The organism is Rubripirellula amarantea, assembly GCF_007859865.1.
GTDB lineage: Bacteria > Planctomycetota > Planctomycetia > Pirellulales > Pirellulaceae > Rubripirellula > Rubripirellula amarantea.
The window spans coordinates 3596682-3712024 of the sequence record NZ_SJPI01000001.1; the positions used below are offsets into that span (position 1 = coordinate 3596682).

Here is a 115343-nt window from a genome sequence, read left to right on the forward strand (position 1 = left end):
CTGGATCCGTCACATTTGACGTTGTGCTTTCGACGGCGTTAACCGAAGCGGTCGAGGTCACGTATAGCGTTAGCGGCACCGCTATCGGTGGCAGCGACTTTACAATCACCGATAGCCCCATCACTATTCCCGCCGGATCAACGAGTGTTCCGATCACATTGAATGTGATCGACGACGCGATCGATGAAACTGATCAAGAGACTGTTGTCGTGACAATCACGGGTGTGGTTGGTGCGAACCTTGGGGCCTCGGTCGTTCATACGGCCACCATTGTTGACAACGATGATCCGCCGCTGAGCGTTAGCATGGATGTGACAGGGACCGCTGGTGGCGAAGGGATCGGATCGTTGCAATTCGAGTTGAACTTGTCTGCGGTGTCCACCACTGACGTCAGCATTCCATTCACCTTGTCGGGCACCGCAACCGATGGGAGTGACTTCACGGTTCCCGTAAGTCCGGTCACGATTGCGGCAGGCGAAACGTCGACCACGTTTACGATCACCGTCCTGGACGACTTGATCGACGAGGATGACACCGAGACGGTCATCATCAACTTCGGTACTCCCGTCGGTGCTGTGTTTACCGGATCGACTACCCACACGGCAACCATCTCTGACGACGACGCGATCGAACCCACCGTGTCGATTTCATTGGCGGATCAAACGGCAAGTGAAAGTGATGGAACTGTTTCATTCAGTGTGGTGTTATCACAGGCTTCCGATCAAGCAATCACCATTCCGTTTACGTTAGGAGGAACCGCGACGCTCACGGATGATTTCACGATCACGTCGAGTCCGCTTTCCATACCGGCCGGTGTAACATCCCTGGACGTAGAGATTGCGTTGGTTGATGACGATGTCGATGAAGCTGATCAAGAAACCTTGGTGGTAACATTGGGAACGCCAACCGGAGCGGTGCTGGGAACCTCAATTGTTCACACGCTAACGATCAACGACGACGACGCGATTCTGCCGACGGTGGATGTCAGTGTGGCGAGCCAAACGGTTAGCGAAGACGCTGGCACAGTTACCTTTACGGTCAACTTGTCCGAAGCGTCCGATGTTGATGTATCAGTCCCGTTCACCGTCACGGGGACAGCCGTTTCTGGCAGCGATTTTACGATCACCGCAAGTCCCGTCGTCATCACCGCGGGTTCAACGTCGGCCACCATCAATGTGGGTGTGATCGACGATTCGATTAGCGAAACGAGTTTGGAAACGGTAATCGTGACGCTCGGAACCCCAACGAACGCTAATTTGGGGACATCCGTCGTTCATACGGTTTCAATTAGCGACAACGAACCTTTGCCGCCAACCGTGAACGTGACGCCAATCACTCGCACGGAAGATGAGGACGTTGGGACGCTCTCGTTTGACGTGACGCTTTCGGAAGCATCGACCCAAGATGTTTCCATCCCGTTCACGCTATCAGGGACGGCGACTAGCGGAGTCGACTACACATTCACGGCGAGCCCGTTGACGATCGTGGCTGGTCAAACGTCGTTCACCGCGGTAATCACAATTCTGAATGACACGATCGAGGAAGACGATCAGGAGTCCATCATCGTTACGTTGGGTGAGCCTACCGGTGCGACCCTGGGAACCGACGCGGTATTCACGGCGATCATCAATGACAACGACAAACTCACGGGAACTGTCGAGTTTAGTGCGTCAGGTCAAACGGTGAACGAAGACGTCGGTACGTTTACTTTCGACATTGTGCTTTCAAACGCTTTGTCGTCGGACGTAACGATTCCGTTCACTTTAAGTGGCGCGGCCACCAATGGTGTTGACTACACCATCACTCAAAGCCCCGTAACCATTCCAGCCGGTCAGACATTAGCAACCGTGACGGTGGTCGTAACCGATGACACGTTTGACGAAGAAAACGAACGCGTGATCGCAACGCTTGGAACACCCACCGGTGCAACGCTAGGGCTAATGACGGTTCACACGGCAATCATTACTGACAACGATGATTCCAGCCCTGTTGTCAACATCGCCAACGCATCGCAATCGGTCAGTGAGGATGCGGGGATCGTCGCGGTCACGGTGACCCTTTCGGTGGCGCTTTCGAGTCCTGTGTCAGTTCCTTTTACTTTGTCAGGAACAGCCACTAGTGGAAGCGATTACTCGTTTGCAAACAGTCCAATCGTAATCCCAGAAGGCGTGACCACATTCACTGCCTTCGTGACCATTTTGGAAGATACGATTATCGAAGATCCCGAGACCGTGGTCGTCACGCTGGGCACTCCTGATCTAGCCGCACTGGGTTCGTCCAGCGTTCATACGATCACGATCACGGACAACGATGTAACGGGCGCAACACCCGCTGTGAACGTCAGCGTCGCGTCCCAGAGTGGAAGTGAATCGGTGGGGACGCTGACCTTCAACGTGACGTTGTCAAACACTTCCGCAACGGATGTTACGATTCCGTTTACCGTTAGCGGAACGGCGACCGATGGCACTGATTTTACGATCACGGGATCGCCAATCACGATCACTCCTGGTTTTCTTTCTGCTCCGATTGTGATCACGCTAACTGATGATGTGGACGTCGAGTCGGACGAAACAGTCGTCGTAACGCTGGGGACTCCCATCGGTGCGACCTTGGGTTTGACGACGGTCCATACCGCAACCATCGTCGATGACGATAGTGCGACCTTGCCTACGGTTAACGTTAGCGCGGCGTCTCAATCGGGTTCGGAAGACGCGGGAACGCTGACTTTTGATGTGACGCTTTCGGCGGCATCCGATCAAGACGTGACGGTGCCGTTCACGGTGACGGGAACAGCAACCAGCGGCGATGACTTCACCATCACATCGAGTCCGGTAACGATTCTTGCGGGGGCAACAACCGCGACAGTAACGATTAGCGTTGTTGATGATACGTTGGTGGAAAGTGATGAAACCATCGTGATCACGCTGGGAACCCCAACGGGTGCGACACTTGGCGCAAACGTCGTCCATACGGCGACCATCACCGATAACGAAGTTGCAGTTCCCGTGGTCAACATCAGTTCGATCTCCCAAGTGGGTGCCGAGGGTGCGGGGACGTTCTCGTTTCAAGTCACGCTTTCCTCTCCAAGTGATACTTTAGTGTCGGTGCCATTCACCGTTACCGGAACAGCGGTTCGAGGAGCTGACTACGCGATTTCGGCAAGCCCGATCAACTTTTCAGCCGGGGTCACGTTAGCGACTCTGACTATCACGATCACGGACGACTTGATTGATGAGGACGATGAAACCGTAATCATCACCTTGGGGACTCCGACGGGCGCTACGCTGGGGACTGATATCGTTCATACGCTGACGATTGCTGATAACGATGTGTCACCACCCGTTGTCAACGTTGGATCTGTATCTCAAAGCGTCGGCGAAGATGTTGGCACTCTTTCGTTCGATGTGGTGTTGTCCGAGGCCGCGGCCGTTAACACGAGCATCCCCTTTACCGTGTCCGGTACCGCGACGGACGGCAGTGACTTCACGATCGCTTCGAGCACAGCAACCATTGCTGCTGGTAGTACTACGGCGACGGTGACGATCACGATTATCGATGATTTGATTGACGAGGTGGATGAAACGATCGTTGTCACTTTGGGAACTTCTGCGGGCGCAACCCTCGGCAGTTCGGTAGTTCACACGGCCACGATTACGGACAACGACGATCCACCACCGGTGATTGTGATCACGTCGGGAATCCCAGCCGGATCGTCTGACGACGGCATCGATGGAAAGGGGACACCTCCGACGTCTTGGGCGAATCAGCGTAGTACTTTGCGAGTGGCCGAGTTTGACCTTGGTACGCCGCTGACGGCAGTGCCGACGCCCGCTGATCTAACCTTAACTAATAAGGGAGTCGGTGGATTAGAAACTGGGACATTCATAACGTTGCAAGCCAGTCAGATCACGATGAGTACTGACTTGACCACGTTGACCCTTAACTTTGACGCTGGCCAATTGACCGATGGTGTCTATGAACTGGTCATCGGATCAACAGTGACCGGTGGCGAACCCATCGTGATCACGGGCACACGCGAGAACAAGTTCTTCGTGCTTACCGGTGACTTCAATGGAAGCGGCATTGTCGACAATCGCGACTTTACAACGTTTGCCTATTGGTTCTTGAACACGACGCCGCCGGAATACGTCGACTTACGGACGCCCGTTGGCATCAACGCTCAAGACTTCGTAATTTTCTTGGATCATTTTGGCGAAAACATGTTCCCCGAAGCGGATGCGAGTTCGTCGCTCGCGTTGTCATTGGATCAAGCGGAGGGTGAAGCCCTGCTCGCGTCGTTGGTACAACCCGCTGACGTCAACGGCGACGGGGTGGTGAACGCTCGAGACGCATTGAACGTGATCAACCGCATGTCTCAGGGGAACACGGAAAGTGACGGCGGGTTCTCGTCCTTCGATGCGAATCGCGACGGAAAGATTTCTGCTGCTGACGCGTTGTTCGTTATCAACCGACTTCCGCAGGTCAGTGTGCCGGTGCCTGAACCGGAGGATGACGACGAAGCTAGCATTGTCGACCAACTGCTTGCCAATGAAGCCTTCATCGAAGAACTATTCTAGCTCGCCGACTCTTCTTTCAACTTGATTACAATCTGATCCATGAAACGTCGATCCAAAAATAATCGTCCCACCCGTCGTCGCTTGCGCACTGAGTTGCTTGAAGATCGGCGTTTGTTAGCGGTGTTGGGGTTTGCGCCCACGGACAATGAATCCTTGTCCAATGGCCGCTTGTTTGTCGATGCGGGTGAAACGATCAGTTTGACCGTGACCGCGTCGGCTGACCCAGGTCAAACCACTCCATCCGAGATTGCAAACTACGCACTTAATCTGACCAATAGCACATCGGGATTGCAGTTTGCCAACTTCGTGATCACCGACAGTGTGTTCACTCAGGCCCTCGACACAGAGATTTCCGATCGAGTGGTCTCGGCAGCCGCGCCGGTGGGAATGGGAACCGATTCATTTCCGGTTCCTCCTTCACGAGTGCTGGGTACGTTCGACGTCACGATACCCGCCGGAGCAACGATCGGTGATCTGTTTACGCTGACCGCCGATTTCGACGGCGTGCTCTTCCCCACCAACTTGATCGATCCGACCGATACCGAGATTCCGATCACCGACTTCGGTGATTTTGTGTTCGAGGTTGGCACGCCCGTGGTGACGACCGGTGTGGATTTGGAACTAGTTCCCGGCAGTGGCGTGGGGACAATCACCGAAGAGATTTTGACGGGCGACACGACGCCAACGACCGTGATTACGGTTGCACCGGGAGCAGTGTTTACCGTCAGTGCCCAGATCGATTCGGCTCCGGCGCCGGTTCGCGGTTACGCACTCAATTTTCAGGAGTCCGATGACGATTTGGTGTTTGGTAATTTTTCCGTTACCGGCAGCAAGTTCTCGAACATTGTGCCGGGCGAAACAGGCCTGGACTCCGAAGCTGACGACTTCATCTTTTCGGCAACGTTGCCAGCGGGTGAAACTTCCACTCCGGTGCCGCCAGCAGAAATTCTTGGTTCGTTCACGGTCACCGCGCCAAGCGTCACTGCGGTTACGGAATACCGCCTCACCATTAATTTCACCGCTGATGCGTTGACGCGTACGTTCGTCACTGACGCGAGCGGCGAGCAGCAGATGCCAATCGATGATTTTGGGGACCTGATCATTCGAGTCCAGCCGGCCACTGTTGTGCTACCGACCGTTAGCGTCACGGTGGCACCGGCAAGCGTCGATGAGGACGGGACCGACAACTTGGTTTATACGTTCACGCGAGCGGGCGGATCCGACAACTCCCAGCCACTCGTGGTCAACTACACGACCTCGGGAACAGCTTCCGCTGCGGATTTCACGGGAACTGCTGCCAATGTGACCATTCCCGCCGGTGCCACGACCACAACTGTAACGGTCGATCCCACCGCCGACACGGATGTGGAACCTGACGAAACGGTCATTTTGACCATTACCGCCGATGCGGCGAACTACAGCATCGGAACGGCATCCGCCACCGGGACAATCGCGAATGACGACACCGCTGCTGTGTTACCCACGGTAAGTGTCAGTGTTGCACCAGCGAGTGTGGCCGAAGACGGTACTGCGAATTTGGTCTACACATTCACTCGCACCGGAGGCAGTGACAATTCCCAACCCCTAGTAGTCGAGTACACGACGACGGGAACCACATCACCGGGCGACTTCACGGGCGCGTCGACCAGCGTCACTATTCCCGCGAACGCGACCACGGCTACCGTTACGATTGATCCGACAGCCGATGCCGTGTTCGAGCCAGATGAGACAGTGATTTTGACCATTGTTTCGGGGACGGGGGTTTACACCATTGGAACGGCGTCGGCGACGGGAACCATCACCAATGATGACGCAGCCACCGTACTACCGACGGTCAGCGTCACGGTCGCTCCCGCGAGCGTCACCGAGGATGGTACCGCGAATTTGGTTTACACGTTCACACGCAGTGGTGCGACAAGCAATTCACAACCTTTGGTGATTAATTACACCACCACGGGAACTGCATCGAGCGGCGACTTCACTGGAACGGCAGCCACGGTCACGATTCCCGCAAACGCGACGACTGCGACCGTGACAGTAAATCCTACAGCGGACACAACCGTTGAACCGGATGAAACTGTGATCTTGACCATCACCGCCAACGCCGCCAACTACACCATCGGGACGGCAAGCGCCACGGGGACGATCACCAACGATGACTCCGCTACGGTTTTGCCGACGGTTAGCGTTACGGTCGCACCGTCATCGGTTACTGAGGATGGTACGGCGAATTTGGTTTACACCTTCACACGCAGCGGGGCGAACGACAACTCGCAACCGCTCGTCGTCAACTACACCACCTCTGGCACTGCCTCGGCAAATGACTTCGCGGGGACTTCAACCAGCGTGACGATTCCCGCAAACGCGACCACGGCCACGGTTACTGTGAATCCGACGGCCGACACGACGGTGGAACCGGATGAAACCGTCATTCTTACCATTACCGCCAACGCCGCCACTTATAGCGTTGGCACTGCATCGGCGACGGGCACTATCGCCAACGACGATACCGCCGCAACATTACCGACCGTTAGCGTGGCGGTCGCGCCGACAAGCGTTACTGAAGATGGAACGGCCAACCTTGTTTACACGTTCACACGCGCCGGGGGCAGCGACAATAGTCAAGCATTGGTGATCAACTACACGACTTCGGGAACAGCGTCCGCCTCTGATTTCACGGGAACGTCGACAAGCGTGACGATCTCAGCGGGAGCGACGACAGCAACCGTTACGGTTGATCCGACTAGCGACACGGTTGTTGAACCTAACGAAACAGTGATTTTGACCATCACCGCCAATACAGCCGCTTACACCATTGGCACGGCTAGCGCGACCGGAACCATCACCAACGACGATACGGACCCAACGGGCGACAATGTGACGTTCGTCAATGGCGTTATCACGGTTCAAGACGGGGGCGACATCGAGTTCTTCCGGTTTGGTGGCGTCGGCGACATGTTCGTTCGTGTCGATGGTGTGATGAGCGGTCCGTTCGCGAACCCGTCGAAGTTGGTTGCGTTCGGGAACGCTGGCAACGATTCGATCGTCGTCGTGCCCAACACGATGAACATTCCCACCGAGTTCTTTGGTGGTGATGGCGACGACATGATTTTCGGAGCGGGCGGCAACGACATCATCGTGGGCGGGGCAGGCACGGACCTGCTGTTCGGTCTCGGCGGCACAAACACGATCACACAAGACACTCCAACGACAGCCGCTGCAACCGTGGCAACGTCGAGTTCGACTACCGCATCGGCAGCCGCGCGGGTCGCGACTTCACAGATCGAAACCGGCTTGTTGGCAACGAACCTGGATGCAACGAACCCGAATGCAACGAGCTTGAATGCAACGAACCTTGATAGCCCCACCGATGTCAACGCGGATGCTCAGGTCAGTGCCAGTGATGCGATGATTGTGATCAATCGGTTGCAAACCGAGGGAAGCGGCGAAGGAGAGTCGCTGGCAACGGTCGGCGTGTATCCCGATGTTAACGCTGACAATCGGGTGAGTGCCTCGGACGCAATCATGGTTATCAACGAGTTAGAAAACGCTGCTGCTTCGGTTCGTGAAACACAACTGGCAAGCAACGAGTCGTACGTGATGTATCCAGCGTCGGACGCGGATTCCGACGACGAACGAGACCAAATTCTCGCGAATACGGACCATTGGCTGTTCTAAACGCATCTAAGTCATGGCGCCAAGCTCGGTAGTGGCCGGGCAAACACCGCGTTTGCCGGTCGGGTGACGGTAATCTTTACGGGTTAAGTAAGTTTTTCTTACTTTGACGGTTGTATCGGTCGATAGAGACTAGGTGCAAACCTCTCCACCGGATTTGATGATGAAGACCATAGCCCGATTCTCCCTGATTGCTTGTGTCCTGCTGATGATTTCGGCAACCGCTCATGCTCAATCATGTGGCTGCGAAAGTTGCAGCGCCGGTTTCGAGGATTGTTGTGATGCGCCTGGACTCAATTTGTTTGAGGAGGGAGTGTGTGACAGCGGAGCCTGTGCCGATCCTTGCGGTCCAAAATGGACGACCAGTGCTTGGGGATTGTTCCTTGACCGCGATGCTCCGTCGGGCGGTATTCCGTTGGTTTCACAAAACGCTGGTTCGACGCTGCTAACCACCGATGATCTGGAACCATCGACGGGTTCGGGTTTCGGCGTTTCGTTAGGTTTCGCAAGAACAAAGGGTTCTCGCTTTGAGTTCACCTTCTTAAATTCCGATTGGGACTTGTCCAACGGACTAGCGGGCAACGGTAATTTGAATTCGGTTTTGGGAACCGTTGATTACACGTTGGCGGATCGTATCGACATTAGTTACGACTCTGAAATCCAAAGCTTTGAATTGAACCATTGGGTCGACACCAACGCAAACTTCTCTTGGATGTTCGGTGCTCGATACTTTTCTCTTGACGAATCGTTTCGACTTACCGGTACTGACGGCAACTTCGTCAGCAACTACGACATCGACACCCAGAACGATATGTTCGGCGGTCAACTCGGTGCGTCGATCGAAGAGACGATTGTCGCCGGTTTCCTGCGAGGACATGTAACCGGCAAGGTTGGGATTTTTGGAAACGAGGCGAGTTCAGACTCGATGCTTCGTGACGTCAACAACACCGTTGAGTTTCGCAGTTCTTCCGTCAGCAACACCGACGCGGCCTTCTTGGGTGACGTCGATGCGGGCATCACCGCGTGCGTTAGCGAGATGTTCCAGGTTCGAGCCGGCTATCAAATGCTATGGCTTAATGACGTTGCCTTGGCACCAGAGCAGTTTCAAGGCAATGCTGCTAGTCCCGAGCAGCCAATCAATTCGTCCGGCAAGCTTTTCATGAGCGGTGCCTATATCGGTGCCATGATCAGTTGGTGATTGGCAACTAGTTTGTCGCCTTGATAGCCTCATGGCGATGCCGACCTAAGCTTCGTCGAATCGAGCATGTGTGCGTATTGTCGCGTCCTTGCGGCGATGTAGCACGATTCATTGAGGCAACTGCCGCGTTTTCGAAACGGCACAGCCTTTGCCACTGATGGCTTTCTCTTGAAAGCGCCGATACGGTCGGTCAGTCATCAGCAAGCAATAGGGTTTCGTATGTGCAGGCAACGCAAGCATCAATGTCGAATAGGAAAGTTCGAAGCTTTGGAAGGTCGGCGCTTGTTGGCTGCTAATGTCGCAGCATCCTATTCGGACGGCGAACTAGTGCTTGCTGGATCGTTCGACGACGACCACTTGTCCATCGAGGCGAACCCGGCGACCCGGCATGTGATTGTTCGAGGTCGTGATGGAACGCTCATCAACGGACGATCAGCCATTGGTTTCAATGCGGTTAGCGACTTCAAAGTGAATCTGAAGGGTGGCGAAAACGAAATCGTAATGCAGTCGTCCACGTCCGCGATGGCTGTATTCGACACGTTGAATCTTCGCGTCGGAAATGGAAGCGATGTCGTTTGGGTCGACAAAATGCGATTCACCGAATCATCGACCATCGTGACACTACGTGGTGATGACTTAGTCGTCGTTTCCGACTCTCAACTATCGAACCTTCGCTTGAACGTCGGCCTAGGCGACGATGGCGTGCAATTGATCGATAATCGAATCGATGGCAGTTCGCGATTAGTTAGCGAAGGCGGTAGCGATTCAATCGACATCCGTAGCAACACATTTCTAAACTCGCCGCTGTACGATCGCTTTCTCATTTCGGCTGGGGAAGGTGACGACAACATCAACTTCGTTGCCAACACCATTCGCACTCACAGCGATGTTTGGATCGACGGTGGCGGTGGAAACAACTCTGGACTTATTGAAGGCGTCACACCGCTTTCATTTGAGGGAACGTCGCTCAGTGGACCCTGGCGAGCGGTAGATGGAATACGTTCGAATCCCGGTTGGATCAAGTATGAAACGTTACACGATGCGTCCACGCACGATGTTACGGTCACGCTCGTTAACGGTCGAGCTAATATCATGGGAACGCAGTTCGACGATCGGATCTTTGTCGACACGCGATTGAGGTCGGGTGGGCGTCAGGAACTTACCGTTCGAGGCTTACCGGGAACGACGATCAACGGCGAAGAAACGTTGGTGCTTGACCACGTCGACATGATTGTCTTGAGTCTCTTCGGAGGCGACGACTTGTTCTCGATGAGCGACTTACAGCGTGGACTAGGAGTCCAGAATACCACCTACGAACGGTTCGACGTTGATTTAGGCGGCGGCGATGACTTCTTCCAAATCGTATATCCTCGAGTCACGGGCGTCTTCTCGGTGATCGCAGGCGACGGCGACGACTATGTCAGCATCAATCGTGTTGATGCCACTCAGTTGGTCGTTGAGGCTGGGAATGGAGACGACGCGGTCGAGGTGAACCTTTCTTCGATCGATTCGCTAACAGTGCGTGGAGGGGAAGGCAGTGATACGTTTGATCTGATCAACAACAACTTCGCGACCTACTTGGTGACCATCCACGGCGAGGCTGGCAATGATACGTTGATTTGGGACCAAAACCTGATCATCGGCGATCCTCTTTTAATCGTGAGTGGTGGGACGGGAACGGATACGCTGTTTTACGACAATCGAAACTATCGCAGTGGAATCCGGATGGGACCGAGCATCATCGGGAGTGAATTTGAGGACAGTCTGCTCGACCCATTTGTTTGGCCCGACAATCAAGATCCGATGAGTCTGCACCCGCTAGATTACCTCTGGCGGCTTTACGGTCGGCTCGTGCCAACCTGGGACGAGCTTTAGGGCCTCGGTGGGGGCCGTCAACGGCGATCGCCTCGAGGGACAAGGAATACCTAGGGACCAGCGTTTTAGGGCCATCTGGATGAGCAGGCGACGTTAGGGAGCCCCAGAGTTGACGGCAGCCTGGTGGCAATAGCAAAGTTGACGGCAACCTGGGTGATAGCCGGAAAGGCCGACACGAGCGAGGCCAGATGCCGGGATGCCGAGATCTGGAGATGACACTGCGGCGGCTTCTTCCCAGCCGTCTTGCGAGGTCGACCTCCAAAGCGGTCTGGGCCGGTCCGTCTGCCAAATTTCGATCTGGCGACACAGTGGGGCTGCACTGTAGAAACCAAGTCGGGAAACTCCGTTTAGGAAATAAGGACCATGTCCGAAGAATCACTCAGCCAGAACCAAGTCGAGAGCCTGCTAAAGGCGATGGAGTCGGTGGATTCGGCTCCGACCAAGCCAGAGCAGCCAAAATATAGCAACGAGCACAGTGCGACCGCACGCAGCAAGCAATCCTCGATTTTGGGTGCGGGAGCCCGCGTGACGGCCTATGACTTCAAGAGGCCTGAACGAGTCGGCAAAGAGCAAATGCGGGCGATGCACTCGCTGCATGAGTCTTTAGCGCGAAATTTCGGGGCGGCGGTCTCGGGCATGCTGCGCACGATGATCGAAGTCAAACTGTTGTCAGTGGATCAATTGACCTATAGCGAGTTCGTTTTCAGCCTCGATAACCCTAGCTGTTTCAATGTCTTGTCCGCTTCGCCGCTGGAAGGCAACTGGATTCTCGACATCTCGCCCACACTGTCTTATGCGATCATCGACCGAATGCTCGGTGGCGACCCCGATCCCAACGACACCATTCGACGTCCGCTTACGGAAATTGAAACTCGTTTGATGGGACGCGTCGTAGAGCTGTTTCTAACGCAACTCAAGACATCGTGGGAGAACATCGTCGAGCTCGAATTTGGGATCGACAAGGTCGAAAGCAATCCTCAATTGGTGCAAATCGTACCGCCCAACGAAGTCGTGATTTTGGTGGGCTTGGAAGTCGCGTTGGGCAAGAACCGCGGAATGCTGAACCTGTGCATTCCGTTCAATACCATCGAAGGGTTCAATTCAAAGCTGTCTCGCAATGGTTGGGTCGGCTACGGAAAAGCCAATCCGTCGGAGGAGACTCGCGATCGAATCTCGCACAGCATGAGCGATGCACCGGTGGACATCACGGTGACGCTTGCACGATCGAAGATCAAAACGGCGGACTTGCTTGAGCTGGCTGTTGGCGATGTGATCACGACTGAAAAAGCGGTCACCGCTTCCATGGAGCTGGCGGTTCAGGACGTACCGAAGTTCAACGCACGAATCGGCGCCTTCAAGGGCAAGAAGGCCGTCCGCATTGAATCCGTGATCGAGAGATAGGGTTTTCAGGTCTCAGGTCTCAGGACTCAGGACTCAGGTCTCAGGACTCAGGTCTCAGGACTCAGGTGAAGCTCGTTACGCGATTGCTGTTGGCGACTTCCCAGGGCCCCGGTGCGTTGGGACCGGTGCGTTGGGACCGGTGCGTTGGGACCGGTGCGTTGGGACCGGTGCGTTGGGACCGGTGCGTTGACGTTTGGCCATAAAAAAACCGCAGTGACGTGGCGATCGTACCAACGTGACTGCGGCTTATCAGATGAATCTGGGTCGAGAAACGACTTAGACCATTTCCTTCAGGCCCTTCAAAGGACGAATGGCAAGCTTCTTGGTAGCGGGTTTTGGCTTGAGCCAGATTTCTTCGCCGTTGGCAGGGTTGCGGCCCTTGCGCTTTGGCTTTGCAGGAACGTCCTTCAGAATGATCTTGCACAGGCCAGGGATCGCGAATTGACCAGGACCACCCTTGGAGATGGCCTTGTCGATTTCGGCGGTCAGTGCATCAAACACTGCTGCGACGTCCTTTTTCGATAGTTCAGTCGATTCAGCGATGTTCGCCAAAATCTGAGTCTTGGTCGGTGCCTTCGGTGCTGCGGCAGCTTTCGCCATGGGGTGAACCTTCTTCAGTAGCAAGGGGATGGGATGGGCCGGCAAAAATTTCCGTCCACGTGTTTTGTACGGGCAAAGTGTTAAGTCCGCGAAGCAATCGTTGCAACCCGGCTTTCGCCAAAAAACCAACGATTTGCGGGCTTTCCATTATGGGGGCTTGACGGACCACTAAACAACCGATCTCGGATTATCGTCAAGCAAGCTCGCCCAAGACAGTGTCGATTCCCTCTTCACTAAGCGTTTTGCTCTCGCTTAATGAATCGGCCGTTCGTGACTGAAGAGTCAGTTGTTCACTCACCGATTGCATCGCTGCATCCACGGAAACATCGTTATTTGCGGTGTTTTCGAAGGATGCGGTCGCTGGCGAATCAACTAAGTCGGCAGGAGTATCAGTCCACACGTCCGCTTCACCGGTGGATAACACCAATGCCGACGACGAGGAACCTTCGGGCGCTGGTGCGTAGACATTTTCCGCACTAGTCGACGAAACTGCTGCCGATTCGGCCTCGGGGACCGTCGATCCGAGCGTCAAAGAATTCGTGCTGGCAGCCGAATTTGCCGCAATTTCAGCCGATTCAGACGCCGTTTGGGTCAGCAAACTCGCTGCCGCAGTGGTCGTCGTCGTTGATGTCGTCGTGAACTCGACTTCGCTTTCTTCGACACTGACCTTGTACAAACGCAGGCCGTCGACTTCGCCGCGAGCTTCCACGCGGCGGTCGTTGGAAGCCGGAAGCGTGACTTCAATGTTCTCGACCTCCGACGTCGTGGCGTCGGTCAGCGTGCCTCGAATCGTCAGGTTCTGGCCGGAAGCATCCAATTGAGCCGTCGCGTTCTCGATGGTATCCGTCGACGGCGTGGTTGTCGTCATCAGACTCGATTGGCCGGGAGCCACGGCGACTAACAACGATTGCCGCGGCGTGGACCGTAGGAAGTCGCGAATCGAAATGTACTCCGGTCGCAGTGTGCCCAATGTGCTCTGAATTGTGGCATTGCCATCGTCGGCGTCACTGGAAACGGGAATCGACTGAGCTTGTTCGCCGCCCACCAAGAATGGAATAGCGGGAACTTCGATCGTGTATTCGCCTGGCAACACACCTGGGAAGGACACACCTGTGCTGGAAGCCGTACCGGCAACGTTGACCTCTTCACCAAGAATGTTGTTGCCTCGCAGCATGATGTTCGATGAGCCTAGTCGAAGTGCCGATGATCCCGTGATCGAGTAAACGATGTCGCGAGCAACGTAGTCGAGTACCGTAATCGAGATCGTGCCTGTCGCGGTCATGCCCGTCGAGTCCGCAACCGTGTAAGTAAACGAATCGCTTCCCGAGAACGTCGCCGATGGTGGCGTGTAGAACAGGCGACCGGTTGCAGAATCTAACCGCACAGATCCGCCCGCGGTTGTCGAAGCATCGAAGGTCGACACCGAAAGCGTTTCACCACTGTCGACGTTAATCGCATTGTCGAGTTGGAACACGACGGTTTCACCGGCACCGCGATTAAGCGTTTGGGTGAGGTTGGACGCTGGAGGCGGATCATTCACAGCAGCAACGGTGAACGTCGCGGTTCCCACCGCAATCCCACCGCCAGTATCACGAATCGTGTAGGTCACCGTTTCGACACCGTTGAAGTTTGCTGCGGGAGCATAACGAATGGTGTTACCGTCGGCGCTAACCGAAGCCGTTCCGCCTTGCGAAGGAGTCCCCACGCTGTTGACGACAAAGGCTTGATTGTCGGCGTCCCGCGTGTCATTGGCTCGCACATCGTAAGTCGTCGACGCAGCGTCCTCGGTGATCGAGAATGAGTCATTGACTGCGGTGGGCGGATCATCCGCCGTGATCACGGTCACGTTAACCGAAACCGTTGTCGTCAATGTTCCGTCGCTTAAGGTGTAGGTAAAGCTATCGCCACCCACGTATCCAGCGGCCGGTGTGTAGACAAGCGCGTTGTTCGTCGAATTGATCGTGACGGTGCCGCCATTGTTCGGCGTTGAAACGGCCGTGATGGTCAATGTTTCGCCAGTGTCGGGAGCACTACTGTCGTTGGCGAGGACATCAAGCGTATTGTTGGTCGAGTTCTGATCCACGGTGACTGAATCGGCAACACCGGTCGGTGGGTCATTCACACCGGTGACCGTTACCGTCACCGATGCATCTTGCTGAATCCCGGTCGAGTTGCTGACTCGGTACGTGAACACGGCATTGCCGACAAAGTTCGCTGCGGGCGTAAAGTTGACGCTGCCACCCGAAAGTGCAACGGTGCCGCCAGATGCCGGTTGTGTCACCGAAACAATGCTAAGCGAACCAGTGCCGGTCACTTCGTCATTAGCGAGGACGTCGAACGAAGTCGTTGCCGAGTCCTCAGCAACGGTAAACGTATCGGGTCGGACGATAAAGTTTTGTCCGATCGCGAGCGAAACGCTTCCATACGAGATGCTGTCTTCGGCATCGATTCGTTCGTCGACACCGAAGATCAACGTTTCGCTGTTGCTGTCCGTCGCCGGTGCACTGCGAATCGTGACACTGCCTGATGCGATTGCTTCCATTTCGATCGTGGCGATCAAACTCTGGGCTTCATTGGTGGCTTGAAGCTGGCTGCTAACCGCACCGAGTTCGTCAATGATGCCTGTGCCAAACGTTCCCTTTCGAGTCAACGTAAAGTCATCGGCATACTGGATCGGCGTACCAGCGACCCGTCGAACGAGTGTGCTGTCGAACAGGATGTCGGCATAGGCAGCGAACACGCCGGGTTTGTTGAACAAGCGAGCATCAGCAGCGGTGAATGTTAAGAGGAATTTTTGACCAACATCAAGTGAAGTGATCGCGTTGCCTTGGGTATCCGTCACTCCCAACAAGATCTCAACCAACGGTTCTCCCGCGACGGCAACATTGAACGATTCGCTTCGAACATTGCCAGCGGCATCGGTTAACTTGATCGCAAACGATTGACTTCCCAATTGAGATTCAACGGGGGACCAATTGATCACACCGGTGCTCGCATTGATTGTCGCACCAGTAGGGCCGCTGGTGATTTCGTAAACCAAGCCGGTGCCCTCTTCGGTGCTGACCAAGTCCGATATGTACGGACGTCCGACATTGGCGGTTTTCAGTGCCGATGCGACCACGGAACTCGGAAGCGTCCGGTCGTAGTTGATTGTGATAGCCGGTGACAAACTGCTGGAATCGGTTCCAACTTTGGATCGAGCAGCGACGTTGTAGGTGCCGGTTCCCAAAGCAGCGAAGTTGTTCGTGGTCACCACTGCGGTAGTGCCACTTGCGACCACCGTACCCAAGACGACGTTGTTGGCCGTATTGACCAATTCGATTTGCTGGCCTGCTACCGTGCCTGATACGAGGAAGCTAAGTGTGCCCGCATTCGTAATGTTGTCGGTGTTACTGATGCCCGTGTCTGAACCAGCTTGCAAGTCGATTGATGTTGGCGTGATCGCGCCTTCACCTTCAAACGTGAACTGGATCACTTCCGTGTCGACCGGGGAACTCGCGCTGGCACGAACCCCAACCGTGACTGAGACATTTCCTTCGAAGCCAGAAACTGGCGTCACGGTCAATTGACCGGTCGTGGGATTGACGTTCACCGTGGCATTGTTCGATGTGGTGCTGGCGAAGTACTGCACCGGGTCGCCTTCGACGTCAACGCTGCTGAGCGTCAGCGTGGCTGGTTGATTGCCGCTAACGGGCGTCGGTGTTGGAATATCGAGCAAGTAGGGTTGGCCATTGCTGTTGGTACCGGTGTCGGCGACCACGGTCACAGCAACGGTTTCCGAGAAGGAATTCCCGTTTGAATCGGTGACTGTGAAAGTCACATTGGTGGTTCCGGTTTTGTTCCCAACGCCTTTAAGCATCACAACCGAATTTTCGGTGTCGTCGAATACGGTTACCGATTCGATAACAACATCCGTCACCGGCCGATTTTCGGTGGTGTTGTTGACGGCCGTCGAACTGATTGCTTCACGAACATCAAAGCCTTCGACCAATTGACCAAACACGGAATGGTTGAAGTCTAGGTGCCGCGTGTCGGTTTCGGTAATGAAGAACTGCGAGTTGTTGGTGTCGTCAAGCGAAGTCTTCGCGAACGACAATACTCCTTCACCGATGTGCTGCAGATCAGGATGGAATTGATCGCTGAACGTGCCGAGAGTAGACCCGAGCGAACCACTGCCATCGGGACTGCCAGTTTGCAAGACGAAGCCATCGACGACGCGGTGGAAAATCTGTCCGTCATAGAAACCGTCCTCGGCCAGTTCAATCACTCGTCCGGCCGGGCGTGGCGCACGTTGTTCGAACAACTCGAACACCATGTCGCCATAGGTGGCCATGTCGATTCGAATCGAACGGTTGCCTGTCAGAACCGTGGCGGTCAGCAGCGTTGGGTCTTCGACGGTGACCGTGGTGGTCAGGGGGCCGTTGCCCGGATCGTACGCATCTACCGGCACGTGAAGCGGAGCGCCTGATCGAACCGTCAAATCACCAATGGTTTGGATCGTGGGCTGGTCCGATGTCGGGATCGGAACCTCGGCGGCGGCGCTAAGGGCCGCGAGTGATTGAACGCCCGTCAAACGAGTGCCGTTGGGAAAGTCCCAAGTTGGGATCTCGACGATATTCAATTGGGTGGGACCTGCGATTGGCAAGAATTGCCGATTGGCATCGGTCACTTCGGTGAACGGAAGGTCATCTTTTCCGTCGGCGAAGAGCTCTTTTTGAGCCGTGCAAGCGGGACACCAATGCGCACCATAGAACTCAACGCCCTTGGCAGCCAAGTCTTTTGCAAACTGGACCAAGTCAGGTGCTGCTTCACCTTCGCCGACGCCCTCGAGCTGTAGCCCACTGGTCTGGCTAGCCACTTCGCTGGAGGAACTGGTGCCGTCAGTGAACAAAAGTTCCATGTCGCCCGCCATCAATTGACGTTTTTCGAGCGATTCGAGTAACAGTCGGCCTCGCTTGGGTTCAGCGGGCGAGTCCGAGCCTGGCGAGAACAAGCCCCCGAGCAATCGGCTAAGCGAAAGACGAGATTTTGAATTGCGATTGGCTTTCGGAGTCATCGAATGACTGGTTCGTGAAGGCATCGTGGATCTTAGGGAAAAGCGTGTTCGTGCGTGTCGAAACAGTGGGTTATCGGGAGGAGTGTCGGCACGGCAAAAGCAGCAAGACGAATAAATTCCTCACAACCGATATTGTTTACCAAATTGGAATTTTGGGTCCACAGAACAGGATGAGATGTCCTCAGAGTACGCTCGAGTTGGCGACGATAGCTCTCGAAAAAACGACAACCCGGCGTGAAACTTGATCGGTTGGACGGCCAACCGCCTCGATGGTTCCCGCAAAAGTGTCGTCAAAGATGGGGGATTGAGCCCCGGAACCACCCGGGCTCTAGCCGGTACGACGTTTCCAGGTATCCCTCAGCACTTGGCCGGTCAGGCTCCGTTTGACCTTGGCGATTTCTTTGGGTGAGCCCGTCGCCACGACGTCACCCCCGTCCGCGGCTGCACCGGGGCCCAGGTCAATGATGTAATCGGCCGCCTCGATCAACATCGCGCTGTGCTCGACGACCAGCAGGCTATGCCCGTCGTCAATCAACGCATCGAAGCAATCCACCAAACGCACGATGTCAGCGAAGTGCAAGCCCGTGGTCGGTTCGTCCATGATGAACAGCGTGCGTCGTCGGGACGCCGAAGCAAGAAACGCGGCAAGCTTCAACCGCTGGCCTTCACCACTGGAAAGCGTCGTCGCGGGCTGGCCTAGTTTGATGTAATCCAACCCGACTCGTTTCATGATGCTAAGCCGGTCCTGCACCTTGTCCTGCCCGCGAAAGAACGAAGCAGCCTCTTGGACGCTCATGTCTAGCACATCGGCGATGGATAGGTCGCGATAACGAACGTCTAAGATTTCGTCTCGGTATCGCGTCCCCTGACACGACGGGCACTCCATCGACACATCGGCTAAGAACTGCATGTCGACTTCAAGTTGACCAGCACCCTCACATTGTGGGCACTGACCTTTCGCACTGTTAAAACTAAAGTGACCCGGACTCAGGTTTCTAGTTCTCGCTTCCACGGTGCCCGCGAATACTTTGCGGATTGCGTCAAACGCTTTCACATACGTCACGGGCGCACTTCGGGCACTGCGGCTGATAGGCGATTGGTCTACCAGCAAGCAATCTTCGATCGCACCGAGCCCTTTGATATGCTCGTACGGCAATGGCTTCACACTGGCATCGCCACGTCGATTTCGAATCGCCCCGTAGAGCGTGTCCTGAACCAAAGAGCTCTTGCCACTGCCGGAAATGCCGGTCACCAAGCAGAGCAGCCCAAGCGGGAATTCAACGTCGATCTTCTTGAGGTTGTGACCGCTTGCGCCAGAAAGTGAGATGAATCCACGAGGCGTTCGAACTTCGCGATCACGAAGCGTCCATCCGCGTTGATTCGACAAGAATTGTCCGGTCAGACTCTTGGCATCGGAGATAAGCTCGTCGCTCGTACCTTCAAACGTCACTTCGCCACCACGCACACCCGCTTCAGGGCCAATTTCGATCACGTGGTCAGCCAAGCGAATCATCGTCTCGTCGTGCTCAACTACGATCACGGTGTTTCCGCGATCGCGCAAGCCGACGATTGCGTGCGACAGGCGTTCGACGTCGATCGGGTGCAAGCCAGCCGTTGGTTCATCAAGCACATAAAGCATGTTGACCAGGCTACTGCCCAGGGCGCTTGTCAACGCGACTCGTTGCGTTTCACCACCCGAGAGTGTTCGTAGCGGACGATCGAGTTGCAGGTAACCCAGTCCAACGTCTTGCAGGTAGCCAAGGCGATCGACAATCTGCTCGCGAGGTTCATCAGCGATGGCTTGCTCACGAGCTGCAAGGCTCACGTTTCGAAAGAAGTCTTTGGCCTCATCCGCCGACATCGACAACGTGTCGGCGATGTTGCGTTCACCGATTCGATAAGCCAAAGCTTCTGGCTTGAAACGCTTGCCATGACAATCGGGGCACGGGAAGTACGTTTTGAAACGCGAAGCGAAGATACGAACGTGCATCTTGTACTTCTTGCGTTCCAGCCAAGCAAAGAAACCATCCAGGCCGCCAAACTTTCGTTCCGGCACGCCTTGTTGAATCAGCTTCAAGTGCTTCTTTTTAAGCTTCTTGAAAGGCACGTCGACAGGCAGATCATAGTCGTCCGCGAGAGCCAGCAGTTCATCCAGTTCATGGGCATACGATGGAGTGTTCCAGACAGCAAGAGCGCCCTCGGCCAACGTCAAGTTCTTGTCGGGAACCACCAAGTCCATGTCGACATCGACAACGTCCCCAAAGCCCTCGCATGTCGGGCAGGCACCCAGCGGGTTGTTGAAATTGAACAACCGTGGCACGGGGTCCGGATAGTCAATGTCACAAACATCGCAGCGTTGATCTCGGCTGATCACTCGCCGCACCCAAGTTTTGCCATCGACTTGAACCGTTGCGGTATCACCGCCGGCGATATCACTGGAAAAGCTGGTCAAGACGATCGCACGGCCGTGCCCTTCATTCATCGCCGTTTCGAGTGACTCGGTTAGTCGAGACACTTCGTCACTTGAGGTAACACGGTCGACGATGACCACGATTTCGATGCCGCCTTTCTTGACCTTGGCGGCAAGACGCCCTCGATCCTCGTCGGATAAGTGAAACGTTTCGCCCCCGGCAACCAATCGCAAGTAACCTTCCTGTTGCAGGCCGAGCAAAATTTCGCTGGCTGCCGTGCGATTGGATAGCCAGATAGGAAAGCCGATCATGGAACGGCTCCCTTCAGGCATCTGGGTCATTTCGTCGGCAACGACACCTGGATCGTCGGCCACCACGGGATTACCGCACGAATAACAAAACAGCTTCGCGGCTTTGGAAAACAGCAAACGCAAATGGTCAGCGATTTCAGTCGCGGTTGCCACGGTGCTGCGGTTGGTTTTCGATCCGCCGGCGCGTGTGACTGCGATCGCAGGTGGAATGCCTTCGATTTTGTCGCAATCCGGTTTATCGATTCGCTGAAGGAACTGTCGCGTGTAGGCCGAGAAGCTCTCGATGTAACAACGCTGGCCTTCCGCGTAGAGCGTGTCGAGGGCTAGCGAAGTTTTGCCGGATCCCGACAGACCACAGATCGCGATCAATTTGCCTCGCGGAACATCGACATCGATGTTCTTAAGGTTGTGAACGCGACATCCGCGAACGGAAATGTGGCTGTGCAAATCAGTACTCATCGCCGACGGCGGACGATTCGACCGATGCCGCCGCGCTGGCACCTTGCACCACTTGGCGAACGGAACGGTCGGCAATTTCCTTTTGCAAACGAGCGATCGCTTCCGCCGTTGGCATGGATCCTAGGTCGCCATCGATTCGGTCTCGCAGGGCAATTTGACCGGTTTCGGCTTCCTTGGGTCCAACGACGGCCATGTAATTGACCAGGTCCAATTGTGCGTTACGGATCTTCGCTTGCACCTTGCCACCGGTGTTGTCGACGGTGGCTTTCAAACCCGCATCGCAAAGTTGTCGGCAAACCGCAGCAGCGTACTCGAGCGACTTGTCGGACAATGGCAGCACACGGATCTGTTCAGGCGACAACCACATGGGGAAAGCGCCGGCGAAGTGTTCGATCAACATGCCAGTGAACCTTTCGACCGAACCAAATGGGGCGCGGTGAATCATCACGGGGCGGTGAGCACTGTTGTCGGCACCGTTGTATTCGAGCTTAAAACGCTCGGGCAGGTTGTAATCGAGTTGAACGGTTCCGAGTTGCCACGAACGGCCGATACAGTCACGGACCATGAAGTCGGCCTTGGGGCCATAGAATGCCGCTTCGCCTGGTTCTTCGTTGAAGTCCAAACCGGAGTTTTCTAGCACGCCACGAAGCGCGCCTTCGGCGTGGTCCCAGTTCTCTTCGCTTCCAACGTACTTGTTGCTGTCAGGATCGCGTAGTGACAGTTGCACGCGGTAGTCCGTCAGCCCGACTGCGTTGAGTACGAATTTGGTCAGCTCGATGGTGGCCTTAAATTCTTGCTCGACTTGGTCGGCGGTACAGAAAATGTGGGCGTCGTCTTGAGTCAATCCACGAACGCGAAGCATCCCGTTAAGTTCGCCGGTTTGCTCGTGGCGATACACGGTGCCGAACTCGAACAATCGCATCGGCAATTGCCGGTACGATCGTGGCTGGCTCTTGAAGATGTAGCAGTGGTGTGGGCAGTTCATGGGTTTGAGCAGGTAACGCTCGTGTTCATGTTGCCAAGCATTCAGCACGTCGCGTTTCTTGTCCGACGATGCCGATGGTTTGTAGTCGGGCAGCTTAACGCCAAACACTTCCGCGGCCGCAATCAACTTGTCTTCGTCGTCACTGGAAAGCTTGTCATCCTTGAGTCGTTCGCTCCATGCATCGAGCATGCCACCAACTTCGCTACCGAACAACGGCGCAAATTGGCTGTCACGATAATACGGAAAGTGACCGCTGGTTTCGTACATCTCCACGCGACCAATGTGTGGCGAGTAAACCGGATCGTAACCGCGCGACAGTAATTCCTTGCGCAAGAAATCTTCCAGTGCAACTCGAACGCGAGCGCCCTTGGGCAACCACAAGCACAAGCCTTGGCCGACTTCGGGATTGATTGAAAATAATCCGTGTTGTTTGCCCAGCACTCGGTGATCGCGTCGCTTCGCTTCTTCGATCTGTTCAAGGTAAGCAGCGAGTTCTTTCTTGTCGAAGAACGCGGTGCCATAAAGTCGTTGCAGACTGCGACCGGAGGTATCACCTTTCCAGTGCGAACCCGCGACGCTCATCATTTTGATCGCCTTGATCTTTCCGGCGTCGGGAATGTGAGGACCGCGGCACAGATCAACGAATTCACCCTGACGATAGAAACTAAGGGTCTCTTGATCGGACAAGCCGGTTTCGATGTGTTCGACCTTAAGGTCTTGGTCGAGGTCGGCGCATAGCTTGCGAGCTTCATCCCTGGGAACCGAGAAACGTTCGAACGGTTCTTTGTCCTTGATGATCTTCTTGATTTCGGCTTCGATCTTGGGGAAGTCCTCTTCGGTCAGGCGATGTTCCAGATCGAAGTCATAGTAAAAGCCGCCTTCGGTGGTCGGACCAAACGCCAAGGAGACGCCTTTGTAGAGTCGCATGATGGCGCGAGCCATGACGTGCGCGGCCGAGTGACGCAGCACACCGAGCGCCTCGGGATCTCGCGAAGTGAGTAGCTTCAGTTCCAGCGGGCCGTCGGTTTGGTCGGCTAATTCTTCAAACGTTCGAAAAGCGTCAACGATCTTTCCGTCGATCTCGGCCGCGATAACGCTGCGGGCCAGACCATCGCTGATGCTGCGAGCGATGTCCATTGGCGTGGTTTGCGGCGGATGCTCGCCAAGGGTGCCATCGGGGAGTTTGACTTGGATGTTGGCTGAAGGAACAGAGGGGCTCGTGGTCATGACGTTCGTTAGGTGTCCTAAAAGGATGGTTGGCACTCGCATACCGATGGCGAGTGCTTAAATAACGTGTTTCGATGGGTTGAGGCTAGGCAAGTTGACGCTTCGCGGCGGGGACCGTTGCGTTGGACGGCAAGTGCCGCTGACGCTCTGCGGCAAGTGCCGTTGACGCTTTGCGGCGAATGCTTTGCGGCGAATTCCGTGTGGTGCAATCGTGGTAGCGGTAACCCGGATGCCAGCGACATTAGCCCCGGGCATCCATTGGAACACGTTTCGAGGTGGTCTCGACGAGACAGGATGATGGTCGCACCGCGATATCGTCAATCCCGATCTGTCCAGAACTGACCGCGTAATCGTCACAGATCGCTTAACGGTACAGGTTTCTGTTCTCGCCAAGAATTCACTAACCGCCGCCGATTAACAGTGGTAGACCGACGTGGTGAGACACTCCGACCCAGGATTGGGTTCGCCGCGTTCGTCCGATGCCCTTCCATCCTTCCCGATTTGATTTGCACCTTTCGTCCTGAATGACCAGGCGAGAAAGCACCGAGCCAGCTCATGTCGATGTACCGCAATCGCTTCTTCCTCGCCGGAGTCCTGCTGATTCTGTTGGGGATTCAATTCCGAATGGTTGATTCTTTTGTTCTTAATGAGTCGACGACCCGCATGCTCGCTCGCGTAACCAAGAGCACCCCTGTGGCGGATAATTCGTCGATGTCGAACTTCATGATGTCGGTTCACCCCAAGCCCATGAAGCGAGTGACCCCGCCTCGCTGGCTCGGTTTGGCAATGATTGCGGTGGGGGCTGTGATGAGCTGCCACGCTTTGGCGTTGCCCCGCCAGCAACGCCACGACTGAGATCAAGCATCGACTCAGCGGTGCTTCGCTGCCCCACCAGCGATGCACCCACCTACGAGTCCCCTGCTCGTTTGAAAGTCGCCCCACCCTGTTCAAAAGTCACCAACCCGTTCACGCCACTGTCGCCTCTCGATTGAGTTCCGCTTCTCGATCGCGTCCGATAGTCCCGCCAGCGTGAGCACCTGACCCGGCGGCCGCATACGGACCTACCCTCCCTCCCGTATGTGGCCGCCCCGGCCAGGATCTTAGGTCTTCATCCGCCAAGATCCGCCGGGCGTTCCCCCTCAACGTCAACGAAAGTTCGCACATGCTTCTGCTGCCAATCATCCTCTGGTGGGCTGACTCGCCGTTTCGATTCGCGTTTGGCCGATCCCGGCGAATCGTTTGCGCGTTGAGCATTCTTGCCATTATGGCGATGGGGGCACTCGATGCGGACAACACGATGGCGGATGACCGACATGGCTATGAACATCGTGGTTTTCACGAATCACTCAATGAAGACGCGTTCTCTCGCAAGACAGCCGAAGAGCAGCCTCAAGCAGAGGACTCGGTAGTTCGCGAAGGAACGCTCATTCCCCCCACCGATGGAAGAATTGTCATGCTTGGCCGACGTTGGGCATTCGTTCCGCAAGCGGTGGTTGGCGCTCAAGAGGATGACGACCCCATCGCGATCGGTGACGACCGATTAAGGCGACAGGACTTGTCGACAATGGAATGGAAGAACCGAGCACTATCAAGCATCGCACGATCCGAAGCGGCTTCGGGTGCCGAGCGAACCATCACTCGATTGCGATTTAGCACCGGCGGAATGTTTGGTCCCGTGAAAGTCGTTTCCACCCGTGACAGCCAACGCGAGCAACGCAAGATCGCAAGCGTCAATGAAGTTGCCGAAGGAAGGCACTGGATCCTGGCTGAAAACTTGATGCTACAGCGAATTGTCGAATCCATTCGAGCCGACGCGCAAGACGATCGCTGGGTGATATCTGGAAAAGTCACCGAATTTTTCGGCGAAAACCGAATGGTCATTCGAACGGCGCAAAGGTCCGACTCGGAGTGAATCGACGCCGTAGGAGCTCGGTAAGTTAAATTATGCAGGTATTATTGGGCTAATCAGTACCGCGAAGCCTGCTGCAACCGTTTGCACAATTTCGATGCTTACTCTACTGTGAGTTAAATCTTACGGCGGAAATGAGCGATCGGATCCCATGCAGAGTAATGACGAATACCTAAAAGTAGTCAAGCAGGGAAGCGAGACCACGGTCTCGATTCCACAGCACCACCTCAGCCGTTGTGAGAGTGCCCGCAAGCTTTCTAGCGACGTTTGTTCGCTTGTCGAAGAAATTGCTGAGTGCGACGGCAGCGATGATGAACAATCGCATCTGAACTTGGATTTTGCTTCGGTCGACCGCATCACGAGTGCGGGTCTCAACGGCTTGATCCGAATGAACACCAAGTTTCGCAGCCACGGTGTGCGATTGGTGTTAGTGAACGTTCCCACTCCGGTGCGTGAAGTGTTCGAGCTCACCCGACTAGAGCGAATGTTTGAGTTCGCAGCGGGCGACGACACGCGACCAATTCTTGGCTAGCGTTAAGCTGCGTTGGTTCCGCCGGTATCGACCCGCGTTTAGCGACGGTTTTAGCCGTTCGCGACCGTTTTAGCCGTTGACAGAAGGCCTTGCACAGCCAACGCTAGCGGCATGCAATTACCCATCGTTTCCGAAACCAACACCATGCCCTCGCGGGTCGCCAAAGACGGCGAAGGTCCGCGCGGTCGGTACGCCGTTATTAGCCTCGGTTGCCCCAAGAATCTCGTCGATACCGAGCAAATGTTAGGTCGCCTCGACGAAGACGGCTATGCGATGGTGGATTCCGTCGACGATGCCGACTTTGTGGTCGTCAATACATGCGGTTTCATAGACTCCGCTCGTGAAGAGTCGCTCGGCGCCATCGACGAAATGCTCGCGCTCAAACGTGCTGGCAAAATTCGCAACGTCGTCGTCACCGGATGTTTGGCCGAACGCCAGCAAGGCAAGCTGCTTGAAGCCCGCCCTGAAATTGATGCGATGATCGGCGTCTTCGGACGCAATGAAATTGTTTCGGTGATCGATCGGCTGCAAGCTGGCATCGACGAGCAGGCCAAGGTCTTCCGCCCGGCGCCCATTCGTCCGCTTTCCGATGCGGTCCGCCGGGCTGTCACGCCTCGGCACTTTGCTTATCTGAAAATCAGTGAAGGCTGCGATCGGCTATGCACCTTTTGCGCGATTCCAAAAATGCGAGGCAAGCATTACAGCAAGCCAATCGATCAAGTCGTCGATGAAGCCAAGCGGTTGGGCGATAGCGGCGTCCGCGAAGTCGTCGTTGTGGCGCAAGACACCACGTACTACGGCAAAGACTTATATGGCGAGCCAAGGCTTACCGAGTTGCTAACGCAGCTCGATAAGATTGATTCCATCGATTGGATTCGCTTGATGTATTTCTATCCGATGTACATCGATGACCGCTTGATTGACACTCTTGCGGGCAGTCAACGAATTTTGCCTTACATTGACATGCCGTTGCAGCACGCCAGCGATGCGATGCTGAAGCGAATGTCCCGCAAGACCACTCGTTCATCTCAGGAAGAAATCCTGGGCAAGCTTCGCTCGAGGATTGATAACTTGGTCATGCGAACCACGTTGATTGCTGGTTTCCCCGGCGAGACCGACGATGATGTCGATCAGTTGTGCGATTTTGTTGCCCAGCAGCGTTTTGAGCACTTGGGTGTGTTTACGTATTCAGTAGAAGAGGATACGCCGGCGGCTCGACTGCCTAATCGTGTACCTGAAGAAGTCGCGCTTGAACGTCAGGGGCGGATCATGGAAATTCAGCAACAAGTCGCCTTCGATTGGAATGAGTCTCGTGTTGGCACCGTCGAAGACGTCATCATTGATTCTCCGCTAGACGATCAACCCGGTGTTTGGATCGGGCGGACCAAGAGTGAAGCCCCTGATATCGACGGTGTTGTCTATGTGTCAGGTGTCGATCCCGATAGCCCGATTGAAGTCGGTACAATCGCGCAGTGCGAAATTGTCGCTGCGGATGGCTACGATCTAGTGGCCGCGCCGCTGTCTTAAGACGCAATACGTTGCGTTTGAGTCGTCAATTGAGGAAAACGGAGTCACCAGCGCCACTGCTCGCGCTGTCTCTCCCACCTTGGCGGGCTCTACAGGATCGGCGACAACATGGGTTGATCGCGGGTGCTTCGTGATCGAGTCTACAAAAATGACAATGACCTCAGACATGCGTTCCCCTTCACGCTCCGTTTACAACGTTCCCAATGCGTTAACGACCGTCCGTTTCGGATTGGCCATCGGTGTGATGGTGCTAATCCCGATGGGAATGCAGTTTGCCGCGTTAGTGCTGTTTGTGATCGCCGTCTCGACCGATTGGATGGATGGTTATTGGGCTCGCAAGTATGGACAAGTCACGAAGTTCGGACGAATCTTCGACCCCTTTGTCGACAAGATCATCATCTGCGGCACGTTCATCGCGTTGGTCGAAGTCGTGGGTTCAGGTGTCGCTTCCTGGATGGCGACCACCATTGTTGCTAGGGAACTGCTTGTCACCAGTTTGCGAGGCATGATCGAAGGCAGCGGCGGCGACTTTTCCGCGAATCAACTCGGCAAGTGGAAAATGGTGCTGCAGTGTGCCGCAGCGATCACGATTCTTTTATCGTTGCTTTATCCAGCCACGGTTTGGTTAGGTTATCTCGGGCAAACGTTCCTGTGGTCGGCAATCGCTTTGACGATCTATTCCGGATACGTGTATGTCATCGCAGCCGCGGGCGTGCTTCGCAAAGACGTGAGCTGAATATTGACCGCGGCGGAAACCCTTAATCTGATCAATTCGCTTTTGCTCAGCGCCGCTGTGGTTTGCTTGGTGATGTGGATAAGGGTCGTGTACCAGCACCGAGGCCAACTCGGTGAGGTGCTTGCGTCGTTGGTGCCTGCTCGCCAGCGGTGTTTTCCATTTTGGAATGCTGGCGACGCCCTGATCATGTTCGGATTGATGATGGTGCTCGCGGGTGTGGCTCAGTCATATCTGTTGAGCCAGGGCGTCTTGGTACGCCAACCGATCGAAACAGACCCGCCACTAAGCGATGCGCAAACAGCGGCCAACCAATACGTCCTAATCGCCATTTCCCTTGTCGTGGGATTGATGGCCTTGGGGGTAATGTTGGCGTTCTTTCGATCTCGATCCGACAAACTGCTCGATCGTTTGGGACTTAGGGTTCGTCGTGGTGACGTCGTGCTAGGACTCAAAGCGTCACTAATGGTGTTGCCACCGGTGCTTGTGATTAGTGGTCTCTTGAACCTAGTGATTCCCTACGAGCATCCGGTGCTTGAGATCTTGGCAGGCATCGACTCGGTTCCCAAGTTGGTCTTGGTATTCGTCACTACCGCCATTGCCACACCTCTGGTCGAAGAGTTTTTGTTCCGAACATTATTGATCGGCGGCTTCGAACGGCTTGCTCAAGCGATGCAAGTTGGCGATCTGCAACAGTGGGAACGAGACCAAGGTGATCAACCATGGAAGGACCGTTTTGATTGGCCCGTCATCGCATCAAGCTTTATCTTTGCAATCATGCACTTCGGTCACGGGGCCGCGCCAGTACCGCTTTTTGTGCTGGCACTCGCGTTAGGCTACTTATACCGAAGAACGGGCAGCATCGTTGCACCGATTGTGGTCCATATGGTGCTTAACTCGCTTACATTGATCGTCGAGACCTTGCGGGTCAACACTTAGCGGCTTTCAAAAGCAACAACGTTGCTTCGACGTTCAATCAACCGACCAATCCGTCTCGAGTCTATTTGCCAACATTAAGTTGGCTGATCATTGGTCGTCCGCTGATTTGCATGACAGCACGTTGCAAGACCGAGTCTTCGCGATCAAGCGTGATGTGACCTTGCGAATCAGGGCGAGCGGCGATGTGAGTCGGTTCAACTTCGATCGTAGGCATCACGCCGTTTTGGCTGATCGCTCGGCCGCTAGGTGAGTAGAACTTAGCGGTGGTCAAACAGAGCCCAAACTTCGCGGATTGCATACGGAAGATTCCTTGAACGCTTCCTTTACCGTAACTTGTTTCGCCAATGATTTCACCACGACGCGAATCAGCAATCGCACCGGCGAAGATTTCACTTGCACTGGCACTGTCACCGTCGATCAGAACCGCCAAAGGGATGCTCCAAGTGTTCGGGCGATGAGCTTTGTAGTCGTAGTTTTCGCGAACGTTGCGTCCGCGAGTCGTCACGATCGGACCTTCGCTGATGAAACGATCGGCTACTTCAACCGCTGCGGAAAGTAATCCACCGGGATTGCCACGAACGTCGATAATCAGCGAACGCATACCTTGACGATGCAGGTCCCAAAGAGCTCGTTCAACATCGCGGGTCGTCGTTTTTTGGAAGTTGGTCAGCCGCAGGTACCCAACGCGATTTTCGGGATCCACGAAGTGAACATTTTCGACACAGGGAACTTCGACTCGACGTCGTTGAACGTTGATCGTTCGCTCGACACCCTGAGCACTGACAACATCAATGGCAACGTAGGAATGTTCAGGACCGCGAAGCAGATCGGCAACGTACTCGGGGTCGTTGCTTTCGGTTCGCTCACCGCCGACGCCAATGATTTTTTCGCCACCGAGCAATCCGGCTTCCGCTGCGGGTCCACCGGGGATCACCGACAAGACTTGTAAGTAGTCAGTCTTGGCTTTCAGTTCCACGCCGAGTCCCACGAAGTTTCCTTCGATGTTGGAAAACATTTCATCAAGCTGGCTTGGTGAAAGCAAGCGAGTGTAAGGGTCGAGCGTCGAAACGGCACCGCTAAGGTATTCCAAAGCGACCGCCGTACCTGACAAACCAAGTTCAGCGTTGGCACGTTGAGCAACCGTCGACACTGCGGCTCGCAAATCGAAACGGGTGGCAGTGCTGCGGCTTTGCAATTGGGTGTGAATCGAATTCCTAAAGTTAGCGATCGCTTCACGATTGGTATTAGGAAGCACTCGGTCAACGAAAGCGTCTTCGTTAAGGGCGACTTCGAGCGCGGCGGTGCCGTGTACCAAAATGCGAGCCCAATCGACGTCGTCGACGTAGTGAGTTTGCAAGTTCGCAAGGATTTCGGAATACAAGTCCAGGGCTTCGTTCGTGCTAAGCTCGCGAAGAGACTGCAGATAGCTTTCGTCTTTGAAACGTCGGTTGACGTCGTAGTAAAGACGGCTGATCACCATTCGCTGGTAAAGCTGCGCGTCTTGCGGGAACTTGCGAGTGAATTTCTCGTAGTGGCCGATCGCTTCGCCCCACATCCGAGCACGCTCAAATTCGAGGCCCTTGGTCAGAGCCGATTGAATCTCGTTGGCTGCATTGTTGTTGGCTCCCTCGATACTAAAAGGAGTTGCATCTTGCACGACCGATCGGGTCTGCATGGTGGACTGAGCATCAGCCACCGACATTCCCTGAATGAAGAATAATAGAACGAATGCCATGACTGGCAATGCGGTCGTGCGACGAGTCGAAACAGCGGTGCAGACTGACTGAGCAGGGCTAACCTGTTGAGCGACAAAATCCATGCGCTAAAGCTTCCATTGAGCACCATCGGGGAGGACCTCGGATTTGGTTCAAGCAAACCCGAGGAAAGCCAAAGCAAGAGATGCTCAGAATGCTTGGCCAAGGAAACATAGGTCACGATTTGTGCCTGGTCAAAAAACCAACGCGGTGCTTATTCGGAACAGTCTGCCTGAGTGTTCCAAGTGGGCACCTCGTCCCACGGTCATCAGGTTTGTTCCGATTGATTCGACAAACTAGTTTCACGCGTGAGCGTTTCACAGGTCCATCTTGTCATTCACCGCTGCGCTTCCCGGCGCAAGTTCACTCGCAATCAACGTTGTTGGGGCGAGTAGTGGCGTCACATTCACGATAGGCAGTGTCTACCTCGGTGGCAACGAACCAATGATCAAGTTGAGGATAAATGTTGACACCCGTCCGTACTGATTCCTACTGTCCATCATCCACCGTTGAGACGGTTGGTTCTTATTTCCATCGAAAACAGTATTTCCTTTCGAACTCAGCATCTCTTTTCGAACACAACCCTGTTCTTTAGGCCAGGATGCAACGTCGCTCTAAACACGACGATGACACGAACGACGCGCCAACACGCGCGGGCGTGAAACATGCGCACGCGCCAAAGGTTTCTCAAGAGCCTTACCAAGGCTTCATTCAACCTGCACCCGTTCTGCTGACACGGTGTAGCCTTCGGGCGATGTGGGCCAGTTTGACGTTGTGCGTGTTGATCGGATCGTTTTCAGGGTGTGTAACGCCGAACTATCTTGCCAATCGCAAAGTTCGCGAAAACGCTTTGGCTTCCACGTTGAATTTGGTCAGCCGGAAAGGTCCTCAGATCAGTGAACGCACGTGGAACACGATGCGACGCTATGACTTGGATTCTCGTTACGACGCCGATCGCAAAAAATGCTTCGCTTACATCCGCGAACGCATTATCGAGATTCCTGACGCAGAGCTGATCTATGCTCTTAGCGAGTTGTCTTACGTGGAAGGGAAACGGGCCGAGCGAGCAGGGAATGCCTCGGATGCATTGAACCATTACGGCGTGGCACTGACTAACAGCTACGACTACCTCTTCAGCAAAGACTTGGGAACGACTCGCAATTTCTATGATCCTCAGTTTCGAGGTGCTTGTGACCTTTACAACGAGTCGCTCGAAGACACGCTGCGATTGTTGTGCAGCGAGAATCAGATCCAGCCAGGGCAAACGTACACCATCAAGACTCCGGACCGTGAGTTCGTTGTGCGTACCGAGATGCGTGGGCAATGGAAAGCAAATGAGTTTGATCGCTACGAATTTGTGAGCGATTACGAAATTGAAACACTTCGAAATCGACACACGACCTACGGGCTTGGCGTGCCTTTGATCGCGGTTCGAAGACCTCAAAACGAGGGCTCGGATCGTCCAGAGGCTGAAAACTACTACCCGAAGGGCCTTTCCTATGCCGTGACCGCATTGATGCGATGTGTGCCCGAAAAAACGGGTGATCGGCCGGGGCAATCCAAGACTTGTGTGCTGGAATTCTTTGATCCACTGACGGCAAACCAGATCCAACTCGCTGAACAATGGGTCCCACTCGAAACCGACCTAACAACACCGCTGGCCTACTTCTTGGACTCACCAGAGTTTCGAAAACGCAATGAGGCTACCGAAGGACTACTCAATCCAGCCGACTCGTTGGAAAAGAGCGGGCTGTACATGCTTGAGCCCTACGATCCAGACCGCATACCGGTGTTGATGGTCCACGGATTGTGGTCGAGTCCGATGACATGGATGGACATGTTTAACGACCTGCGTAGTTTTCCAGAGATTCGCGAACGATATCAGTTCTGGTTCTACCTCTATCCGTCGGGACAACCGTTCTGGATCAGTGCGACGCAGTTGCGCGGGGACTTAATGGCGATGCGGAAGGCATTTGACCCTCATCGCCGCGACAAACCGCTCGACGAAATGGTCCTTGTCGGTCACAGCATGGGCGGATTGGTCAGCCGAATGCAAACGATCGATTCAGGCGATGAGTTCTGGAAGATCGTTAGCGACCAACCGGTCCAAAATGCCGATCAGGCGATTGCCAAGTTGAAGGGAGATCCAACGGACCGCAATCGATTGGTGAGCACACTGTTCTTTCGTCCGAACTCTTCTATTCGTAGGGTGATCACGATCGGAACACCACACCGCGGCAGTGAGTTCGCTAATGATTACACGCGATGGCTCGCCAGAAAGTTCATCAAATTACCATCGCGAGCAATCTCGACGGGCAATCGTTTAGCTGAAAACAACCCCACGCTCTTCAAAGACACGCAGTTGTTGACCGTTGCCAATGCGATTGACTCACTCGCGCCCGAGTCACCGATTTTTCCGGTCATGATGAGAGCCAAGCGTGCTCCGAATGTGAAATACCACAATATCATTGGTGTGCTCGAAGATCCGTCCTTCGTCCAAGCCCGAGCGGGCAGCGGCGATGGGGTGGTGGAGTACGCAAGTGCTAAGATGGATGATGTCGAAAGCGAATTGATTGTCGATTCCGATCACACGAAGATTCACATGACGCCCAAGGCTATCTTTGAGGTGCGTCGTATATTGCTGGAACATTTGAAGACCGTTGATGCGAACGACCGAGTCGCTCTTCGAACGGAATCCGAATTAGATCCAGATGTAATTTCCCGTCCTTTAGATCAAGGAATGGGAGTTCATGATTATCGCGGCGTTGATAAAGTCGAAGTGAACGATTTTAACCCGGCTACGCTTCAGCGGTAACTAAACCGCTGCGTTCAATCCGCTGCCATTAACTCGCTGCGACGTAACCCGACAGCGGTGCTCGCTTCAGTTTCACGTTGTCGCCGTTTCGCGATACTGTCCCGACGAACAGTTCAGCTTTTGTCGCAGCTTCAACCGATTTAGCGGCGACGCGGTTGACGCTCTTCTCAGCCTTCTTTGCCGTGACCTTTAGCGACTCGGGATGAGCGAATACTTCAGCGACTGGGTCGATCGCTGAGTACTCGGCTTCGCTTTCGCTCGCGACGTCATGGCTTTGAAGTTCGCCGCGAATGACTCGGACCTCACGTGGGGCTTCGATCCCGATTCGGACTTGGCCGCCTTTGATACGGACCAAGGTGATCTTGATGTTGTCGCCGATAAGAATTTGTTCGTCAGCTTTTCGTGTAAGAACCAACATGGGCATGTTCCTTTGCCAAAACGTTTGAAAGTAAGAGAGTTTCGAGTCTTCCGTGAAGGTTGGTTGGAAGATGAAAGGTGCTAATGCACGCACCGTGCCAAAACGTGCCCAGAATCGCCCGGGAAAGTCGTAACCTGTTTGATGGTAACGCGTTAGGTTTATTGCTTAAGAAGTGGTCGGCTTTCTGCGGCGGTTTCCATCCCATTGCCAATGGAAACATCTACAAACGTTTGCAACGAAGGGCTGGATTCTTAAAGAACTCGCATGGGTTCAATTGACGTGCGAGCGAAACCATTGCTCGGTGGGTGATTCGTTTTGCGATTTGTTCCGAGGCCACGGTTCTAGTGAGTGACTCGCTGCCGCCTGCATTGATGTTTCCTTCGGAAATTTGCGATCGAGCGACTCTCCTCGGCATGACTCGTTTTCATCTTGAGTCAATTTTCAAATTTCCCTAATCTTCGCAGCAATGCCTGCTGGCATGAAGCCTTTTGGCAAGATCCAGGAAGTTGGTTCAAAGGAGTGACCCCCATGCCGTTGCAAATTGCCCGACTCAAATCGTGGCTCCCGTCGTTCATTCGTTTCCTTCCGCAAACGCTAATCTTGGCGGTTGCCTTGGCAGTGGTCGTGAGCGACGTCGCCGCTCAGGAAACCAATCGCCAACCCAATGCGGGACAGCAAAATCCCAGCGTGGTGGCGGTCGTTAACGCTGATCCCATCACTCGCAAGACGCTCGGTGATCGCGCGGTGGAACGATATGGTGTCGACGTGCTCGACAACATTGTTAATCGCCACTTGATCATGCAAGCTTGCCAACACAACGGCATCACGGTCACAGAAGCGGAAGTTGCCGCAGAAGTTCAGCGACTCGCCGCGAAGTTTGGTTTGTCGATGGACAGCTATTTGAAGCTGTTGCAAGAAGAACGCGACATTTCACCCAATCAATACAGTCGCGAAATCATTTGGCCGATGCTGGCGCTTCGTCGTCTTGTTGCCGATCAAGTGCAGGTAACCAATGAAGAATTCAATCGAGCGTTTCTTGCCCAGTTTGGCGAAGCAGTCAAGTGCCGCTTGATCATGCATGAAAGCCGAACCGAAGCTGACAAGATTCTTGCGGCGGCGAAAGCGGATCCAACCCAATTCGGTAATCTCGCAAAGAAGTTCAGCCAGGACGAAGCCAGCGCCAGTGTTGGAGGATTGATTCCACCGATTCGTCGTTACAGTGGCGACTCTCGCTTAGAGGATGCCGCGTTCGCTCTCGAAGACGGCGGTGTTTCAGAGTTGTTGCAACTGGGCGACCAGTGGATCTTCCTGCAAGCGGTCCGTCGCTTGCCTGCCGCGACGCCCAGCGCCCAAGCGATGCCAGCGATCAAGGAACAAATCACAGATCGCATCCGTGACGAGAAGATGCGATCGGCAGCCACCGAGCTGTTCGCCAAGCTGCAAACCGAAGCCCAAGTGGTGAAGGTGCTCGGCGATGAAGAAAAGATGCGTCAATACCCTGGTGCTGCTGCGATCATCAACGGACAACAGGTCACGATCGCTTATGTCGCTGAAGAGTGCATCAGCAAGCATGGTGAGGACGTTCTCGAAGGAGAAATCAATCGCAAGTTGTTGATGCAAGCCTTGCGTGCCTCAGGTAAGGAAGTGGCCGATCAAGACATTCGTGCCGAGATCGAGCGAGCGGCAACCAGTTACGGTTTCGTTGGTAAGGACGGCGGACCCGATGTTCAAGCCTGGATGGAATCCGTGACCGCCGACGGCAAGGTAAGTGAACCGATCTACATCGCCGATTCGGTTTGGCCCAGCGTCGCACTGACCAAGTTGGTCGAAGACAACGTGCAAATCACTCAACAAGACATGCAGGAAGGGTTCGAAGCCGCCTTCGGTCCTCGGGTGGAAATACTCGCGATCGTGCTCAGCGATCAACGTAGTGCTCAGAAGATCTGGGAAATGGCTCGCGACAACCCAACCGACGATTTCTTTGGCAAGCTTGCCGAGCAGTACAGCGTTGAACCCGTTTCGGCGTCCAACATGGGCAAGGTGCCACCGATTCGCAAGCACAGTGGCCAGCCGGCCGTAGAAAAGGAAGCGTTTTCATTGAAGCCGGGTGACCTTAGCGGCATCATCGCGACGGGCGGAAAGTACATCATTCTGCGTTGTCAGGGGTTCACCGAGCCATTGGTTCGCGATCCAGCGTCCGTGCAATCGGAGCTCACGCGAGATTTGCAAGAAAAGAAATTGCGAGAGTCAATGGCCGCGAAAATAGACGAACTTCGCAAGAACGCCGAAATCGACAACTTCTTCACTGCATCGAAGAAGAAAACGCCTCGAGTCGCCGCCAAACCCTAAGCTGGGTGACTCAACGGCAAACCGGACATTTCAAGCCCAGGATCCTCGAATTTACTTCGGGAACCCCTGGGCTTTTTTTTGTGTCTGACCGACAATGACGCTTCCGCGATAATCTTTACGACTTTCCTTTGAACCCCTTTCAGCGGTTGCCCCGCCCGTCGATATGACCGATCCAAAGTTTAACGATACTCCTAACATCGACGCTCCCTCAATTGATCCCCCGACGACGGACCCAGAGCCGAAGCCGTTTGTGGTTGAGTTTGCATCGCGAGTGAATCGTCTGCCGCCTTACATGTTTGGCCGGATCAATAATTCGCTATACCAGAAGCGCCGAGCTGGGGACGACGTGATTGACCTGGGGATGGGCAACCCGTCGGATCCACCCGACCAAGTCGTGATCGATAAGCTGAACACAGCCGCGATGGACCCCAACAACCATGGATACAGCAAATCCAATGGCATCACGAACCTGCGTCGTGAACTAGCAAAGAAGTACGATCGCAAGTACGGGGTCAGCCTTGACCACGAGCACGAGATCATTGCGTGCCTGGGTAGCAAAGAAGGCTTTTCGCACATGTGCTTGGCATTGATGGGGCCTGGTGACACGGCGATGATCCCGTCCCCCTATTTCCCCGTCCACATGTACGGAGTGATCCTAGCATCCGGGAACGTTGTGTCGCTTGACGTAGCGGATCCCGACAAGTTCCTTCGCAATGTTGCCTACACTTGCGAGAACATGGAACCGCGTCCGAAGGTGTTGATCGTCAACTATCCTCACAACCCATCGTCAGCGGTTGTCGAACCCGACTTCTTTGTTGACGTTGTGCGACTGGCAAAGAAGTACGGCTTCCTGGTCATTCACGACTTCGCTTACGCCGACGTGGCATTCGACGGTTATCAACCACCAAGTTTCCTGTCAGCGCCGGGTGCCAAGGACGTGGGCGTTGAGTTCACGACCATGAGCAAGGGATACAACATGGCCGGATGGCGTGTTGGTTTTTGTGCTGGCAACGCCGAAATGGTTCGTGGTTTGGGAACGATTAAGGGCTACTACGACTACGGAATGTTTCAGGCTATTCAAATCGCCGCGATCGTGGCGTTGCGAGAGACTGAAGAAAACGTACTCAAGCAATCGCTGATCTACCAAGGACGACGCGACGTGTTGGTTAGCGGTCTGCGTAGGCTCGGTTGGCAACTCGAATCACCGAAGGCCGGAATGTTCGTATGGGCCCAGATTCCTGAACCGTGGCGTAGCTCGATGAGCACCATGGAGTTTGGTATGAAATTGCTTGAAGAAGGCAATGTCGCGGTCAGTCCCGGTAGCGGCTTTGGGGCTGCGGGCGAAGGCTATCTTCGGATGTCATTGGTCGAAAACGAGCAGCGCCTTCGTCAGGCCGTTCGCCAAATCGCCAAGTGCTTGGCTCCAACGGCAGTGTCTTCATAACCGGGTTTCTGTATCACCGGTGAATAGTCTCCGGTGGATAGTTACCGATGATTGGTCACAAGTGCTTGGTCACAAAAGATTGCCGCAGCTGGGGTGAGCCCAGCCGGTAACCTCGTTAGCCTGGATCCCCGCCAGGGCAAGCCGCGGTGACCTACGTGTCGCTAATTTCAATCGACTTTCCACGGTCGAATGATTCTTTCAGACGAAGGACATCCTCGGCAACTTCGCTGTTTAATTTTCTGGCTGCTGCTAGTTCCCGAATCTGTTCCGGCCGACGGGCGCCCACTAGTGTGCCCGTCACGCCCGGTTGAGACAGCACCCAACCGACGGCAAGTTGCGACACGGTCATGCCATGCCGGTCGCCGACTTCGCGAAGCCCATCGACTAGGCAATGAGCCCGTTCGAGTTGTTCACCTTGGAACACGTCATACCCGGGGCGCGAATCACCATCGGCAAAAACGTGATCTCGTTTGATTGCTCCGGCCAACAAGCCCTTCATCAACGTCCAGAAACAATAAACTTCGCTTCTGAGTGTTTGGGCGGCAGGGATGAAGTCCGCCAGCATATCGGTCTGCAGCAAGTTGAGCGGGCACTCGACGGCGTCACATCCGTCGACACTTGCAAATGCCTGCACCTGAGCGACATCGGCGTTGCTGATCCCAACGCGGTCACACAGCCCCCGTCGACGTAGATCGGCAATTGCTTGCGCTGACGTTTCGATGGGCACGTTGGGGTCAGGGCTATGTAAGAAGAGAACATCAAATCGGTCCGCGTTCATGCGTCGAAGCGACAACTCGGCGTCGGCGGTAAGTTGCCCTGGCGATCCATCCACCACACGCTTGCGATCTGTTGTCCAACGTTGACCGACCTTGCCTATGACCGTGTAACGGTCACGTTGACCCGCGATAGCTTCGCCCAAATATCGGTCACTTTCACCGTCGTAACCGTAGCTAAACGCAGTGTCGAATGCGGTGATCCCGCAATCAATGGCGGTTTGGATGGTTTGGCGAGCGTCCTCGGGGGTAACGCCCACGGTGGTGATGCCGGCGATGGGCCATAGTCCAAGGATGATCATGCAAATCACGTCAGTCTGAAAAACGAAATGAAGATGTCGTGAAAAGTGGCGACGATCCAACTAAAAAAAGCGTGCGAAGATTTCTCCTCGCACGCTCTATCTTAGGCGTATTCGACTCGGGTGCAGTATTCCCGAAATATGCTAGGCACCTGAGCCGGATGGCTCAAGGTTATTCACTAGAAGTCGATCGTGAATCCAAGGTCGACGCCTTGGACGAACAGACTTGAATCGTCGATCTGAACACCGTTGTTGTTTGCACCGCTACCGATGTCGTTGCCGTTCACGTTGCGATCAATCACATCACCTGTCAACGCTACGTTGTCGAAGTAGATGAAGCTGTAACCAACGCTCAAGGCGACATTAGGGCGGAACTTGTAAGCCAGCTTGAAGTTGGCTTCCGGTGCGAAAGCGAATACGTCACGCGATCCGTCGATGGGAGTCGAACCGGCAAGGATGCCTCCGGCGTCTTCAACGCCGTTGATGATCGAGCTACCGCGGACACTCAGTCGCTGGTTCATGTTTCCAAGGTGAACCTTGGTCAACGAGCTGGCGATCCAACGACCTCGCTTCATGGTCATGTCGAAGCCGAGTTGGCCGCCATTGAACTCATTCATGGTTTCGAAACGATCCGCGAACGTCAATCTATCGCCAATCGCGGTGCCTGGATCTGGGTTAGCAGTGATTTCCGAGGTGCTGCGAATGTTCAGCGAGTTGTCGATGTCAAAGTGTGAGTAACCGCCGATGAAATCGAGGCTGCAGCTCTTTGAGCATCCGAATCGCAGACGTGCGTAAGCTTCCGCAGCCCAGATGTCGAGCGAGTCTTCACCAATGATGGTGCCGGCAACATCAGGACCAACCGGTGCACCGGTCGCAGCGATCACAACCGCGTCTTCGGTACCGAAGTCGTTGTTGAAGAATGATCGGCCGACGGACATGTTGTCGCCGTTGCCGGTGAATCCGTATGAGTCTTCGCTTTCATTAAGGATCCAGAAGCGACCGCCAACACCAACGTTTTCTGACAACCAAATACCCATGTCAGCTCGGAAGCCGGGGGTAAGTTCGCCCTTGAAGTCGTTACCGAACACCGTGTTGACGTTGTCAACGTTGGTTGCGATATCGAGATCGTTCGGAAGCGATGGCAAGGTGCCAGCGTCGGAAGTCGTGATTAACGACGGTGAATCGCGATCTTGGCCGAACCACAGCAAGAACTCCATGGTCGCCCAAGTGTTGCTGTTGCCTTTGTTGAACAAATTGGTCATTCGGCGACTGGTGCCGCAGGAAGAACCAAACGATGATCCGCAACCGCCGTCGCAGGACGATGCTCCACATCCGCAGCTCTCTTCGATGCCACAGCTGATTTCCATGCTGCCGCATCCGCCATCGCACGAAGCAGTGCCGCAGTCGCAGCTCATGCTCGAGTGGTGCGACACGGGTTGAAGCTGGCGACCGTCGATCGGTGCGTAAGTCTTTTGACTCACGACACGTTGGCGAACTTGCGGACGGCTAACCGTTCGGTATTCGCGGTGTGCAACGGGGGCCACGTCGGCTTCGTAAGCTTCGTCGGCGTAGTTCTGATCGAAATCAGCTTCGTCGTTGTAAGCGTTTTCGGTGTAGGCGGCGTCTTCGCCGAAGTAAGCTTCTTCGCCGTAACCGGGCAAATCGCCGATCACCGAGCTACCATCACCTGCGGTTACCATGCTAGAACCTGACAGCAACACTGCTGCGATCGCTAGCCTTCTCATCAGTTTAGTCTTCATAAAATTGTCTCTTACAGTCCGGGAACACTGATTGACTGGTATAAGGGTTTCGACGCAATCAACCGGTTTATGCAGAACAGCCGTTAGGCTAGGCAGAGTCGAGCCAAATTACCCATCTTGGTGAATGAAGACGCTAAGGTTTGCCTATCATTCCTAGAGCCGACGTTAAAATGAAGTTTCACGCGATCATCAGCGAATTTTCCCCCCGAATGTCCTGTTTCTTTTCTTCGTAAAAGTGGTTTCGATGGCGACTGAGCCGACCAATTCTGAAACACAGAGCGATCCGCCCGCCGGCAGTGCCAACGCGGGGCAGTTAGCTGCGAGTGATACAGCCGTGGATCATCCCACCGCTGGCAATGTCATGTCCCCGGATCAATCTCCCTCGAGCGGACCTATGTCGAGCGGACCTAATATGATTGCCGCTGACGAGAGTGTTCCCGACCCTACGGCACCCAATCCGCCGTCCTCTGGGGGCAGCGATAGCGAAGCGAATAAGCGACGAGCCAACGATACCGGCCGCACGTTGTCGATGTTCTCTCGCCAGGGATTTCGCCCCGCGATGTTTCGTTGGAAACGTCAACTCGAACAAGTCAACGCTCTTGAACCGGTGTTGAAGAACGAAGATGACGCGACACTAAAAAAACGATCATTGGCGCTACGATATCAGGCCATGGCCGGCGAAAAGTTGTCGTCGCTTTTGCCCGAAGGATATGCCTTGGTACGCGAAGCCGGGCGTCGCGCGTTATCGATGCGGCACTATGACGTGCAAGTCATCGGCGGCATCGCATTGTTTGAAGGCTACATCGCCGAGATGCAGACGGGTGAAGGTAAAACTTTGACTGCGACGTTGCCGTTGTATCTGCATTCATTGCTGGGCAAAGGTGCTCACTTAGCCACGGTCAACGACTACCTTGCCAAACGTGATGCCGAGTGGATGGAACCGCTCTTTCGGTTGCTTGGCGTGAGCGTGGGGATCATCCAAACGCCGGATGACCAACCCGCTCGACGAAAGTCGTACGGAGCCGCGATCACTTACGGAACGGCCAAGGAATTCGGATTTGATTTCTTGCGTGACCGATTGTTGTTGCGTGCTCAGAACCGATTGCAAACTGAGATGCTCGGCGATGGCGGTGCTGGATTCGGCAGCAGTGGTGATGAAATTGTGATGCGAGGAATGCACTTCTGTTTGGTCGACGAGGCCGACAGTATCTTAATCGACGAAGCCAGGACGCCGTTGATCATCGGTAGCATCGAAGACACCGTCCGAGATCAAATCGTCGAGACGTATCACTGGGCGTCGGACCATGCGCCCGGTTATGAGATCGAAGAGCATTTCACGATTGACCCCGAGACCAAGCAGTACGAATTGACGTCCCGTGGTCGGCAACGAGTTCGCGCTCTTCCCAAGAGTGACCTTGTCCGGACGATGGGGCTTGTCGATTTGTACGAATACGCTGAGCGAGCGATCAAAGTGCATCGTGAGTTTCTGCTCGATCGCCAATACGTCGTGCGACCTGGCGACAAGGGCATCGACGAAATTGTGATTGTCGACGAGTTCACGGGGCGATTGGCTGAGGGACGGAAATGGCGCGACGGAATTCACCAAGCCATCGAGGCGAAAGAGAAGATCGAAATCAGCGTTCCGACCGGTCAAGCCGCTCGAATCACGGTTCAGGATTTGTTCCTTCGTTACCCCAACTTGGCCGGCATGACAGGAACGGCAGCTACCAGTGCACGCGAATTACGTCGGATCTATCGAACGCCAGTGCTGAGAGTTCCCACAAACAAGCCGCCAAAGCGAAAGCGGCTACCTGACCGCGTGTTTGGAACGATGGAACGCAAATTTGCCGCCATTGTCGCAGAGATTGCGGAAGTTCACGCAGAAGGTCGACCGATTTTGATCGGAACTCGTTCCATCGATAAGAGCGAAATCTTGTCGAAAATGCTGAATGAACTCGGCATCGAGCACCAAGTCTTGAACGCGAACAATGTTGAACAGGAAGCCGAAATTGTCGCTGCGGCCGGCGGGCATGCCAAGGTTACCGTGGCAACCAACATGGCGGGTCGCGGAACCGACATTAAGTTGTCCGACGGTGTTGAAACCGTTGGCGGGATGCACGTGATTTGTACTGAACTCCACGATGCCGCCCGGATCGACCGTCAGTTGATCGGTCGTTGCGGACGCCAAGGTGACCGTGGTTCTTATCGCCAGTATTTGTCGTTGGACGATGATATTCTCAAGAGTGGCTTGGGAATGAAACGTGGGGACAAGCTGAAAGAACAGGGCGAGTTGATGGGTGGATCCGCCGACCGCCTAGCCAAGCTGTTCCGCAAGGCCCAACGCAAAGTCGAACGCAAACACTTTCGTGATCGGATGGTGCTGATGCATCACGAGAAAGAACGCAAGAAGATGCAGCGTGAAATCGGTCAGGACCCTTATCTGGACACGCCAGACTAGTGTGAATCCAGACCATCGTGATTCCGAACTGCGTGTTCAAACTCGCGTTCTCACCAGGGATCTTGCCAGACTGACAATGGCGGTCTAGCTAGAACGCGTCGTTTGACGTTGTCCTCAACTAGGAAATCGACAGCACTTGGGATGCTGACTTGCGATCCGCGCAATGTACCGGGAATGTCGCTCCCAACACCTGGTGGTGAGTGGCGATTGCGACGGCGGGATCGTTATTCTGTTCTGACAAGTGCCCCAGGCAGGCCCATTTTAATCGTTCGGTTTGAGCGAACCGCAGCACTTCGGCGCAATCCTGGTTCGACAGGTGCCCCCGAGGTCCTCGGATACGAGCTTTCAAGAACTCGGGATAAGGTCCTTTTTCCAGAAGTTCTGGGCAATAGTTGCTCTCGATGATTAGCGCGTCCAGGGATGAGACCACCGCTGGCAGTCCATCGAAGATATGGCCTAGGTCCGTCAAGATTCCGAAACGATGGTGACAATCGTCCACCACGAACACAACTCCATCCACCGCGTCGTGGGGGGTGCAGATGGATTCGACTTGGACATTGCCAAAGGTTAGGGTGTCGCCGGCGTCGAAGTGACGTACGTCGGAAAGCTTTCCGATCTTGATCCTTCGACGGGCCTCATCGAAGGTCTTTCGGGTGACATAAACGGGCAACCCGAACTTTCGGTGAAACGTGCCCATTCCGCAAATATGGTCGCGGTGGTCGTGGGAAATGATCAGGGCATCGCAGTCGCGGATGTCCTTCCCATGCTCGGCCAGCCGCATTTCGGCGGCCCTCCCGCTGATACCGGCGTCAAAGAGTAGCCGAACGCCCTTGGTTTCGACGTAAATGCAGTTGCCACTGCTTCCTGATTGCAATGAGATCACTTCCATGGTGGAAAGTTATACCGTTCCCGAGCATTTCGGGCACCCAGCAATCTAGGTTGACTCCCTTAAAACCCGCATCATCGGTCCTGGCCGGGGATTTGGGTTGGGAATGCCGGTTTTCACGCCGAATTCGTTGACACCCGTTTTTCCGCGTAACTATACTTCGGGAGACGTTCGGTCTCCTGGATCTTGATCCAAAGCGCTCAGTCTACGTCGTCTCTTGTCGATCTTGTCGTTAACGGAATTCACACATGACCCTCATCGGGAAAGCATTCACCGCTCTGGTCCTGATTCTCAGCGTGATCTTCATGGCCCTCGCATTGGCCGTGAACGCATCGCACCGGAATTGGCGAGACGTCGTCTTAACGGGCGTTAACGGCCAGCCAGGCCTGAAGTCTCAGATCGAATCGAAGATTCAAATCAACGAGCAACTTCGCGATTCGCAAGAACGCATCCAAGCGGCATTGAACCGCGAACAAGCATCGCGTCGAACGGCCTTGGCTGCTCTGCAAACGCAACTCGACCAGCTTCGCGGCGAACTTCAAAACAGCGAATCGACGGTCCAAAAACTCACCGCACAAGTTCAGGAACTGTCGCAAACCGACCTCAGCCGTGCTCAAGAACTTGAGCGACTCACCGGCGAGAACGCGAAGCTTCGCGAATCAGTTCGCACCGAACAACAAGACCGCGACAAGCTGTTCACTCAAACACTTGAGCTGACTGACCAAATGAACAAGCTGCGTGGCTTCAAGGTCCAACTTGAAGAACGCAATCAACAACTGATGAGCCAAGTCACGCGATTCGAAGAAGTAGTCGCATCCAAAGGCATCGATATTCACGCACCATTAGACGGTGCTCCGCCAGAACGAAATGGTGTGATCTTGGAAGTCGATCGTCCTCGCCGTTTGGTTTTGGTTTCGATTGGTGCTGATGAAGGACTTCGCAAAGGACACATGCTAGAAGTCACCCGCAAGGGTCGTTACGTCGGCAAACTAAAGATTCGTAATACCAAGCCAGACCGAGCAGTTGCCGAGATCTTGGAAGACTACAGCGAAGGCATCTTGCAGGAGAACGACCGTGTCGACACAACTCTCGACTGAGAACCGGAAGCAACCGCCAAGTATCTACACGGTCATGCTATTCCTTGCCATGATCTTCTTGTTGATCGCCGTGGTCGCGATGTTCATTGAACTAGGCCGGTGGTATCCCGAGCTTTACAACACGCAAAGTGCAATGCCTACTGGCATGATGACGTTGTTCTCGCTGTAACGCCAATTCGCGGCATTGATAACTAACGCTGATAACTAACGCTGCTGCAATTGCTGTAGCGCCTGCTCCGGATCGCAACCCTCGCTCATTTCGATGTGGCGAATCTCTTTGAACGATCGGAACCAAGTTTCCTGACGCCTCGCCAATCGGCGTGTGTGAGCGGCGACTTGTTCTTTGGCGGTGTCTAGATCAATCGTGCCATCAAGGTGCTCGATGACCTCGCGATAACCGACGGCTTGCCGAGCGGTTCGTGACATGCCACCGGGACGATCCAATAGCGACTGGACCTCGCCAACAAGTCCAGCTTGGAACATCGCCTCCACCCGCTCGTTGATACGGGCGTGCAATTGATCGCGCGGCCACATCAATGCGTTCACGTTGCACTGATCAGGCGACACCTGCTTTTCAAACTGGATTTGGCGATGACTAATCGGCACACCCGTCGCCCGAGAAACTTCTAACGCGCGAATCATCCGACGAACATCATTGGTATTGATTCGATGTTCAGCCAACGGATCAACTTGGCGTAGCCGTTCGCGCAGGGCCTCGACACCGTGCTCTTGGACATCACGTTCCACTGACTTGCGGAATTCCCAATCAGCGGGCGGTCCCGGATCAAAACCTCTTAGGATTCCCTTCAAGAACATCGGGGTGCCACCGACAAAGATCGGGACTTTGCCACGAGAGCAGATTTCGTTGACGGCTTGGTGAGCAGCACGCATGTAGCAAGCGACGCTGAATTCCTCGGCAGGATCCACCAAGTTGATCAAATGGTGCGGTACGCGAGCGATCTGGTCGGCGGTTGGTTTGGCCGTCCCGATGTCCATGTCGCGATAAACAGCGATGGAATCGAGCGAGAGGATTTCCCCACCGACACGTTCCGCCCAATCCAACCCCAGCGAACTCTTACCCGACGCGGTAGCACCGGTGAGCACGTAAGCTTTATCAATTAGGGGAGGAAACGTGGTTTCAGCGTCCTGCATCGTTATCAATCTGGATTCGTCAAGGAGCAAGCAAAGTTGGCAAAAGCCTAGTGCAATTCGCGCGAACCCAGCAAGAAGGTGTTAAAATTAACTATTCGCCTGGCCCGGTGTGTCACTTGGCAAGCGAGCCACTAGCCTGTCGCGTTACGAGCCCGGTGTTTCACTGGACTTTTGATTAGCCAGCTTATTGTTCAATGGCGTCAACTGCCTCGATCGACCCCCAATGGTGTTATGGGACTGACCTACTTCAAACGCTACCGGATGGAGTACGATCTCTGTGAGCCCGACGAGGGGATATTAGGGTCGCTCGTTTCGGCTGTCCCGTCGGGCTACGAGTTCGTGCGGTACAGCGACGGAGTATTGCGAGAACACGCGTTAGCAAAGTACGAGAGTTTTCGGTACGAACTCGATGCCAACGTGTTCCCTTGCTTGGGGCGTCGCGATGGTTGTCTGAGACTGATGAAAGAGATCACGTCGCGGAGTTCTTTCGTACCGGAGTCCACTTGGCTTTGTCGTTATCGCGATACGGACATTGGTAAACTAATTCCGGTGGGCACGATCCAGGGGCTCGAGATTGACGGATGGGGTGCGATTCAGAACGTGGGTATCGATCCCCTGCATCGCAATCGAGGTCTCGGTGCGATCTTGCTTAGCAAAGCCGCCGAAGGGTTTCGATCCGTTGGGCTGACACGCATGCACTTAGAAGTTACCGTCGATAATTCGTCAGCGATTCGGTTCTACGAACGCATCGGATTTCGACGAGCCCAAGTGGTCTACAAAGCCGCCGACGTCGTCGGCGCTTAGAGAAATGTTGCGTTTCGCGTATCGGTTATTTTAGGCGTCACTGCAAGTCACTCGCGAGCGTTAGTTTTGTCTACATCTCTGTATTGAAGTTTGGCAATTTGTCTCGTTTAAGATCATGCGGACAAATCCACCCTGGCTCTCGATCGGTTGCTTAAACGCCGTTATCCAAAACGATTCCATGATTGCTATCCGGCAGATTCCCGAATTGCATTCGACGGCCAATACCGTTGTGGATCTAAGGGATTCGCCATGCCGGAATCGTTGACTATCGGATTGGCTTAAGCCTTGATTGAACGACGTAGGAAATAGCCAGTCACTTGAATCGACTTCAATCGACGTTGGGAAGCCCCTGCCATAGAAATTAACACCTTCATTGTCTGTCGATTGCTACTCGCAATGGGCATGCAGCGACTCAACAAGTGCGGAACTGGTTGTCAGTCACGCTATCGCGATTGATGCGTGACTTCAAATTGGTAAGAGCGTTTTAGTATTCAAGCCAGTCAACTCGCAATCGATGATAACGCCGTTTGACTGCGAGACAGTCTCATCGCTTGATGTTGGGGCCCAAGGTCGTCAAGCAACGGTGCCAAGGTTTCACTGACACGATTCGCTATTGTTCAAATGCATTCGTGACTGATCGTGTGTGATTGAGTGTTCAAGGAGTATCTGATTCAGAACAGAAGCCACTCGAATTCGTCTCGAAGTACTTCGTCGACCGATTGGGAACGCTCGATGGAAGTTGGCGGTGCGAGATATTCGAACGACTCCGCACTTCCGCCACTTGCATTGACTGTGACCGTCACCGTGGCGGTATCAGTCCGCAAATCAAACGCGTAAGCACCGCCCGAATTATTGACGGGGCGGTTATCCAGCCAAGAACCAACAATGGCAACATCGCCATCCACGGCGACTGCAATTCCGTATTGATCAGCGGTTGTGACTTGCTCGTTGACCAGAATACGTGTTTGCTGCCATCCTGCGGTTAGATCTTCGAACAAGTACGCTTCACCCGAGTCCGAACCGCCAATATCGGCTTGCGGTGATCCAGCGACTATCCGATTACCATCAAACGAAACTGTAGTACCAAATCGGTCGCCAGCGATGCCGTCGTCGGCGAGTAACTTGGCTGTTTGGCCCCAGTTGTTCGAGCCACCCGTGTTTCGGTCAAACACATAGACGGATCCGACTTGGTTGAAACCACCTTCATCATCTAGAGGCGATCCTACAACCAGCGTTGTTCCATGGATGGAAACACTTGTGCCGAAGTTATCGCTTGCCATGGCGTCTGGGGCTTCGATAGCCTTGAGCTCACCCCAGAATTCTGTTCCGAACCGGTCACGTCGGAAAATATAAACGGCTCCTGTGTCAATCGCGACGCCATCATGTTTAAACGCGCCCACTGCGATGTCGTCGCCTTCAATCGAGACCGAATGTCCGAACCGATCGCCAGCTCCTTGGGTGCTGCCGGTTAACTTTTTGACTTGTCCCCAATTCGATACGCCACCTTCATCGCGATTGAAAACGTAAGCGGCGCCTGAAGCACTTCCTAGTGGATCGGCTGTACTAGCCCCAACGACAATTGTGTCGCCCGAGAGATCTATGCTGCGACCAAATAGATCGCGTTTGACGGTATCGTCACCGTAAATTTTCTTGACGCGTCCCCAATTGTCGACACCGCCTTCATTTCGATCGTAGATGTATACGGCACCTGCTCGGAATCCGAGGTCGCCGTCGTATTGAGCGCTTACGGCGACGGTATCGCCATCAATTGCGACACTCCAACCAAACGATGTGTTGGCAACCGAGTCACCAGTAAGCTGAGCCACTTGAACCCACGAGTTGGGATTAGTGCGTTGGTAGACAAATGCCGATCCTGCGTTCGTAAAGTTACCAGGATCATCAAGGAATGATCCCACCACTGCAAAGTCGCCATCAACGTCGACGCTATAGCCGAACCGGTCGCCTCCACTCGCGGCATTGCTGACAAGTTCTGCATCGCTAATCGCGATCGAGTAATCAAACGAGTCTGTTCCAGTGAAGCCAACGTCTGGTGTGTACGTGAAGGTGCCATCGCCGTTGTCGACCACGGTTCCATTGTCGGCTTCTGTATGACTGACCACGTTTGCATTGCCGCTTGGTGCGTCGTTAGTTAGCACTGAAATTGAGACGTTCGTTTGTTGCGTCGTAAGCGCCGAGTCGTCAATGGCGTCCGGTCCTGGCGGATCAACGGTGATAGTCAACGTGTCCGAACCAGTGTCTCCATCCGAGTCCATCACAGTCACTGAGATCGTGTAGACGCCACCGACAGCGTAAACATGCGAAAGGTCCAGGTCCTCATTGGGGCCAAGGTTCACAATCACCGGGGGCGATCCATCGCCGTAGTCAATCGTGGCAGTTTGCGAATCGAAGGTTCCCGCATCCGCAATTGGAATCGCTAGTCGACTAAATTTACCAAACTGTGTTGGGGTAATTGTTTCTGACGCACCAAGCTCAATTGTTGGCGCATCGTTGGCTACGTCGAGCGTAAATGATTCCGTTGCAACTAAACCATCAGAGTCGGTGACGGTTAGCGTTACGACTTGAGTGTTCGGTCCATCCGCAACGCTGCCTGTCCAGGTCCACGTGCCGTCACCGTTATCGATAACCGTGCCGTAGTCTGTCGTGATCGTTGACGTGAAACGTAATGTTCCGGTGGTGCTGAGTGTCTCACCTTCGTCGCCAGCGATGACTGCATTATCGGCGGAGATGAGTGGGAATGTGATTCGCCACGGTTCTCGCCCATGCAAACCGTCATCGGCGGCAAAGAAGAATTGGTCATCGACCACGGTGGGAAAGAACGCGTTGTAGGACACGTTTGGATAGACATCGACGGAATTGGTATTCGGAACCGGATGAATGTCATGAAGCAACTGCGTTCCCGCGGCTGTTCCATCACTGACCCAAGGTTCGATACCGTTGACACCATCGTCGGCAAAAAAGATGAGTTTGTCGTGAAAGGCGGTGAGCCCAAACGGGTAATCGCTGTTCGTTTCAGGGTACAGGGTTCCGTCAAAAACATCTGCGACCACACTCGCCGTTCCGCTGTCGATCTTCCAAAGTTCAAAGTCCTGATCAACACTCGCGTCGGTGTAGGCGACGAAGAAAAGTGTGTCACCGACGGCGGTCAACTGATCGGGGTTGCTGTACGTGTAGGCCGCCGATTCAAGATCCGCCACCATCGTCGTGCCCGTGATCACTCCGCTGCCGTTTCGCGTCGTTCGCCAGATTTCGTCACTGTTGGCGGCAAAGTAGAGCTCGCCATCGTAGGATTCCATCGCACCAACGACACTGGAACCAACAGATGTCACAGCGTCAAGGTTGGTGGCTTGGTTGCCGTCAGCCACCCATAACAAATCCGCATCCGTGAAGAACAAGCGATTGTCATAACTTAGGAGTGCTGCCGGCTGATCCAACGTCGTGCTGGTAGCAACATCGAGTACCTTTTCCGTTGTTGTGCCGTCGCTCGTCCAAAGCTGAGTGATGTTGGACGAGTCTCGTGCGGTGAAGTAAACACGATTTCCCACTGCGGTCATGTTTCGAATGTAGCTCCCTGATATCCCCAGGTTAATGTCCTGCACGAACACCGTACCAGCGGCAGTTCCATCGCTCTTCCACAGTTCGTACCCGAGGTCGTTCAAAGAGGAATCTTGGGCGCGAGCGGTGAAAAATGCAGTCCCAGAGGCTACGGCGAAGTTAAACGGGTACGACGAAAACGAACCAGGAAACAGGTCTTTTAGTTGTGATGTTCCCGCCACGGTTCCGTCGGTCTTCCAAAGTTCATGGCCATCGGTACCCTGGCCCGAGAATAGAACGGTGCCATTGCCGAGATCTCCAACCGTATTTTCCGTACCGGAATAGGCGAATGGATAGGAATCGGCAATCTCGATGGTCCCAGTTTCCGTTCCATCGGACGTCCACAGCTTGCTTTGCGAGCGAAAGTACAACTGACCGTTTGCGGCAGCAGTTGATACGGGATACGACCCGGAACTGGAAACGTTGCTGGTCAGTTGAACCTTGTCGTTCAAACTACCCGAGGTCACAAATAAGTCTGGCTGGTCAGGTTCGGTAAAGAACAACTTGGTTGTCCCTGCAGTTGCCGAACCAATGCCGTAGTAATATCCGCCAATGGTAGGCTCGACCAGAATGGTACCCGAAGCGGTTCCGTCCGTCCGCCAAAGATCAGACGTCGCTTCGTTCTTGACAAAGTAGTAGTAGTTCGATGTTGTCGCCACAGGATCAAGACTCGAGCCAAAGTACCCAGCGGTCAGATCTGTGATGAGCGTCGTTCCTGCGGTGGTCCCATCGCTCTTCCACAGTTCATAACCATTGACTCCATCATTCGCTGTGAAAATCAGCGTGCCATTAAGATTCGTAAATTCACCAGGCTGACTGCCGTAGAGGTAGCTGTAGGCGGGATTGGTACCTTGAGCGATATCCTTGACCAGCACGACGCCGCCTGTCGTGCCATCGATACTCCAAAGCTCGGTGCCAACATTATTGGTCGCGGCAGTATCCGTGGCTGCGAAGAACAGCTTGCCGCTAACGTCCAGCAGGTAGCTAGGGTATTCGACACCCGCGAGTTGCTGAGTTCCGGCGACGGTTCCATCACTTGACCAGAGCGTTGGAGGTTCGTTTTCTTCATTCGCAACAAAGTACAACAGCGATCCCGACTCGGTCATCTGAGAAACATTGCTTGAATAGTAGGAACCATACCCGTTGAACCCAACGTTAATGTCATCAAGCAGAAACGTTCCGGATGCAGTTCCATCGCTGACCCACAGTTCTCGCCCTGAACCATCGACATCCGCAGTGAAGAACAGCTTTCCGCCAGCTTCCACCATCGACTGCGGGTAGCTGCCGTAGGATCCATAGTACGACGCGCCGTCTTGCAGGTCTTTGACGATTTGCGTTCCTGACAGAGTACCGTCACTGGCCCAAAGCTCTTCACCGAGAGGATCGCCATTGACATCGACGCCTTCGTAATGAGTGAAGAACAGTTTGCCTCCAGCAGCCGTGAAATATCCGTCGAGTGGATTCGATGCGAAGTCATCTTTGATGATGACAGTCCCCATTGTGGTTGCGTCTACTTCGCCAATCGCGTTTCCGCCGTAGCCAACTCCATAGGTGTAACTAAAGCCGCTAAAGAACAAATCTCCATCGACAACAGCTTTTTGACCAGATGCAACAAAGTCATCGACCAATTCAAACGTGCCCGCGACAGTTCCGTCGGTGAACCAAAGTGAGTTGTGCGCCCACTCATAGGGAACGGAATCGTTCAGTGCAGTGGCATTAAACACCAAGCCGCCGGCAAAAGGTTCGAAGCCATTGGGGTATGACGACGATGTACCCTCGTAAATGTCTGCAAGTCGAAACGTGCCGCTAGCGGTGCCATCGCTCCGCCACAATTCGGTACCAAATTCATCTTTGTTGGCGAAGATCGCGACATCGCCAATTGTCGCACTTTGTGTGGGGGCGGACGCAGAATTCGCACTGACGATGTCTTGAACAAGGTTGGCGGCGAGCAACCGACGGTCTTCCAGAACTTCAAATTTGCGTCGACGATGTTTGCGGTGCTGGCTGACAGGACGACTACGGCGGAGGCGATCGGACATGGGTGGGATCTCGAGTGGGCAGTTGCTGAAGCGGAAGGGAGTGAAGCTGAGCGATGAAAACGAAGGGCGGCTATGCGGAATTCTTGGGCAGTGGTGGGATCACCCACAATTCCTTGTCGTCACCTTCTAAGTTGGGGCTATGGATCACGGTAGGGAATCCTCCTGGGATAACTTCGACGGCGAATACTTCCTCGACGTCGCTGGAAAATTGGAACCAAGCCACGCTGCGACCCGAATCCAAATCGACGACGGCCACGCCGCAGCGAAGTTTGTCAGCATGTTCGCCAATCGGTAGACCACCGAAAATATTGGTCTCGCGAATTTGCGACATGCCCACAAACGCGAACTGGCCTGCAAATGAAAGGCCACGCGTGTAACCGGGGACTTGATCCACGACATCACTGGTGCCTGAAATCCTATCGACGCAGTTAATCTGCCCATGCCCTGAATTCAAGTACCACAGTTTGTCTTGGTAAAGCCGTGGCGAGTGCGGCATCGACAATCCGCACAGCAGGCTTTCGCCAGAACCCACGTCGATTAGAATTCCGCCGTTGGCTTTGTTCTCACGCCACCCACCACCTATGTCAGTCTGTCCCAACGCTGTTACATAAGCCGGCCCGCTTTGCCCCATAGCCATACCATTGAGATGGCAACGATCCTCAGGCGCAAGCTCAGATACAAACGAAGGCTTCCAACGAGGCACAAAGTTATGCTTGTCGTCAAAAGTACATAGGCAAGAAAACAACGTGTTGACCGCCCATAAGCTTCCTGCGTCGGCGCTTGGTCCTTGTGGTTGCCAAGCTAGGTCATGAACGCTGATATTGCCCGTGATATGTTGTTGTCGAGCGAGATAAGCGAACTTGGGATCTTGCCCAAGCGGATTAGGGATCGCTAGGCCATGTTCTGCTGGCAGATGCCAGATGCTTCGTCGTGTTCCGATAGCAAGCCGACGGGGACTGACGGCCATGCCCATCGCTTGCTCAAATTTTTTCATCTCGACTGAAAGACGATCGTCAGCAAGCCGCTGAATCACAGCCACGCGTCCGAGTTTGTATGTCGATACTAACAGCGAAGCCCTGAGATGTTTCAGAATCGGAATGAACTCGCTTGAACACTGGTACTCGATAGTTTTCGAGCCAGCTTCTTGGTCGTCAGATGTTTCCAATTTCATGGCTGCCTAATCACGCTAGCTAGTAAGAATCAAACCTCTTCCAATGGGAGGAATGATTCTACCGCTAGCAGCGGGGGGCGGCAACGCAAAAGCGTTTCAAAAGGTATCACGAAGTCAAAGCAACGTGTTGTAGAAGCTTCATTCCGTGCTGTGAGCCGTCTAAGCGACGACGAATCGCGAACCTAGAAAAGACCCCAATCGAGTTCAGCGGCCAAGACTTCATCGACAAGCTCGGCCGAATCGTTGGAACTCAGCGGGGCATAGAACTGTGGCAACTCGTTGTTGGCTGGATTCACTGTCACCGTTACGGTCGCTACATCGGTTCGCAGGTCGAACGCATATGCGCCGCCGGAATTGTTGGCAGGCCGATTGTCGAGCCAGGAACCCACAATCGCTGTATCACCACCAACTGCAACTGCGATCCCATACTGATCCGCTGTTGTGACTTGCTCGTTGACCAAGACACGCGTTTGTTGCCACACGCCACCGAGATCTTCAAAAAGGTAAGCCTGACCAGAGTTATCGCCACCACCATCGGCTTGAGGTGATCCTGCAACGATGCGGGTGCCATCGATAGATACCGTGGTTCCGAAGCGGTCACCTGCGGATCCTCCATCAGCGAGCAACTTTGCTGTTTGTCCCCAATTGTTGTTGCCACCGGTGTTGCGATCATACACGTAGACGGACCCGAGCTGATTCACCCCGCCTTCGTCATCAAGCGGTGCTCCGACGGCGACAGTCGTCCCTCGTATTGCGACACTCGTACCGAAATTGTCTGCTGCTGCTCCGTCAGGAGCTTCGAGAACTTTGAGTTCCCCCCAGTTGTCGACACCAAAGCGATCACGCTTGAATAGGTATGCCGCTCCGGAGTCATTACCCACACCGTCATGCCGAAACGCTCCGACGACGATATGTTCGCCATCGATCGACACCGAATGCCCGAACCGATCGCCCGCGGCTTGCGTGCTACCCGTCAGTTTCTTGACTTGACCCCAGTTGTTCGCTCCACCCATGTCACGTTTAAACACGTAGGCCGCGCCCGAAGCACTTCCCAAGGGATCCGCAGTGCTCGCCCCGACGACGATCTCGTCACCGGACAAGTCCACGGATCGACCGAATAGGTCACGCTTGACGGTGTCGTCGCCATGCAGTTTCACCACTTGGCCCCAGTTATCGGGTCCACCTTCGTTGCGTCCAAACACGTAGACAGCACCGGCTCGGAACCCGAGTTCTCCATCGTATTGAGCACTGACAGCAACCGTGTCGCCGTCGATTGCTACGCTCCACCCGAACGATGACTGGGCGACTGCATCGCCGGACAATTGTGCAACCTGCGTCCATGAGTTGGGTTGGGTACGCTGATAAACAAACGCTGAACCTGCGTTGGTCACACCACCCGGGTCATCTGAGTAAGCACCGACGACCGCGAAGTCTCCGTCGACATCAACGCTATAGCCTAAACGATCGCCAACGCTAGCAGTGCTGCTGACCAGTTCCGCATCGGTGATTGCAATTGTGTAGTCGAATGAATCGGTGCCAGTAAAGCCAGTGTTAGGGGTGTAAGAGAATGTTCCATCGCCGTTGTCGGCAACCGTTCCGTTGGAAGCTTGGGTATTACCAACGACGCCAACGTTCCCAGCAGGACTGTCATTGGGCAACACTGAAATCGTGACGTTCGTATTTTCGGTTGAAACGACTGCGTCATCGACTGCATTTAATTCGGGTGGGTCAACTGTGACCACGAGCGTGTCAGATCCAGATCCTCCATCGGAATCAACTACATTCACGGTGATCGTGTAAACGCCCCCGGTGTTGTAATTGTGGAATAGATTTAGATCATCGTCAGGACCAAGATTGACTACGACCGGTGATGAACCATCACCGTAATCAATCGTGGCAGTCTGCGAATCAAGCACACCGGCATCGGCAATCGCAATTCCACTGCGAGAGAACGAACCATTCGCTGTTGAGGGAACCGTTTCGGGAGATCCCAGTTCGATCGTCGGGGCTGCGTTGGTTATGTTCAGATCGACCATTTCCACGGACGTAAAGCCATCCACATCGGTAACGGTCAGGGTTAACACCTGAGTGCCAGGGCCATCCGCGACGCTACCCGTCCATGTCCAGGTGCCATTGGTGTTGTCGACCACGTTGCCAAAGTCGGCGGTGATCGTGGAAGCAAACTGAAGCGTACCCGTCGCTGTCAGAATCTCGCCCTCTTCACCAGAAACACTGGCAACATCAGCAGCAACTAATGGGAATGTAATTCGCCAAGGCTCTTGTCCATGGATGCCATCATCAGCGGCAAAGAAAAGCTGATCATCCATCGCGACAGGGAAAAAATTGTTGTAGGAGTACGCTCCATAAACATCGAGTGAACCTGCCTCAGGGATCGGAAGGACATCGTAGACCATTTTCGTTCCTGCTGCGGTTCCATCACTAACCCAAGGCTCAATGCCGTGGATACCATCGTTGGCAAAGAAAACTAGTTTGTCTTGGAAGGCCGTCAAGCCAAAGGGAATGTCATCAACCGATTCCGAATACATCGTTCCATCGAAAACATCTTTCAGCAAGCTCGCCGCACCACTTTCGAGTTTCCACAACTCCAGATCATCACCTAGCGATGCATCCGCATGCGCGACAAAGTACAAGGCGTTTCCAGCGGCAGTCAGTTCTTGGGGTAACGCATTAACGCCACCCGCAGCGTTCAGATTTGCCACCATCGTGGTGCCCGTGATATTGCCGCTGCCATCGCGAGTTGTGCTCCAGATTTCGTCGTTACTTCCGTTGAAGTAAATTTCGTTGTTGTGGATTTCCAACTCACTGACGTTGGAAGTGACGGAATCCAGGTTTGTCGCTTGATTGCCGTCGGCGACCCATAGCTTGCCACCTTGGACGAAAAACAAGCGGTCGTCAAAGCTGGTTAGCGAACTGGGATTCACGAGCGAATTGCTATCGGCAACGTTAGTTACCTTTTCGGTGGTCGTGCCATCGCTAGTGAAAAGTTGCATCTGCCAAGTAGGAAGATCACGAGCGATAAAATAAACCTGGTTTCCAACCACGGTCATTTTGTTAACCAGCGACGAACTGCTGGTATGAATGTTTTCAACCAGCACCGTGCCGGCTTCGGTGCCGTCGCTCTTCCATAACTCGAAATTGACATCGTTATTGGAACCGTCGCGAGCTCTTGCATAAAAGAACGCTACGCCGTTGACGACGGCAAAATTAGTAGGTGAGGACGAAGTGTTGCCGCTGTAAAGCTCTTTCAATTGAGAAGTGCCGGCGACGGTGCCATCAGTCTTCCAGAGTTCGAAGCCGCTCGGTCCAAGTCCCGGAAACAACACGGTACCGTTGCCAAGGTCTCCGATGATGTTGTCTTGATCCGTAAACGCTGGGAACCTGAGGGTATCGGCAAGCACGATTGTGCCTGAATCCGTTCCGTCGGATACATACAGCTTTGCGTCAGAGACAAAGTAGATTTTGTCGCCAACCTGTGTCACTGACGTGGGAGCCGATCCTAAGCTCGAAAAGTTGTTGGTCAACTGAACCTTGTCATTGGTGCTACCGCTGGTCACGAAGAGATCAGGGGAATCGAGTTCAGCGAAGAACAATTTTGTATTGCCGGCAACTGACGTGCCGATGCCATTCTGCGTTCCTCCGATAGTGGATTCAACGACAACGGTCCCTGCTGCCGTACCGTCGGTACGCCACAGGTCGGTCGTTGCATCATTCTTGACGAAGTATGCATGACTAGATGTCGTCGCCACCGGAGTGATGTTTGAGCTGGATGCACTCGCCGTCAAATTAGTGATCAGTGAAGTGCCGGTTGACGTGCCATCACTGGTCCATAGCTCAGAACCATTGATGCCATCGTCTGCGGTGAACAACAGCGTTCCATTGAAGTTGGTGAAATCTCCTGGTGAACTGTCGGCGGTCCCCGAATTAATATCTTTGACTAGGACGATACCGCCGGTCACACCGTCGATGCTCCATAGTTCGGTGCCTTTGTTATTTGACGCTGAAGTATCGGTAGCGGCAAAGAACAACTTGCTGTTGACGTCCAACAAGCCGTAAGGGTTTTCAACTCCGGACAGCTTTTGTGTTCCTGCTGTACTGCCGTCGCTAACCCATAATTCGGCTGGCGACGAATCGTCGTCAAACGCAGTGAAATACAATAGCGATCCCGATGCAGTCAGATCGCTAGCGTTACTAGAATAGAAGTAGTAGTAGCCATCGTTGTTTGCGTCGATATCCTTAAGCAAGAATGTTCCGCTAACGGTGCCGTCGCTGACCCACATCTCTCGTCCAAATCCATCGGACTCCGCTGTAAAGAAAAGCTTTCCGCCGGCAGCAGTTAGCGATTGAGGATACGAGCCATAGTCGTAATAGTAGCTTTGGCCAACTTGAATATCCTTGACCACTTTTGTGCCTGACAACGTGCCATCGCTAACCCAAAGTTCTTCACCTATCGGATCCCCGTTACCATCGCTGCCCTCGTCGTGGACAAAGAATAGTTTGTCGCCAACGGCAGCAAACTCTCCACTCATGGGAGTAGATTCAAAGTCGTTTTTGATGATCACCGATCCCAGTGTGGTTCCATCAACTTTGCCTAACGCAATGCCGCCGGAACCGGCTCCGTAAGTATAGATTTCACCGCTAAAGAACAGATCGCTGTCAACAACGGCTTTGCTCACTGGCACAAAGTCATCGACTAATTGATAAGTGCCTACGACAGTGCCGTCGGTGTACCAAATCGCTGTTCTTGGTCCGCCCTCACCAGCCGATGCGTCAAAAGTCTCAGCTTCAAACACTAGACCGCCGGCAAAGGGAAGGAAGTTTCTTGGGTCAGAAGATGCAACGCCTTCATTGATATCCAAAAATCTCATCGTGCCCGCATTTGAGCCATCGCTGATCCAAAGTTCGTTTCCATAGGTGTCTGCGTTCGCAAAGATCGCAACGTCGCCAATGGTGGCACTCTCGGTAGGTGAGTCCGACGCGTTTGTATTCACGAGGTCGGAAACCAGATTCGCGGCTAGCAAACGGCGGTCCTCTAGTGATTCAAAACCGCGGCGGCGAGCAAGACGTTGACGACGAGAGGTCGAGGATAAGCGCGAACGTTTTTTCATAACGGAAGCCTAAGAGAGGCAAAGATAAGAGACCGAATAGAAGAGACTAGATGCGAGCTGGCAAAAAAGACACCTCGAAGTTTGGGAAAGAAGTATACCGTAAATCCGAGCAAGGGTTTAATCTCAACCCTTCACCCCCGCCAGGGGCATGCTCATCTTTATATCCGGCCAACGTTTGAGCTTGAGAAGTTACTGAATTTGGCCGGACCGTAGAAAGCACGTTTGCCCGAGTCTTTCAAACTGGGGCGCTGGACTTGCCGCATTCTTCGAAGCGTCAGGCGGATCGCAATGGGAGCTCGCCATTGCGTAACGATTGCCTCACCAGCTGAGATTGCCCCTCCGGTAGAGGGTTTGCTAGGAGGGGGTAAGGACCCGGCAGGCAGCAAGAACAACGATGTTACCTGTCGATTCTTGTCGCTGATCTTGCGATTATCGTCGAACTACCGCGGCGGGTTAGCGAGCACCCGATAGCCCAGTCAGGTATGAGCATTCTAACGCGTAGACGGACGAAGGCTTCGTTGGTCGAGTTCTTCGCACGACGGCAAATGCGTTAGGCGGCGCGGCTCATTTCGGTGCCGCAGAGGCTTTGGTAGAAACGGTTGCTCTTGATCAGGTGGTTGTGACTACCTTCGGCAGCAACTTTTCCGGATTCTATCACGACGATGCGATCCGCCATTGCCAACGATGTTGGTCGGTGCGTGATCATGATGCCCGTGCGGTCGACGAGAAACTTTGCGAGTGCCTGGTGAATCAACTGCTCACTCTCAAGGTCAATCTGGCTGGTCGCTTCATCGAGGATCAAGATATCGGGATCTCGCAAGAATGCGCGTGCGAGTGCGATGCGTTGCATCTGGCCACCTGACAATCGCATCCCGCCACCGCCAAGCATGGTCTTGTAGCCTTCGGGAGTTTTCTGACGAATGAAGTCATCGGCGAATGCCATCTTCGCGGCGCGGACCACGGCGTGACTATCGGCTCCGGGGCTACCGTAGCGAATGTTGTTTTCGATCGTATCGTCAAACAATACCGTTCGCTGGGTTACCAATGCGATTCGTCGGCGTAGGTCGCGGGTTCGCATTTGATCGACTGGCACATCGTCGAGCAAAACCTGGCCTGATGTCGGATCGTCAAATCGGCAAAGAAGGCTAATGAGTGTGCTCTTGCCACCGCCGTTAGGCCCGACGATCGCGATGGTTTCGCCGTGGCGAACGGTAAGATCGACACCCTGCAAAACCGTTGGTCCCGAAGGATATTGAAAGACAATGTCGTCGAACGAAATCTTGTGGTGAGGTCGTGCGACGGACTGAGGGTTCACCGGTTCGGAAACGCGAGTTTGGCGATCAATGATTGCATACACGCGTTCGGTTGCCGCAAGGCCTCGCTGCAATCCCGCCCAAACCTCTGATAGTTTTTTAGCCGGGTCGGACGCTCCAATCAAAGCGGCGAAGAATGTCATCACTTGCCCAACGCCAAGCGGTTGGTCGGTCATGCGAATGCCCAGCAAGTGCGTGCCTTGATGGACCGCTAGATAACCACCTGCCAATATCGCCATGGTGACGGTACAAATGCCGAGCATTTCGCTACTGCTGCGTGCAAGCGTGTTGTAGAACGCCATCTTCATGGACTTGTGATAGAACTTCGTCGTTCCGTGCTTAAACTTTGCTCGTTCGGCACCTTGCGTATTGAACGCCTTGACCACACGGATGCCAGCGAATGAGTTGTTGAGCAGCCCGTACATCTGGCTCATCTCTTCCATTGCTCGTCGGCTCGCGCGACGGATCGCGCGACTCATGTGATGCATCACTAGACCGGCAAGCGGTGTGATCACCATCACCAACAACAACAATCGCGGGCAAATGTAGGCTGCGATCGACAGGCAAACGAGCATCTTCAGCGGTTCACGTATCAATCGGCCCAACAAAGCATTGATGCCGGTCGACACGTTAGAAATGTCATTGGTGAGTCGCGCGGTAAGATCAGCCGAACCGTTTTCGCCAAACGCTTCTAGATCCAGATGCAGCGTTTTCCGAAAGAACTCATTTCGCAAGTCCAATGAAGTGCGTTCGCTAACGTACTGGACTAGCATCAAGTTGCCACCGAGTGCGACGAGCTTGATGAAGGTTCCGAAAACCAGAAGTCCCATTAGGAACAAGAGCGTTGCGTAGGCCCCGTTGGGTGCGTACGCGTCAATCCATGGTTTGACTTTTTCGAGCGACGTGATGGAATTTGCGATCAGTGTCCGCTCGTAAGTCTCGCTTTCAACTTGCTGAAGCAGGTCGATCGATCTCTCGCTGCTGAGGTTCGCGGCGGACAGCTTTTGATTGAGTGCTTCTATTTGCTGATCTTTCGCGATCAGTTGCGTCTTGGCTTCCGCGATACGAAAGTCGTTGTAGTCGGCCAGGGATTCGTGTTCCTTGTCGAAAACGACTTCTACCAGCGGATACAGCACCGAGATGTTGGCACCCCAAAGAAGGGCGACGACAAGCGAAGTGAGCAAGATGCCAACGATGGCGGCACGTCGGCGTGCAGCGATGGCGAGAACGCGTCCAAAGTTTTTCATGAGTAGCCGTAGGTGTCCCTCGGGGGTGCGATGCTGGTCTTGTACCAAAGCGGTCCCATGCCAAGCCACTGCAATTGTTTCACCGCATTGACACTTGCTCGCAAAACACGTCCTTGGTCGATTTGAAGCCGCAATTTCGTTGGTTTATCGCGTGTTTGGTGCGAAATTCGTCAGCATGCTCCGCTTGAATCTGCTGACGTGCCGACTTTTCGAGCCTCTACCCTTGTCGTTACCATCCTTGCATGACAACGTTGCTTTTCGACATCGATGGGACCCTGCTGATGACTCACAACAGTGGGTCGGGCGCACTGAAACGGGCAATGAGCGAGGAATTTGGTCTCGTTAGCCCGGACGTGGACCTTGATTTCGGCGGGCGGACAGACCGCTCGATCCTGGTTGAACTACTCACTCGCAACCGAATCGATCCTACGCCGAAGAACCAAGAACGCCTGAGTCGGCGTTATGTAGATCTATTGCCGATTGTCTTGGTCGAACATGGCGGCGTCCTGTTGCCAGGTGTCACAGATCTGCTGACACGCATCGGCGACTTTCCCGAAATGCAGAGCTACGTGATGACGGGCAATCTCGCTCAAACGGCTCGTATGAAACTCGATCATTTTCAGCTCGGCGACTTCTTCATTGACGTCTTTGGCGGCGATCACGACGAACACCGAAATGATCTCGCAAGGCGCGCCGCTCGGAAACTTCGTGACCTTCACGGGAAGACCGACCACGACGAATTGATTGTGATCGGAGACACCGTCGCTGATATCGAGTGTGGGCATGCGATCGGTGCGAAGGTAATCGCGGTGGCTACCGGATCGCACGTCCGCGAACGTCTCGAGGCTGCTAAGCCTCTAGCGGTGGTAGATGACTTATCGGACGCCGATCACTTGCTGCAAATCCTGAACGCTCGTTGAGATTGTTGTGATACTGCACATCGATATGGATGCGTTTTACGCCGCAATCGAACAACGCGATCATCCCGAACTTCGCGGTCGCCCGGTCGTGGTCGGGGGATCGAGTGGCCGAGGTGTGGTGGCCGCTGCAAGTTACGAAGCCCGACGCTTTGGAATTCATTCAGCTATGCCTGGACGACGAGCCTTACAGCTTTGCCCGGAAGTCGTGTTCGTCAAAAGCCGTATTGATCACTACGCGGCGATCGGCAAGCAAGTGCGAGAGATCTTTTTGCGGTACACGCCGCTTGTCCAACCGTTGTCGCTTGATGAAGCATTTCTGGACGTCACCGGCAGCGAACGATTGTTCGGTTCGGCGGCAAAAATCGGCCGTGAAATCAAAGCTGCCATCAAGATAGAGCTTGGCCTGACGGCATCGGTCGGGGTAGCTCCCATCAAGTTTGTCGCCAAAATCGCTAGTGATTTGCAGAAGCCAGACGGATTCGTCGAGGTTGGTTCGCAAAGCGTTCAATCGTTCTTGGATCCCCTGCCCGTCTCGAGGTTGTGGGGTGTGGGTAGGGTGGGGCAGGAACGATTGCATCGCATGGGGCTAAGAACGATTGGCGACTTACGCGTTCGAGAATTGGACGACTTGAAGCGTAGTTTTGGGTCGTGGGGCGAGCATCTGTGGAAACTTGCGAATGGAATCGATGAGCGAAAAGTCGTACCCGATCGCAATGCCAAGCAAATTGGTCACGAGCGAACTTTTCATGAAGACTTGACCGACGAAACGATGTTGATCGCCGTCGTGAGCTTCCTGAGTGAGCAGGTGTCTCGACGGCTTCGACGCAACAAACGCCAAACGCGTTGTGTCTCGATCAAGTATCGCCGTGATGACTTTCGCACCTTCGCCCGATCGGAAACGCTTCCTCGGGCGACGGATTCGACTGACGAAATCTTCCGCGTGGCGATCGCATTGCTGACTGAAATGCGGTCTCGTGAACCTCGGCCGGTGCGTTTGCTGGGGGTTTCGCTCAGTTCGCTTACCGACCGCGATGCTCCGCGGCAAATGTCGTTATTCGACTTGGCGGAAAACGAAACGAGCCAGCGAGAAGTCGACAAAGTGGTCGATGGACTGCGAGACGCCATGGGCGATCAAGCCGTTTATCGAGCTACTAGTCATGATTGGATCAAGAAGAAACGCTAATGGGAAATCCCAAGACAGTGGAGGTCTCCGATCACAGCAAGCTTCGCATGACCCATCGCTCTTTCGAAAAATGATTGCTATTGATCGCCAATGAAGGTTTCGTTAACTCCCTGTGAACTCGAGCATGATGCTCGACCAAATCGCTCGTTCACAAGGGATTGCTAGTATGGACGCTGGAATTATCCGTATCGACAAGTCTAAAGTATCCGTCGCATGGCCCTACCGCCGAATCTTCCTGCACGCCATGTCGATCGGTGGCCTCATCGTGGCCGCACTCGTTGTTTGGGACCAGGCGACTGGCGGTGATTCCACATCATTAGTGCGAGAAAACGGGCTTCTTGAAAACGCTCAAATCGTCTTGCTCGGTGCAACGACCTTGGTCGGACTGGCATGCCTGATGCGTATTCCCAGCCGTCTAGGAAAAGACGCTGGGTTTTGGCGGTACGTTACCTTCGCCATCGTTTGCGTAGCAATGTTGGGATGTGTTCGCGAGATTCAAAGCATTGGTCCTGGCGACGGTTTCGACGGTTTTGGTTTGCCAAGATTTGTCAAACGCATCATCTCTGGATCAACCGCGTTGGCTTTGGTGGTGATGACAGTGGTGGGCGCCTATCGCACACGGGGCCAATGGCTCTCGTTTACTCGGTTTGCCAACCTAGGCTTTCTTTGGCCTCTGTTGCCGTTTGTTGGTCTGTTCGTTGGTGCCGAAGTTTCTGAAGAACTGAACTGGGGGTTCGCCGAGGAATCCGTTGAAGTCATTGCCTACTCGATGATGCTAGTTACTACCGGATGGCTGCTTACCACCGATCAGTTGTCTGAAGAGTCCATGCGAAGCGAGGCAGACGTTGATGGCGTCGCCTACGATGACGACTCTGATCGTGACCAACGGATTGCCGCATAAAGCCCGAGCGAGCGAACCATTGTTGATTGTGGTTTAGGTTCTTGTGCCAATGGCTCCGTCGTGCCATTGGCTAAGAATTGATCTAACTCAAGACCGCTGAAGTTGCTACCGTCGGACAACTATGCACGGAAGTCCACGCCGATACCGGAGAGCCCAGGATGGGACACCCTTTTTCAGCCCAAACGCAAATTAACTCAATCAAGAAGATGCTCACCAGTGTGGCCGGGCCTCTGAACTTGAACGTATCCATCGAACTGTGGAATGGTGACCTGGTTCCACTGGGCCAAGAGACCGATGGCAAGTACATCATCAAATTGTCCGGTCCGGGCGTTGTTGGGTCGTTGATGCGAAAGCCAACCCTTGAAACTCTCGTGCGATTGTATGCGACTGGTCACATCGAATTCATCGGTGGTGACCTGATTGATTTTTCCGAGGCATTGAAAACCGATCGAGCGAACCGCCACAAGCTGAAAGAAATCAGCAAGGCTGCGATGGCGATGCACTCTCTTCCATTCATGTTTGCCAAAACCGACATCCCCGAAATTGGCCACGGGTATGACGACGACATGGTGGGACGCGCCGAAGCGAAACGCAAAAACAAGGACTACATCCAGTTTCATTACGACGTCGGAAACGATTTCTACAAGCTGTTTCTTGGCAAGGAGATGGCCTACACCTGCGGTTACTTCACCGACTGGAACAACACACTCGACCAAGCCCAGCACGATAAGTTCGATATGATTTGCCGCAAGCTTCGGCTGGAGCCCGGCGATCGAATGCTCGATATCGGTTGCGGTTGGGGCGGATTGATCTTTCACGCCGCGCAGCACTACGGTGCCAAGGCTCACGGCATCACGTTGTCGCAGCAACAACACGACTTTGCAAAAGAAAAGATTGAACAGCTTGGCCTTCAAGACCAAGTCAGCGTCGAGATTTGCGACTACGCTGACCATCAAGGCAGCTACGACAAGATCTCGAGCATTGGCATGTCCGAACACATCGGCGTCGCCAACTATCCACGATACTTCGATAAGATCAACTCGATGCTGCGTGACCGCGGCGTGATGCTTAATCACGCCATCGCGCGGCGAGCTAAAAAGTCACAACGTCTTGCAAAGCGCATTCGTCCCGAGCGCAAGTTCTTGCTCAAGTACATTTTTCCTGGATCGGAATTGACGCCCGTCGGCATGACCACCGACTTCATGGAGAATAGTGGCTTCGAGGTGCACGACGTTGAATCGTGGCGTGAACACTACGCTTTGACTACGCGTTTCTGGTGCAAGAACTTGTCCGCGAATAAAGAAGAAGCGATTCGTTTGGTTGGCCTTGAACGGTACAACTTGTGGGTTGCCTATCTTGCAGGCGCATCAGGCGGTTTTAGTGCCGGATCAATCAAGCTCTACCAAGTCGTGGCCACCAAGCGTGCCGCTAAAGGTCTGTCCGGAATGCCACCCACCCGCGAACACCTCTACCGCGCTGCTTAGAGTCGCAACCAACAACGTCGAGTTTACTTACTATTCTCGGCTTACCACGGTCTCAAGCCGTGCGACCGTAGAACCGGGGTGAACAACGTTGAACCGTGTTGAACCGTGTTGAACAACGTTGAACGTTATTGAACGTTATTGAACGTTGTTCGCCGAAGTGACAAGACAAGAGGATGGCACGTCTACGGCGTGTCGAGGTAATTGTCGTGTTGGTGACGAACGATCTCGCCTTCGACAAGATAGATCACGTCCTCGGCGACGCTTTCAGCCAAGTCAGCGATGCGTTCGAGGTGTCGCGAGGCGCTGAAGCAATGAATGCCAGGTTCGATCATTTGCGAGTCATCTTTCATGACATGATGCAATTGATCAATCACCATTCGATTGAGTCGGTCAACGTATTCGTCTGCCTTAATTGCCGTACGAGCTTTCTGGGCATCTCGTTCGACGAACGCGTCAAGCGACATTTTGACCATCGATGTCGTTGCCGACACCATTTCGTTAACTTCGTCGGGAACGGGGAACAGCGGAAACAGATCGAGAGACTTGCTTCGTTCAGCAATATTGCATGCTAGGTCTGCCATTCGTTCAAGCGCCGCGTTGACCTTCACGACCGAGATGAGCCAACGCATGTCAGTGGCCACCGGTTGGTGCAAGGCAAGCAACTTCAGGCATTCTTCCTCGATGCGAATGTCGTTCTCGTCAACCTGTTCGTCGGTCGCGATCACGCGATCGGCCAAGTCGGCTCGACGTTCTACGAGCGAACGAACCGCCAATTGAATCATCTGTTCGACGACTCCAAATTGATCTACCAAGTCGCCTCGAAGAAGATACAGTTCGCGGTCGAGGTGTCGTGTCATTTGCGTAACATAAGAAAGTTGGAATTGGTACCGCGCGTCGCTAGCAGCGGCAAATGAGTTGAAGCCGTTCTAGCACCGAACCGGCGACCAAGATCATGTTAGCGATCGTTCATGGTGAGCCGCTAACAAACCTGTAGACAAGGCAAATCCTGTCCACATTGGATCAGCCGAAGCGACCGCGAACGTAGTCTTCAGTTTGTTGATTCTTGGGTTTGGTGAATACCAGCTCGGTTTGTCCGAACTCGATCACGCGGCCTTCAAAGAAGAACGCGGTCTTGTCGCTGCAACGCGAAGCTTGCTGCATGTTGTGGGTAACGATGACGATGGTGTACTGCTCTCGCAATTCTTCCATCAAGTCTTCAATCGCAAGCGTGGACGCAGGATCCAAAGCACTGCAGGGTTCATCCATCAACAGCAATTCTGGGCCGACGGCGATCGCGCGAGCGATGCAGAGGCGTTGTTGTTGTCCGCCGGAAAGTCCCAATGCTGGTTTGTGCAGGCGATCTTTCACTTCGTCCCAAAGCGCTGCTTTGCGAAGCGACCATTCGATTAAATCTTCCATTTCCGAACGGTTCAGCTTCATGTGCAGCTTGGGGCCGAACGCGACGTTTTCAAAGATGGTCTTGGGGAACGGATTTGCTTTTTGAAATACGATTCCGACACGTCGGCGAAGATCAACAACATCGATCGACTTATCCAGCAGATTGATGTCGTTCATCTGGAGATTGCCGGTCGCTTTCGCACTCACAATCGTATCGTTCATGCGATTGCACCAACGCAGCAGTGTGCTTTTGCCACAACCGCTAGGACCGATGAACGCGGTAACCTCGTTCTTCGGGATATCAAGACTGATACCGTGCAGCGCCTGGAAGTCGCCGTACCATGCGTTGAGATTTTGAATAGACAGCGAGATCTCGCTGGGCTTCGTGCCGGGCACAGTCCGGTCAGAAGACTTGATAGTCGGAGTGGACGCCACTGATGGAAGTTCCGTGGTCACTGATTTCATGATGTTGATGGGGGAATAAGCCTGCCGCAGTCTAGCACACCGTGCGAAAGATTCGGGCAAGTAGATGACCTTTGTGAAAAGTCTCTAACTAAGGGGTTTTTGCACTCTTTGACGAATAAATACGGCGATGCCGTTGAACGAAAGTAGGATCGCCAGCAGGACGATGATCCCCCCCGCAGCGATGTGGTGAAACTCTTCTTGGGGGCGGCTGGTCCAGTTGTAGATCTGCAGCGGCATGACAGTGAAATCGTCCATCAAATGCTGCGGAGCGTTACGGATATAGACAATTCCGGCAATGATCAAAATGGGTGCGGTTTCGCCGATGGCACGACTCATCGCAAGGATAGAGCCGGTCATGATTCCTGGAATCGCCGCTGGTAAGGTGACCGTTCGAACCACTTGCCACGGAGTTGCCCCCATCCCGCGAGCACCATCGCGAAGGGAGCTTGGGACGGCCCTTAGTGATTCTTGCGAGCTGATGATGATCACGGGCAGGATGACCAGCATCAATGTCATTGCGCCGGCTAAGACGCCTCGGCCAAACGGAAGCCGAAAGTAGTACCAACGTTTCTGGCTGACTCGGCCAGCCTGTGCGTCTTCAAAGATCGTGCTTTCCAACACTGACTCGTCTTCGGGGTACTCATCGTCGTAGCTGATCACGTTGATCTTTGTCGGCACAAGCTTGCTATAGTCGATCAGCGAATTGCCGTCGGCGTCTTGAGCAAACATGTAAGCATTCATGCCCGATGACGGTTGGGTGATCTCCGCGCTCACGTCTGGCACTGGCAACAATATCGACCGGTCGCCTTCGCTAAAGAATTGGTCGTAATACTTCACGCCCATTTCAAGCCCCTGGTAGTTCTCGGTTGCCGATGTGTCGAACAGACCGAACATGGACACGAACGCGGTTAGACCCAAGATGCCGTAAACGACACTCGGGACACCGGCAAGATTGCTGATGTTGAGTTGGATCACATCGTAAATCCAAGCAGCAAACTTGCTCTTGGGTTTGAATTCTTCGAGCAAGATGGCGGTGGCAATTCCGATTGGAAGCGTCATCAACCCACACAAGGCGCAAACCCAAATGGTTCCAAAAAGTGCCGGCCGAATACCAGCTTGGCTCGGATCAGGTTCAGGAGCATTCGTTAGCAGTTCCGGCGTTAGTGCTGGAATGCCTTGCGTTAAGATCGACGTCAATAGCCAGCCAAGTACGGCGACTGACACAGTTGCGGTAGCCACGCAAATCCAACGAAACGCTTTCTCTTTGAACTGGCGTCCGCGACTATCGCGAAGCGTGTATTGATTGCCACTGCCGGAACTCGAAGATGAACTCGAAGCTGTAGACGTGCCGCTATCATCGGCAGCACCTTCGATACGATGACTGGGCATTTCGTTGGGGTCGCGTTCAGGTTGATCAGAGTGGCTCATTCGTATGCCTCGCGGTATCGTTTGCGAACCACGTTGCCAACCATGGTCAAGGACAGCGTGATGATGAACAGGGTGAAAGCAACGGCGTACATCGAGTAATACTCGGTGCCAAAGTTCGATACATCGCCGCCCGCCATTTGGACCATGAAGCCGGTCATGGTTTGAATTTCATCTCGCGGATCAAGAGTCACTTGTGGGCGTGAACCGCAAGCAATGGCGACGATCATGGTCTCGCCGATCGCTCTCGCAATCGCCAGCAGAAAGGCACTGATGATGCCGCTTAGGGCCGCCGGAATAATGACTTTGACCGTAGCGTCAAAACGAGTTCCTCCCATCCCGTACACTCCGTCCCGCAGCGATCGGGGGACAGCCTGCAAGGCGTCTTCGGCGAGTGAACAAACGGTTGGCAAGCAAAGGATGCCCACTGCTATTCCACCGCTGGTTGCGTTGAAAACACCGAAGCCGCTATGGAACCATTGCAGCGTCGGGGTGATCACCATCAACGCGAAAAACCCGTAAACCACCGTCGGCACGCCGGCCAAAACTTCCAGGACGGGTTTAAGCACGCCTCGCACACGCGGCGGAGCATATTCGCTTAAATACACCGCCGTGATCAAACCTAGCGGCAGAGCGATGCACATCGCGATCACCATCACCGACATCGTGCCACTGATTAACGCCCAGATTCCAAAACTCTTTTGGTTACCGAGCAGTGGAGTCCACTGAGTCGAACCCAAGAAGTTGGCGATCGTGACTTCATCGGCACGAAAGAAGTTGATCGTTTCGGTGACGAGCACGCCCAGGATCGCAACGGTGATCAAGAGCGAAAAAACGCCACACAAAAACAAGACGACGTACACGCCAAATTCACGGATGCGAACGCCAACAAGTGACTTGCGATCCGAGGCGTGCAATGCTCGAACGCGTTGGTCAAGGTCGAGCGTGTTATCGGCGGAAGCCATCATGTTGCAAAGCTACTTTCAAAACTGGACCGCTCGACGAGCGAGCGGTTGAAACTGACGGCTCGCTTAGCGAGCCGTTGATGAACACTACTTTCCGGTGTTCAGGTTCGAAGCTTGGAAGACTTTCGTCACCGGGCCTTCTCGCTTGTCACCTTCAGCGGTTAGGTAGTGAGTGCCAGCTTTTCGTGCGCGGGCGTTCTTCAAAGCGGTCTGGTAAACGTCCGCTGGCAATGCCACATACCCAGTTTGCTGAGCCATCGCGGGAGCGTTCTCGACATAGTAGGTCACGAAACGCTTGACTTCTGGACGCGACAGCGATTTTACGTTGACGTAGATGAACAACGGGCGGCTGAACGGAGCGTAGTCACCGCTTTCGATTGTTTCGCTAGTCGGTGCAATAGGCTCGCCAAGTTCTGGGTTGACCACTGGCACAGCCTTCAGCTTATCTTTGTTCTCTTCGTAGTAGGCGACGCCAAAGAAACCGATTGCCGATGGTGAACCTGAAACACCCGTTACCAAGACATTGTCGTCTTCGCTGGTGCTCATGTCAGATCGAAGCGATCCACTTTTACCGGCAACCACTTCCATGAAGTAATCGAACGTTCCCGAGTCGGTGCCCGGTGCGAAGATTTTGATTTCTTTGTCGGGCCATCCATCACGAACAGCGGACCAAGATTTGGCAGCAGGTTCAGCGTTGAAGATCTTCTTAATTTCATCGACAGTCAAATGATCGACCCAGTCGTTGTCCTTGTGGACGACGATAGTCAGACCATCGTAAGCGACTGGAATTTCAACAAAGCTGACTCCCGAAGCTTTGGCGGCATCGAACTCTCCGCCCTTGATTGGTCGGGATGCATCGGAGATATCGGTTTCGCCTTTGGTGAATCGTTTGAATCCACCACCGGTACCCGAGACACCGACGGTAACGTTCACGTTGGGAAACCTTTTGCCAAACTGGTTGGCCGCGGCTTCGCTGATTGGGAACACGGTGCTACTGCCGTCGATTTCGATTTTACCTTGCAGTTCCGTGTTTACCTTGCCATCGCCGGCTGCGACGGTCGCCGAAGGAGCTTCGCCGTTGGCGGCGGGCATTTGTGCCGTAGCGGTGGTGTTGCTTGACGAACTATCGGCCGTCGATGTGCCAAGGTCGGTCGAGGTATCGACGGACGGTGTCGCCGTTGGTTCGCAACCAACGAAGGTCAGGGTGGCCAGGAGTAAGGCTGTGGTGCCGAAAATTCGGTACATGTTTGTGCAATCCATGGTCATGGAAGTGGCAAGCCAGCCAATGGAAATGGCGTGAGTGCCGGTAAAGATGAGGGTGGGCGACCGGCCTTAAACCGGCCTGCCTAACGTCTCAGCCAAGCTATCATCCGTCTTAACAATTGACGAGACACACTTCGGCGAGGTTTCGATGAAGATTGGGTGAAGCCCCGTTTTTCCATGAAGTTTGACGTTTAGGCAATGTTTTTTGGGGCCTCAGACGCCCCTATCATTCTGTTACCGGCGGGCCGCTGGTATCTTCGAGTCCCATGAGCAATCGGAATCACCACGTCGTCTACCCACTGAACCACTTCACCGTGCTGGACATCGTCGGAAAAGACGCTGCCGCGATCGTTCACAACGTCACCACGAACGAAATCAAGTCGCTCAAAGCGGGCGAATCAGGTAATCCGGGCGAAGGGCGTGAGACATTTATCACGGATGTTCGAGGCAAAACGATCGGCCATGGCTACGTTATCCGTCACGACTTTGGGTTCCGTTTCCTGGGGGCGGGTGACCAAGCCGAAACCCTCGCAGCTCATTTGGACAAATACACGATACGCGAAGACGCCGTGCCTCGCGCGATGACCGATTCGTACCAATCGCTGATTTTACCGGGGGGAATTGATCCCAAGGTGGTCGAAGGCCTCGTTGCAGGGCATTCAGTGGTGCTGTATTCGACAACGATCTTGGGGCCCGGTACGTTGTGGTGCTTAGTCCCCGCCGAGGGGTACGAAAAAGTGTGCGGATGGTTAGCTCAGAAGGACATTGAACTGGCTGACGAAAATCACTTTCACCAGGCTCGTGTTGCGGCCGCGTTTCCATGGTATTTCGTTGATTTAGACGAAAAGAATCTTCCCCAGGAACTCGATCGCGACGACTTAGCGGTTTCGTTTACCAAAGGTTGCTATCTCGGCCAGGAAACCGTTGCCCGTTTGGACGCTCTCGGGCAAGTTCAACGGAAACTGGTCCGCTGGATGATCGCTGATTGCGTACCCCCGGTCGGCACGACGCTCGATGCGGACGGCAAGACGGTGGGGCGTTTGACCAGTGTCGCAGCCGATGGAAATGGCTCGATTGCCTTGGGATATGCACGGAGAACACACTTTGAACCTCACTCCACAGCGGAAGGCCGCGACGAAACCAGCGGTCGAACGTTCACCGCTACCGTTACGTAGTAGCATTCATAATCGAGTGGGGGGACCTGGATCGCGATTTCCCGCGGGGTTGGCCCCGTCGAAGAACCCTGGTCGGTGGACGAACAAATTGGCTAATCTTGGTACGATGGTAGCGCCACCGGTTGCTCCTCTACCTACGCCTATTCAATGTGAGCCTGTGAAAAAGTCACCCTCCAACGAGAACGTCGAGTTCACGCAGTTGCTTGATCTGGTTCGGCAGGGTGACGAAGAAGCCACCACTGAGCTCTGGGAGAAGTACTTCCAACAACTCGTTCGCATCGCAGCACGTCGCTTACCCGCGAACCTGCGTCGCACCGGTGACGAAGAAGACATTGCGTTGTCGGCGTTTCAGAGTTTCATCGCCGGTATTCGACGTGACCAGTATCCCGACCTTAGTGGACCCGACAATCTTTGGGGATTGCTAATCACGCTGACCGGTCGAAAAGCTCACGCGCATTTGCGGCACCAGACGCGCCAGAAACGTGGCGGCGGCAGCATTCGCGGTGAGTCGGTCTTCATGGATCAGGGTGGCGAACGTCGGGGCGATGGTATCGGCGGCGTGACCGGCGACCAACACGCTCCTGATATTCATGTCGAACTCGCTGAAGCATGCGAGGGTTTGCTGAGCCAACTCGCTGATGAACAATTGCGACAAATCGCGATCATGCGGATGGACGGCTACCTTGTCGACGAAATTGCTGAAAAGTTGACAATGAGTAAACGAGCGGTGGAAAGACGTTTGCAGTTGATTCGCAAGTTGTGGTCTGAGGAGGTTGATGAGTCATGAAATTGTATGAAATGAGCGCCGCTGATCTCGCGATTGTTGACCAGTTGTGCCTCGACTACGAATCGCAATTGCGCCAGGCTCAAGAACGAGGAACAAACGCGCCATCGATTGAGCAGTTTCTAGATCGTTACGAAAGCGATCACGGTGGCAAGCACCGTGATGAATTGCGCGAAGAACTGCAATCCATTTACGAAGAAGTGGTATCGTCTTCCTCATCGTCCAGCACCCATTCGACTCACCCGCCAAGCGACCAACAGCGTTCTAGTGGAACAGGAGCCAATGGCAAGGCAGTCGATCCTGATTGTCCCAACGCATCAAACAACCGAGATTTCCAGTTGCCTAAGATCGGCGACATGCTCGGTCGATACACGATTCAAGACGTGCTTGGCCGCGGTGGAATGGGAGTGGTTTATGGTGCCAGCGATCATCGGCTGAATCGACGCGTTGCAATCAAAACGTTGACCGCTGAAATTGCTCGACGCGAAGACCTGACCGAACGTTTTGAACGAGAGGCACGTGCTGTTGCCGCGATCAGCCATCCGCACATCGTTGAACTCTTCGATGTGGGATGCTTCGGTGGACTTCCCTACGCCGTGATGGAATTCCTTGACGGCGTGGTGCTTGAAGACGTACTCGAACAAGGTCGCTTACCCGCCAAGGAAGTTCGTCGGTTGGGGTCGCAAATCGCTGATGCGCTCGCAACCGCGCACGCTGCGGGAGTGATCCATCGCGACTTGAAACCGCAAAACATCATGTTGGTCAAACGTGGTGATTCAGATTCGAGCATCGATTCGATTGAAACGGCAAAGCACGACACCGAAACGATGATGGTCAAGTTGTTTGACTTTGGGCTCTCGCGTGTTCCGACCGATGAAGTAGCCAACGACAATGGTCAGTCCAGCCAAGGTCGCGATGATCGAACTCGCGAAGGCATGATTTTGGGCACCCCCGGTTACATGGCTCCCGAACAAGCGCTCGGTGAACCGGTCACCCTATCGGCAGATATCTTTTCGCTCGGTTGCATTTTACATGAAGCGTTCTATGGCAAGCGTGCCTTTGAAGGCACCACTAAGTCCGCTCGCATTCGAGCCGTCATTACTGACGTGCCCCAATCGGACATCACTCGTCGTTCAGACGATGAACCATTGGCTGAATTGATCGATCAATGTTTGCAAAAGGAAGCGTCTTCGCGACCCGCTAATGCAATGTTGATCGCAAAGATCTTACGCAATGCCTCGGACTCTTCCATCGCAACCCTCTCGGCGCCACGCTCGGATCGAATGACTCGGCGTGCGGTGATGGGGCTTGGCATTGCGGGTGTAGCTGCATCGACCGTTTCCGGTTTGTCTTATTTTTTTCCTGCTGACACGTCGCTAGCCGCGATTGAGTCGGTTGCAGTCCTTTCATTTGATGATGGATCGAGTTTGTCGAGTGAGAGTCGTCCCGGATTTTTGAGCAAGCCGATCGGCGTCAGCAATCTTTCTCGAGGTGACATGTTGGCCGGATTGCTGGTTCATGAACTCTCGCAACTTCCGAACTTGCGAGTTCCGAAGTTTCAGCCGCTTCGCGCGACGACTCCTGACGAGTTTCGTGAGCTGGGCGAACGACTCGGTGTGGAAGCTTTGTTGACCGGCACAATTCAGAAAGGCACCAATGGAAAGCCTTTTCTTGACTTGCAGTTGATCTCGCAACAAACCGGCAATCAGATTTGGGGCAAACGAGTTCCTCTGGTTAGCGGTGAATCGTTGTTGAGCCAAACGCGAATCGCCGCTGTCGTTGCCAAGGTCGTTGGATGCGAACTTTCGTTAACGCATTGGCATGATCTAACGAAGTGCGAGAAATCGTTCGAGTGCTTGATCGATGGCGAATTGCGGTCGGAACCGGATAGCCCCGAGGGGCTCAAACGCGCGATCATGTGTTTCCAACGAGCCCATGAAGCCGACCCTGATTTCGCAGCACCGTTAGCCGGGCTCGCCCTGACCTCGATCACGGTCGCCGCCCAGTTGCCGCGTGAAGAAGCAGTCGAAACGATCATCCAGGCCAGAGGCTACGTTGATCAAGCCAGCAAGATCGATGGACGATCAGTTGAGGTTCGCTTAGCGGACGCGATGCTTAAATGGCAGACCCGCGAGAAATACGAAGACGCAAATCGCGAGCTGATGGAACTTGAAATGAAGGCGCCGCAACGTTGGCAAATTCACCACCAATTCGGATTGCTGCAATTGACTCTTGGCAAGGACGATCAGGCGATCGAGCATCTGCGGCAAGCACAATTGTTGAATCCGTTTTCAATTTCAGTTCAGGCTGATTTGATTCGCGCTCGTTGGTTCACCGGCGATGTTGAACGCGCGCTTGCCGACGCACGGCGTTTGTTGCAAAAGGCACCGGATAACAAAGTCGTCCGTGGCCTGCTGGTGGACATCTATGAGCAAAAAGGTGACTTCCAAAGCATCATGGGATTGATTCCGGAATTGGCGGCATCGTCGCCCGAAGAATATTTCGAGACGCGGCCAAGCACGTTGGCGGACCTGCCGTACACGCCGTTCGGTGACGCGGTGAATGAGATGATTTGGGCGGCTCGCAGTGAAACGTTAAGCGAAGATCACCTCGCTGATTTCTTGGATGCCGATTCTCGCACTCCAATGATCGCGTTTATCCTTGCCAAGCATCCGGCACTTCAGGCGGCTCGACAGTTCGAGCGAGCCAAAGAAATTCTGCCGCACGCTTAGTGGTCAACGTTAGACGCGAATGTCAGATCTAATCGAACCGCTGGATTATCCCGGCGGAGTTTATCGCACGCCAGAAAAGCCCGTTTCGTGGTTTTCTCGCAAGTATCCCTCGTTGGCGTTCTACCGCCAATTCGGTTGGGATGTGTGGTGTTCCGCTCGCACTGCTCAACGAGGCCTTTATGACGGAACCGAATGGACTCGAACCAGTCACGGCGTCATTGAGGCTCTTGAGTCGGTGGGAGTGCAATTTGAAATCAGCGGCACCGAACACATTCGAGCTCTGCAATCGCCTTGCGTGTTTGTTGGCAATCATATGAGTATGCTGGAAACGATGGTGTTGCCAGCGATCATTCAACCGATTCGCGATGTGACATTCGTGGTCAAACAAAGCTTGATCGACTACCCCGTCTTTAAGCATATCCTTCGTTCGCGAGATCCGATCGGTGTCACGCGCGAGAGTCCTCGTGACGATTTGAAGGTGGTGATGCAGGAAGGTGTCGGTCGCTTGCAGCGCGGAGTGTCCGTCATCGTGTTTCCGCAGACCACACGCTCTTCGACGTTTGATGCCGACCAATTCAATTCGATTGGAGTCAAGTTGGCGATGCGCGCGGGAGTGCCCGTCGTTCCAATCGCGCTGAAAACAGATGCGTGGCGAAACGGCAAGCGGATCAAAGACATCGGGCCGATCGACCCTAGCAAGACTGTTCGCTTTGCCTTTGGAGAGCCAATGGCGATTACCAATCGCGGAGCTCAACAGCATCAACTGGTCGTCGACTTTATCGAAACAAAGCTGTCGCAGTGGGGAGATCCGGTAACGTCTTAGGACCGTTGGTGAAGCGACAGTGACTTAGTGAAGCGATAGGGACTCAGTAAAGCGACAGTGACTCAGTGAAGTGACAGGGACTTGGTGAAGCGATAGTGAAGACGGTCCCCCCTTGCGCTCGCAGCTAAATCGTGCGAGCCGCGTCGGATTCATTACTACCTGAACTCCCATTCCATAGTTCATCACTAAACTTCCATTCCATCGTTCATCACTGAACTCCCATTCCATAGTTCATCACTGAACTGTGAACCGGAGATTCAAACGTTGGTCTTCACGTTAGCGCTGTCGGCCAGGTTAACCCAAACATGAACGTGAGGTGCGCCACGGTAGTGCCATACGAACGAAGGGCCTTCGAGTCGCCAGTTGTCCCACACCTTATCGTCACCCAGGTCTTCATCGCTGAAAAATGCCAGCGAGCAGGCGTCCAAACCACCTTGGGTTTCGATGCACTTGAGTGCCTCGGATTGATCGTCGCTACGATACATTTGAACCAGTAAGCCAAGCACTTTTTGCAGGTGAGCTTTTTGATCAGAGGACATTTCCGTGACTGGCAAACCGGGGATCGTGCCATTGCCTCGAAAGTGAACCGACGTTTCCGGTGGCGTATTGGCGAGTAACGCTTCTTTCTGTTGCCGTCCGTCAAGGATCTTGTACAAGTCATTCGCGGCAACTGCCTGCTCCCAGAAAACATTTCCAGGGTGGTGCGGAGCTTCGTCAAAGTCCGGTGCGTGACCATAAAAAATGGGACCGCCAAAGGCGACGTGATCGGCGGAATTGCCGTCGCACCGCAATGTCATGTGACGACCTGTCAGAACCAATTCGAATTTTCCGTCGTCCGGCTTTCCAAAAATAGCGATTGCCTGTTCGTTGCCAAATCCGCCAGCATCGTCTTCGAGTTGTTGGTAATAACGGGCGTGCCAATCTGGATGAATGATTGATTCGAAGACCTCTTTGATCAGTTCCCGTTGATCTTCGTTGTAAAAGTCGTCGACGATGGACGGCTTCGTAACGTTCCAGTTGGCGGAAACATAGCTTCGAAGCAAACCACGTTCTTTATCGACGTGGTCCCAATCAAAACAAACGTGCTGCTTTTGTTTTTCCGAAAGCGAAGTGAATAGTCGTCCGACCAGGGTCTCGGAACTAGGGCTCGGTGCATCCGCAAACGCCGACGCTCCTGCGGTCAACGCGATTGTAGCGGCGGACGTTTGGGTCAGGAAACTACGTCGGTCGATGGGAGTGTTGCGAAACATAAACGGACCTCGGGGAGAGAAAGGGGTGGGCGCTCGAGCTGTCACCACGCGATGCGAGCGATGCAGCGGACAGATCGGGCTCTAATCCCATCTTGCAATGATCCACAAGCAGCTTCGTCACATCGCACGGCGGCGAAGAGAGTTGCCTCGAGTGGTGCGAACGCAAATGCGTTTGACTTTCTCGACGAACGACACTTTAGGACCCAGCGTATCGGAGTTGCTTGCGAACTGTTCCTTCAGTTTATCGCCAATCAATCTGCACGTGTTGCAAGTCTTGCGAGTTTGGACCCACTGCGAAACGAAACAATCCGGGAATGAACCCCCGACTGACATTCGTCAAGCTTGTTCCTTCCAGGGAGCTAGCGGTCTGCTTATCGATAACGAATTCCACCAATCGAGTTTCCCCTGGCTCTAATTGAACTCGCTCGAAACTCTTCAAACTAAGCAAGGGTTGCGAAACACTGCAGACGCCTGGCAATTGATAGCACTGAACAATTTCCACTCCGCGCCTTTGCCCTTCATTCTTTACTTCAACGGATACGATAACGCGGCCACTGTCCGTTCGAGCTGAAAGCGACCGATACGCGAAGGTGGTATACGAAAGGCCAAAACCAAACGGATACAGCGGATCGTTTTGCTCATCGAGATAGCAGGATTTAAACTTCATGAACTCACAATCGGGCGGCAGGGGGCGGCCCGTCGGAAGTGCATCGTGGTGCACAGGAATTTGACCAACGGATCGTGGCAGCGACATCGTCAATTTCCCCTCGGGAACGTGCGATCCCGTCAGCACATCGGCAATGCCCGGGCCGGCCATGCTGCCGCCATACCACGCGTACAACATGGCGTTGACCCGATCGGCAATACCCGTCAGCACTAGTGGACGACCGGCGAATACCAACAGCACGATGGGAACACCCAGATCAGCGACGGCATCAATCAATAATCGTTGAGGCGGTGGCAGTTGCAGATCCGTGCGACTGGAACATTCGCCAGCGTGCTCTTTGGCTTCGCCCAGCGCTAAGACTACCACGTCGGAATCCCGAGCAACGGCAACGGCCTCGTCGATCATCGCTTGAGCGTCACGTGAATCGAGAGTCACAGTGGTTCCGAAAACGTTTAATCGTTCGGCTTGGACTGGATCATCGACCAAGTTACATCCTCTTGCGACGACCACTTTGGTTTGATCGCAGACGGTGCTTCGAAGTCCATCGGCCAAGCTAACACATTCTTCAGCGATGGCTGATACCGACCACGTTCCTGGCAAATTGGAACGATCATCAGCTAGCGGACCGATCAATGCGATGCGGCGGCATTCCTTGCCGATGGGTAACGTTTCCGATTTGTTCTTAAGCAGCACGCAAGACGCTGCGGCCATCTGACGCGCTTCATTGCGATGCGCATCGCACCCGAGGACTTGCTTCGCTCGTTCAGGATCCAGTGCGCGAAACGGGTCATCAAAGAGTCCAGCGTCGCGTTTGAGCTTCAATACGCTTCGGCAAGCCGCATCGATCCTCGCCACATCTACGCGCCCCGATGCAACGGATTGTTCTAAAGTCGTGATGTAAGATTCACCCACCATGTCAACATCGACACCTGCGTTTATCGCGGCGACTGCGGCGCTCGACAAGTCACCCAACCCATGATGTTCGAGTTCATTGATCGCGGTGTAATCGCTAATAACAGCCCCTTCAAAATTCCAACGTTCTCGCAGAACGCCAATCAACAAATCACGGTGGGCCGTTACCGGGATGCGGTCCAAGGCATGGAAGCCTGGCATCACGGCCGCCACTTTGGCGCAGGTGGCGGCTTCGAAGGGTGGCAAGTGAGATTCATGCAGTTCGATGGGACCAAGGTTCACTGACGCATACTCACGTCCGCCATCGACGGCCCCGTAACCGGCGAAGTGTTTAACGCAAGCAAGCATCCGATCGATGTCGGACGGTTGACTGGTTTCACCGTCGCCCTGATAACCTCGAATCACGGCTGCTGTGATCCAAGATGAAAGCGTTGCCGATTCACCGTTGCCTTCGGCGACTCGCCCCCATCGCGGGTCTCGTGTCAGGTCGGCCATTGGCCCAAAGGTTAGGTCGATCCCGTCGGCGCGGGCCTCAGTGGCGCTAAGGTGGGCCGCTCTTTCGATCATGGCTAGATTCCACGTGCACGATAACGCGATGGGCAACGGCAACGCGGTGCGATAGCCATGGATAACATCGCAAGCGAACAGCATCGGAATCCCAAGTCGGGTCTGATTGACACTGATGGATTGGATTTCGCATCGCGATTCAAGGGATGCCGTGCCGAACATCATTCCAACTTGTCCGTCGACTAATTTCCGATGCACGTCGCTGTTGGCGACCGACCCGGTGAGAGTTTGGCCGCCGGGATTGACCAGATTGAGCTGGCCAATTTTTTCCGTCAGCGTCATTTGGGCGATCAGGTCATCAATGTTCATAGCCGATTTCATGTTCCATCTAGCAAGCAATTTCCATCGATTCGCTGACATTTTCGTGTGGTCAGTGCCTATCGTTGACACCGCCTTCACTCTTGTGAAGATCGCCCCCAGTGGGAGGCTGTTCGATTGCAAGCGAAGCAGCGACACTAGTGGTAGTCCGTTTCCTCACTCATCCCCACGATATTGTCATGACCATTCAATGGTTCCCCGGTCACATGCACAAGGCGAAGCTGGAAATCCAGTCTGCGCTTCCGAAGATTGATGTGGTGATTGAAGTGCTCGATGCCAGGATACCGTATTCGAGTGAAAATCCGATGCTGGCTGAGCTGCGAGGTGACAAACCTTGTTTGAAGGTGCTTTGCAAGAGTGACTTGGCTGACGAATCGATGACGCAGACGTGGCTGAACTATTTTGAAGAGACCGCGAATGTCACCGCCCGTGCCGTTACGACCGAAGACGTACCCACGATCATGCGGTTAAAGCATGTCGCGGCAAAGATGGTCCCCTATCGCGAAGGGCGAACGGCAATCAATACCATGATCGTCGGCATTCCCAACGTCGGAAAATCCACGATCATCAATTATCTGGCTGGCAAAAAGGTGGCCAAGACGGGCAATACGCCGGCGGTGACGAAGCAACAACAGCGAGTCAACCTAGGCGATGGCGTAACGCTGCTCGATACGCCCGGCGTGATGTGGCCGAACGTGCACAACCACAAGAGTGGCTATCGACTTGCGTTGCTTGGTTCGATCAAAGAGACGGCGATGGATTACGCGGACGTGGGCTTCTTCGCGGCCAAGTATCTGTTAAGTGAGTATCCCGATCGGCTGATGCAGCGATATGACTTGGATGAATTGCCCACATCAGAACTGCAAACGATTGAGGCCATTGGTCGCAAACGCGGTTGCCTGGGACGTAACAACACCATCGACATTGACCGCGCGTCACGAATACTCGTCACTGAACTTCGCTCGGGAGGTCTCGGGAAGTTGACACTCGAGACGCCGAAGATGATGGAGTTTGAAAAAGCTCAAACCGCTCGAGAGGTCGCCGAGCGTGAAGAGTTGGCAAAGGAAAAGGATGCCAAGCGGAAGAAGCGATTCAAGGACAAGCAAAAGCGAGAGCGTAAGGCACGAGAGATGGGCGGCTCGTGAACTCGATGCAATGAATCATCGCCGTGAATGTCCCGCTGCGAATGTCACTGCAACGAATGTCACTGCAACGAATATCACTGCTGCGAATATCGCCGTAACGAATGGCAGCGTTGCTGGCGACGATCCAGCGTGACGCACCTAGTTCGCCCCGACCGTGCCGTTGGTTAGCGACCTGATGAGTCCTCGCTCGCGTTCATTCATTCACGTTGAGGCCACCGAAGCGTCGCTGGCGTGTCGCAAACTCGTTCAACGCCGTGATGAAGAGGTTTCGATCAAATTCAGGCCAACAGGTTTCCGTGACCCAAAGTTCGGCATAGGAGATTTGCCAGAGCAGGAAATTGCTCACACGCATGTCGCCGCCGGTGCGAATCATCAAGTCAATTTCGGGCAGCCCCTCGGTGTAAAGGTGTTGCCCAAATCGAGCTTCATCAATGTCGTCAACGTTCAGTTTTCCTGCGGCTACCGCGGTAGCGAGCGAGCGGGCTGCGCGGGTAATTTCGTCGCGTCCACCGTAGTCGATCGCAAGGACGAGTTGTGTGCCTGGGTTATCCGCCGACATTTCGAGCGTCCGGTTCATCTGCTCGATCACTGCTTGGGGAAGTCGATCTCGGCGTCCGATGACTCTCAATCGCAACCCCTGGTCCATGATGGTCCGGCGTTCCTCGATCAAGTACTGCTCGAGCAAGTGCATCAAGAAATCGAGCTCGGCCTGCGGACGTTTCCAGTTTTCGCTCGACAGGCAATACAACGTCACCGCGTCGATGCCAAGCTCGGTCGCGGTTTCGCTAATCATGCGGACTGTACCAACGCCGCGGCGATGGCCTTCGATGCGAGGCAAGCCGCGGGCCTGCGCCCAGCGTCCGTTGCCATCCATGATGATGGCGACGTGAGCGGGCGGATCACCGGCGAGGGTCACATCAGCATCCGACATGACTAGGCAACAGGTTCGGGTTGCAGCGGTAACGCTTGGTCGGTGAAGATCGTTTGCGCTCGATCAGGACCTACGCTGAGTACACCGACGGGAACGCCAACCAGTTCTTCGATGCGGCGAACGTAAGCCATCGCTCCGGCCGGGAACTCTTCCATCTTGCGAACGTGGTCCACGGGTTCTTTCCATCCAGGGATGGTTTCGTAGATCGGAACGCAGCGACGCAGTTCATCAGCATGCGATGGGACTCGCGTGATACGCTCACCATCGAGTTCGTAGGCGACGCAGACTTTGATCTCGTCGAGATGAGCCAGGACATCCATCATCATCAAAGCAAGTCGAGTAACGCCACTGAGTCGTGACGTGTAGCGAACAGCAACCGCGTCAAACCAACCGCAGCGACGCGGACGACCGGTCGTCGTGCCGAATTCATTGCCGAGCTTGCGAATTTGTTCGCCTACGGCGTTGTCTTGTTCAGTAGGGAATGGGCCACCACCGACGCGAGTCGAGTAAGCCTTGCAGACTCCCAAGACATGGTTGATCCAACGAGGCGGTACGCCCGCACCCGCACAAACACCAACTCCGCTGCTATTGCTGCTGGTGACAAACGGGAAGGTGCCGTGGTCGATATCGAGCAAGGCCCCTTGAGCGCCTTCGAACAAAATCGCTTTGTCCGCTTCGCAAGCGTCCAGCAAGAAATCCGTGGTGTCACCGATCATATCGTGCAGACGATCAGCCCAGGATGCCGCCAAAGCGATGATCTTTTCCGGGGCAATCGCTTCGAGGTCTTCTTCGGGAGCACCCATTCCGCGAAGCAGTGCCAGTTTGGCTTCGGCGACGGTACCGATTCGTTCGTCTCGATTCGCTTGGACTAGATCAGCCATACGAATCGCGTGAGTGCGTCCCACCTTGTCGCGGTAACAAGGGCCAATGCCACGATTGGTCGTGCCAATGGACTCGCCTCGCACGGCGGCGGCGTTGATGAATTTGTCCTCGGCCATGTGCCATGGCATCACCAAATGGGCTCGCTCGCTAATTCGCAAGTTCGCACGGCAATCGACACCTCGACCCGCCAGTCCATCAATTTCGTCCAGCATGGTGGTGGGATTGATCACCACACCGGGCGTGATCAGGTTTTGCACCTTCGAATGCAGGATGCCGCTGGGGATGTGGTGCAGTTTATAGGTCTGGTCACCGGCGACGACGGTATGACCGGCGTTAGCGCCGCCTTGATAGCGGACGACCAGATCAAACCGCGGGGCCAGCAGATCGACGAGTTTACCTTTGGCTTCGTCGCCCCACTGCAGACCAATGACACAAGTTCCCGACACCGCGATGCTCCAACTTATAGATGGCGAATTTCAAACCGAGCAGGTTAAGCCAGCCAGGGCGAAACGACAAGAACGGGCCAGAAGTTTGGGCTCAGAACGTCAAAGTTTGGCGGAATCACGGCGCTGGGGACCCGCCCCCGACCACGAATTAGTCCAAACCGTAGTGTTCTACCTCGGGCCAATAAACGTCTTCAAACGCATCTGGCTCGTGAAAATCAGGACTATTGTCTAAGTCGTGACAGCTCATGCACTTTTCGCGAGCCTTTTCCAGGGGAAGCTGAATCGCCAAACGCAATTGTGCTCGAACTTCGTCGCTGACCCCTGATCCTTCTTCCGCTGCGGAATGCTCGGCCCCGGGGCCGTGGCAGTTTTCGCATCCGTTGGCCGTTAGATGCGGAGTGCTCTCGAGCGACAAGTAGCCTGATTCGTACGGGTGATATTCCTGGGGGTTCCAGCCGGTAACGTGGCAACTGAGACATTCAGGATCGAAGTGGCGAGCCACATCGCCTCGATCTTGCGAAGGTTTGACGATCGATTCCGTGGCGTGAGCGTGGGCCGAGCCTTCCCAAACTTCGTACGCCGAGGTGTGGCACTTAGCGCAGGTTTGCGTGCCGACAAATTTACGACCCGACGAATGTGGGATCGGTGGCAACAACCCCAGCCCTTCCAATCCGATATCGCGGAGCTGATTTTGGTAGTCCTTCATCAGCCCTCGCATTGCCGGCGCGTCTTTGAATTCGTGAGTCAGTGGCACGCGAGCGTACTTCATCTCGAGCTTGCCGTTCTCGGCACCTTGGCGGCCGAACAATCCGACGACGCCGGCGTACATTCCCTTGTCACCGGTGACGATGATCCGAGTGTCGCTGTCTTGGATCGGCTTCGCCTGGTAAGTCGGTTCGCCGAATCCGCCGGCCACGACGACCAGATCAAACCCCGTCACTTCTCGCACAAGTGCCTCGGCGGCCTCTTCTTTGCCGAAGAAAAGCAGCACGGAGAAATCGGGTGATTGAGGTTCCATTTCATCAATCGCGGACTTCGCTGACGCCGCCATGTCACCCACGGTGATGTCTTCGTTGGTCTGAGCCAACAGTGACTCTGGGTCCGTGATGCTGGTCACGCCGATCTTCAAACCGTTCTGCTCAATCAATTTCGTTCGAGCAACGAATTCTGGATCGAGCACCAGCACATTGGCTGAAATGAAAACTGCTTCTTCGGGCGAGTCAGCGTAGGCGATCGAAAGTAAGTCGGTGGCACCTTGGCGGATATCATCAGGGCCAAACCCGACCGCTTGGTATCCCATTTCCGACAATGCCCGAGCGCTCTGTTGCAGCTTGATCTTGGCTTGGTTGCCGACGCGACGAACTTGGTTTCCCGCGTCCATGGGAATCACATCCCAACCGCGTTGCCGAAGTGAATCTAAGAAGGTGAATCGACGCGCAACGCCGCCCTTTTGTCGATCCAGGCCAGTGCAACCGCACGGTTCGATGTAGCCATGCTGGTTTCCCGTGAAGACCATCGAAACCAGGGGCTTGGTCCAAGTTGTGTAGTCCTCTGGTCCCCCAATCGAATCGGTGCCTGCCTTTGGCGGTGCGTTGACCGGCTTGGGTTGAGCTTCCGAAGCGTCGGCCATCTTGGCCTCAGGTGCCGCAGGAGCGCCCGGTTTAGGACTAGCAGCGCTCGCAGAATCCATCGGCGTCGATTTCGCTGGCGTTGGACTCGCTGGTTTTGTTTCTGCTGGTTTGGGCGTAGCCGGTGCAGGGGTAGCTGGTACAGGGGTAGCTGGTACAGGCGTAGCCGGCTTGGGACTCGATGGCGGCGCTTGGGGCGTCATCGCGGGATCACGTTCGCCCGGTGGCGTGGGAATGATTTCGACGCCCGAGGGTACGTCCTCAGAACCACTTGCCGTTTGAACGAGCGTGGTCGCGTCACCCAAACGCAAGGTGATCGTCGGCGATGTTTCCAAGCCGTTGAGTGCGGACACGCTGGTCTCGGACAAGCTTGGCGGAGCGATCGAAGTGAGGTAGTGACGCGACTCGTCCGTCGACCGTTCGCTAGGGGGATCAAGAGGATCAAGTTGGGCAGTTTGAAAATCAGAAAGTTGCCCGTCGGATTGGGACGGGAAACTCGCGGGAGGAGCGCATCCCACCAACGACATGAAACTGCAGACCGCACAAAGTGCCGTCATGCGCATGTGGAGCGAACTGCGATGGTGGGAAAAAAATCCATTCATGAACAAAACCGACAACCTCGACTCAGAGAGCTCGCGACACAAATTCTTAGAAACTGCCGTGACTCAATCTGGGAAGATCCAACCGTTGTCAGCCAAAGCCCAACGTTTTGGCGGTTTTACTTCGCATCCAATGCGAAAGTCACCACAATCCCCATTTTCGTCACTTTAGGGTTATCGGACTCAATCCACACCTTTCCGTAGTCATCCTTGTTTTTCCCAAGCCGCTCAATTGGCTCGGTGCCTGGCACTAATTCCAGTATCAAAGGATACAGAACCATCGAACCCCGACTTTTCGGTTCGCCCAAGGTAGCCTTCAGGATGCCATCCGGAAAAGTTTCCCCAACCCGTAGAGTCGTATTCTCACGGTCTTTGCCTTTAAGCACAACAAACGTTTTAGCGATTGTTGAATCTCCGCGACGAATTTTTCCAAAGCTGTAGTGGTATCCACCGCCCGACTTGCCGGTCAGCTTGCTACTTTCGATCATGCTCATCGCCCCCACGATTCGGCCTCGCGCGGGGATTGGCACAAACATCACAGCATTATCGTTCTTGGCTGACTCGTTTTCAGCGCTCGCAAGGCTGCTGGGTTGGCTTTCTTCATTGCCGGTGTCGTCAGCGGATTCGTTGCCGCTCGTTTGGTCGCTTGCCGTTTCGCTTGCGCCGGGTTCTTCGTTGGTAAGGTCTTCGTTGGCAAGGTCATCACTAATGGCAGCGTCTTCTGCTGCATCATCCTTTGCTTGTTCATCCGAGGCATTGTCGGCGGTTGCCGCCTTCCTGAAGTGGAACATCAGGTTCTGCGAGATCACACCTTGTCGCATTCCCTTATCCACCTTGGCGGTTACGCGAAAACCTTGAGTCGCGGCCTCTTGCTTTTCCGCTAATTCATCGGCCGGGATCTCTTGCACGTCGAACGTCGCCAGGTCCGTCATTTCCTGGTTCGTGAACCGCATCTTGGTGGGCTCGATTTTGTCTTGGGTGAAGTTAAAGACTTCGCCGGAAATTTCGAAACCTTCGCCTGCTGCGATATCACCAAACGTCCAAACTTTCGGTTCAACGAGGAAATCCTTGATCACTTGTCCAGCGATCTCTAGCGATAGCACAGGCATCTTCGGATCGTCGGTGTGAAGTTGAGCGGATTGCTTGAATTCGGTGGATCCCGCTTTCGCCGTCCAAGTCAACTTGATCTGAGTCGTTTCGCCTGGTTGCAGCAGGTCTTTATCGAGATTGCTGAGCGTGCACTTGCAGGTTGTCGCTCCGAGACGCAACTTCAACGGGCCGTCGCCGACGTTGCGAATCACAAATTCGTGTTCACCCGGTGTGTCAGGGTTCATCACGCCGAAGTCAAACCTCGAATCACCTTCGAGTTCAAGCTCGCCCACCCCTTGGTTGCTGTCGGCAGAGAGCAGCACGTGTTCTTCGATATTGGCGTAGGTGACCTTGCCGTTGGTATCGAGGGGGCCGAAGTAGGTATCGCGATAGCCGTAGCGATTGTGGTTGATAGCCCATCCCGTCGCGGCGCTGGCAATGGCGGTCAGCGCCAAAATTACTGGGAACTTCTTCATCGTTTCAACAATTTCTGGAAAGGGACAACTCGCTAAGAATAAGACCTCAGTCCCTCAGTATACGTCTGCTACCACGTTCGGGTTCGCGGCTTCTCGATGACGCGTTTGCTCGGGATTTCATGGCAACTTCGAGGCTGACCCGCGTCGGCATCGGCTAATTTGCTCGTCATCTCCCACGAGACGCCTATGCCACTTTGCCTGCTCAATCGTATCATGGCGTCGTTTTCTTCCCCTTCCCCTCCCCAACGCCACCTGCCGATGTCCAAGCAACGAACTGAACTCGATTCCATGGGCGAAGTCCATGTGCCCGCCGACGCTTATTACGGTGCTCAAACCCAACGTGCCGTCGAAAACTTTCCGATCAGTGGCTGGCCCATGCCACCGGCGATGATCTCGGCGATGGGATGGGTTAAGTATGCCTGCGGTGTCGCCAATCGAGATCTCGGCAAATTAACCGGATCCGGCAAAAATCCGATGACCGACGCGCAAGTGGACGCGATGTTGGCCGCGTGTGAAGAGATCGCCGCCGGCAAGTTGGTGGATCAGTTTCCGGTGGACGTCTTCCAAACCGGCAGCGGCACCAGCAGCAACATGAACGTCAACGAGGTGATCTCCAATCGCGCGATTGAGATCATTGGTGGTGACCGGATGCAGGCCACGAAGGCGATCCATCCGAACGATCACGTCAACATGGGCCAGAGCACCAACGACACGTTCCCAACTGCGATCCATGTTGCAACAGCAGTGCAGATTCAAGAATCGTTGCTGCCGTCGCTGAAGCGATTGCACAAAGCCTTAGCTGACAAAGCCGCCGCGTGGGACAAGGTGATCAAGATTGGTCGCACGCACTTGATGGACGCCACGCCGCTGCGTCTTGGCCAGGAATTTGGCGGCTTCGCCCGGCAAATCGAATTGTCGATCTCGCGAGCCGAACAGGCCCGTGACGCGGTTCTTGAACTTCCCGTCGGCGGAACGGCGGTCGGCAGTGGCATCAACACTCACCCGGAATTCGGTAGCCGAGTGGCCAAGGTTCTCGCCGATAAAACCGGTATCGCCTTCGTCGAGGCAGTGAACCATTTTGAAGCGAACGCTCAACGCGACGCATTGGTCGCCGCCCACGGTGAACTGAAGTGCATCGCGCAGACTCTCTTCAATTTCGCCAACAACATTCGTTGGCTCGGTAGCGGTCCGCGTTGCGGGTTCTACGAAGTTCAGTTGCCGTCGCGCCAACCGGGTTCGTCGATCATGCCGGGGAAGGTGAATCCCGTGATGTGCGAGTCGATGATGCAGCTTACCGCTCGCGTGATGGGCAACGACACATGCATCACGATGTGCGGGGCGAGTGGCGGTAATTTCCAGCTCAACATCATGATGCCGGTGATGGCCCACACAACGCTCGAGTCGATCCACCTGCTTAGCAGCGGCACCCATGCGTTCGTCGAGTTTTGCGTTGACGAAATGGAAGCTAACGTCGAGCAATGCGAAGCGTCCGTGGAGCAAAGCTTGTCGATGTGTACAAGTTTGAACCCTTTGATCGGTTATGAACAAGCGGCGAAACTTGCCAAAGAGGCTTTCAGCACCGGCCAAACGATCCGCGAGTTATGCTTGGAAAAGAAGATTCTTCCCGAGGACACGCTGACCGAAGCGCTTGACCCGTGGAAAATGACGGAACCTCAAGCCTAGAAAGCGTCGCTGATGAGCATCGCCACCGGGCGGTTCTGATTGACTTCTAAGGTTTAGTTCTTGATTCCATTTCAACACCCTCGAGGGCGCGGATTTTCGTCCGCTTAACGATGAGACTTTCACTGTTCTTAATGTGCCTTCTGATGCCGATTGTGGCCAACGCTCAATACCGATCGAATGTGGGCAATCCGACTGTTCATGCAGACAAGTCGGCGACCTTCCATTTCGATGGTGGCAATGCCCAGACCGTCGAGCTCGTTCTTGTGAACGAGACCTACGCGATGGAAAACCAGGGCGAGGGGAAGTGGTCATTCACGAGCGACCCGCTACCACCAGGAATTCACGATTACATCTTTCGCGTTGACGGCGCCGAAGTCACCGACAAAAAAAATCGTTGGGTAAAGACATGGATCTCGTCTCGCAATCAATTCGAAGTTCCCGGTGACACCCCGTTGGTGACCGAAGAACAGGCCGTGCCGCATGGAGTGTTGCATTCGCATTACTACCGATCCAAAGCGGCGGGGTACCAGCGAAAGGCAATCGTCTACACACCACCGGGCTATGACCCTAAACGCGACCAACCCTATCCGTTGTTGGTGCTGTGCCATGGTTACGGCGATGACGAATCAGCATGGACGGTGACGGGACGGGCTCACTTGATCACTGACAACTTGATCGCGGCAGGCAAGATCGAGCCGCTGGTGATCGTGATGCCGCACGGTCATCCCGAGCCTTTGGAATCCAAAGATTGGTCTGACGACTACGCCAGCCGTAACCTCGAAAAGATGACCTCAGACATCCTTGGGGACTTGCTGCCGATGGTCGAGTCGAACTACTTGGTAGCGGAAACCGCCGAGCGGCGAGCGATAGCCGGGTTGTCGATGGGCGGCGGACATTCGATCAGCACCGGGTTGGCCAATCCTCATGTGTTTGCTTGGGTAGGAGCGTTCAGCGCCGCGATTCCTTTGGATTCGTGGTGGGATGATAACGAAATCGACATTCTTGGCGACAATGCCCAGCAGCGCAAGCTGTTTTGGATCGCCTGCGGACGTGACGACTTTCTGTATGACAAGAACGTTCAGTTCGACGCGAAGCTCAACGAAAAAGGCATTTCTCATCAATTCGTGCAAACCGAGGGAGCCCACAATTGGTACGTTTGGCGAGATTACTTGCCTCAGTTTTTGCAGCTAGCTTTCCGCTAGTCGTTTAGATTTGTCCATCGGGCCGTGTATAATCGGCTCACCGACCTTGCTCGTTCCGGTCGGCCCCTCCTGCCATTCCTCTCACCTTCATCGGTCCTTATGAAACGACGTCAATTCCTCAGCACCGCTGCCGCAGGCACAGCCCTCCTGTCCATGCCGAAGTTTGTTTTGGCACTTGATAAAGACAATGCTTACCGAAACGAAATTGGGATTCAGCTCTACACGCTGCGAAACGAAATCGACAAGGACGTCAAAGCCACGCTGAAGGCTGTTGCCGAAGCGGGCTACAAGCAGGCCGAACCGTATGGCTTTCCCAATTGCCGACCCATGATCGAAGCGGCAAACGAATTTGGTTTGAAGTTGCACTCTTCGCACTTCAACAGCGACTCAATCGTCAACAACGATGCTAGCGACGACGACTACTTTGACACGGTGCTCGAAAAAGCCAACGACGTTGGTTTGACCCACTTGGTCATTCCGTACTTGGGCGACCAATTCCGAACTTCGTTGGATGATTACCGGCGAGTTTGTGCGAACTGCAACAAGGCCGCCGAGAAAGCCAAGGCTGCTGGGATCCAGTTGTCGTATCACAACCACGCATTCGAGTTCAAACCACTCGAAGATGGCAAGTGTGGCTACGACGTGATGATCGAAGAGTTCTCGCCAGACATGAAGTTCGAACTCGATGTGTTCTGGGTCGAAGTGGGCGGCGTTAATACGATCGAGTTAATGAGCAAGCTTGGGTCCCGTATTTCGCAGCTTCACTTGAAGGACCTCGACGCGTCCGTCAAAACGCCATCCTACGACGGGGTGCCTAAGGAAGCGTTCAAAGAAATCGGCAATGGTGTGATCAACATCGAAGCAATCATCGAAGCGGCTGGCGAACACGGAATCGCTCATTGCCACGTCGAGCAAGACCAGTCGCCAAACGCCCTGGCTAGCATCAAGCAAAGCATGGAAGCTTTGAAGAAAATGTAGCTCTCGATCGAGCTCGCGTTCGGATCATCAGCAGATCGCTAAGAATCTGCTGGTGATCGACGAAACATCGACGAAACCACGGATGGTTCTTCTTCAGATCTGGCCTTTCGGCGAGGTTGTCGACGTTGCTACAAGCGAGGCGAATTGGACGGAGGATGACCGTCCGTCCACCGAGTTTCACGCAATAAGACAGGCGTCACGGATGATGCGATTGACTTTGGCCACGATGATGGCCGTGTACATGACGGTTTCGCTGCTGCAGCCATCGGCACTGGGCCAAGCCCCCGGACAGCGTTCGGCATCCCAGGCCCAAGCGGCTCCTCAGGCTCCCTTTGGTCCGCTAGCCCCCGAAGCCCAGGCTCAACTCCAAAAAGTTTTGACTGCTTGGCAGAACCAAAGTCAGGGCACCAAAACGCTCGAACTGAAATTCTTGCGGTTCCACTACGACGCCAACATGGCACCCGTGGTCGGTAATGCTCCCACCGCTGCGACCAAGTCCGAGGGTGAGATCAAGTACGCTGCACCGGATCGCGGACTCATTCGAGTCGACCAAATCGTGTTCTTCAACGGCATGGTCAACAACCAACCGGCCTACAAGGCATTCGCTGATCGCTTCGGCGAGCATTGGGTTTGCAATGGCAAGCAGTTGATCGAGTTCGACCGTAACGCGAAGGAATGCAAGATCGAAGAACTACCGCCTGAAATGCAGGGCAAGAACATCATCAGCAGTCCGCTGCCTTTCGTGTTCAACCTTAACGCGAATGATCTTCAGCAACGTTACTGGGTGCGTCAAACCGATGCCGGAAACCCAGACGTGATTCTATTGGAAGTATGGCCCAAGCGAGCCGAAGACCGCGCTCAATACAAGATGGTCCAAGTCGCTTTGGATGCGAAAGAGTTTCTGCCAAAAGTCTTGGTGATGTACGCACCAAACTTTAATGCCAAGACGGCCCCGATTTGGGACCACTACGAATTCACATCCGTCAAACGCAACGGAATGGGCAATGGATTAGCCGACTTCTTCAAGAACTTCATCCCAGAAAAGCCACCGGCCGACTGGAAGATCTTGCGAAACCAATTCCAGGTTCCCGGTGCTGAAATTCAGCAGGCGGCGGGCCCCGCCGATGGCCAGAAACGCTAGTCACGACGATCCCATTGGGGGAGTCTCGACAACCGGAAGCCGGAAAAAGGAATCGCTGCTAGCACCTAGGCAATCCCAACGACTTAGATAAACTCTGGGAACACGAAAGCGATCGCACGAGGTGCGATCGCTTTTCCCATTTCTTTCCAGCGTCTTTGTTTGCCTAAGAATGCCTACTTACGATTATGAGTGCGAGGGTTGCGGACACAAGTTCGAGGAGTTTCAGGGGATCAATGATCCCGTCCTGAAAAAGTGCCCCGAGTGCAAGAAGAACAAACTGCAACGTTTGTTTGGAACCGGTGCGGCGATTGTGTTCAAGGGTAGCGGTTTCTATCAGACCGATTACCGCAGCGAAGGTTACAAGAAAGCCGCGAAAGCGGACTCGTCGAAGTCCGAATCGAGTGATTCGAGCAGCAAGTCTGACTCGAAGAAGTCCGAGTCGAAGAAATCAGATACCGCGAAGCCAGCGAAAAAGAAGGCTGACTGATCGGTTTGCCAGCTGAGTAGCGCTGGGAAGCCCGAGTTGGGACGCCCGAGTTGGATGCCCCCAAAGCTTGGTAACTCTGAAAAGTGTAGCTGTGGACTGGGTAGCTCTGAAAAGTGTAGCTCTGAACTGGGTAGCTCTGAACTGGGTAGCTCTGAACTGGGTAGCACTCAGCGGTTCAGGCCTTGGCCCTGTTTCTCTTGAGCTTACGACGTTTGAGCTAGCGACTCTGTACCAGCCCGCCTCGAGTTAAGGGACCACCGTGGTGGGCACCGTCTCGTTGTAGCCACCCGGTTGATTGTCGCTTCGAACTGATACGTCAAAGTTGAATGTTTGCGGTTGGTTACTGCTAAGGACCACTTCGTATTCGACCGATTCACCCGGTTCGAGCGATGGCACGTAAGGCAACAAGATGAAGTTGTTCTTGATCTCGTATTGGCCGAGTTCGGGGTTCGTCAACGGAACCAATCGCTCAAGCTTCACGCCGTCGGGTAATGGGAACTGAATGTCAATGTTTGAGTCACGTTCGTTGGTATCGTTGATGATGCGAACGCTGTAGCGAATCGGATCGTTCACCCGAACCGGATTGTCGCGGTTGACGACGATCGTTTGCATCCGACCGCTTCGCTGGGGACCCAGTGGTGCCGGTGCCGGCAGTTCTTGCGGTGCACCTTGCAGAGGCGCGGGGCCGCCGGGAATGCTCGGCGGCGGACCAGCCGGTGGAAGTGATCGCGGTTGTGGTTGGCGAGGTTGCGTGGGGGAGTCAGCGATATCGATGAACAAGTTTGCGTTTGCCGTGGCGCCTTCTTCGCTGACCGCTCGGATTCGAACGGCGGCTCGTGGATTGCTCGCGATGGCTCGGAATTCGCCCGCCAACGCAGCCGAGTCGCCCGGTTGAATTTCGGGAACCGTCCAAGTGATGATGTTTTGACCCATGCGAGTGTTGTCGTAGCCTTCGGTAGCTTGAACGGGTTGCAATTGAGGGTCGTAGACCATCTCGACGCGGACGTTCCTAGCCACACCGCGACCTTCATTGAAGATTTGTGCGGTCGCCGTCACGTTTTGGCCCACTGCGACGCGATCGAGCGAATCGATGCGTGCGGATAACGTCGGTGTCTTGGGGATGGGGTTGATCGCAGTGATGCAAGATTCACGACTGGCGAGTTGGCCACCATCGGTGGTCGCTTCAACGTTAATGCATCGGCGTCCGCCGGACATCGGAGTGTAAACGACTTGCTTCTTCCATGTCTCGCCCGGTTGCAGTGTGCTGCCGCGAGCGGACTCGACGCGAGCTTCACCACTTTCATGAATCATCGCATTGTCACCGGTGACGACAACCTTGGGGTTGGTCAGCGGACGATCGGATGTGTTGGTGACATCAATGTTAAACGTCACGGGCAAGCCGGATTCAACACGATCTTCGACCGGATTGACTTCCAATTTCAACGATGGGCGGAACACGTCAACGCGTACCGAGTCCTCGGCGACCAATCCATCACCGCGAGCGGTAAAGGTAAGGCTGACGGGAGCTTCAGAGATCAACTCGACTGACAAATCCAATTGAGTCTGTGGCGGAACGGTTCCGATTTCCCAGGTGACACCGTTGGGTACGATCCGTGCGAACGAGTCGGCAACGGTGGCTTTGGTCCCCGGTGGCAACTGCAGGTCAACGCGTACGTTGGTGGCCGGTTGATCGCCGGGATTGGAGAGGTTGGCAAAGACATTGTAAGGAGCACCAAACGATGCGATCTCAGGTGCACCGGCGCGAATGGCAAGCTTCGGTGAACTCCAGGTCACAAACGTTTGTCCTTGACCGAGAGTCAGCGAAGGCAGATTGTCGGTTGCTCCACCGGGACGAATGATTTGCATGGCGACCGGAGTGATGCCGCTAGTCCCCGGTGTCGGGATCAACTGAACCGTCGCGTTACCTGAATCATCGACGTTGGCTTCAACGACGGACGAGCCGCTGGTGCCAGCAAAGCTAGCCAGTGATGGATCAAGAACTTCGTATCGGACTTTCCAGCCTTTAGCGGGAAGCAAGCCTTCGCTGCGTGTGACTCGCGTGGTCAATTCTACTGGCGTCCCCGCAGGAACAATTTGGGGCGCGGGGAATTGCCATTTGGCATCGACCCAGTAGATCGTAGCGGTCGCTTTGCGTTGGTCCCAGCATTCACTTTCAGGTGCCAATACGGTCACCCGGCTGATGCCTTCGCTGGGGCTCGAAATCGTTAGCCAAGTTTGGCCTTTTTCGAGTTGCACGTCGTCGCGAACGTCGGTGTTGCCACGCGTGATAAGGGTTCGTTTGGTGCTGGTGATGCCGATCGCGTACGAAGGGTCTTTCTTTTCAGGGCGTGTTTGCGACCCAACCAGTTTGCCAATCACACCCGGTTGATCATCGCCCACTTGAATGAATGTACCAACGCTATCTGGCGTTAACATCCATTCAAGCTTCTCGTTCATTTGTAAATACCCATCGGTACCGCAAACACCAGAAAGCAAGACGACTTCACCACCGACCGGGGCCACGATCTTTTGAGGCGACAGCAGGATGCAGCCTCGCTTGCCTCGATCGGGAAGTTTGCAACTGCAATCGTTTTGGTCGATTTCGCCACCTAGCAACACGGCACGAGGCCCGGTTAGGCAGGTGCCGTTGCAAGGCGCGCTGGGCACACAAGGTTCGTTGGATGCGCCCAGGGCACCGGTCGCAGGTGCGGGAACCGCGCAAGGCGGCGGGTCGATGGGATCAGCAAACGCAGGAGTGGGAAATCGAAAGCCATTGCTCAAGCAGCTATTGCTAAGGCAATTGGGCGTTTTCAAACAAGAGCCAAGGTTGCTAAGACAACCGAGGCAACCGCAGCCCTCACCACCACTGCCGGGAAGGGCGAGTGTGGTGGTGGTGGGCAATGCGGAAAAAAGGCATGAGCCATTGGGATCAATGGCTGGCAGCCGTAATCGCGAGCAGCCCGATGAGATTGCCGCCAACAGAGCAATCATGACGACGACGATTCGCAGCGTTAGCTGTGAGTGACGTGAAGTTCGATTGGTGGTGGTGATAACGTTCATCGGTCCGTCGACTAAAACGCTCGTTTGATTCCGGGCGGCGATCCGCAAAAGGGAGGGCGGATCGCTTGATGGCTCGGGGAAACGGAGCGGTTGGGAAGGGGATTCATTCTGGGCAGGGTTTGCCCACAGAACGCTAGCACGCGAAACTAGGCGGTGTGGCGAAAAGACAACGCCTATGAGGCGCAGAAACCACAAAGAGTCTGAGACTGTGACGGCTGTAACGATCGTGCCGACAACCAAGCGCGATCTGGCAATCTCTTAATCAACCCCAGACTTAATCAATCCCAGAACCGGGCCGCGATCAATTCGCAAGCGAAGATGGCTGTATTACTCTACAGAGAATCCGCATCCACGCGGCATCCACCCGTATCCATCGGTGACCGTGGGTCATGCGTTTGGGGCCACGATGGTAGTTGCCAACGCTGCCGCGTGCGTAGCGGCGAGCCGGATGGAAATGTTGCACTGATCAGTTGTCTTGATCGTTGCTAGGCCGAGCCGAGCTGCATGCCATCGAGCAACGCTTCCGCAGCATCGCTCTTGTTGAGCACGTAGTAGTGGATTCCAGGAACATCGTTCTCAAGCAAGTCTGCCGTCTGCATCCGAGCATGCTGGACTCCCACTTCGAACTGGAACTTATCGTCCTCGCTCTCAGTCATCGCCTCGCGCAATTCGTTGGGAATACGCGCTTTGCACATCGAAGCAATTCGATCTGCTTGAGCAAAGTTGGTCACCGGCAAGATGCCGGGAACGATAGGAACGTTGATTCCGGCAGCCACACATTTGTCCCGGAAGCGATAGAAATCGGCGTTGTCGTAGAACAATTGCGTGATAATGATGTCGCCGCCCGCATCGACTTTTCGCTTCAGGTTATCGAGGTCTGTTTGGGCATCGACAGCCTCTTGATGAACCTCGGGGTAGCCAGCCACCGCGATGCCAAGATTGGAAAACTTTGATCGGATCATTTCGACCAATTCGTTGGCGTAACGAAATCCGCCATCGGTCATCTTGAATGCCGACTCGCCCTTAGGTGGGTCACCTCGCAGGGCCACGATGTACTCGACGCCCGTTTGGGTTGCCTGCGCTAGGTAGTCTTCCAAATCCTCAGCCGTTGCCCCCACACACGTTAGGTGCGACGCGACCGGCAAGCCGGTGATCTCACGGACCTTCCGCAGGACCTCAAGTGTGGTGCCCTGGCTTGATCCCCCAGCACCATAGGTGCATGTGAAATACGCTGGCATGAATTGCGTCAGCCGGCGGACGTTCTCGCACAACGCTTCCATTCCTTTTTCCGTTCTGGGCGGAAAAAGCTCAAAGGAAATCGCGCACGATCCGTCTTGGTAGTGGGAAGCAAGGCTCATTCGGTGGTTCTCGGTCTCGTCGTAAGGGATCATTCACTGGGAAATTCCAGCGATATTGAGGGTGGTCCTAGGCGTCAAGCTAGTCGCAGAATGGAAAATTCCAAGACGCTGCCTCACCAGCTAAGCCGTAAACCTGGGGTGGCGATAACGCTCCCACGCTCGGTTGGGCGACGCAATTTGGCAGATTCCCCTTGCGTGAAACAGCCAAATTTTGATACCGCCAGCTAACCGATTGTAGCTAGAGATAGCGATTCCTGTCAGTGCAAAGGATGCACATAGCATGTCAAACCAAACCCCACCCCAAGACGAGCAAGCGTTGAGCAGCCAAGTTAGCCCCATTGAACCCCTACCGACCACAACCAGTAGCAGTCCCACCGACTCCTGGGCCTCCATCCTGGCGTCGGCTAGTCCTGAGGACTGCGTCGAAACGCTTCAGCAGATCTCCCGACTCGAGAACGTGACTGGATTGACGGCCGCCGTCGTTGATCTCGCCGGACATGACGATGAAGAGGTGCGGATGTGGGCTGGTGAGGCGCTGGAGCGAGCGATTGTTCCGCAGGTTAGCGAGATCGAAGACCTCAAACATTTGCTCGAAGATCACATGGGCAACTTCCGTCGTCACGAGATCAGCAGTTGGTCGGCGACAATGCTGGGCCGCCTCGGCAGTGATGCTTCGTCCGCAGCCACATCGTTGCAGCAATGCCTCGATGAGTCCCCGTCGCTAATCGTGCGGCAGCGTTCCGCTTGGGCACTCGCACAAATGGGCGCCGCGGCGAGAGTCGCTAAGGATTCCCTTGAACGTGCCACGCACGATTCGTCACCCAAGTTGCAGCGTTTGGCCAAAGAAGCATTGCGCATGATCGGCGATGCTGCCTAACCCTTTTGCAGGGGCAAACAAGCGTTGCGGCGAGTTTGATTTTGATGCTCATCACGTTGAGCATTCGCTAAGTCGAACGTTCAAGTAACGTCAAACCTACCGTGCAAGCATGATGCCTGCACTCGCAAAACATTTCCCACTCATCGGCATGGAGGCCGAACATGGGCCTGTTCACTCGACGAAGCAGTCGCCGGAAATCTTCGCGCAGCCGCGATAAAAGCTTCTCGGCCAACGTGCCTCTGTTGCGCTTCCTGGGCCCATTGTTCACAGGCACCGGTATCATCGGCATCCTGTTCATGGCCATCACCGGTCGCATTGACCTAAGTGCTGTCGATCAGTGGCTTGGTTCGGGCGATGTCGTGGTTGCCAATCCAAGCAGCGGATCGTCCGGCGACGCTCTGGCGGGATCGGCCGCAAAGCCGGTCAGCATTCGTCTGGGGGAAAAACCATCGGAAACGATGCGGATCGCGACGTTTAATATTCAGTTCTTCGGCCCGTCAAAAGTTGCCGACCCCAACATCATGCAAACGCTCGCTCAGATTGTTTCGCAGTTCGATGTCGTCGCCATCCAAGAAGTCCGCAACAGCCAAGTGCAACCGGTTCGCGCTTTGGTTGATCTCATTCGAGCCTCCGGTGGCGACTATGACTTCACCGTTAGCGAATCCATTGGTGAAGGAACCTACAAAGAAGCCTACGCGTTTGTCTTTGATCGCTCGCGAATTGCGTTGGTGCCCGGCAGTGCCTACTTGGTCCAAGATCCTGGTGAACGAATGACGCGAGAGCCAATGGTGGCTTCGTTCCAGGCGATCACCAAGCCGAGTGATGCCCGGCGGCCGTTTCGATTCACCCTGATCAACGCACACACATCGCCATCGGAAGTCGCCGCGTCGGCGATCGGAAACGAGATGGATGTTTTGGACGACGTTTTCGTGAGTGTTCGCAACTACGAATACGACATGGTGGGTGAAGAAGACGCAATCATGCTAGGCGATCTGAACGTTGACACTCGCAACCTTCGCGAGCTCGGTCAAATTCCTAATGTCGTTTCCATCGCGGGAGACATCATGACGAATACTCGTGGCGACAAAACCTACGATCACATTTTGATTGACCGCACGCAAACACGCGAGTTTACCGGCGCGTATGGCATCTTGGACATGAAGGCTACGTTCGGGATCAGCGAAGAAGAGGCAATCAAAATCAGCGACCACCAACCATTGTGGGCCGAGTTCACCATGTATGAATTTTCAGCTCAGGAAACCGTTGCTGCTCGGCCTTCTCCCTTGCGATAGTTGCCGACGACGGTACAGATCGGATGACCGCGTTGGATGATCGTTCCGTCTTCGGGAATGTCGGCAAGTGTGGCTCGACCACGAAGCAACTCAGTCGCCTCAGCCAAGTCGAACTGCGAATCTTGCGAGGCAAAAACGACTCGCTTGAAGAACTTACCGGTAGGCTCGCTTGTTGCTTCAAGGACAGCAGTGGGGATCTTCGCACCCATTGCGACGTTGATGTGAAGCGACAACAAGCTGCCGACGTGGGGTGCGAGGCCACGTTCGATGATTTCGCTTGAGCCACTCCAACGCGGATTCACTTCCAGCAACCAATGTTGACGGTGCTTATCGACGATGAAATCAACGTTGAATATCCCTGTGATCTGACTTTGCTCTCCAATCGCTCGGGCTGCTGCATTCAGGCGATCGAAGTCAATCGACGGATGCTCGTGAAATGGACCCCGCGATCCGCTGTAAACGAATGGCAAACTGGCGATGCGTCGAAATGACGAGCGGCAAACGCCTAAGCAGATCGTTTGATGTCGGTCTCGCAGAAAGGTCGCGCCGTAGGGGACCCCTTGGATATGTTGCTGCAGAACATCGTCCGAAGCGTCCAAGCGGACGTTGCCGTCAAACCAACGCACGCCCATCCCGCCTGATTGCGAAGGTGATTTCACCAACCAGCGAGCTTCTGGGGAAGTCGTTCGAAAAACTTGATCGACCGAAATTGTTTCTGGGACACGCAACCTACTTCGGTTGGCTGCTTCGATCAAAGCCGTGTGGCTCGTTGCGATCCGCCAAGCATCAGGTTTTGGAATCGTCTCGATCCGCGGGATGGGTGCGAGTTGCTCAGCCAAGTGGGGCCATTGTCCGACGATCACCCAGACCGAATCGGGGTGCAGCCGAGATATTTCGATCAACTGAGATCGAATTTTCGAATTTCCAGGGTCGACGACGTGCATTTCATCGAGCGACCGGCGTGTATCCAGGTCGCCGAACATGTCGATTCCTACCCACTTCGCAGCACGAATTGTCGTCAAATCCCCTGCCAAAGTGTCGTCTCGATCGGTTGCTAGCCCGATAGATTGTGCCGCGGACCTGATCGAGGCTCCGATTAGGACGTAAGTCGGCATCATCGGGCGGGTTTTATGGGCTAGGTGAGTTGGTGCGGGTGCTTGCATCGGCGGTTGGGTCTGCTACGTTTTCGCTTCGTAATCGCCCGAGAAACATCCAGCAATCGTTGGAACTAACAGATGGGCCTCGCAACGAACATTTTGTTCTTCAAACGCATCCCCGAATAGAGGAAACCCCCATGCAATTTAACGTTGGTGAAGCTTTGGTTGGCGACGGTAACGAAATCGCCCACATTGACCTGATGATTGGTAGCAAGAACGGTCCTGTTGGAACCGCTTTCGCCAATGCATTGGCAAACCAAAGCGAAGGGCACACGAACCTTCTCGCCGTTCTCGAGCCAAACTTGGCTGTGAAGCCTTCGACCGTCATGGTCACCAAGGTCACGATCAAGGGTATGAAGCAAGCCGTCCAAATGTTTGGCCCTGCCCAAGCGGCTGTCGCGCAAGCGGTTGCTGATGCTGTTTCGCAAGGCGTGATTCCTAAGGATCAAACCGAAGATCTTGTTTGCGTTTGCGGCGTGTTCATTCACCCAGGCGCTGAAGACGACGAAAAGATCTACAAGTACAACTACGAAGCGACTCTCGAATCGCTCAAGTCAGCGATGGGCAACAAGCCATCGGCCGACGACATGTTGGCGAAGAAGGATTCCGCCGCTCACCCATTCAAGGGCTTCTAAGCCGTTTGAAGTGAGTAGTTTGAAACTTAAGGAACACGTCCTCGCTTCGATGCGAGGACGTGTTTTTTTGTCACTTGTAAGAGCGTTGATAGCGAGAAAGTAAATACCGATGCGAACCATTTTGCTTCAGTTCGATACCGATGACCAACCGAGTTCCTTTGATTCCGTCGTGGCAGTTGACGCCAATGTCGACGTCTTGTTGCGATACCAGAATATCGGGCCGACCGACGTGACGCCGCTTGTTCACGGAGCCATGTTCACTCGTGGCGGCGACGATTTAAAAAACACAGCCATCTTTGTCGGTGGCAGCAACGTCGACGACGCCGAAGACGTGTTGTCCGCGTGTCAAAAAGCATTCTTCGGCCCCGTTCGCGTTTCCCTTATGCTCGATGCCAATGGTTGCAACACCACCGCCGCCGCTGCGGTGGTAGCAGCGGGACGCCATGTCAAGTTTTCCGACTCACGAGCCGTGGTGCTCGGTGGCACTGGCCCGGTCGGCCGACGAGTGGCCCAGCTTCTGGCCGGTGATGGTTGCTCAGTGACATTGACGAGTCGATCGTTGTCGCGGGCTCAAAAAGTCGCGGATGAGCTGAACAAAAAAATCGGTGGCTCGCTGGTTGATGCTGCCGAAATCAACCACGGCAACGACGCGGATCGTGTTTGCCAGGATGCCCAGATCGTTGTTGGATGCGGAGCTGCAGGAATCGAACTGATCGACGCAAGTACCGTCGCAGGACTATCGTCATTGAAAGTCGCTATCGATCTTAATGCGGTTCCACCAGCCGGAGTGGGCGGGATCGAAGTGACGGACAAAGCGAAGCCAATCGGTGATCACGGCGCGGTCGGCTACGGCGCGATCGGCGTGGGCGGTTTGAAAATGAAGACGCACCGGGCCGCAATCCAGTCGCTTTTTGAATCCAACGACAAAGTGCTTGATGCGGCTCAGATCTACGCGATCGCTCAAACGTTCGCGTAACTAGGACTAACCTAGGACTAACTTAGGACTAGCAAACTAGCGCTATTGGTCATCTACCAAGCGCTACGCAACCTTCGCCTTCGGGATGGTTGCCCACCACACGATTCCGGCTCCCGCGATCGCAATCGTCGTTGCGATCGCGATCCATGCCGGCGGCAAGTGTGTTTGGTTCTCAAAGTCAGCACCGAGGAACTGCAGTTTTTCATGGTAGTGCCCGACCATTTCCAAAAGTCCATTGTGCACGAAGTGCATCACCATCCCGGGAATGACGCTGCCGGTTCGGTACGCAATCGCACCGAGTATCAATCCCAGCAAGAACGACGGAATAAAACGCTCGATCAATAACGCGTTACCCGTGATGACGTGAAAGAGTGCAAACAGGAAACTGGTCAGCAAAATGGTTCGCCACGGGCTGAGCACGCGACGCAGCGCCGAAAACAAGAATCCGCGAAAGCACAGCTCTTCAATGATCGCGGGAGTGACCGCAAGAGTTAGCAGCAATACCCAAGGCGGCACGAGCGTCCACGCTTTGAGTATTTTTTTCGTTTGAGCGATTCGTTCTTCACTGAGTCCGCCAATCCCGAACGACTCCGCAACCACGAATGCTTCGTGAGCAATGGCCCAAGCACCAAAGCCCATCACCAGTGCACCCACGAGGCTTAACATCACAGGCCGCGTTAGTCGAAAGGTCGACTGCAATCGGTGTCGTCCGAACCAAGACGCAAAGAGTGGAATCAAGCCAAATACCGCGATCAGGGCCACCGAACTCAACAGCATGCTGCGAACTTGAAGCCCGGCAGCCTGTTCGTTGGATAGGTCATCTTGTCCGCCCAGCAGCACCGACTTGAAGTCCGTTAGGTACTGCAGCAACACGTTGGACAACACGAAGTACGACGGTACTAATAACGCCAACACCATGGCCGCGGTCTGAGGCGTCGGAACGTCGCTCCAACGCGTAGGGCGTTTTAGCAGTGAGCCGAACGTTTGATTGCTTGTTCGAGTCACCGCGTCACTGCCGAATAAGCTCGCCGCAATTGCCAGTGCTGCTACCGCGTAACCCATCGTGCTAAGCACCGCGATCGCAGCGGCTGCGACGACAACCTCGCCGGATAGCACCTCACGAGCCAGCAAGACGATGTTGACCAGGGGAGCAATGGCGAGCATTCCCGAGAGTCGCACGCCAGGCATCAACGACAACATCCCCGGAGTGATCGACAGCAACATCACCGGAATCAAGTACGCTTGGGCCTCTTTAAACGACCGAGCAAAACTTGTTAGTGACAATAGCACCGCCGAAAAGAAACCGCTGAACAAAACAAGCAGGCCAAGAATCTGCAGCACTTGCAACCAAGGAAAGTCAGAGCTGCCGGTCAACAACGGCAACAATCCGCCTAACCAAAGCGTGGTAAACATCGCTGCTAAGTTTGCCACCGCCGTTAGCATCGCCACCACCACGACGGCAAAGTATTTCGCGATCAGGACTTGAAAGCGAGGCACCGGCGACGCCATCAAGGATTCCATCGTGCCGCGTTCACGTTCGCCCGCAGTCAAATCAATCGCCGGGTAAACCGCGCCGGTGATCGTCATCAGCACCAGGACCAATGGCACGATCGTGGCCAAGATGGTGGCAGGTTCCTCTTCGCCGCGATCAACCACTTCGACTTGGACGGGCGGCTGGTAATCGGGGTTCTTCGACGCAACCGATTCGGCATAACCGAGCTTCATCCACTGCAATCGTTCCACCAAGATGCGTCTCGCGTTCTGGCTTCGGCCATCGCCCCGATAGGCGTAGATCGTCAATTTCCTAGGTGTTGTATCCGAAACGTCAATGGCAACATCGATCAAGTGCTTCTCGAGCGCTTCGACGGGTGTGAGCGGTTGTCCTTCGGACACATCAACCGTGTTGGCGTACCGAAATTCGGCAAGTTCGCCGCTGCTCGAATTCAAAACGGCTTTGGGCGGTTGGCTGCGAGGGTCGCTGAGTAATTGGTCGATGATGTTCGCGTCGTCATCGGCCGCGACGCCGACCTGATAGGCCACCGTGGTATCACCGTCGCTCGAAAGCAAGAACCGGTTCATCGCCATGCTTAGCAGCGGATAAACCAGCAACGGCATCAGCAACAGCGTTACGATGGTACGACGATCGCGACTGGTTTCCTTCAGTTCTTTTTGGCATAAACGCCACAAACGACCAAGGCTCGAGTTTCGGAAGTGCTTGCCGCCTTGGGTCATTAAGATTCTTTCATCAGGTCAACGAACATTTCTACGAGGTGTTCTCGGTTGGTCGACGTTCGAAGTTCTTCCATCGTTCCGCTGTATCGCAATCGTCCTCGATGCAACAAGCCAAAGCGATCGCACAAACGCTCGGCTTCGTCTAGCCGGTGAGTGCAGACGACAACGGCCTTGCCAACCGTTCGCAGGTGCTCGATGTATTCAAAAATCGTTTGCACGCCCACGACGTCTAGGCCACGAGTGGGTTCGTCGAGCAGCATCACCGGTGGATCGTGGATCAATCCGCGAACCAAAGTCACACGCTGTCGTTGACCCGTGCTAAGAGTACCAGCTCGTCGATCGAGGAAGCTCGCGATGCCCATCAATTTCGCGAGTTCTTCACATCGCGATTGAGCCAAGTCAGGGTCCACGCCGTAAAGATCGCCGAAGTAAAGAAGCATCTCTCGAACGCTCAACCACGGATAAACCCCGTCCGATGCCGACACGAACCCAAGCCGCGACTTTACCGCGATCGGATCGTCGGCGGTGCGTACGCCGTCGACCTCAGCGTAACCCGAATCGGGTTCCAGTAGCCCCAGCACCATGCGAAGGGTGGTCGTCTTGCCGGCCCCGTTAGGGCCGAGCAAACCAAACACTTCGCCGGGAGCGATTTGAAACGACAAGCCATCAACTGCACAGACCTCGTTTTCGTCAGCCGAAAAGGTCTTGGTCAGGGAATCGACAAGCAGCATAAGAGCAGCGTCCGGGAATGAAGAACGTTGGGCGTACGTCGCACCGAGTACTCAGTACGCCCACGATGGACAACCCGTTCGACTAATTCTTGCGTGCTAAGTTTTGCTTTCGCAAACCTTCGACGTAGTCCGCAGCGATATTCAAGACCTCGCGGTTATAGAAGTTGTCGCGGTAGATCTTTTCGCCGTTGATTTCGGCTTCCAACGCTTCCTCTTCTTCTTCCTTTTGCGCGTCAAGTTCTTTGCGGCGAGCCATGAACTCGTCTTCAGCCAGCGAGACGGAATTCAATTCTTTTTGCTCGACGTACAACTTCACGCGACGCAACAGGTCGGTAAACTCATCGTCTTTTTGAATGCGGGACATCGAGCTTTGACGCAGGCTGCCTAGCAAATCTTGCGGCACAAGGTTGTACAGCGTGTGACGAGCTTGTGGCACCTTGTCGTGCTTCAAGGCGTACTTCAAATCGCTTTCGCCGACGTCCATTTTTTGCGTGATGCTTGGCAACACCAAGTCAGCAGCAACGCCTTCCAATTGGGTGCTCTCACCATCGGGAAGATAGAACTGTTGCAGCGTAACCTTCAGGGCACCAAACTTTTCGCGGTTGTTTCGGAACAACGCTTGGCTCAAGTCCATCAAGGTCTGAACCGTGCCTTTGCCGTGCGTTTGCGGGTCACCCACGATGATGCCTCGTCGGTAATCCTTGATCGCACCGGCTAAAATTTCGCTGGCACTAGCACTGAACTTACTCGTCAGCACCACCAACGGGCCGCTCCACGCGGTGCCGGCGATGTCATCGGAATATTGTTGAACACTGCCATCGGAATTTTTGACTTGGACCACGGGGCCCTTGTCAATGAACAAGCCGGTGAGGTTAATCGCTTCGGTCAGACTGCCGCCACCATTCTTGCTTAGGTCTAAGACCACGCCGTCAACGCCTTGCCTCTTGAAGTCTTCCAAGATGCGTGCGACGTCACGAGTGCTGCTGCGGAAATCGTCGGTGTCTTCGCGAGCTTTTTCCATGTCCAGGTAAAAGCTTGGCAGGTTGATGTAGCCGATTTTCATCGTACCGCTACCGTCGGGTGATTGATGTTCGATGACTTCGCCACGGGCAGCCGATTCTTCGAGTTCGATCCGAGCTCGCACGATTCGGTAAACTTCCATGTCGCCGACGCCGCCTTTGCGAACGCCCAAACGAACCGTGGTGCCAGCTTTGCCGCGAATGAGATCCACGACGTCATTGAGCGGCATTTCAACGATATCAACCATGTCGGAATTATCCGCAGGTCCTTCGGCACCTTGGCCAACCTTGACGATGATGTCATCGGGTTGCAGTTTGCCGTGTTTGTCCGCAGCACCACCGGGGATAATGCGAGTGATTTGAGTGTTGCCGTCCTTCTCGCGAAGTTGAGCACCGATTCCGTCGAGGTTCAATCGCATCGAGATTTGGAAATCGTCGAGCGTCCCGGGGGCCATGTACGTCGAGTGAGGGTCATAGGCCATGGTGACGGCGGTCAAGTACATTTCGACCAAGTCTTCGCTGTCCGTCTTTTTCCAGCGTCGTGCGTAACGACCATAGCGACCTCGAAGCGTTTGCTTGGCTTCTTCGATCTCTTTGCCTTCGTCCTTCAAGTCCAGCAACGCGTATTTGATTTGACGTCGCCATCGGTCAGTCGCTTCGGCTGGGTTTTCGGCATACTGAGCATTCTTGGGGTCGATGACGATTTGTTCATTGGTGGTGAAGTCAAAGTCACTGTTAAGCAATTGCTGGGCGATCGCAACTCGCTCATCGACTCGTTGGATAAAGCGATTGAAAATGTCGAAGGCCAGATTCAGGTCGCCGTTCTTGACCATGTCATCAATGATCGTTGCACTGCGAGCAAATTCGTCGATGTCGCTTTTGTAGAAGTACAACTTCAACGGGTCGAGCGAATCGACAAACAAATCCAAGGCTCGTTCGCTAATTTCGTCGTCGAGCCGCTTGGCCGAGACGTGATTGCGAGGCATCAACTGAGCGATCACGATCGCGACGCTACGGTCAGTGCGACTGGGTTGGCCGAGCTGGAAAGGGACGTCGTCGACAACGGTAGAGTCGGTCGGGTCCCGCTCCACTAGCTTCACTTCTTGCGCACTGACAACCGAAAGGCCCGCCACCAAAGGAAACGAAAGAGAGCTAACGACCAGGGCGATACCGATCGCCATAGTCGTTGCCAAAGAGCGATTGAGAACCAATCGATGGTGCATGGTGACTTCCTGAAGGGAGATATCAAATTAGGCAAACTGAATGTGAATTCAGCGTGTGGGCAATCGTAGGAAACCGGTGCTTGGGGGGCAACGTCGGTTCTCGCGACCGGTTCAGTTTATCAAGCCTGTCTAGGTTGATGTTCTGGCAAGACAGGCGAATCTACCGCTCTTCGGCCCGCAGGCGGGGGTCTGCTGGGAGCCTGCAGGGAGTCTGCTTGGAAATCTACTGGGAGTCTGCTCAGGGGTCCACGCGGCGGACGACCGGGAGTTGGCCGGAGTTTCGCCGGGGACCGTATTTTTGGTCGATGCTAGGTCGAATTTCATTTGGAATCCGCAAAAGCGTTCTCGCGTTCGCAAAACATCAATGCCGGGATCCAGGATTGAACCAATTGCATGAACCAATAGCAGCAGGATTCAGGGATAAACAAAGTCGATCGGTGCGTCGATATCCGGGTGAAGGCTTTGGTGCACCGGGCACTTTCGAGCGGCCTCTTCGAGCCGTTTCCGCATGCTGTCATCTAAATCGACCGTCGCCGGCAGTGTCACCCGTGTGCGCAGCGAGCCGATTCGACGAACCGGGCTGGCGATCATTTCCTTCGTTACGTGAACCTTGGTACCGGTCAAGTCAAGTTCGTGACGTGCCGCTACCAATCCCATGATGGTCATCACACACGAGCCCAAGGCGGTGGCGACCAAGTCAGTCGGTGAAAACGAAGCACCGTTTCCACCATTGTCGACCGGGGCATCGGTATGCAGTGTCATCCCGCTAGGCCCATGGGTGGCATCGCAGCGAAGGGTCCCTGCGTAGGCAATATGAATTTCAACACTCATCAGTTTTGTTTCTGCTTTGTAGAAGAGTTGGCCTGACATGATCAGTAGCCTTTGAGGAACCATCGCCTCCTGGTTAGAGTGGGGAAGCGAATGCACACCGTTAGTGTTGCTGAACCATTTAGACGACCGTTAGCCGAACCCCCACTCGTAAATAAGACTGACGGTTGGAACCAACGTGAGTTTACCGCTCATCGCCTTACGCGTTGCAGGGGGCTTAGGCGTTGATGGCTAGTTTTTCTAAAAGCAAGTCGTCGATAATGTTGCTGCGCTCTTGCAACACCGATTCCATCGGATCGACAGTCGCAGGAGTTCCTCCATTTGACGATGTCAAAGGCGAAAGTGCCGATTCGTAAGATCCGCTGTCGCTACCGCCTCCCTGAGGTCGTGAGACTCCGCGCTGATCGACCCTCAGGCCTGCGGCGTCGCCATTTTGCAACGCGGGACTGCCAGCCTGCAAGGCATGCGTTTCGGTGAGTCCCCCGTTGTCGGCCAGCGGTGACAATCTCGCCTCCAGATTGACTCGATCACTGGCCTGAACTGGCGTGATGATCGCACCCGATGTGTTGCCAACTACGTTGTTACCATTGCTAGTGATCGGGCCACCAATATCCGTTCCGGTCGTCGCCAAGTTAGCAGCTACGATTGACGATGAAAGTATCCCGTTACCAGCAGCGATACTCAGCCCGCCTCCCCGAACAGCATCGTTCATTGCCACAGTGACACTGGTCAGCGATATGTTCCCGCCTTCGGTCCGCAGTCCCCCACCAAGGCCGATGTTGGACCCTTGGCCGTTAGCGCTATTTCCGCTGATGGTTGCATTGGTGAGGACCACATCGCCGCTGGTTGAATCATTGAAGATTCCTCCGCCATCTCCAGCAACGTTGCCGGAAACCGTAGATTGATTGATGGTCATCACTCCGGTTCCGTTCCACAATCCGCCGCCTTCGTTGGCGGCCACATTATCGGAAACCGTTGATTGAATGATCGATACATTCGCCGCGCCGGTGACATGGATCGCGCCGCCGTTGCCGGGACTGGCGACCAAGGCACCGCCGCGACCGCCCACCACGCCGGCATTGTTGCGATCGAGCGTGAGACGGGTCAAAGTCAAGCTATTGCCCGTGGTCGTTGCATCGCCGGTGACCGAAGCGTCTTCGATCGCACCGCCGGCACGATTAGCAACGTTTGATGCCATCATCGTGTCCGCGATGTTGATGACACCACCAGCAAAGTTGAAGATCCCACCTCCGCTACCTAAGTTTCCATCGGCAAAGTTCGACACGATCAACGAGTCCGATATTTCGACAACGCCTCCGTTGTTGAAGATCCCCCCACCACCATCGTCCGCAGCATCGCCTAGGGCACTATTGTTTTGAATGACGGTACCGTTTCGAATTGTCATCGTCGTACCAGCTTGGTTCCACAGCCCACCACCTTCCCTGGCCGCGACGTTGTTGGCGACTAACACGTTGTCGATCACCACGCTGGCGGCACCCGTAACATGCAGACCGCCACCGTTTCCAGGTTGGGCTGTTGCACCAGCCACCGTGCCATTGACATCGTTAAACGTCAACTCGCTATCAACCAGTGACAGCGATCCATCAACGATCTCAATTCCTCCGCCCGCTCGAACAGCACCGTTGGCTTCAAGCTGTGACTCAATAATTGAAACCACTCCGTCCACACTCAGAAGACCTCCGCCGCTACCTGCAGTTCCATTGGCGAGGTTGTCAGCAATGACCGAATCCGAAATCGTCAGCGTTCCTCCATCGTTATAAACTCCACCGCCACCACTGTCGGCATCGTTTCCTGATGCTACGTTGTCAGAAATCGACGTGCCATCAACGGTTAGCTTGCCCGCTGCGGAATTCCACAATCCGCCACCTTCGTTGGCGGCGAAATTGCTTGTGACCGAGCCGCCGACGAGCGTTACCGTCCCAGGTCCACTAATGTGCAATCCACCACCATTGCCCGGATTGGCTCGGAAGCCAGTTGCCTGTCCAATCGCGTCAGCTCGCAAAAATTCGAGCGAAGGCATGGTAAGCGCCGATCCGTCGATTCGAATGTTATCAAGGAATCCGCTGAACGGATTTTGAAAGAATGATTGTCGACCAGCACCCACAAACAACGCCAGGTTTTCGCTATCGACGGAACCTGCGTTAAGGTCAAACGTGCTAACTAGACTCAATTCGGTCGATGTGGTGCCTTTGTAGAACTTGACATTCTCGGTCGACACGGTGCCGTCGTAGCTGACGGCAAAGTAAACATATTCGCCAATTTCCGTGTACACAGGCGACGATTCTCGAGTGATTCCATCGACGGTGATTTGCAGCGTGCCTGAGCTTGCTGTGTTTCCGCCTCGTAATCGAACGCCTGTCGACGTGGACCCATTCTCGATCAGCGTATCTTGGCGCCCGATGCTTTCGGTTGACGTCGAAGGCAGCATGAACCAACCCGCAAGCGTGAAGGCATCAAGTGCGTCGATAGCGTCAAAGTCTGCGGCGTGTTGCCCGTGAGCTACATTGCTGAATCCATTGCTGGTTGTGTTGTCAAACGCACGGTCACCGAGTTGACCCGACACACCCATACCATCGGCGCTGTGCAAATCGGCTGCCGTGGTCGTACCATTTGCGTTGAAGTGCAACATGGGGTCGCCTGAGATAACTGCTGAACCTTGTGCCACTGCAGCGGTTCCGGTTTCGTTGAACGAATACAGGAGCAGTGGATCGGGCACATCGGCGCCGGCAAGGCTGAGGTCTAAGCCAGCGCTATTGTTGCTGAGGTCCACGTCTAGGATCCGAGTTATAGAAGCTCCCAGTGTTTCAATGCCGCCGCCAGCACGCACGGCAATGTTGCCCGTCACGGGAGTTTGTCGGACGATGACCTCAGCGCCATTGTTAAAGATTCCTCCACCGCTTCCGGAAACTCCATCGGCAACATTGTTGCTGATCGTCGACCGAAACACTCTGACGAATCCGCCATCAGTAAAGATCCCGCCGCCGCCCTGGTCTGATGCATCTCCCGATGCCGTATTGCGATCAACGATTGTATCGATGACCGAAAGTGATCCAGCAGCGCTGTTCCAAAGCCCGCCGCCTTCGCCATCGGCGGTGTTTTTGACGAACACACTCGATTGCGCGTTCACTCGACCGCTTCCGCTGATGTGAACTCCGCCACCATTGATTCCTGCTGAGTTGCCGTCAACTATCAGGCCTTCCAAAAGCACCGATCCCGCCACTTCAACTCCGCCGCCAGCGCGTCCGGCTACGTTGTTTTCGATTGTGCCGCCGATGTACGAACCTTTACCGCTTGCCGCGACATGAATACCGCCTCCGTTGCCCAGTGGCAATGCGGCCGAATTGCCAAACATGCTTGTGTTGGTGATTGTGTTAAATGCGCCGGTAAAGATCGCACCACCCCCAAGTCCGGGTGAGTTTCCATTGGCCGAATTGTTCGTCAATACGCTATCGTCTACAAACAATCTGCCTGCTTCAACCGCGATCCCGCCTCCGTTGACTTCCGCAATATTATCTTGAAAATTGCTTCCGGCGACATAGACCCTAGTTGCCAACGAATCACCTCCGTCGCCAAAGATTGCACCGCCGAACATGGCTGCGTTGTCCACAAACATTGAATCGGCAACCGTCAACGTTCCTCGATCGCTGGCCCAAAACCCGCCGCCTTCGTTGATCGCAGTGTTATCGACGACCTCTGCATCGGAGACCTCGACCAGCGAGAAACCCGATTGGTGGATCGCTCCGCCGTTGACGCCCGCGAAGTTGCCCGTGAAGCCGGTGCCTGTACTGGTGAACGTGCCTAGATTCTCAACTCCACCGCCGGCCCGCGCCGCGCGGTTGCCTGAGATCTCGCCGCCCGTTGCTGTGAACGATGAACGCAGCGTCACGATCACTCCACCACCATCCGCAGTTCCCTGGACTGCTGAGTTGTTCAACACATCAACATTAGTCAACACCGTTGTTCCGCCAACATACATCCCTCCGCCGCCCGAACCCGTTTCGGTATCGTAGGCTTGGTTGTCAGCGATTCGGCTATCGGTGATCGTCATCATTTGAACCGGTGCGCGTCCGAACCGACCGTAGATTCCGCCGCCACTGCCTTGCGCTTCGTTACGAGAGACACTAATGCCATCAAGCGAAATTTGACCACCGTTGTTGTAGATTCCCCCACCGTCGCGATCTGCCGAATTGCCGTCAATCACGGTTCCATTAACTGTCATCGTGCCGTTGTTGCTATTCCGAAGTCCGCCACCATCGCCCGCTGCGATGTTGCCGCTGACCGAGCCACCGAAGATTTCTACGGTTGCCATCCCAGAGACATGCAACCCACCGCCGACGCCAGGATTGGCCGCGATCGAAGAATCCAACCCGGCTGCGACGATGCGATTGGTTTCCAATTGACTTCGCGACAGCACCGAATCATCGATTCGAATGTCGTCGAGCAAGCCGTTGAACGGATTGATCGTTAGGCCGCTCGTGCGTGTCACTCCGATGGACAGTGGAATGTTCTCTTGCCCGACCACTCCTTCATCAAGCGTCAGCGTATCTACAAGCCTGACCGCTCCATCGACCGTTCCTTTGTAGAACTTCACATTGTCGGAGCTAAGTGAACCGTCATAGCTGACCGCGAAGTAAACATATTCGCCAATTTCGGTGTAGGCCGGTGAGGATTCAACCGGTTGATTGTTGACTCTCAATTCCAGCGTTCCCGAATCCGCAACTGCACCACCGCGTAATCGGAAGCCACCGGGCGTGTCAGATGCAGAGATCGTTCCGTTCTCAATCAATGCGTCTTGACGACCGATACTTTCAGACGCCGTTGAAGGCAATTTGAACCAACCGGATAGCGTAAAAGCGGTAAGCGCGTCGATGCCGTCGAAGTCAGCCGCGTGACCAGCGCCACTGGCGGTTGTGATTCCTGTGCTGGCCGTGTTGTCAATCGCAAAGTCATCTGGTCTGCCTGAGATTCCAGAACCGGGGGCACCGCGCAGGTCGACGGGATTGCCGCTATTGTCGGTCAAAAGCAATATCGGATCGCCGCCCATCGACGCGGTTCCCATTGCGGTGGCTGATGTTCCTAATTCGTCAAACTGATACGCCAGCAACGGCGCAAGCAATTGGTTTACGGACAAGTTCACGCCAGCGTTGTTCGCGTCCAGCGTGACGTTGACCAAGGTTGTGGTGGAAAGCGGAGTCGTTTCAATACCGCCACCAGCGCGGTTAGCGATGTTGCCCGAGATTACAGTGTCAGTGATCGTCGCGATGCCGCCTTCGTTCAGCACTCCACCCCCGCTGCCTCGGCTTCCGTTGGCAATATTGCTGGATATGGTTGACCCATGAATGTCAAGAGTACCGAAGTTATTAAACACCCCACCACCGCCGTTGTTACCGCTATTGCCGCGAGCGATGTTACCGGTAATGGTTGTCGAATCAACCGTCATCGTGCCAGAACCGTTCCACAGACCACCGCCTTCTGAAGCCGCCACGTTGCCGGTCACGGTTCCGCCGACAATTCCAGTGTCGCCACTGCCTGTCACATGCAACGCGCCACCGTTACCCGGACTGGCAGATCCAGATGGTCCAGCAATATTGTTTTCAAAATTGGAATCGATCACTTGCACGCTCGCCCCGTCTCTGGCTTCGACCCCACCTCCAGCGCGATTGGCAATGTTTCCGATCAGGTCACTAAGTTCGATTTGTAGGATCCCTCCTTCCGTCATCACACCACCGCCGCTGCCATTCGTTCCATCGGCAACATTGCCTTGCAGCAGCGTTTCGCTGATCGTAATGATGCCACCCTGATTGAAAACTCCGCCGCCTCCGCGATCAGCGGCATTGCCCGATGCGGTGTTGTTGATAATTTGTGAAGTTTCGATGGTCATAAAACCAGACCCATTCCAAAGCCCGCCGCCTTCGCTAGCGGATATGTTTTCCCTCACCTCGGTGTCGATCACAATCACGTTGCCAGGACCGCTGACATGCAATCCACCACCGTTGCCCGGTCGCGATGCCCGTGCGGAAAGCGCGGTGTCGTTAACGACTCCGGCGTTGTTGGAGTTCAAATGCACGCCGATCAAAGTCACC

At 54.5% G+C, this 115343-nt stretch carries 71 protein-coding genes (2 of these 71 cut by a window edge); 38 read left to right on the forward strand and 33 right to left on the reverse strand.

The genetic code is table 11. The features are described 5' to 3' along the window. From Pla22_RS13090 to fliM, 5 genes are all read left to right on the forward strand, one after another. Nucleotides 1-4577: the 3' end of a Calx-beta domain-containing protein gene (locus Pla22_RS13090; protein WP_146515007.1), read on the forward strand. 4585 nt of this gene lie to the left of the window's left edge; only the last 4577 of its 9162 coding nucleotides appear in the window; its start codon lies off the left edge, out of view; the stop codon is at nucleotides 4575-4577. A gap of 39 nt (nucleotides 4578-4616) precedes the next feature. Beyond that, nucleotides 4617-8255 carry a Calx-beta domain-containing protein gene (locus tag Pla22_RS13095; RefSeq protein WP_165440635.1) on the forward strand — a complete coding sequence of 1213 codons (3639 nt, stop codon included), beginning with the start codon at nucleotides 4617-4619 and terminating at the stop codon, nucleotides 8253-8255. 160 nt (nucleotides 8256-8415) lie between these two features. Continuing rightward, entirely contained in the window at nucleotides 8416-9450 is a 1035-nt protein-coding gene (locus tag Pla22_RS13100) for a hypothetical protein (RefSeq protein WP_146515008.1), read from the forward strand. Between the two features lie 282 nt (nucleotides 9451-9732). Further along, nucleotides 9733-11325 (forward strand): hypothetical protein, encoded by a 1593-nt coding sequence (locus tag Pla22_RS13105; RefSeq protein WP_165440636.1) that lies wholly within the window; start codon nucleotides 9733-9735, stop codon nucleotides 11323-11325. A 363-nt stretch (nucleotides 11326-11688) separates the two neighbouring features. Next, entirely contained in the window at nucleotides 11689-12726 is a 1038-nt protein-coding gene (gene fliM / locus Pla22_RS13110) for a flagellar motor switch protein FliM (RefSeq protein ID WP_146515010.1), read from the forward strand. 276 nt (nucleotides 12727-13002) lie between these two features. Here fliM and Pla22_RS13115 read toward each other — a convergent pair whose 3' ends face one another. From Pla22_RS13115 to thrS, 4 genes are all read right to left on the reverse strand, one after another. After that, the gene (locus Pla22_RS13115) at nucleotides 13003-13326 is read right to left on the reverse strand and encodes an HU family DNA-binding protein (RefSeq protein ID WP_146515011.1); all 324 of its coding nucleotides are present in this window, start codon (nucleotides 13324-13326) and stop codon (nucleotides 13003-13005) included. Between the two features lie 193 nt (nucleotides 13327-13519). Then, nucleotides 13520-18406, reverse strand: a complete 4887-nt coding sequence (locus Pla22_RS13120; protein WP_146515012.1) for an Ig-like domain-containing protein — start codon at nucleotides 18404-18406, stop codon at nucleotides 13520-13522. A gap of 304 nt (nucleotides 18407-18710) precedes the next feature. Further along, on the reverse strand, nucleotides 18711-21563 hold the full coding sequence (gene uvrA, locus Pla22_RS13125; protein ID WP_146515013.1) for an excinuclease ABC subunit UvrA: 2853 nt from the start codon (nucleotides 21561-21563) through the stop codon (nucleotides 18711-18713). Continuing rightward, entirely contained in the window at nucleotides 21553-23775 is a 2223-nt protein-coding gene (thrS, locus tag Pla22_RS13130) for a threonine--tRNA ligase (RefSeq protein WP_146515014.1), read from the reverse strand. The genes uvrA and thrS overlap by 11 nt, the downstream gene beginning before the upstream one ends. A 555-nt stretch (nucleotides 23776-24330) precedes the next feature. On the opposite strand from thrS, the gene Pla22_RS13135 reads away from it, so the two are divergent. The 6 genes from Pla22_RS13135 to Pla22_RS13160 all read left to right on the forward strand — a co-directional run bounded on the left by Pla22_RS13135 (nucleotide 24331) and on the right by Pla22_RS13160 (nucleotide 29415). Next, complete coding sequence (locus tag Pla22_RS13135) at nucleotides 24331-24630, forward strand: hypothetical protein (RefSeq protein WP_146515015.1); 300 nt, start codon at nucleotides 24331-24333, stop codon at nucleotides 24628-24630. A 307-nt stretch (nucleotides 24631-24937) separates the two neighbouring features. After that, the gene (locus tag Pla22_RS13140) at nucleotides 24938-25687 is read left to right on the forward strand and encodes a hypothetical protein (RefSeq protein ID WP_146515016.1); all 750 of its coding nucleotides are present in this window, start codon (nucleotides 24938-24940) and stop codon (nucleotides 25685-25687) included. Between the two features lie 148 nt (nucleotides 25688-25835). Then, nucleotides 25836-26216 (forward strand): STAS domain-containing protein, encoded by a 381-nt coding sequence (locus tag Pla22_RS13145; protein WP_146515017.1) that lies wholly within the window; start codon nucleotides 25836-25838, stop codon nucleotides 26214-26216. A gap of 111 nt (nucleotides 26217-26327) precedes the next feature. Next, a complete protein-coding gene (gene rimO / locus Pla22_RS13150) occupies nucleotides 26328-27743 on the forward strand; it encodes a 30S ribosomal protein S12 methylthiotransferase RimO (RefSeq protein WP_146515018.1) in 1416 nt (471 codons plus the stop codon). Nucleotides 27744-27909: 166 nt separating this feature from the next. Continuing rightward, nucleotides 27910-28479, forward strand: coding sequence for a CDP-diacylglycerol--glycerol-3-phosphate 3-phosphatidyltransferase (pgsA, locus tag Pla22_RS13155; protein WP_146515019.1), 570 nt, complete (start codon nucleotides 27910-27912; stop codon nucleotides 28477-28479). An 87-nt stretch (nucleotides 28480-28566) separates the two neighbouring features. Next, the gene (locus Pla22_RS13160; RefSeq protein WP_165440637.1) at nucleotides 28567-29415 is read left to right on the forward strand and encodes a CPBP family intramembrane glutamic endopeptidase; all 849 of its coding nucleotides are present in this window, start codon (nucleotides 28567-28569) and stop codon (nucleotides 29413-29415) included. Nucleotides 29416-29476: 61 nt separating this feature from the next. On the opposite strand, the gene Pla22_RS13165 is transcribed toward Pla22_RS13160, so the two are convergent. Continuing rightward, the gene (locus Pla22_RS13165) at nucleotides 29477-31234 is read right to left on the reverse strand and encodes a S41 family peptidase (protein WP_146515021.1); all 1758 of its coding nucleotides are present in this window, start codon (nucleotides 31232-31234) and stop codon (nucleotides 29477-29479) included. Nucleotides 31235-31923: 689 nt separating this feature from the next. On the opposite strand from Pla22_RS13165, the gene Pla22_RS13170 reads away from it, so the two are divergent. Continuing rightward, the gene (locus tag Pla22_RS13170; protein WP_242632055.1) at nucleotides 31924-33984 is read left to right on the forward strand and encodes an esterase/lipase family protein; all 2061 of its coding nucleotides are present in this window, start codon (nucleotides 31924-31926) and stop codon (nucleotides 33982-33984) included. Nucleotides 33985-34012: 28 nt separating this feature from the next. Here the strand turns inward: Pla22_RS13170 and Pla22_RS25905 are convergent, their stop codons facing one another. After that, entirely contained in the window at nucleotides 34013-34402 is a 390-nt protein-coding gene (locus tag Pla22_RS25905; protein ID WP_146515022.1) for a carbon storage regulator, read from the reverse strand. A gap of 104 nt (nucleotides 34403-34506) precedes the next feature. Between Pla22_RS25905 and Pla22_RS25225 the strand changes: the two genes are divergently transcribed. The 3 genes from Pla22_RS25225 to Pla22_RS13185 all read left to right on the forward strand — a co-directional run bounded on the left by Pla22_RS25225 (nucleotide 34507) and on the right by Pla22_RS13185 (nucleotide 38195). Next, complete coding sequence (locus Pla22_RS25225; RefSeq protein WP_165440638.1) at nucleotides 34507-34680, forward strand: hypothetical protein; 174 nt, start codon at nucleotides 34507-34509, stop codon at nucleotides 34678-34680. A gap of 250 nt (nucleotides 34681-34930) precedes the next feature. After that, nucleotides 34931-36751 carry a peptidylprolyl isomerase gene (locus Pla22_RS13180; RefSeq protein WP_146515023.1) on the forward strand — a complete coding sequence of 607 codons (1821 nt, stop codon included), beginning with the start codon at nucleotides 34931-34933 and terminating at the stop codon, nucleotides 36749-36751. Nucleotides 36752-36914: 163 nt separating this feature from the next. Next, nucleotides 36915-38195 carry an aminotransferase class I/II-fold pyridoxal phosphate-dependent enzyme gene (locus Pla22_RS13185; RefSeq protein ID WP_146515024.1) on the forward strand — a complete coding sequence of 427 codons (1281 nt, stop codon included), beginning with the start codon at nucleotides 36915-36917 and terminating at the stop codon, nucleotides 38193-38195. A gap of 151 nt (nucleotides 38196-38346) precedes the next feature. Here Pla22_RS13185 and Pla22_RS13190 read toward each other — a convergent pair whose 3' ends face one another. Together Pla22_RS13190 and Pla22_RS13195 are read right to left on the reverse strand one after the other, a co-directional pair. Next, a complete protein-coding gene (locus Pla22_RS13190; protein WP_146515025.1) occupies nucleotides 38347-39270 on the reverse strand; it encodes an aldo/keto reductase in 924 nt (307 codons plus the stop codon). Nucleotides 39271-39446: 176 nt separating this feature from the next. Beyond that, complete coding sequence (locus Pla22_RS13195; protein WP_146515026.1) at nucleotides 39447-41027, reverse strand: BBP7 family outer membrane beta-barrel protein; 1581 nt, start codon at nucleotides 41025-41027, stop codon at nucleotides 39447-39449. A gap of 394 nt (nucleotides 41028-41421) precedes the next feature. Between Pla22_RS13195 and Pla22_RS13200 the strand changes: the two genes are divergently transcribed. Beyond that, nucleotides 41422-43485, forward strand: coding sequence for a preprotein translocase subunit SecA (locus tag Pla22_RS13200; RefSeq protein WP_390620267.1), 2064 nt, complete (start codon nucleotides 41422-41424; stop codon nucleotides 43483-43485). 118 nt (nucleotides 43486-43603) lie between these two features. Here the strand turns inward: Pla22_RS13200 and Pla22_RS13205 are convergent, their stop codons facing one another. Next, nucleotides 43604-44374, reverse strand: coding sequence for an MBL fold metallo-hydrolase (locus tag Pla22_RS13205; RefSeq protein WP_146515027.1), 771 nt, complete (start codon nucleotides 44372-44374; stop codon nucleotides 43604-43606). 245 nt (nucleotides 44375-44619) lie between these two features. Between Pla22_RS13205 and Pla22_RS13210 the strand changes: the two genes are divergently transcribed. Further along, complete coding sequence (locus Pla22_RS13210) at nucleotides 44620-45468, forward strand: hypothetical protein (RefSeq protein ID WP_146515028.1); 849 nt, start codon at nucleotides 44620-44622, stop codon at nucleotides 45466-45468. Next, a complete protein-coding gene (locus tag Pla22_RS13215; protein ID WP_146515029.1) occupies nucleotides 45446-45637 on the forward strand; it encodes a hypothetical protein in 192 nt (63 codons plus the stop codon). The genes Pla22_RS13210 and Pla22_RS13215 overlap by 23 nt, the downstream gene beginning before the upstream one ends. A 35-nt stretch (nucleotides 45638-45672) precedes the next feature. On the opposite strand, the gene miaA is transcribed toward Pla22_RS13215, so the two are convergent. Continuing rightward, nucleotides 45673-46620 (reverse strand): tRNA (adenosine(37)-N6)-dimethylallyltransferase MiaA, encoded by a 948-nt coding sequence (gene miaA, locus Pla22_RS13220; RefSeq protein WP_146515030.1) that lies wholly within the window; start codon nucleotides 46618-46620, stop codon nucleotides 45673-45675. Between the two features lie 231 nt (nucleotides 46621-46851). On the opposite strand from miaA, the gene Pla22_RS13225 reads away from it, so the two are divergent. Continuing rightward, a complete protein-coding gene (locus tag Pla22_RS13225; protein WP_146515031.1) occupies nucleotides 46852-47424 on the forward strand; it encodes a GNAT family N-acetyltransferase in 573 nt (190 codons plus the stop codon). Nucleotides 47425-48095: 671 nt separating this feature from the next. Here the strand turns inward: Pla22_RS13225 and Pla22_RS13230 are convergent. From Pla22_RS13230 to Pla22_RS13245, 4 genes are all read right to left on the reverse strand, one after another. Beyond that, nucleotides 48096-53075 (reverse strand): Ig-like domain-containing protein, encoded by a 4980-nt coding sequence (locus tag Pla22_RS13230; RefSeq protein WP_146515032.1) that lies wholly within the window; start codon nucleotides 53073-53075, stop codon nucleotides 48096-48098. Between the two features lie 70 nt (nucleotides 53076-53145). Beyond that, entirely contained in the window at nucleotides 53146-54246 is a 1101-nt protein-coding gene (locus Pla22_RS13235) for a TIGR03032 family protein (RefSeq protein WP_146515033.1), read from the reverse strand. A gap of 182 nt (nucleotides 54247-54428) precedes the next feature. Continuing rightward, nucleotides 54429-59372, reverse strand: a complete 4944-nt coding sequence (locus Pla22_RS13240) for an Ig-like domain-containing protein (protein ID WP_146515034.1) — start codon at nucleotides 59370-59372, stop codon at nucleotides 54429-54431. A 550-nt stretch (nucleotides 59373-59922) separates the two neighbouring features. Beyond that, complete coding sequence (locus Pla22_RS13245; protein WP_146515035.1) at nucleotides 59923-61932, reverse strand: ABC transporter ATP-binding protein; 2010 nt, start codon at nucleotides 61930-61932, stop codon at nucleotides 59923-59925. 242 nt (nucleotides 61933-62174) lie between these two features. Here Pla22_RS13245 and Pla22_RS13250 point away from each other — a divergent pair, with 242 nt between their 5' ends. The 4 genes from Pla22_RS13250 to Pla22_RS13265 all read left to right on the forward strand — a co-directional run bounded on the left by Pla22_RS13250 (nucleotide 62175) and on the right by Pla22_RS13265 (nucleotide 66420). Continuing rightward, nucleotides 62175-62852: an HAD family hydrolase gene (locus tag Pla22_RS13250; RefSeq protein WP_146515036.1), complete on the forward strand. Its 678-nt coding sequence runs from the start codon at nucleotides 62175-62177 to the stop codon at nucleotides 62850-62852. A 7-nt stretch (nucleotides 62853-62859) separates the two neighbouring features. Then, on the forward strand, nucleotides 62860-64035 hold the full coding sequence (locus tag Pla22_RS13255; protein WP_146515037.1) for a DNA polymerase IV: 1176 nt from the start codon (nucleotides 62860-62862) through the stop codon (nucleotides 64033-64035). A 124-nt stretch (nucleotides 64036-64159) separates the two neighbouring features. After that, nucleotides 64160-64936 (forward strand): hypothetical protein, encoded by a 777-nt coding sequence (locus Pla22_RS13260; protein ID WP_146515038.1) that lies wholly within the window; start codon nucleotides 64160-64162, stop codon nucleotides 64934-64936. Between the two features lie 158 nt (nucleotides 64937-65094). Continuing rightward, entirely contained in the window at nucleotides 65095-66420 is a 1326-nt protein-coding gene (locus Pla22_RS13265; protein ID WP_146515039.1) for an SAM-dependent methyltransferase, read from the forward strand. Between the two features lie 182 nt (nucleotides 66421-66602). Here Pla22_RS13265 and phoU read toward each other — a convergent pair whose 3' ends face one another. The 5 genes from phoU to Pla22_RS13290 all read right to left on the reverse strand — a co-directional run bounded on the left by phoU (nucleotide 66603) and on the right by Pla22_RS13290 (nucleotide 71918). Then, the gene (phoU, locus tag Pla22_RS13270; RefSeq protein ID WP_146515040.1) at nucleotides 66603-67277 is read right to left on the reverse strand and encodes a phosphate signaling complex protein PhoU; all 675 of its coding nucleotides are present in this window, start codon (nucleotides 67275-67277) and stop codon (nucleotides 66603-66605) included. 163 nt (nucleotides 67278-67440) lie between these two features. Further along, nucleotides 67441-68283, reverse strand: coding sequence for a phosphate ABC transporter ATP-binding protein PstB (gene pstB, locus Pla22_RS13275; protein WP_146515041.1), 843 nt, complete (start codon nucleotides 68281-68283; stop codon nucleotides 67441-67443). A gap of 84 nt (nucleotides 68284-68367) precedes the next feature. Beyond that, the gene (locus tag Pla22_RS13280; RefSeq protein ID WP_146515042.1) at nucleotides 68368-69711 is read right to left on the reverse strand and encodes a PstA family ABC transporter permease; all 1344 of its coding nucleotides are present in this window, start codon (nucleotides 69709-69711) and stop codon (nucleotides 68368-68370) included. Continuing rightward, a complete protein-coding gene (gene pstC / locus Pla22_RS13285; protein WP_242631979.1) occupies nucleotides 69708-70676 on the reverse strand; it encodes a phosphate ABC transporter permease subunit PstC in 969 nt (322 codons plus the stop codon). Before pstC ends, Pla22_RS13280 begins: the two co-directional genes overlap by 4 nt. Nucleotides 70677-70760: 84 nt before the next feature. Beyond that, a complete protein-coding gene (locus Pla22_RS13290) occupies nucleotides 70761-71918 on the reverse strand; it encodes a PstS family phosphate ABC transporter substrate-binding protein (protein ID WP_207310351.1) in 1158 nt (385 codons plus the stop codon). A 284-nt stretch (nucleotides 71919-72202) separates the two neighbouring features. Here Pla22_RS13290 and ygfZ point away from each other — a divergent pair, with 284 nt between their 5' ends. The 4 genes from ygfZ (at nucleotide 72203) to Pla22_RS13310 (ending at nucleotide 77450) form a co-directional block, all read left to right on the forward strand. Next, nucleotides 72203-73111, forward strand: a complete 909-nt coding sequence (gene ygfZ, locus Pla22_RS13295; protein WP_146515043.1) for a CAF17-like 4Fe-4S cluster assembly/insertion protein YgfZ — start codon at nucleotides 72203-72205, stop codon at nucleotides 73109-73111. A gap of 157 nt (nucleotides 73112-73268) precedes the next feature. Next, complete coding sequence (locus tag Pla22_RS13300; protein WP_242631980.1) at nucleotides 73269-73898, forward strand: ECF-type sigma factor; 630 nt, start codon at nucleotides 73269-73271, stop codon at nucleotides 73896-73898. Next, a complete protein-coding gene (locus Pla22_RS13305; protein ID WP_146515044.1) occupies nucleotides 73895-76627 on the forward strand; it encodes a serine/threonine-protein kinase in 2733 nt (910 codons plus the stop codon). Before Pla22_RS13300 ends, Pla22_RS13305 begins: the two co-directional genes overlap by 4 nt. A 19-nt stretch (nucleotides 76628-76646) precedes the next feature. Next, the gene (locus Pla22_RS13310) at nucleotides 76647-77450 is read left to right on the forward strand and encodes a lysophospholipid acyltransferase family protein (protein ID WP_146515045.1); all 804 of its coding nucleotides are present in this window, start codon (nucleotides 76647-76649) and stop codon (nucleotides 77448-77450) included. A gap of 257 nt (nucleotides 77451-77707) precedes the next feature. Here the strand turns inward: Pla22_RS13310 and Pla22_RS13315 are convergent, their stop codons facing one another. Beyond that, nucleotides 77708-78700 (reverse strand): DUF3500 domain-containing protein, encoded by a 993-nt coding sequence (locus tag Pla22_RS13315; protein WP_146515046.1) that lies wholly within the window; start codon nucleotides 78698-78700, stop codon nucleotides 77708-77710. 241 nt (nucleotides 78701-78941) lie between these two features. Further along, a complete protein-coding gene (gene bglX, locus Pla22_RS13320) occupies nucleotides 78942-81155 on the reverse strand; it encodes a beta-glucosidase BglX (RefSeq protein ID WP_165440639.1) in 2214 nt (737 codons plus the stop codon). A gap of 188 nt (nucleotides 81156-81343) precedes the next feature. Here bglX and ylqF point away from each other — a divergent pair, with 188 nt between their 5' ends. Together ylqF and Pla22_RS25850 are read left to right on the forward strand one after the other, a co-directional pair. After that, entirely contained in the window at nucleotides 81344-82309 is a 966-nt protein-coding gene (gene ylqF / locus Pla22_RS13325; RefSeq protein WP_146515048.1) for a ribosome biogenesis GTPase YlqF, read from the forward strand. A 10-nt stretch (nucleotides 82310-82319) separates the two neighbouring features. Then, entirely contained in the window at nucleotides 82320-82442 is a 123-nt protein-coding gene (locus Pla22_RS25850; protein WP_261343139.1) for a hypothetical protein, read from the forward strand. A 60-nt stretch (nucleotides 82443-82502) separates the two neighbouring features. On the opposite strand, the gene uppS is transcribed toward Pla22_RS25850, so the two are convergent. The 4 genes from uppS to Pla22_RS13350 all read right to left on the reverse strand — a co-directional run bounded on the left by uppS (nucleotide 82503) and on the right by Pla22_RS13350 (nucleotide 88360). Then, nucleotides 82503-83240 (reverse strand): polyprenyl diphosphate synthase, encoded by a 738-nt coding sequence (gene uppS / locus Pla22_RS13335; RefSeq protein ID WP_146515050.1) that lies wholly within the window; start codon nucleotides 83238-83240, stop codon nucleotides 82503-82505. A 2-nt stretch (nucleotides 83241-83242) separates the two neighbouring features. Further along, nucleotides 83243-84568 carry an adenylosuccinate synthase gene (locus Pla22_RS13340; RefSeq protein WP_207310352.1) on the reverse strand — a complete coding sequence of 442 codons (1326 nt, stop codon included), beginning with the start codon at nucleotides 84566-84568 and terminating at the stop codon, nucleotides 83243-83245. A 148-nt stretch (nucleotides 84569-84716) separates the two neighbouring features. Beyond that, complete coding sequence (locus Pla22_RS13345) at nucleotides 84717-86753, reverse strand: multiheme c-type cytochrome (RefSeq protein WP_165440640.1); 2037 nt, start codon at nucleotides 86751-86753, stop codon at nucleotides 84717-84719. A gap of 161 nt (nucleotides 86754-86914) precedes the next feature. Continuing rightward, the gene (locus tag Pla22_RS13350; protein WP_146515052.1) at nucleotides 86915-88360 is read right to left on the reverse strand and encodes a DUF1573 domain-containing protein; all 1446 of its coding nucleotides are present in this window, start codon (nucleotides 88358-88360) and stop codon (nucleotides 86915-86917) included. Nucleotides 88361-88618: 258 nt separating this feature from the next. Between Pla22_RS13350 and Pla22_RS13355 the strand changes: the two genes are divergently transcribed. The 5 genes from Pla22_RS13355 to Pla22_RS13375 all read left to right on the forward strand — a co-directional run bounded on the left by Pla22_RS13355 (nucleotide 88619) and on the right by Pla22_RS13375 (nucleotide 93851). Next, complete coding sequence (locus Pla22_RS13355; RefSeq protein ID WP_146515053.1) at nucleotides 88619-90043, forward strand: class II fumarate hydratase; 1425 nt, start codon at nucleotides 88619-88621, stop codon at nucleotides 90041-90043. A gap of 110 nt (nucleotides 90044-90153) precedes the next feature. After that, complete coding sequence (locus Pla22_RS13360) at nucleotides 90154-91245, forward strand: alpha/beta hydrolase-fold protein (RefSeq protein WP_146515054.1); 1092 nt, start codon at nucleotides 90154-90156, stop codon at nucleotides 91243-91245. A 99-nt stretch (nucleotides 91246-91344) separates the two neighbouring features. Beyond that, complete coding sequence (locus Pla22_RS13365; protein ID WP_146515055.1) at nucleotides 91345-92223, forward strand: sugar phosphate isomerase/epimerase family protein; 879 nt, start codon at nucleotides 91345-91347, stop codon at nucleotides 92221-92223. Between the two features lie 82 nt (nucleotides 92224-92305). After that, nucleotides 92306-93364, forward strand: a complete 1059-nt coding sequence (locus Pla22_RS13370) for a TIGR03009 domain-containing protein (RefSeq protein ID WP_242631981.1) — start codon at nucleotides 92306-92308, stop codon at nucleotides 93362-93364. A gap of 169 nt (nucleotides 93365-93533) precedes the next feature. Then, entirely contained in the window at nucleotides 93534-93851 is a 318-nt protein-coding gene (locus Pla22_RS13375) for an FmdB family zinc ribbon protein (protein ID WP_146515057.1), read from the forward strand. 246 nt (nucleotides 93852-94097) lie between these two features. Here the strand turns inward: Pla22_RS13375 and Pla22_RS13380 are convergent, their stop codons facing one another. Both Pla22_RS13380 and metF read right to left on the reverse strand, forming a co-directional pair. Continuing rightward, nucleotides 94098-96911: a COG1361 family protein gene (locus tag Pla22_RS13380; RefSeq protein ID WP_146515058.1), complete on the reverse strand. Its 2814-nt coding sequence runs from the start codon at nucleotides 96909-96911 to the stop codon at nucleotides 94098-94100. A gap of 485 nt (nucleotides 96912-97396) precedes the next feature. Further along, on the reverse strand, nucleotides 97397-98269 hold the full coding sequence (gene metF, locus Pla22_RS13385) for a methylenetetrahydrofolate reductase [NAD(P)H] (RefSeq protein ID WP_146515059.1): 873 nt from the start codon (nucleotides 98267-98269) through the stop codon (nucleotides 97397-97399). A gap of 280 nt (nucleotides 98270-98549) precedes the next feature. Between metF and Pla22_RS13390 the strand changes: the two genes are divergently transcribed. Then, on the forward strand, nucleotides 98550-99146 hold the full coding sequence (locus Pla22_RS13390) for a HEAT repeat domain-containing protein (RefSeq protein ID WP_146515060.1): 597 nt from the start codon (nucleotides 98550-98552) through the stop codon (nucleotides 99144-99146). Between the two features lie 233 nt (nucleotides 99147-99379). Beyond that, a complete protein-coding gene (locus Pla22_RS13395; protein ID WP_242631982.1) occupies nucleotides 99380-100438 on the forward strand; it encodes an endonuclease/exonuclease/phosphatase family protein in 1059 nt (352 codons plus the stop codon). On the opposite strand, the gene Pla22_RS13400 is transcribed toward Pla22_RS13395, so the two are convergent. Then, entirely contained in the window at nucleotides 100399-101556 is a 1158-nt protein-coding gene (locus tag Pla22_RS13400) for an ATP-grasp domain-containing protein (RefSeq protein WP_165440641.1), read from the reverse strand. The genes Pla22_RS13395 and Pla22_RS13400 overlap by 40 nt on opposite strands. A gap of 176 nt (nucleotides 101557-101732) precedes the next feature. Between Pla22_RS13400 and fae the strand changes: the two genes are divergently transcribed. Beyond that, on the forward strand, nucleotides 101733-102230 hold the full coding sequence (gene fae / locus Pla22_RS13405) for a formaldehyde-activating enzyme (protein WP_146515062.1): 498 nt from the start codon (nucleotides 101733-101735) through the stop codon (nucleotides 102228-102230). 109 nt (nucleotides 102231-102339) lie between these two features. Beyond that, nucleotides 102340-103206: a methylene-tetrahydromethanopterin dehydrogenase N-terminal domain-containing protein gene (locus Pla22_RS13410; RefSeq protein WP_146515063.1), complete on the forward strand. Its 867-nt coding sequence runs from the start codon at nucleotides 102340-102342 to the stop codon at nucleotides 103204-103206. Nucleotides 103207-103269: 63 nt separating this feature from the next. Here the strand turns inward: Pla22_RS13410 and Pla22_RS13415 are convergent, their stop codons facing one another. The 5 genes from Pla22_RS13415 to Pla22_RS13435 form a co-directional block, all read right to left on the reverse strand. Beyond that, entirely contained in the window at nucleotides 103270-105438 is a 2169-nt protein-coding gene (locus tag Pla22_RS13415) for an ABC transporter permease subunit (RefSeq protein ID WP_146515064.1), read from the reverse strand. After that, nucleotides 105438-106169 (reverse strand): ATP-binding cassette domain-containing protein, encoded by a 732-nt coding sequence (locus Pla22_RS13420; protein ID WP_146515065.1) that lies wholly within the window; start codon nucleotides 106167-106169, stop codon nucleotides 105438-105440. The genes Pla22_RS13415 and Pla22_RS13420 overlap by 1 nt, the downstream gene beginning before the upstream one ends. Before the next feature lie 82 nt (nucleotides 106170-106251). Next, nucleotides 106252-108411 carry a carboxy terminal-processing peptidase gene (locus Pla22_RS13425; RefSeq protein WP_242631983.1) on the reverse strand — a complete coding sequence of 720 codons (2160 nt, stop codon included), beginning with the start codon at nucleotides 108409-108411 and terminating at the stop codon, nucleotides 106252-106254. A 414-nt stretch (nucleotides 108412-108825) separates the two neighbouring features. Beyond that, nucleotides 108826-109281, reverse strand: a complete 456-nt coding sequence (locus tag Pla22_RS13430) for an OsmC family protein (protein ID WP_242631984.1) — start codon at nucleotides 109279-109281, stop codon at nucleotides 108826-108828. A 175-nt stretch (nucleotides 109282-109456) separates the two neighbouring features. After that, nucleotides 109457-115343 carry the 3' portion of a choice-of-anchor Q domain-containing protein gene (locus Pla22_RS13435; RefSeq protein WP_146515066.1) on the reverse strand. The gene runs 827 nt beyond the window's last position, so only the last 5887 of its 6714 coding nucleotides appear in the window; the start codon falls outside the window, past its right edge; its stop codon occupies nucleotides 109457-109459.

Excerpts from the sequence above, each read along its gene's own strand:
- Pla22_RS13095 (WP_165440635.1), top strand. The coding sequence starts at position 4,617 with ATGAAACGTCGATCCAAAAATAATCGTCCCACCCGTCGTCGCTTGCGC.
- Pla22_RS13100 (WP_146515008.1), top strand. The coding sequence starts at position 8,416 with ATGAAGACCATAGCCCGATTCTCCCTGATTGCTTGTGTCCTGCTGATG.
- fliM (WP_146515010.1), top strand. The coding sequence starts at position 11,689 with ATGTCCGAAGAATCACTCAGCCAGAACCAAGTCGAGAGCCTGCTAAAG.
- Pla22_RS13115 (WP_146515011.1), bottom strand. The coding sequence starts at position 13,326 with ATGGCGAAAGCTGCCGCAGCACCGAAGGCACCGACCAAGACTCAGATT.
- Pla22_RS13120 (WP_146515012.1), bottom strand. The coding sequence starts at position 18,406 with ATGCCTTCACGAACCAGTCATTCGATGACTCCGAAAGCCAATCGCAAT.
- uvrA (WP_146515013.1), bottom strand. The coding sequence starts at position 21,563 with ATGAGTACTGATTTGCACAGCCACATTTCCGTTCGCGGATGTCGCGTT.
- thrS (WP_146515014.1), bottom strand. The coding sequence starts at position 23,775 with ATGACCACGAGCCCCTCTGTTCCTTCAGCCAACATCCAAGTCAAACTC.
- Pla22_RS13135 (WP_146515015.1), top strand. The coding sequence starts at position 24,331 with ATGTCGATGTACCGCAATCGCTTCTTCCTCGCCGGAGTCCTGCTGATT.
- Pla22_RS13140 (WP_146515016.1), top strand. The coding sequence starts at position 24,938 with ATGCTTCTGCTGCCAATCATCCTCTGGTGGGCTGACTCGCCGTTTCGA.
- Pla22_RS13145 (WP_146515017.1), top strand. The coding sequence starts at position 25,836 with ATGCAGAGTAATGACGAATACCTAAAAGTAGTCAAGCAGGGAAGCGAG.
- rimO (WP_146515018.1), top strand. The coding sequence starts at position 26,328 with ATGCAATTACCCATCGTTTCCGAAACCAACACCATGCCCTCGCGGGTC.
- pgsA (WP_146515019.1), top strand. The coding sequence starts at position 27,910 with ATGCGTTCCCCTTCACGCTCCGTTTACAACGTTCCCAATGCGTTAACG.
- Pla22_RS13165 (WP_146515021.1), bottom strand. The coding sequence starts at position 31,234 with ATGGATTTTGTCGCTCAACAGGTTAGCCCTGCTCAGTCAGTCTGCACC.
- Pla22_RS13170 (WP_242632055.1), top strand. The coding sequence starts at position 31,924 with ATGTGGGCCAGTTTGACGTTGTGCGTGTTGATCGGATCGTTTTCAGGG.
- Pla22_RS25905 (WP_146515022.1), bottom strand. The coding sequence starts at position 34,402 with ATGTTGGTTCTTACACGAAAAGCTGACGAACAAATTCTTATCGGCGAC.
- Pla22_RS13180 (WP_146515023.1), top strand. The coding sequence starts at position 34,931 with ATGCCGTTGCAAATTGCCCGACTCAAATCGTGGCTCCCGTCGTTCATT.
- Pla22_RS13185 (WP_146515024.1), top strand. The coding sequence starts at position 36,915 with ATGACCGATCCAAAGTTTAACGATACTCCTAACATCGACGCTCCCTCA.
- Pla22_RS13190 (WP_146515025.1), bottom strand. The coding sequence starts at position 39,270 with ATGATCATCCTTGGACTATGGCCCATCGCCGGCATCACCACCGTGGGC.
- Pla22_RS13195 (WP_146515026.1), bottom strand. The coding sequence starts at position 41,027 with ATGAAGACTAAACTGATGAGAAGGCTAGCGATCGCAGCAGTGTTGCTG.
- Pla22_RS13200 (WP_390620267.1), top strand. The coding sequence starts at position 41,422 with ATGTCGAGCGGACCTAATATGATTGCCGCTGACGAGAGTGTTCCCGAC.
- Pla22_RS13205 (WP_146515027.1), bottom strand. The coding sequence starts at position 44,374 with ATGGAAGTGATCTCATTGCAATCAGGAAGCAGTGGCAACTGCATTTAC.
- Pla22_RS13210 (WP_146515028.1), top strand. The coding sequence starts at position 44,620 with ATGACCCTCATCGGGAAAGCATTCACCGCTCTGGTCCTGATTCTCAGC.
- miaA (WP_146515030.1), bottom strand. The coding sequence starts at position 46,620 with ATGCAGGACGCTGAAACCACGTTTCCTCCCCTAATTGATAAAGCTTAC.
- Pla22_RS13225 (WP_146515031.1), top strand. The coding sequence starts at position 46,852 with ATGGGACTGACCTACTTCAAACGCTACCGGATGGAGTACGATCTCTGT.
- Pla22_RS13230 (WP_146515032.1), bottom strand. The coding sequence starts at position 53,075 with ATGTCCGATCGCCTCCGCCGTAGTCGTCCTGTCAGCCAGCACCGCAAA.
- Pla22_RS13235 (WP_146515033.1), bottom strand. The coding sequence starts at position 54,246 with ATGAAATTGGAAACATCTGACGACCAAGAAGCTGGCTCGAAAACTATC.
- Pla22_RS13240 (WP_146515034.1), bottom strand. The coding sequence starts at position 59,372 with ATGAAAAAACGTTCGCGCTTATCCTCGACCTCTCGTCGTCAACGTCTT.
- Pla22_RS13245 (WP_146515035.1), bottom strand. The coding sequence starts at position 61,932 with ATGAAAAACTTTGGACGCGTTCTCGCCATCGCTGCACGCCGACGTGCC.
- Pla22_RS13250 (WP_146515036.1), top strand. The coding sequence starts at position 62,175 with ATGACAACGTTGCTTTTCGACATCGATGGGACCCTGCTGATGACTCAC.
- Pla22_RS13260 (WP_146515038.1), top strand. The coding sequence starts at position 64,160 with ATGATGCTCGACCAAATCGCTCGTTCACAAGGGATTGCTAGTATGGAC.
- Pla22_RS13265 (WP_146515039.1), top strand. The coding sequence starts at position 65,095 with ATGGGACACCCTTTTTCAGCCCAAACGCAAATTAACTCAATCAAGAAG.
- phoU (WP_146515040.1), bottom strand. The coding sequence starts at position 67,277 with ATGACACGACACCTCGACCGCGAACTGTATCTTCTTCGAGGCGACTTG.
- pstB (WP_146515041.1), bottom strand. The coding sequence starts at position 68,283 with ATGAAATCAGTGACCACGGAACTTCCATCAGTGGCGTCCACTCCGACT.
- Pla22_RS13280 (WP_146515042.1), bottom strand. The coding sequence starts at position 69,711 with ATGAGCCACTCTGATCAACCTGAACGCGACCCCAACGAAATGCCCAGT.
- pstC (WP_242631979.1), bottom strand. The coding sequence starts at position 70,676 with ATGATGGCTTCCGCCGATAACACGCTCGACCTTGACCAACGCGTTCGA.
- Pla22_RS13290 (WP_207310351.1), bottom strand. The coding sequence starts at position 71,918 with ATGTACCGAATTTTCGGCACCACAGCCTTACTCCTGGCCACCCTGACC.
- ygfZ (WP_146515043.1), top strand. The coding sequence starts at position 72,203 with ATGAGCAATCGGAATCACCACGTCGTCTACCCACTGAACCACTTCACC.
- Pla22_RS13305 (WP_146515044.1), top strand. The coding sequence starts at position 73,895 with ATGAAATTGTATGAAATGAGCGCCGCTGATCTCGCGATTGTTGACCAG.
- Pla22_RS13310 (WP_146515045.1), top strand. The coding sequence starts at position 76,647 with ATGTCAGATCTAATCGAACCGCTGGATTATCCCGGCGGAGTTTATCGC.
- Pla22_RS13315 (WP_146515046.1), bottom strand. The coding sequence starts at position 78,700 with ATGTTTCGCAACACTCCCATCGACCGACGTAGTTTCCTGACCCAAACG.
- bglX (WP_165440639.1), bottom strand. The coding sequence starts at position 81,155 with ATGAACATTGATGACCTGATCGCCCAAATGACGCTGACGGAAAAAATT.
- ylqF (WP_146515048.1), top strand. The coding sequence starts at position 81,344 with ATGACCATTCAATGGTTCCCCGGTCACATGCACAAGGCGAAGCTGGAA.
- Pla22_RS25850 (WP_261343139.1), top strand. The coding sequence starts at position 82,320 with ATGAATCATCGCCGTGAATGTCCCGCTGCGAATGTCACTGCAACGAAT.
- uppS (WP_146515050.1), bottom strand. The coding sequence starts at position 83,240 with ATGTCGGATGCTGATGTGACCCTCGCCGGTGATCCGCCCGCTCACGTC.
- Pla22_RS13345 (WP_165440640.1), bottom strand. The coding sequence starts at position 86,753 with ATGACGGCACTTTGTGCGGTCTGCAGTTTCATGTCGTTGGTGGGATGC.
- Pla22_RS13350 (WP_146515052.1), bottom strand. The coding sequence starts at position 88,360 with ATGAAGAAGTTCCCAGTAATTTTGGCGCTGACCGCCATTGCCAGCGCC.
- Pla22_RS13355 (WP_146515053.1), top strand. The coding sequence starts at position 88,619 with ATGTCCAAGCAACGAACTGAACTCGATTCCATGGGCGAAGTCCATGTG.
- Pla22_RS13360 (WP_146515054.1), top strand. The coding sequence starts at position 90,154 with ATGAGACTTTCACTGTTCTTAATGTGCCTTCTGATGCCGATTGTGGCC.
- Pla22_RS13365 (WP_146515055.1), top strand. The coding sequence starts at position 91,345 with ATGAAACGACGTCAATTCCTCAGCACCGCTGCCGCAGGCACAGCCCTC.
- Pla22_RS13370 (WP_242631981.1), top strand. The coding sequence starts at position 92,306 with ATGGTTCTTCTTCAGATCTGGCCTTTCGGCGAGGTTGTCGACGTTGCT.
- Pla22_RS13375 (WP_146515057.1), top strand. The coding sequence starts at position 93,534 with ATGCCTACTTACGATTATGAGTGCGAGGGTTGCGGACACAAGTTCGAG.
- Pla22_RS13380 (WP_146515058.1), bottom strand. The coding sequence starts at position 96,911 with ATGAACGTTATCACCACCACCAATCGAACTTCACGTCACTCACAGCTA.
- metF (WP_146515059.1), bottom strand. The coding sequence starts at position 98,269 with ATGAGCCTTGCTTCCCACTACCAAGACGGATCGTGCGCGATTTCCTTT.
- Pla22_RS13390 (WP_146515060.1), top strand. The coding sequence starts at position 98,550 with ATGTCAAACCAAACCCCACCCCAAGACGAGCAAGCGTTGAGCAGCCAA.
- Pla22_RS13400 (WP_165440641.1), bottom strand. The coding sequence starts at position 101,556 with ATGATGCCGACTTACGTCCTAATCGGAGCCTCGATCAGGTCCGCGGCA.
- fae (WP_146515062.1), top strand. The coding sequence starts at position 101,733 with ATGCAATTTAACGTTGGTGAAGCTTTGGTTGGCGACGGTAACGAAATC.
- Pla22_RS13410 (WP_146515063.1), top strand. The coding sequence starts at position 102,340 with ATGCGAACCATTTTGCTTCAGTTCGATACCGATGACCAACCGAGTTCC.
- Pla22_RS13415 (WP_146515064.1), bottom strand. The coding sequence starts at position 105,438 with ATGACCCAAGGCGGCAAGCACTTCCGAAACTCGAGCCTTGGTCGTTTG.
- Pla22_RS13420 (WP_146515065.1), bottom strand. The coding sequence starts at position 106,169 with ATGCTGCTTGTCGATTCCCTGACCAAGACCTTTTCGGCTGACGAAAAC.
- Pla22_RS13425 (WP_242631983.1), bottom strand. The coding sequence starts at position 108,411 with ATGCACCATCGATTGGTTCTCAATCGCTCTTTGGCAACGACTATGGCG.
- Pla22_RS13430 (WP_242631984.1), bottom strand. The coding sequence starts at position 109,281 with ATGTCAGGCCAACTCTTCTACAAAGCAGAAACAAAACTGATGAGTGTT.